105 protein-coding genes, 1 pseudogene, 1 CRISPR repeat array and 1 riboswitch (2 of these 108 cut by a window edge) are annotated in these 114207 nt (G+C 64.3%); of the genes and pseudogenes, 17 read left to right on the top strand and 89 right to left on the bottom strand.

Annotated features, from left to right (window positions below; genetic code table 11):
• From K0P03_RS28265 to phnG, 13 genes are all read right to left on the bottom strand, one after another.
• On the bottom strand, positions 1-664 hold the 5' portion of the coding sequence (locus tag K0P03_RS28265) for an alpha-D-ribose 1-methylphosphonate 5-triphosphate diphosphatase (protein WP_272791322.1). 476 nt of this gene lie to the left of the window's left edge; the window shows 664 of its 1140 coding nt (coding positions 1-664); it begins with the start codon at positions 662-664; its stop codon lies off the left edge, out of view.
• A 1-nt stretch (position 665) separates the two neighbouring features.
• Positions 666-1373 (bottom strand): DUF1045 domain-containing protein, encoded by a 708-nt coding sequence (locus K0P03_RS28260; RefSeq protein WP_272791321.1) that lies wholly within the window; start codon positions 1371-1373, stop codon positions 666-668.
• Between the two features lie 104 nt (positions 1374-1477).
• Positions 1478-2980 carry a phosphonate ABC transporter, permease protein PhnE gene (gene phnE / locus K0P03_RS28255; protein ID WP_272791320.1) on the bottom strand — a complete coding sequence of 501 codons (1503 nt, stop codon included), beginning with the start codon at positions 2978-2980 and terminating at the stop codon, positions 1478-1480.
• A gap of 9 nt (positions 2981-2989) precedes the next feature.
• A complete protein-coding gene (gene phnE / locus K0P03_RS28250) occupies positions 2990-3952 on the bottom strand; it encodes a phosphonate ABC transporter, permease protein PhnE (protein WP_443020614.1) in 963 nt (320 codons plus the stop codon).
• 219 nt (positions 3953-4171) lie between these two features.
• Complete coding sequence (gene phnD / locus K0P03_RS28245; RefSeq protein ID WP_023514462.1) at positions 4172-5077, bottom strand: phosphonate ABC transporter substrate-binding protein; 906 nt, start codon at positions 5075-5077, stop codon at positions 4172-4174.
• Between the two features lie 82 nt (positions 5078-5159).
• Positions 5160-6008, bottom strand: a complete 849-nt coding sequence (gene phnC / locus K0P03_RS28240; protein WP_023514463.1) for a phosphonate ABC transporter ATP-binding protein — start codon at positions 6006-6008, stop codon at positions 5160-5162.
• 164 nt (positions 6009-6172) lie between these two features.
• Positions 6173-6787 (bottom strand): DapH/DapD/GlmU-related protein, encoded by a 615-nt coding sequence (locus K0P03_RS28235; protein WP_272791319.1) that lies wholly within the window; start codon positions 6785-6787, stop codon positions 6173-6175.
• A complete protein-coding gene (phnL, locus tag K0P03_RS28230) occupies positions 6784-7491 on the bottom strand; it encodes a phosphonate C-P lyase system protein PhnL (protein ID WP_023514465.1) in 708 nt (235 codons plus the stop codon). Before phnL ends, K0P03_RS28235 begins: the two co-directional genes overlap by 4 nt.
• A gap of 2 nt (positions 7492-7493) precedes the next feature.
• Positions 7494-8270, bottom strand: coding sequence for a phosphonate C-P lyase system protein PhnK (phnK, locus tag K0P03_RS28225; RefSeq protein WP_023514466.1), 777 nt, complete (start codon positions 8268-8270; stop codon positions 7494-7496).
• Positions 8267-9151: an alpha-D-ribose 1-methylphosphonate 5-phosphate C-P-lyase PhnJ gene (locus tag K0P03_RS28220; protein ID WP_272791318.1), complete on the bottom strand. Its 885-nt coding sequence runs from the start codon at positions 9149-9151 to the stop codon at positions 8267-8269. The genes phnK and K0P03_RS28220 overlap by 4 nt, the downstream gene beginning before the upstream one ends.
• On the bottom strand, positions 9148-10248 hold the full coding sequence (locus K0P03_RS28215; protein WP_023514468.1) for a carbon-phosphorus lyase complex subunit PhnI: 1101 nt from the start codon (positions 10246-10248) through the stop codon (positions 9148-9150). The genes K0P03_RS28220 and K0P03_RS28215 overlap by 4 nt, the downstream gene beginning before the upstream one ends.
• Before the next feature lie 3 nt (positions 10249-10251).
• The gene (gene phnH, locus K0P03_RS28210; RefSeq protein ID WP_272791317.1) at positions 10252-10860 is read right to left on the bottom strand and encodes a phosphonate C-P lyase system protein PhnH; all 609 of its coding nucleotides are present in this window, start codon (positions 10858-10860) and stop codon (positions 10252-10254) included.
• On the bottom strand, positions 10860-11327 hold the full coding sequence (gene phnG / locus K0P03_RS28205) for a phosphonate C-P lyase system protein PhnG (RefSeq protein ID WP_130514530.1): 468 nt from the start codon (positions 11325-11327) through the stop codon (positions 10860-10862). Before phnG ends, phnH begins: the two co-directional genes overlap by 1 nt.
• Before the next feature lie 105 nt (positions 11328-11432).
• Here phnG and phnF point away from each other — a divergent pair, with 105 nt between their 5' ends.
• A complete protein-coding gene (gene phnF / locus K0P03_RS28200) occupies positions 11433-12188 on the top strand; it encodes a phosphonate metabolism transcriptional regulator PhnF (protein ID WP_130514529.1) in 756 nt (251 codons plus the stop codon).
• On the opposite strand, the gene K0P03_RS28195 is transcribed toward phnF, so the two are convergent.
• The 7 genes from K0P03_RS28195 to K0P03_RS28165 form a co-directional block, all read right to left on the bottom strand.
• Positions 12166-12942, bottom strand: a complete 777-nt coding sequence (locus tag K0P03_RS28195; RefSeq protein ID WP_130514528.1) for a class I SAM-dependent methyltransferase — start codon at positions 12940-12942, stop codon at positions 12166-12168. The genes phnF and K0P03_RS28195 overlap by 23 nt on opposite strands.
• The gene (locus K0P03_RS28190) at positions 12942-13391 is read right to left on the bottom strand and encodes a pseudoazurin (protein ID WP_272791316.1); all 450 of its coding nucleotides are present in this window, start codon (positions 13389-13391) and stop codon (positions 12942-12944) included. The genes K0P03_RS28195 and K0P03_RS28190 overlap by 1 nt, the downstream gene beginning before the upstream one ends.
• Positions 13388-14191: an ABC transporter ATP-binding protein gene (locus tag K0P03_RS28185; RefSeq protein ID WP_272791315.1), complete on the bottom strand. Its 804-nt coding sequence runs from the start codon at positions 14189-14191 to the stop codon at positions 13388-13390. Before K0P03_RS28185 ends, K0P03_RS28190 begins: the two co-directional genes overlap by 4 nt.
• Entirely contained in the window at positions 14188-15216 is a 1029-nt protein-coding gene (locus K0P03_RS28180; protein WP_023516425.1) for a FecCD family ABC transporter permease, read from the bottom strand. The genes K0P03_RS28185 and K0P03_RS28180 overlap by 4 nt, the downstream gene beginning before the upstream one ends.
• On the bottom strand, positions 15213-16256 hold the full coding sequence (locus K0P03_RS28175; protein WP_023516424.1) for an ABC transporter substrate-binding protein: 1044 nt from the start codon (positions 16254-16256) through the stop codon (positions 15213-15215). The genes K0P03_RS28180 and K0P03_RS28175 overlap by 4 nt, the downstream gene beginning before the upstream one ends.
• A 156-nt stretch (positions 16257-16412) precedes the next feature.
• Positions 16413-16644, bottom strand: a riboswitch (cobalamin riboswitch).
• A gap of 26 nt (positions 16645-16670) precedes the next feature.
• Complete coding sequence (locus K0P03_RS28170) at positions 16671-17525, bottom strand: MurR/RpiR family transcriptional regulator (RefSeq protein ID WP_272791314.1); 855 nt, start codon at positions 17523-17525, stop codon at positions 16671-16673.
• A 56-nt stretch (positions 17526-17581) separates the two neighbouring features.
• The gene (locus K0P03_RS28165) at positions 17582-18652 is read right to left on the bottom strand and encodes a polyamine ABC transporter substrate-binding protein (RefSeq protein ID WP_443020613.1); all 1071 of its coding nucleotides are present in this window, start codon (positions 18650-18652) and stop codon (positions 17582-17584) included.
• A 164-nt stretch (positions 18653-18816) separates the two neighbouring features.
• On the opposite strand from K0P03_RS28165, the gene K0P03_RS28160 reads away from it, so the two are divergent.
• Genes K0P03_RS28160 through K0P03_RS28145 form a run of 4 tightly spaced genes read left to right on the top strand, consistent with a single transcriptional unit; the run spans position 18817 to position 22783 of the window.
• Positions 18817-19899, top strand: coding sequence for an ABC transporter ATP-binding protein (locus K0P03_RS28160; protein ID WP_272791313.1), 1083 nt, complete (start codon positions 18817-18819; stop codon positions 19897-19899).
• A gap of 1 nt (position 19900) precedes the next feature.
• Complete coding sequence (locus K0P03_RS28155) at positions 19901-20803, top strand: ABC transporter permease (protein ID WP_272791312.1); 903 nt, start codon at positions 19901-19903, stop codon at positions 20801-20803.
• 11 nt (positions 20804-20814) lie between these two features.
• Positions 20815-21645, top strand: a complete 831-nt coding sequence (locus tag K0P03_RS28150) for an ABC transporter permease (protein ID WP_023517316.1) — start codon at positions 20815-20817, stop codon at positions 21643-21645.
• Position 21646: 1 nt separating this feature from the next.
• Positions 21647-22783, top strand: coding sequence for a DmpA family aminopeptidase (locus K0P03_RS28145; protein ID WP_272791311.1), 1137 nt, complete (start codon positions 21647-21649; stop codon positions 22781-22783).
• Positions 22784-22833: 50 nt separating this feature from the next.
• Here K0P03_RS28145 and K0P03_RS28140 read toward each other — a convergent pair.
• Positions 22834-24249 (bottom strand): annotated as a pseudogene (locus K0P03_RS28140) (NAD(P)-dependent oxidoreductase); the annotation flags it as partial.
• A gap of 249 nt (positions 24250-24498) precedes the next feature.
• Positions 24499-25338, bottom strand: a complete 840-nt coding sequence (locus tag K0P03_RS28135; RefSeq protein WP_272791310.1) for a 3-keto-5-aminohexanoate cleavage protein — start codon at positions 25336-25338, stop codon at positions 24499-24501.
• A gap of 91 nt (positions 25339-25429) precedes the next feature.
• Between K0P03_RS28135 and K0P03_RS28130 the strand changes: the two genes are divergently transcribed.
• From K0P03_RS28130 to K0P03_RS28105, 6 genes are all read left to right on the top strand, one after another.
• A complete protein-coding gene (locus K0P03_RS28130; RefSeq protein ID WP_272791309.1) occupies positions 25430-26314 on the top strand; it encodes a MurR/RpiR family transcriptional regulator in 885 nt (294 codons plus the stop codon).
• Positions 26311-27648, top strand: a complete 1338-nt coding sequence (locus tag K0P03_RS28125) for an aspartate aminotransferase family protein (RefSeq protein WP_272791308.1) — start codon at positions 26311-26313, stop codon at positions 27646-27648. Before K0P03_RS28130 ends, K0P03_RS28125 begins: the two co-directional genes overlap by 4 nt.
• 21 nt (positions 27649-27669) lie before the next feature.
• Positions 27670-28410 (top strand): glutamine ABC transporter substrate-binding protein GlnH, encoded by a 741-nt coding sequence (gene glnH / locus K0P03_RS28120; RefSeq protein ID WP_272791307.1) that lies wholly within the window; start codon positions 27670-27672, stop codon positions 28408-28410.
• 114 nt (positions 28411-28524) lie between these two features.
• A complete protein-coding gene (gene glnP / locus K0P03_RS28115) occupies positions 28525-29181 on the top strand; it encodes a glutamine ABC transporter permease GlnP (RefSeq protein ID WP_023515215.1) in 657 nt (218 codons plus the stop codon).
• Positions 29178-29906 carry a glutamine ABC transporter ATP-binding protein GlnQ gene (gene glnQ, locus K0P03_RS28110; RefSeq protein WP_130514515.1) on the top strand — a complete coding sequence of 243 codons (729 nt, stop codon included), beginning with the start codon at positions 29178-29180 and terminating at the stop codon, positions 29904-29906. Before glnP ends, glnQ begins: the two co-directional genes overlap by 4 nt.
• Positions 29896-30939, top strand: a complete 1044-nt coding sequence (locus K0P03_RS28105) for a C45 family autoproteolytic acyltransferase/hydolase (RefSeq protein WP_272791306.1) — start codon at positions 29896-29898, stop codon at positions 30937-30939. The genes glnQ and K0P03_RS28105 overlap by 11 nt, the downstream gene beginning before the upstream one ends.
• A 44-nt stretch (positions 30940-30983) precedes the next feature.
• Here the strand turns inward: K0P03_RS28105 and K0P03_RS28100 are convergent, their stop codons facing one another.
• The 19 genes from K0P03_RS28100 to K0P03_RS28010 form a co-directional block, all read right to left on the bottom strand.
• Complete coding sequence (locus K0P03_RS28100; RefSeq protein WP_023515212.1) at positions 30984-32258, bottom strand: L-fuconate dehydratase; 1275 nt, start codon at positions 32256-32258, stop codon at positions 30984-30986.
• 46 nt (positions 32259-32304) lie between these two features.
• Positions 32305-33039: an SDR family oxidoreductase gene (locus K0P03_RS28095; protein WP_272791305.1), complete on the bottom strand. Its 735-nt coding sequence runs from the start codon at positions 33037-33039 to the stop codon at positions 32305-32307.
• Between the two features lie 19 nt (positions 33040-33058).
• Positions 33059-33508 carry a MaoC/PaaZ C-terminal domain-containing protein gene (locus tag K0P03_RS28090; protein WP_272791304.1) on the bottom strand — a complete coding sequence of 150 codons (450 nt, stop codon included), beginning with the start codon at positions 33506-33508 and terminating at the stop codon, positions 33059-33061.
• Positions 33509-33521: 13 nt separating this feature from the next.
• A complete protein-coding gene (locus K0P03_RS28085; RefSeq protein WP_272791303.1) occupies positions 33522-34589 on the bottom strand; it encodes a Gfo/Idh/MocA family protein in 1068 nt (355 codons plus the stop codon).
• A 225-nt stretch (positions 34590-34814) separates the two neighbouring features.
• On the bottom strand, positions 34815-35795 hold the full coding sequence (locus K0P03_RS28080; protein WP_003501092.1) for an ExeA family protein: 981 nt from the start codon (positions 35793-35795) through the stop codon (positions 34815-34817).
• Positions 35792-37444 carry an IS481 family transposase gene (locus tag K0P03_RS28075; RefSeq protein WP_003501095.1) on the bottom strand — a complete coding sequence of 551 codons (1653 nt, stop codon included), beginning with the start codon at positions 37442-37444 and terminating at the stop codon, positions 35792-35794. Before K0P03_RS28075 ends, K0P03_RS28080 begins: the two co-directional genes overlap by 4 nt.
• A complete protein-coding gene (locus K0P03_RS28070) occupies positions 37437-38039 on the bottom strand; it encodes a recombinase family protein (RefSeq protein WP_003501098.1) in 603 nt (200 codons plus the stop codon). Before K0P03_RS28070 ends, K0P03_RS28075 begins: the two co-directional genes overlap by 8 nt.
• A 340-nt stretch (positions 38040-38379) precedes the next feature.
• Positions 38380-39300: a LysR family transcriptional regulator gene (locus K0P03_RS28065; RefSeq protein ID WP_003501100.1), complete on the bottom strand. Its 921-nt coding sequence runs from the start codon at positions 39298-39300 to the stop codon at positions 38380-38382.
• A gap of 12 nt (positions 39301-39312) precedes the next feature.
• Positions 39313-40311, bottom strand: a complete 999-nt coding sequence (locus K0P03_RS28060) for a phosphonate dehydrogenase (protein WP_003501101.1) — start codon at positions 40309-40311, stop codon at positions 39313-39315.
• 13 nt (positions 40312-40324) lie between these two features.
• Positions 40325-41131, bottom strand: a complete 807-nt coding sequence (gene phnE / locus K0P03_RS28055; RefSeq protein ID WP_006473411.1) for a phosphonate ABC transporter, permease protein PhnE — start codon at positions 41129-41131, stop codon at positions 40325-40327.
• Between the two features lie 70 nt (positions 41132-41201).
• Entirely contained in the window at positions 41202-42050 is an 849-nt protein-coding gene (phnD, locus tag K0P03_RS28050) for a phosphate/phosphite/phosphonate ABC transporter substrate-binding protein (protein ID WP_046802286.1), read from the bottom strand.
• Positions 42047-42856, bottom strand: a complete 810-nt coding sequence (gene phnC, locus K0P03_RS28045) for a phosphonate ABC transporter ATP-binding protein (RefSeq protein ID WP_006473175.1) — start codon at positions 42854-42856, stop codon at positions 42047-42049. Before phnC (K0P03_RS28045) ends, phnD (K0P03_RS28050) begins: the two co-directional genes overlap by 4 nt.
• A 208-nt stretch (positions 42857-43064) precedes the next feature.
• Positions 43065-43259 carry an IS66 family insertion sequence element accessory protein TnpB gene (gene tnpB, locus K0P03_RS28040; protein ID WP_006473174.1) on the bottom strand — a complete coding sequence of 65 codons (195 nt, stop codon included), beginning with the start codon at positions 43257-43259 and terminating at the stop codon, positions 43065-43067.
• 401 nt (positions 43260-43660) lie between these two features.
• Positions 43661-43990 (bottom strand): L-rhamnose mutarotase, encoded by a 330-nt coding sequence (locus K0P03_RS28035; protein WP_272791302.1) that lies wholly within the window; start codon positions 43988-43990, stop codon positions 43661-43663.
• 3 nt (positions 43991-43993) lie between these two features.
• Positions 43994-45112: a mandelate racemase/muconate lactonizing enzyme family protein gene (locus K0P03_RS28030; RefSeq protein ID WP_272791301.1), complete on the bottom strand. Its 1119-nt coding sequence runs from the start codon at positions 45110-45112 to the stop codon at positions 43994-43996.
• 1 nt (position 45113) lies between these two features.
• A complete protein-coding gene (locus K0P03_RS28025) occupies positions 45114-46211 on the bottom strand; it encodes an ABC transporter ATP-binding protein (protein ID WP_272791300.1) in 1098 nt (365 codons plus the stop codon).
• 3 nt (positions 46212-46214) lie between these two features.
• On the bottom strand, positions 46215-47081 hold the full coding sequence (locus tag K0P03_RS28020; RefSeq protein WP_050744905.1) for a carbohydrate ABC transporter permease: 867 nt from the start codon (positions 47079-47081) through the stop codon (positions 46215-46217).
• A gap of 5 nt (positions 47082-47086) precedes the next feature.
• Positions 47087-47983, bottom strand: a complete 897-nt coding sequence (locus K0P03_RS28015; protein ID WP_050744904.1) for a carbohydrate ABC transporter permease — start codon at positions 47981-47983, stop codon at positions 47087-47089.
• A 293-nt stretch (positions 47984-48276) separates the two neighbouring features.
• Entirely contained in the window at positions 48277-49593 is a 1317-nt protein-coding gene (locus K0P03_RS28010; RefSeq protein ID WP_050744903.1) for a sugar ABC transporter substrate-binding protein, read from the bottom strand.
• Between the two features lie 158 nt (positions 49594-49751).
• Here K0P03_RS28010 and K0P03_RS28005 point away from each other — a divergent pair, with 158 nt between their 5' ends.
• Positions 49752-50543, top strand: a complete 792-nt coding sequence (locus K0P03_RS28005; protein WP_023514812.1) for an IclR family transcriptional regulator — start codon at positions 49752-49754, stop codon at positions 50541-50543.
• Positions 50544-50588: 45 nt separating this feature from the next.
• Here K0P03_RS28005 and K0P03_RS28000 read toward each other — a convergent pair whose 3' ends face one another.
• The 19 genes from K0P03_RS28000 to K0P03_RS27910 all read right to left on the bottom strand — a co-directional run bounded on the left by K0P03_RS28000 (position 50589) and on the right by K0P03_RS27910 (position 72258).
• Positions 50589-51734, bottom strand: a complete 1146-nt coding sequence (locus K0P03_RS28000; RefSeq protein ID WP_050744902.1) for an extracellular solute-binding protein — start codon at positions 51732-51734, stop codon at positions 50589-50591.
• Positions 51734-52888, bottom strand: a complete 1155-nt coding sequence (locus tag K0P03_RS27995; RefSeq protein WP_050744991.1) for a CaiB/BaiF CoA transferase family protein — start codon at positions 52886-52888, stop codon at positions 51734-51736. The genes K0P03_RS28000 and K0P03_RS27995 overlap by 1 nt, the downstream gene beginning before the upstream one ends.
• 196 nt (positions 52889-53084) lie before the next feature.
• Positions 53085-53978 carry an aldose 1-epimerase gene (locus tag K0P03_RS27990; RefSeq protein ID WP_272791299.1) on the bottom strand — a complete coding sequence of 298 codons (894 nt, stop codon included), beginning with the start codon at positions 53976-53978 and terminating at the stop codon, positions 53085-53087.
• Entirely contained in the window at positions 53978-54733 is a 756-nt protein-coding gene (locus K0P03_RS27985) for an SDR family oxidoreductase (protein WP_272791298.1), read from the bottom strand. Before K0P03_RS27985 ends, K0P03_RS27990 begins: the two co-directional genes overlap by 1 nt.
• A 7-nt stretch (positions 54734-54740) precedes the next feature.
• A complete protein-coding gene (locus K0P03_RS27980; protein ID WP_023513672.1) occupies positions 54741-55472 on the bottom strand; it encodes an ATP-binding cassette domain-containing protein in 732 nt (243 codons plus the stop codon).
• Positions 55469-56452 (bottom strand): ABC transporter permease, encoded by a 984-nt coding sequence (locus tag K0P03_RS27975; protein WP_272791297.1) that lies wholly within the window; start codon positions 56450-56452, stop codon positions 55469-55471. The genes K0P03_RS27980 and K0P03_RS27975 overlap by 4 nt, the downstream gene beginning before the upstream one ends.
• A gap of 68 nt (positions 56453-56520) precedes the next feature.
• Positions 56521-57495: a sugar ABC transporter substrate-binding protein gene (locus K0P03_RS27970; protein WP_037409257.1), complete on the bottom strand. Its 975-nt coding sequence runs from the start codon at positions 57493-57495 to the stop codon at positions 56521-56523.
• A 46-nt stretch (positions 57496-57541) separates the two neighbouring features.
• Entirely contained in the window at positions 57542-58234 is a 693-nt protein-coding gene (locus tag K0P03_RS27965; RefSeq protein WP_272791296.1) for a GntR family transcriptional regulator, read from the bottom strand.
• A gap of 72 nt (positions 58235-58306) precedes the next feature.
• Complete coding sequence (locus tag K0P03_RS27960) at positions 58307-59506, bottom strand: mandelate racemase/muconate lactonizing enzyme family protein (RefSeq protein WP_272791295.1); 1200 nt, start codon at positions 59504-59506, stop codon at positions 58307-58309.
• Positions 59507-59508: 2 nt separating this feature from the next.
• Positions 59509-60240 carry a FadR/GntR family transcriptional regulator gene (locus tag K0P03_RS27955; RefSeq protein WP_050744897.1) on the bottom strand — a complete coding sequence of 244 codons (732 nt, stop codon included), beginning with the start codon at positions 60238-60240 and terminating at the stop codon, positions 59509-59511.
• Positions 60241-60634: 394 nt separating this feature from the next.
• Positions 60635-61780 (bottom strand): N-acetylglucosamine-6-phosphate deacetylase, encoded by a 1146-nt coding sequence (gene nagA, locus K0P03_RS27950; protein WP_272791294.1) that lies wholly within the window; start codon positions 61778-61780, stop codon positions 60635-60637.
• Positions 61777-63069 carry a class II D-tagatose-bisphosphate aldolase non-catalytic subunit gene (locus K0P03_RS27945; protein ID WP_272791293.1) on the bottom strand — a complete coding sequence of 431 codons (1293 nt, stop codon included), beginning with the start codon at positions 63067-63069 and terminating at the stop codon, positions 61777-61779. Before K0P03_RS27945 ends, nagA begins: the two co-directional genes overlap by 4 nt.
• A complete protein-coding gene (locus tag K0P03_RS27940; protein WP_272791292.1) occupies positions 63066-65129 on the bottom strand; it encodes an ROK family protein in 2064 nt (687 codons plus the stop codon). The genes K0P03_RS27945 and K0P03_RS27940 overlap by 4 nt, the downstream gene beginning before the upstream one ends.
• A complete protein-coding gene (locus tag K0P03_RS27935; protein WP_050744894.1) occupies positions 65126-66001 on the bottom strand; it encodes a DeoR/GlpR family DNA-binding transcription regulator in 876 nt (291 codons plus the stop codon). Before K0P03_RS27935 ends, K0P03_RS27940 begins: the two co-directional genes overlap by 4 nt.
• Positions 65998-67134 (bottom strand): ABC transporter ATP-binding protein, encoded by a 1137-nt coding sequence (locus K0P03_RS27930; protein WP_272791291.1) that lies wholly within the window; start codon positions 67132-67134, stop codon positions 65998-66000. The genes K0P03_RS27935 and K0P03_RS27930 overlap by 4 nt, the downstream gene beginning before the upstream one ends.
• Positions 67134-69170 (bottom strand): DUF5107 domain-containing protein, encoded by a 2037-nt coding sequence (locus K0P03_RS27925; RefSeq protein WP_272791290.1) that lies wholly within the window; start codon positions 69168-69170, stop codon positions 67134-67136. Before K0P03_RS27925 ends, K0P03_RS27930 begins: the two co-directional genes overlap by 1 nt.
• The gene (locus K0P03_RS27920) at positions 69167-70012 is read right to left on the bottom strand and encodes a carbohydrate ABC transporter permease (protein WP_023513660.1); all 846 of its coding nucleotides are present in this window, start codon (positions 70010-70012) and stop codon (positions 69167-69169) included. Before K0P03_RS27920 ends, K0P03_RS27925 begins: the two co-directional genes overlap by 4 nt.
• A 1-nt stretch (position 70013) precedes the next feature.
• Positions 70014-70898, bottom strand: a complete 885-nt coding sequence (locus K0P03_RS27915; protein ID WP_081870758.1) for a carbohydrate ABC transporter permease — start codon at positions 70896-70898, stop codon at positions 70014-70016.
• 88 nt (positions 70899-70986) lie between these two features.
• Positions 70987-72258 carry an ABC transporter substrate-binding protein gene (locus K0P03_RS27910; protein WP_272791289.1) on the bottom strand — a complete coding sequence of 424 codons (1272 nt, stop codon included), beginning with the start codon at positions 72256-72258 and terminating at the stop codon, positions 70987-70989.
• Positions 72259-72499: 241 nt separating this feature from the next.
• Between K0P03_RS27910 and K0P03_RS27905 the strand changes: the two genes are divergently transcribed.
• Positions 72500-74500 (top strand): CocE/NonD family hydrolase, encoded by a 2001-nt coding sequence (locus tag K0P03_RS27905; protein WP_272791288.1) that lies wholly within the window; start codon positions 72500-72502, stop codon positions 74498-74500.
• Between the two features lie 55 nt (positions 74501-74555).
• Here K0P03_RS27905 and K0P03_RS27900 read toward each other — a convergent pair whose 3' ends face one another.
• The 3 genes from K0P03_RS27900 to K0P03_RS27890 are packed head-to-tail and all read right to left on the bottom strand — an operon-like array spanning position 74556 to position 79943.
• Positions 74556-77750, bottom strand: a complete 3195-nt coding sequence (locus K0P03_RS27900) for an error-prone DNA polymerase (RefSeq protein WP_272791287.1) — start codon at positions 77748-77750, stop codon at positions 74556-74558.
• Positions 77747-79270 carry a DUF6504 family protein gene (locus K0P03_RS27895; protein WP_272791286.1) on the bottom strand — a complete coding sequence of 508 codons (1524 nt, stop codon included), beginning with the start codon at positions 79268-79270 and terminating at the stop codon, positions 77747-77749. Before K0P03_RS27895 ends, K0P03_RS27900 begins: the two co-directional genes overlap by 4 nt.
• On the bottom strand, positions 79182-79943 hold the full coding sequence (locus K0P03_RS27890) for an ImuA family protein (RefSeq protein WP_050744887.1): 762 nt from the start codon (positions 79941-79943) through the stop codon (positions 79182-79184). The genes K0P03_RS27895 and K0P03_RS27890 overlap by 89 nt, the downstream gene beginning before the upstream one ends.
• A 174-nt stretch (positions 79944-80117) precedes the next feature.
• On the opposite strand from K0P03_RS27890, the gene K0P03_RS27885 reads away from it, so the two are divergent.
• Positions 80118-80423 carry a hypothetical protein gene (locus K0P03_RS27885; protein ID WP_023514350.1) on the top strand — a complete coding sequence of 102 codons (306 nt, stop codon included), beginning with the start codon at positions 80118-80120 and terminating at the stop codon, positions 80421-80423.
• A 99-nt stretch (positions 80424-80522) separates the two neighbouring features.
• Here the strand turns inward: K0P03_RS27885 and K0P03_RS27880 are convergent, their stop codons facing one another.
• The 3 genes from K0P03_RS27880 to K0P03_RS27870 form a co-directional block, all read right to left on the bottom strand.
• Complete coding sequence (locus K0P03_RS27880; protein WP_050744886.1) at positions 80523-80849, bottom strand: hypothetical protein; 327 nt, start codon at positions 80847-80849, stop codon at positions 80523-80525.
• Positions 80850-80937: 88 nt separating this feature from the next.
• On the bottom strand, positions 80938-81957 hold the full coding sequence (locus tag K0P03_RS27875; protein WP_023514352.1) for a GlxA family transcriptional regulator: 1020 nt from the start codon (positions 81955-81957) through the stop codon (positions 80938-80940).
• A gap of 130 nt (positions 81958-82087) precedes the next feature.
• Positions 82088-82951: a DMT family transporter gene (locus K0P03_RS27870; RefSeq protein WP_272791285.1), complete on the bottom strand. Its 864-nt coding sequence runs from the start codon at positions 82949-82951 to the stop codon at positions 82088-82090.
• A 196-nt stretch (positions 82952-83147) separates the two neighbouring features.
• Between K0P03_RS27870 and K0P03_RS27865 the strand changes: the two genes are divergently transcribed.
• A complete protein-coding gene (locus K0P03_RS27865) occupies positions 83148-84548 on the top strand; it encodes an aminotransferase-like domain-containing protein (protein WP_272791284.1) in 1401 nt (466 codons plus the stop codon).
• On the opposite strand, the gene K0P03_RS27860 is transcribed toward K0P03_RS27865, so the two are convergent.
• From K0P03_RS27860 to K0P03_RS27835, 6 genes are all read right to left on the bottom strand, one after another.
• Positions 84545-85327 carry an ABC transporter permease gene (locus tag K0P03_RS27860; protein WP_023514355.1) on the bottom strand — a complete coding sequence of 261 codons (783 nt, stop codon included), beginning with the start codon at positions 85325-85327 and terminating at the stop codon, positions 84545-84547. The two genes, K0P03_RS27865 and K0P03_RS27860, sit on opposite strands and share 4 nt — an antisense overlap.
• 3 nt (positions 85328-85330) lie before the next feature.
• Entirely contained in the window at positions 85331-86509 is a 1179-nt protein-coding gene (locus K0P03_RS27855; RefSeq protein WP_050744884.1) for an ABC transporter permease, read from the bottom strand.
• A complete protein-coding gene (locus tag K0P03_RS27850; RefSeq protein WP_050744883.1) occupies positions 86506-87579 on the bottom strand; it encodes an ABC transporter ATP-binding protein in 1074 nt (357 codons plus the stop codon). Before K0P03_RS27850 ends, K0P03_RS27855 begins: the two co-directional genes overlap by 4 nt.
• A gap of 215 nt (positions 87580-87794) precedes the next feature.
• The gene (locus K0P03_RS27845) at positions 87795-88823 is read right to left on the bottom strand and encodes an ABC transporter substrate-binding protein (protein ID WP_272791400.1); all 1029 of its coding nucleotides are present in this window, start codon (positions 88821-88823) and stop codon (positions 87795-87797) included.
• A gap of 231 nt (positions 88824-89054) precedes the next feature.
• Positions 89055-89795, bottom strand: a complete 741-nt coding sequence (locus K0P03_RS27840) for an SDR family NAD(P)-dependent oxidoreductase (protein ID WP_023514359.1) — start codon at positions 89793-89795, stop codon at positions 89055-89057.
• A 72-nt stretch (positions 89796-89867) separates the two neighbouring features.
• Positions 89868-90548 carry a GntR family transcriptional regulator gene (locus K0P03_RS27835; RefSeq protein WP_272791283.1) on the bottom strand — a complete coding sequence of 227 codons (681 nt, stop codon included), beginning with the start codon at positions 90546-90548 and terminating at the stop codon, positions 89868-89870.
• 186 nt (positions 90549-90734) lie between these two features.
• On the opposite strand from K0P03_RS27835, the gene K0P03_RS27830 reads away from it, so the two are divergent.
• Together K0P03_RS27830 and K0P03_RS27825 are read left to right on the top strand one after the other, a co-directional pair.
• Positions 90735-91784 (top strand): phosphotransferase, encoded by a 1050-nt coding sequence (locus K0P03_RS27830; RefSeq protein ID WP_272791282.1) that lies wholly within the window; start codon positions 90735-90737, stop codon positions 91782-91784.
• Between the two features lie 2 nt (positions 91785-91786).
• Positions 91787-93103 carry an aspartate aminotransferase family protein gene (locus tag K0P03_RS27825; protein WP_272791281.1) on the top strand — a complete coding sequence of 439 codons (1317 nt, stop codon included), beginning with the start codon at positions 91787-91789 and terminating at the stop codon, positions 93101-93103.
• Between the two features lie 93 nt (positions 93104-93196).
• Positions 93197-94414: a CRISPR direct-repeat array (repeat unit 31 nt; unit sequence GTTTCAATCCACGCCTCCGCAAAGAGGCGAC).
• A gap of 207 nt (positions 94415-94621) precedes the next feature.
• On the opposite strand, the gene cas2 is transcribed toward K0P03_RS27825, so the two are convergent.
• The 17 genes from cas2 to K0P03_RS27740 all read right to left on the bottom strand — a co-directional run.
• Entirely contained in the window at positions 94622-94912 is a 291-nt protein-coding gene (gene cas2, locus K0P03_RS27820) for a CRISPR-associated endonuclease Cas2 (protein WP_272791280.1), read from the bottom strand.
• A gap of 7 nt (positions 94913-94919) precedes the next feature.
• The gene (gene cas1c / locus K0P03_RS27815) at positions 94920-95954 is read right to left on the bottom strand and encodes a type I-C CRISPR-associated endonuclease Cas1c (protein WP_272791279.1); all 1035 of its coding nucleotides are present in this window, start codon (positions 95952-95954) and stop codon (positions 94920-94922) included.
• Positions 95951-96616 carry a CRISPR-associated protein Cas4 gene (gene cas4, locus K0P03_RS27810; RefSeq protein ID WP_272791278.1) on the bottom strand — a complete coding sequence of 222 codons (666 nt, stop codon included), beginning with the start codon at positions 96614-96616 and terminating at the stop codon, positions 95951-95953. The genes cas1c and cas4 overlap by 4 nt, the downstream gene beginning before the upstream one ends.
• Before the next feature lie 3 nt (positions 96617-96619).
• Positions 96620-97570 (bottom strand): type I-C CRISPR-associated protein Cas7/Csd2, encoded by a 951-nt coding sequence (gene cas7c / locus K0P03_RS27805; protein ID WP_272791277.1) that lies wholly within the window; start codon positions 97568-97570, stop codon positions 96620-96622.
• Positions 97567-99339 carry a type I-C CRISPR-associated protein Cas8c/Csd1 gene (gene cas8c, locus K0P03_RS27800; protein ID WP_272791276.1) on the bottom strand — a complete coding sequence of 591 codons (1773 nt, stop codon included), beginning with the start codon at positions 99337-99339 and terminating at the stop codon, positions 97567-97569. The genes cas7c and cas8c overlap by 4 nt, the downstream gene beginning before the upstream one ends.
• Complete coding sequence (gene cas5c, locus K0P03_RS27795) at positions 99336-100004, bottom strand: type I-C CRISPR-associated protein Cas5c (RefSeq protein ID WP_272791275.1); 669 nt, start codon at positions 100002-100004, stop codon at positions 99336-99338. Before cas5c ends, cas8c begins: the two co-directional genes overlap by 4 nt.
• 28 nt (positions 100005-100032) lie before the next feature.
• Positions 100033-102285 carry a CRISPR-associated helicase Cas3' gene (cas3, locus tag K0P03_RS27790; RefSeq protein ID WP_272791274.1) on the bottom strand — a complete coding sequence of 751 codons (2253 nt, stop codon included), beginning with the start codon at positions 102283-102285 and terminating at the stop codon, positions 100033-100035.
• Positions 102286-102465: 180 nt separating this feature from the next.
• Positions 102466-102804 carry a RidA family protein gene (locus K0P03_RS27785; RefSeq protein ID WP_023514072.1) on the bottom strand — a complete coding sequence of 113 codons (339 nt, stop codon included), beginning with the start codon at positions 102802-102804 and terminating at the stop codon, positions 102466-102468.
• Between the two features lie 22 nt (positions 102805-102826).
• Positions 102827-104620: an alanine racemase gene (locus tag K0P03_RS27780; protein ID WP_272791273.1), complete on the bottom strand. Its 1794-nt coding sequence runs from the start codon at positions 104618-104620 to the stop codon at positions 102827-102829.
• A 57-nt stretch (positions 104621-104677) separates the two neighbouring features.
• Positions 104678-105925, bottom strand: coding sequence for a D-amino acid dehydrogenase (locus tag K0P03_RS27775; RefSeq protein WP_272791272.1), 1248 nt, complete (start codon positions 105923-105925; stop codon positions 104678-104680).
• A gap of 78 nt (positions 105926-106003) precedes the next feature.
• Positions 106004-107020, bottom strand: a complete 1017-nt coding sequence (locus K0P03_RS27770; RefSeq protein WP_272791271.1) for a C45 family autoproteolytic acyltransferase/hydolase — start codon at positions 107018-107020, stop codon at positions 106004-106006.
• A gap of 6 nt (positions 107021-107026) precedes the next feature.
• Positions 107027-108481: a biotin carboxylase gene (locus K0P03_RS27765; protein WP_037409276.1), complete on the bottom strand. Its 1455-nt coding sequence runs from the start codon at positions 108479-108481 to the stop codon at positions 107027-107029.
• A 118-nt stretch (positions 108482-108599) separates the two neighbouring features.
• Positions 108600-110045: an aldehyde dehydrogenase family protein gene (locus tag K0P03_RS27760; protein WP_272791270.1), complete on the bottom strand. Its 1446-nt coding sequence runs from the start codon at positions 110043-110045 to the stop codon at positions 108600-108602.
• A 10-nt stretch (positions 110046-110055) separates the two neighbouring features.
• Positions 110056-111678 carry a 5-guanidino-2-oxopentanoate decarboxylase gene (locus K0P03_RS27755; RefSeq protein ID WP_272791269.1) on the bottom strand — a complete coding sequence of 541 codons (1623 nt, stop codon included), beginning with the start codon at positions 111676-111678 and terminating at the stop codon, positions 110056-110058.
• A 2-nt stretch (positions 111679-111680) separates the two neighbouring features.
• Positions 111681-112634, bottom strand: a complete 954-nt coding sequence (gene speB / locus K0P03_RS27750; protein ID WP_272791268.1) for an agmatinase — start codon at positions 112632-112634, stop codon at positions 111681-111683.
• A gap of 97 nt (positions 112635-112731) precedes the next feature.
• Positions 112732-113604 (bottom strand): universal stress protein, encoded by an 873-nt coding sequence (locus K0P03_RS27745; RefSeq protein ID WP_272791267.1) that lies wholly within the window; start codon positions 113602-113604, stop codon positions 112732-112734.
• Positions 113601-114207, bottom strand: the end of a protein-coding gene (locus tag K0P03_RS27740) for an APC family permease (RefSeq protein WP_272791266.1). The gene runs 887 nt beyond the window's last position; only the last 607 of its 1494 coding nucleotides appear in the window; the start codon falls outside the window, past its right edge — the gene reads right to left on this strand; it ends in the stop codon at positions 113601-113603. Before K0P03_RS27740 ends, K0P03_RS27745 begins: the two co-directional genes overlap by 4 nt.

The following is a 114207-nucleotide window of genomic DNA, read 5'->3' as shown; positions in this document are numbered from 1 at the left end:
CGCAGGACGCGGCGATGGCGTCGCGGTGCGGTTTGGCATAGCGGGCGGACAGGTCCTGCTGGCGCTTGCAGAATGCGTCGAACTCGGCGTCCGTCAGGCCGCGCTTCTTCTTGTAGTAGAGGATGTACTGTTCCATCGTCTGGAACTGGCGCTGGCCGGGCGCGTGGTCCATCAGCGAGACAAGGCGGACGAGCGGATCGTCCTCGAACTCCTCATAGTGGTCGAGCACGTTGTCGGTCGAGACTTCGCAGCGCAGGTGGATGAGGTGCTGGGCGCGCAGGCGATCCTCGTCCTGCGCCTTGGCGATGGCATTCGCCATGGAACGCATCTCGCCCTTTTCGAAGCCGCCGTCCTCGTCCGAACCCATGCGCAGGCAGTCGAAGACGGTGGTGATGCCCGAGGTGACGACCTGGGCGTCATGCGCCTGGATCGCCGCCGTCAGGCCCCAGCGCACGCCGGGGCGCGGCGAATAATGAGCTTCGAGATGGTCGGTGTGCAGCTCGACGAGACCGGGCAGCAGGAAGTCGCCTTCCATGTCCTCCCCGACGGTGGAGGCACCTTCGGAAAGGTCCGCGATCAGGCCATCGCGGAGCACCAGCGTGCCATCGAGGATCCGGTCCTCAAGCACGATACGGGCATTGGAAAGAACGGTTTCGCGGGTCATGTCAGGCAGTCTTTCTGTTGGCTCCCGCGGCAAGCGGGAAGAGCGAATGAACGGTGAAATCGGCGCCGCGCGAAGGCTCCCTGAAGAGCGCAAGGCCCTCGATCGCCAGCGGGCGTTCATGGAAATCGGAGAAATGCGTCAGCAGCGCAGCCTCGACGGCAGCGCGGCGCTCCACGGGAACACGCCCCGTCAGCGTCATGTGAAAGCGGAACGTTTCGAAGACATAGGGATAGCCCCATTGTACGAGATTCTGGCGCTCTTCGGCGGTAAGTTCGTCCGGCTTTCGGCGGGCGATATCGGCGGAGGTGAGCGGCGCACGAAACCGTTCGAAGCGGCGCACCACCTCGCCGGCAAAGGCCTGAAGCGGTTCGCAATGATCGCCAGGCACCAGCGCGAAGAAGGAACCGAGACGCCCCACGACGGCCTGCGGAATCTCGAAAGGCTCCACCTCCGCAGCAAAACGGCCGATTTCAGCCAGAAGCTCCGCCTCGCTGCGACCTTCGGCAAGCGCGAACGGTGCCTTCAAGGTGGCATGGAAACCATAACGGCGCGGATCGGCGGTCAGGCCGGCCTGCGCAGCCGCGTCGAGGCCGTTCACGACCGGCTGCTCCAGCGCGGTACCCGTAAACGCATTGCGCCCCAGCCAGCGCTGGGCGGCGAGGGTCAGCGGGTCGCTTGCGGACGGGGTGAAATAGAGGGCGTAACGCAATGGCTCATTCCTGTTTCAGTCATTCAACGCCGCCGGTCCGGCGGCGTCGGAACTTGAAGGGATTCGTGTGGCAGCATCATGCCGCCACACCGGCTCTTTCACGCTCAATGCGCCGGCTTGCCCATCAGGCGCGACCGCAGTGCATTCGAAATGCCGTCAAAGACGAAAACGACGATCAGGATCAGCAGCACCATATAGGCGACGTTCTCCCAATCGGAATTCGTGCGCATCGCTTCCCAGAGCTTGAGGCCGATACCGCCAGCGCCGACGGCGCCGATGATCGTGGCAGAACGGGTGTTGGATTCCCAGAAGTAAAGCGCCTGTGACGCAAAGAGCGGCATGACCTGCGGCAGCACGCCATAGCGTTGCACGGCGACCGGCGCCGCGCCGACGGATTTGACGCCCTCGCGCTGCTTGTCGTCGATATTCTCCAGCGCCTCGGAGTAGAGTTTGCCCAGCGTGCCCGTATCCGTGAAGAAGATCGCCGACATGCCGGCAAGCGGTCCCGGACCGAAGGCGCGGGTGAAGAACAGCGCCCAGATAAGCATGTCGACCGAACGCAGGAAGTCGAAGAGGCGTTTCGTCACCTGGTTGGAAATCCAGCTGCGCGTAATGTTGCGTGCGGCAAGGAAAGCGAGCGGAAAGGCGAGCAGCATGGCGAAGAGCGTGCCGACAAAGGCCATGACGATGGTCTGGAGCAGCTTCGTCCAGACATCGAGGTGCTGCCATTCCGCATTGTAGAGAATGTTGTTCCAGGCGAGCGAGAGGTTCGACTGCTTCGGGTCGACGCGATCGCCTGACGTCATCAGCGAGAAAACCTCGGAGGTCGACCTGCCGTGGAACGGCGAGTTGGTGTCGAACAGGAAATTGGCCCAGCCGAAGAAGCGCTTGCGGATCGAGATATCATCAGCCTCGATCTCGCCCCAGCCGGCAACACCGAAGGCGAGCGTGATCTTTTCGCCCGGCGCCTTCTGGGTCGCCCAGGCCGGCAGCCCACCTTCGACCTTGGCCCCCTCGCCCGAGAGATCGACGACCATCGTCTCGCCGGAATGCTGTACGGTCACGCGATCAGGAACAACTTCGACGCTCGTCGAGGAATTCAGCATGATTTTCGCGCGCTTGACGACCTCCTCTTCGCGGGTCGTCGCGCTCGCCAGAGCTTCCGCGGCCGCAGCAGAACCACCGACAGCGCCGCCGCTTCCCATGAAGCCCATCGAGGCGGGTTTCTTTTCCGTCGTCGTCGCGCTGCCTGCGGCGGGCGTGGTGCGGATCATCGTGCCGCGTTCGATCTCGACCCAGTCGGGCTCGGCATTCGGGCCGAGCGGCGAGAAACGTGGATAGGTGAGCTTCATCGCACCATCGGCGTCGATGGTCACTTCAGGGCGCACCTCGTAGGAGACCCAGTCTGCGAGATAAGTGCCGGCGATGTTCCAGTTGGCGGTGCCGAGCACATGGCCGATGGCAAAGAACCACCAGCAATACAGCGCATAGAGCACGAAGCCGCCGGCGATGATGGCAACGCGAAAGCGCTGCCAGAACGAGCGGTGGAAGACGGCGGGATGACGTGCCGCGATCTCATCCATCTGTGCGGGATTGAGGGTCGTCATGGCACTCTCCTATTGAGCCAGCCGGAAGGCCTGGTCGCCGACGAGCTTGCGGCGCAGCCAGGCGGAGAACTGATCGACGGCAATGATTGTGATGAGCAGCAGCAGCACGATGGCAAGTGTCTTGGCCTGATGTCCCTGACCGATGGACAGGCGCAGCAATTCGCCGATGCCGCCGCCGCCGACGGCACCGATGATGGTGGAGGCGCGCACATTGATCTCCAAACGCAGCAGGAAATAGCTCATGAAATTCGGAAGCACCTGCGGCACGATGCCGAACCAGACGCGCTCCACCCAGCTTGCGCCGACCGCGCGAAGCCCCTCCTCCGCCTTCATGTCCGCATTCTCGACCACTTCAAAGAAGAGTTTTCCAAGCGCCCCGACCGTGTGGATCGACACGGCAATGACGGCAGGCAGCGGGCCGAGCGAGAGGATGGCGAGGAAGAAGCCGGCGAGAACGACCTCCGGAAAGGCGCGCAGGATTTCCATGAAGCGGCGCACGAAGCCGCGCAGCAGGCGGTTGGCGACAAGGTTCTTTGCCGCCAGAAAGCAGAGCAGGAAGCCGAAGGTCATGCCGATCACGGTGGAGAAGATCGCGATGTTCAGCGTCTCCAGCATCTTGTGGAAATATTCCGGCACATAGAGGCTCTCGGTGATGTAGAGCCGCCCTTCGGGATAGTTGTACTTGAAACTGCCGTCATCGTAGGGCGACGGCAGGTCGAACAGCGCGCGAAAGACCTCGAGGCCATCGCGCGGCACCATATCGCCGACGAAGTCAAAGAAATGCGGCAGCCTATCGAAGAATTTTCCGGCATTCGTCTCGTTGGCGAACCAGAGCGAGCCGGTGAGCGCCATGACGAGGATGGCAAGGCCGAGCCAGGTATAGAGCCGGCGGCGGGCGTTCAGCTCCTGCCAGTGCCGCTCGATGAGCGCACCCTTTTCGCTGAAGCCGTCGTGAAGCGTGTTCATGGCCATGGTCAGTCCGCCTTGCGGTTCCCTGTGCACAATTCCGGCTGCTGATGACGTGCCGCAAACCTCCCCTCCGTCATGCTCGGGCTTGACCCGAGCATCCACGGCCGCAGGTGCCGCATGGATCCTCGGGTCAAGCCCGAGGATGGCGTCGAGAGTGGGGTAATGGCATCAGCAAAAAAGCGCCGGCCGGTTGTCCAGCCGGCGCCGGAAACATCGAGGCTATCAACCGCCGATCGTCGCCTTGCGGGCGTCGATGATCGGCTTGTAGAAGTCGACATTGACTTCCGTGAAGGAGGTGAAGTCACCGCCCATGACGGCGGCGAAGCAAGCCGCGTCCTTCTTCGGCAGGTCGAGCATGAACTGCTTGAACTTCGCCTTCATGTCGCCGTCCATGGAAGAGCGAACGACGATCGGGCCGTTCGGGATCAGCGGCGATTTCCAGAGTTCGACGAGGTCGTTCATGTCGAGAATGCCCTTCTCGACCATCTTGTGCAGGTTGCCGGACGTGTAGCCGTCCTTCCACTCGCCAACGCCCGAACCGAAGGTCGTGCCGGCATCGAAGGTGCCCTTCACGACTTCGAGGACGAGGTTTTCGTGACCACCGCCGAAGCCGGTCTCACCAAAAAACTCCTTGACCGGGCCGCCGATAGCTTCCGGCAGCGTGACGAGCGGCACGAGGTAGCCGGAGGTCGAGTCCGGATCGGCGAAACCGAGCTTCTTGCCCTTCAGGTCTTCGAGCTTGGTGATGCCGCTGTCCTTACGGGCAACCATGATCGAGTGGTAGCCGGTCGAGCCGTCGGTCTGGACGGTCGTCAGGATCGGCTCGACGGCGTCGGCCTTGGCAAGGTAGATCTTGGCAAAGCCGGAAGCGCCGAGTTCGGCATAGTCGAGCGTGCCACCGAGCAGGCCCTGGATGACACCGTCATAGTCGGCAGCCGGGAAGAACGAGACCTTCTCGAAGCCGAGTTCGGCCTTCAGCTGGTCGCCGAGGCACTGGTAGTTGCGCAGGCGGTCGGCTTCGTTCTCGCCGCCGATGATGCCGACGCGGAATTCCTTGAGGTCTTCAGCCTGTACGTGGCCGGCGAGCGCGATGAGCGCGACGGCGCCGAGAAGAGCTTTCTTCAGCATGGTCTTTCTCCTGTTTGACCGGCTTCGCCGGGGCTCTTTAAAAATGATGGCCCTTCACGCGGGCCCTTCGATCCCAGCCGGCTTAAAGGCCGGCCAGTGCCAGCGGTGTCGGGCTGGCGGATTCCTTTGCATTATCCTGGCGGGCCGGATTGCGGATCGCCGTCGAGGTCATGCTTTCGTCGATTTCCGCGCCGTCGGCGCCGGTGCCGTAGATCGTGCGCACCGCATCGGCATCAAGCTCGCGTGCCGGGCCATCGAAGACGACGCGGCCGCCGGACATGCCGATAATGCGTTCGCAATAGGCGCGCGCCGTATCCAGCGTGTGCAGGTTGGTGATGACGGTAATGCCTTCGCGCTCGTTGATGTCGCGCAGTGCATCCATGACGATTTTTGCGTTCAGCGGATCGAGCGAGGCGATCGGTTCGTCCGCAAGCAGCATCTTGGGGTTCTGCATCAGCGCCCTTGCGATCGCCACACGCTGCTGCTGGCCGCCCGAGAGCGTGCCGGCCGGCTGAAGCGCCGTCTGTTCGATGCCGAGGCGCTCGAGCGCTGCGATCGCCATGATGCGCTCCTCACGGGTGAAGAGATTGAGGACGCTCATGACCGTCGGGCGGTGGTTGAGGCGACCGAGCAGCACGTTGGTGAGCACGTCGAGACGCGGCACGAGATTGAACTGCTGAAAAATCATCGCGCAGTCGCGTTGCCAGTTGCGCAAGCTCGCGCCGCGCAGCGCGGAGACTTCCACATCGTTGAAATGGATCGTGCCCTCGCTCGGATCGGCAAGGCGGTTGATCATGCGCAGCATGGTCGACTTGCCGGCGCCGGAGCGGCCGATGACGCCGACCATCTGGCCCTGCGGAATATCGAAGGTCACATCGTCGACCGCTACGCGCACGCCAAAGCGGCGGGTGACATTCTTCAGTCGAAACATGGTGGATCCCTTTTTGTCCTGTGTCGGATCAAGGCTGGGCCAAAGGCCGGGCCTGTCGCTTTCGGGACTGGCTCTAAACGCTGTTGATGAAGGGGCAATGTCAGTTTCATGTCGGAAAAATAACAGTCCACAGGCCTGAATTTCCGGCATCGGCAAGCGCTTTCTCACCCGTCGTGACGGGCAAGAAAGGCTTCTGCGTCAAGTTTACGAAAGTCATCGAGAGCGGTGCGCAGCCGGGTATGATCCCAGTCCCACCAGGCGAGTTTTTCCATGCGTTCGGCAATGCTTCGGGGGAAACGTTCGCGGATGACTTTCGCCGCGACGCCGCCGACGACCGTATAGGGTTCGACGTCTTTTGTGACGACCGCGCCGGAGCCTATGACAGCACCGTTGCCGACTGTGACACCCGGCAGGATGGTCGATCCATGACCGATCCAGACGTCGTGGCCGATGACGACGCGGTGCCCGCGCCGCCATTCGAAGAAGTCGGCTTCGTGGTCGGCATCCGGCCAGTAATCGTTGGCGCGGTAGGTGAAATGATGCAGCGTCGCCCGCCACATCGGGTGGTTCGTCGCGTTGATGCGCACCGCGGCGGCGATGTTGGCGAACTTGCCGATCGTCGCACACCAGACGGAGCCGCCGTTCATGATGTAGGAATAATCGCCGATCTCGACTTCGCTGACGCGGCAGTTCTCGTCGATCTCCGTGTAGCGGCCGAGCACCGTGTCGGACACGACCGCAGTCGGATGGATCAGCGGCGTTTCGGACAGGCGGGTCATGCGGCGGCCTTTCGTGGCGAGAAGGCGGAGACGTCGACGATGCGGTCGGCGACCTTTTCGCGCACGTCTTCGTCGTGGAAGATACCGAGGAGCGCGACACCGGCCGCCTTCTTCTCAGCGATCATCTCGACGACCACGGCGCGGTTCTTCGCATCGAGCGATGCGGTCGGCTCGTCGAGCAGCAGGATGCGGTGATCGGTAATGAAGCCGCGCGCGATGTTGACGCGCTGCTGTTCGCCACCGGAAAAGGTGGCGGGCGGCAGTTGCCAGAGTTCGCGCGGCAGGTTGAGCCGCGCCAGCATGGCTTCGGCCGTCGCCTTCGCCTCGGCGGCATTGACGCCGCGAGCGGTGAGCGGCTCGGCGACGACATCGACGGCCGCAACGCGCGGCACGGTGCGCAGAAACTGGCTGACATAGCCGAGCGTGGCCCGGCGCACCGAAAGAATGGTGCGCGGATCGGCGATCGCCAGGTCGAGCAGGCGGCCGCCGTGCTCGATCAGGATCTGGCCGCTGTCGACGGCATAGTTGCCGTAGACCATCTTCAGGAGCGAACTCTTGCCGATGCCGGACGGGCCGCCCAATACGACGCATTCGCCCGCCTTCACCGAGAAGGCGACGTTTGACATCACGGGCAGACGAATGCCGTCGCGAAGATGCATGGTAAAGCTCTTCGCGACTTCGGAAACAACGAGGGGTGTGGCCATGGTTACACCTGGAGGATCGAGGAGACGAGGAGCTGCGTATAGGCTTCGCGCGGATCGTCGAGCACGCGGTCGGTCAGCCCCTGTTCGATGACGACGCCATCCTTCATCACCATCATGCGGTGCGAGAGGAGGCGCGCGACGGCGAGGTCGTGCGTGACGATAATCGCCGAGAGGCCGAGGTCCTGCACGAGGCCGCGCAGGAGATCGAGCAGGCGCGCCTGCACCGAGACGTCGAGACCGCCGGTCGGTTCGTCCATGAAGATGAGGCGCGGCGAGGTGACGAGGTTGCGGGCGATCTGCAGGCGCTGGCGCATGCCGCCGGAGAAGGCGCGCGGCTGGTCGTCGATACGGTCGACGCTGATCTCGACGCGGCCGAGCCAGGTGCCCGCCGTCTCGCGGATATTGCCGTAGTGGCGTTCGCCGACGGCCATCAGCCGCTCGCCGACATTGGCGCCGGCCGACACAGCCATGCGCAGGCCATCGGCCGGGTTCTGGTGCACGAAACCCCAGTCCGTGCGCATCAGGAAGCGGCGTTCCGCCTCGCTCATGCGGGAGAGGTCGCGCATCTGGCCGTCACGCATGCGGTATTCGACGGCGCCCGATGTCGGCATCAGGCGGGTGGCGAGGCAGTTGAGCAACGTCGTCTTGCCGGAGCCGGATTCGCCGACGATCGCCAGGACTTCGCCCGGCCAGAGATCGAAGGAGACATTCTGGCAGCCGATACGCGCGCCGTAGAATTTCGAGATGTCGCGGACTTTGAGAAGCGGCGTGTCGGTCATTCGGCAGCCTCCTTGTTGTAAGCCAGATGGCCGCGATGGCCGCCTGCGCAGCGTTCTTCGCAATGGTCGGTGTCCGAGCAGACGAACATCCGCCCGCCCCTGTCGTCGAGCACCACCTCGTCGAGATAGACATTTTCCGCGCCGCACAGCGCGCAGGGCTTGTCGAAGGTCTGGATCTCGAAGGGATGGTCCTCGAAATCGAGGCTGACGACCTCGGTATAGGGTGGCACGGCGTAGATGCGCTTTTCGCGGCCCGCGCCAAAAAGCTGGAGCGCCTCCGACATGTGCATCTTCGGATTGTCGAATTTCGGGGTCGGCGACGGATCCATCACGTAGCGGCCCTCGACCTTGACCGGATAGGCATAGGTCGTGGCGATATGGTCGTTGCGGGCGATGTCCTCGTAGAGTTTTACGTGCATGAGGCCGTATTCTTCCAGCGCATGCATCTTGCGCGTCTCGGTCTCGCGCGGTTCGAGGAAGCGCAGGGGTTCCGGGATCGGCACCTGGTAGACCAGCGTCTGGCCGGCCGTCAGCTTCTCCTCGGGAATGCGGTGGCGCGTCTGGATGATCGTCGCTTCGCGCGTCTTGGTCGTGACCGCCACATTGGCGACCTTCTGGAAGAAGGCACGGATGGAGACGGCGTTGGTGGTATCGTCCGCCCCCTGGTCGATGACCTTCAGCACGTCCTTCGGCCCGAGGATCGCCGCCGTCACCTGCACGCCGCCGGTGCCCCAGCCGTAGGGCATCGGCATTTCGCGCGAGGCGAAGGGCACCTGGTAGCCGGGAATGGCGATCGCCTTCAGGATCGCGCGGCGGATCATGCGTTTGGTCTGTTCGTCGAGATAGGCGAAATTGTAGGTTGCGAGGTCTGCCGTGCTCATTCTGCGGCCTCCGGAAGATCGATGTTTTGCGCGGCCTCGTATTCGCGCCGCATGCGGCGAACGAGATCGAGTTCGGCCTGGAAATCCACGTAATGCGGGAGTTTCAGGTGCTCGACGAAGCCGGTCGCCTGCACGTTGTCGGAATGGGAGATGACGAATTCCTCGTCCTGCGCCGGCGCGACGATGTCCTCGCCGAATTCCTCCGCGCGCAGCGCCCGGTCGACCAGCGACATCGCCATGGCCTTGCGCTCGCTCTGGCCGAAGACGAGGCCATAGCCGCGGGTGAACTGCGGCGGGTTCTTCGCCGATCCCTTGAACTGGGCGATCATCTGGCACTCCGTCACCTGGATGCGGCCGAGCGAGACGGCAAAGCCGAGTTCCGGCATGTCCAGCTCCACCTCGACCTCGCCGATGCGCACCTCGCCGACAAAGGGATGGGTGCGGGCATAGCCGCGCTGCGTGGAATAGCCGAGCGCCAGCAAAAAGCCCTCGTCGCCGCGGGCGAGCGCCTGCAATCGCAGGTCCCGCGCCATCGGGAATTCCAGCGGCTCGCGCGTCAGGTCGCCAGCGACATGACCGTCCGGCAGGCTGCCGTCATCCTCGACAAGGCCCTCGCCGGCGAGAATGTCGGAAACGCGCATGACCGGCTCGCCGGCCTCCTCGCGCTCCAGCGGCACATCCACCGCTTCGTCGTTCAGCAGCGACGGGTCGAGCAAGCGGTGCGTATAGTCGAAGGTCGGCCCGAGAAGCTGGCCGCCCGGCAGGTCCTTGTAGGTCGCCGAGACGCGGCGCTCGACGCACATGTCGCCCGTCTCGACAGGCTTCGAATAGCCGAAGCGCGGCAAAGTCGTGCGGTAGGCGCGCAGGATAAAAATCGCCTCGATCATGTCGCCGCGGGCCTGCCGGACGGCAAGCGCGGCAAGCGCGCGGTCGTAGAGCGAGGCTTCCGCCATCACGCGGTCGACGGCAAGGCCAAGCTGGGCGACGATCTGCTCGATACCGATGGCCGGCAGCGAACGGTCGCCGCGGCGGCGATCGGCGAGAAGGCGGTGGGCGTTGGAGATGGCGGCTTCGCCACCCTTGACGGCAACATACATGGTCTATGCCTCCTTCACGCTGACGACGGTGGTGCGCGGCAGGCAGAGGATGCTTGAGCCAGCAACGAGGATCAGATCGACGCCGCGCGGAAATTTTTGGCGGTTTTCCGACCAGAAATGCGGGAACATGTCCGGCAGTCCGACGGGGGCGATCTCTTCTTCCATGCGGATGCCCGGTCCCTTCAGCGTCAACGGCCGGCCGCCCTCGAAGGCGTCGATCTCGACGACGAGTGTCGTCGAACGATCGGGGTATTCCTGCGTGCCCTGCGCGAAGAGGCAGAGGTTCGGCAGCATCGCGCCCTTCTCGATGAAGGCGAAGCGGGCGTCCTGGCGCTCCTCGGTGACGGTCGCGCCGGCATTGAAGGCGAGCCAGCCGGGCAGCGCGGAATTGGCGAGCGCCGGGGTCAGCCAGACAGCGGTGTCATGGTCGCACAGCGTCAGCGCGACCGCGCCGGCCGTCGCATTCAGCGGCGCGGGCGGCAGGACCGAGGCCGCGACATCGCCGATCGTGCCCGGGCGAGCCATGCAGTCCATCAGCGTGCGGAAAACGGCCTGGGCCTCGAACACCGGCTCCTCAAAACCGCCGGCAAAAGCGAGCGTATCCAATGTCATCAGTCCTCTCCGCGAACCATGGTGAAGAAATCGACGCGCGTGGCGGCCGTCTGGCGGGCCTTTTCGGCGTCCTCGCCGGCAATGCGCGCGGCGATGGTTTCGAGCAGCGCCGCCACCTCAGCCTGGTGGGCCGGCTGCTGGAAGAGCGCATCGAAGATCGCCGCAAGCCGCGCCTTGGCGCCGTCCGTGCCGAGCGCCTGGCCGTGGCCGACCGTGCCGTCCTGAAGGCGGATGCTGGCGCGGCTCACCGTCGCCTCGCCGAGATTGAACGGCGCACCGCCGCCGCCGATGCGGCCGCGGATCATGACGAGGCCCGTTTCCGGCCCGCGCACCGGCTGTACGGCGGGCTGTTCCGCCAGCGCGTCAAAAGCCGCCTGCAACTCGGCCCGGCTCGCCTTCGCCAAGAGACCCATGGCCCTCTGCCGGCCGTCCCCCGCGCTTGCGGCAGATTTCTGAACTGATGTCATTGCCTTCTCTCCAAATGTCTATTAATCTAGACAACCGAACATCTAAGTCTCGTCTTAAAGGGCCGGGATGACAAGGGTGTGACAGAGGGTTTCGCGGGGGCGAAAATGGTGGAACGACAATCGGGCGTGGCGCTCTGGCGGCAAATCGCCGACCGCATGCGCCTTGCGATCAACAATGGCGATTTCGACGAAACCGGCATGATGCCGCCGGAAATCACGCTCGCCGCCCGCTTCGGCGTGAACCGCCACACGGTGCGCAGCGCCATGGCGGCACTGGCAGAGGAAGGCATCGTGCGCCCCATCCAGGGCATCGGCACGCGCATCGAGCGGCGCGACCGGCTGCGCTTCCCGATCTCCCGCCGTACCCGATTTTCGCAGGGTCTCGGAAATCAGACGCGCAATCTGGAAGGCCAGTTACTGGCGGCGGCGACGGAGCCAGCGACCGCCGCCGTTGCCGTGGCGCTCGGCCTTGCAGCCGGCGCGCCCTGCGTGCGGCTCGAAACCGTGAACAGCGCCGACAGGCGGCCCATCTCCTGCGGCACGCATTATTTCCCCGCGGACCGTTTCAGCGGGATCGACACCGTCTACGAAAGGACACGCTCCATCACCGCTGCGTTCCAGGAGCTAGGTGTGTCCGACTATGTGCGCCGCTCGACCGAAATATCCGCCATCCATGCCGAAGGCGACGACATCCGCCACCTGAAGCTCTCACCGGGGGCGATCATTCTTGTGGCGACGGCCGTCAACACCGATCTTGACGGCGTTCCGGTCCAGTTCTCCCGCACGCGTTTTGCCGCCGACCGCGTCAAGCTGACCGTGGAGCCGGAAACCGACGGAGTTACTTCCGGCAGCAGAGAATGAAACGGCGGTAAAGCAGTGTGCGCAGCCTGTTGCGCAGATCCGCCGTGCGCCGCTGCGCCCTCGCGATCGGGCCATGTGAGCCGATCTTGATATCGCGGAACCCCACCGCCGCCAGAAGCGGCTGGACGCGTTCAACGGTAAGCCCGTCGCCAAAGGGCAGCCGGCCCATGATATCGACATGGCGCGCGCTCATCGCGCCGTCATAGTGCGGATCGGCGCCGATGACCTTGTCGAGCAGGGCGATGGCCCGGCCCGCCAGCCTGCCGAGCCGGGTCGGTGCTGCCCAGTCGCCGTCGAAGAACAGAAGGATGCCGCCCGGCCTCAACATGCGGTGCCATTCGGAAAAAGCCTCGACCGGCGTCGTCAGCGTCCAGACCAGATGGCGGCAGACGATCGCGTCATAGCTCTCGTCCGACTCCATCGGGTTTTCCGCATCCGCGAGCAGGAAACGCACGCCCTTGGCACCGGCATGTTTCTTCCGTGCGACCTTCAGCATCGCCTCGGAAAAGTCGAGCGCCGTCACCTCATGGCCGAGGGAAAGCAGCAGACGTGTCACCTCACCTGTACCGCAAGCAAGCTCCAATACGCGGCGTGGCTCCGGACCGAGATTTTCGCGGATCGCCGCCGCCCAGGCCTCGAACTCCGGTCCTTCGGGAATGCGGTGGCCGAAGGCGAGATCGAAGGTCTCGGAGCGGCGCGACCAGTAGTCGCGAATGTCTTCCTTGAGATGACTGTTGCCGCGTGTGCCGTGCATCACTGCCCCTCGCCCGCATCGATACGGGCAAAGATGTCGTCGAAGCGCGGCCGGGCGCGGGCCGGCACCTCGACCGTGCGGATCGCCTCCGTCAGTTCCGCCTCGCCAACCTTCACCAGCATGACCATGCCCATGCCGAAATGCGGCGAGCATTTGATGCCGTAGAAACCGGGGGCATCAAAGGTGACCTCGATCTCCTCGTTGATCTTGCCCTTGAAGCCGGCATATCCCTGCGGAACCATGCCGTCGATGCTGGCGGCGTTGTGGCTCTTGTGGGTGGCGATGAACTTGACGCTGTCCCCCGGCTTGATCGCCAGGAAATCCGGTTCGAAAACCATGGAGCCCTTTTCGCCGCGATTGCGCATCTCGACCCGGAAGGTTTCAGCGGCGACGGGGGCGGCTTGGAGAAGTACGGCGATGGCCGCAGCCAGGAGGAAACGGGTTTTCATCTTGCCTCTGCAACGAGCTTGAGTTTGGCAGGCCGGGGCTCTGGCCGGCGATAGCGAATGAAGCAGCCGCCGGCGCTGTCGCGCTCGACATCCACGGTGACGCCGAAGACATCGTGCAGGCGCTGCGGCTCCAGCACCTTTGCAGGTGTACCGAGCGCGACGATGCGGCCGCCCTGCATGACGGCGATGCGGTCGCAGAACATGGCCGCGTGATTGAGGTCGTGCAATGCGGCAACGACGGTCAGATCCTGTTCGCGCACCAGCTGGAGCAGGCCGATCTGGTGGCCGATGTCGAGATGGTTGGTCGGCTCGTCGAGCAGGAGGATCGGCGCCTGCTGGGCGAGCGCGCGGGCGATGTGCAGCCGCTGTCGCTCGCCGCCGGAAAGCGTGTGCCACAGCCGGCCGGCAAAGTGCGCCATGTCGACCTCCTCCAGCGCCCTGTCGACGATGGCATCATCCGCCCGCGACCAGGGCGTCAGCGCGCCGAGATGCGGCGTGCGGCCGAGTTCGACCGCCTGGCGCGCAGTGATACGCTCGGTCGTCTCCGCCTGCTGCTCGACGAAGGCGATGCGGCGGGCTATGGCTTGCCGGCCGTGGGCCGAAAGCGGCGAGCCCTCAAGCGTTACCAGACCCGCCTGCGGCTTGCGGATGCCCGCCATCAACGCCATCAGGCTGGTCTTGCCCGAACCATTGGGTCCGATGATGCCGAGAAATTCGCCGGGACGCACGTCGAGCGAGACGTCGGTGAGGATGGTCGTGCCGCCGGCCGACCAGCAAAGACCTTTTGCCGAAAGGGTCACAGGGCCGATCTCCTTTGGCTGAGGATGAGCGCGAAGGCCGGCGCGCCGAACAGCGCGGTGATGACGCCGATGGGCAGCACCTGGCCGGGAATGATGACCCGCGACAGCACGTCCGCGGCAATCATGAAGATCGCGCCGATCAGCGCCGATGCCGGCAGCAGCAACCCGTGGCGGACACCGACGACCATGCGCGCGGCATGGGGAATGACGAGGCCGACGAAACCGATCGACCCGACGATGGAGACCATGACGGCGGTCATCAGTGCCGAGACGGCAATCAGCACGACATAGACCCGGCGCACCGGAATGCCGAGCGAGGCCGCAGATTCCGTGCCGAAGGTGAAGGCATCGAGCGCGCGCGCATGCCAGAGGCACACGACAAGCCCGAGAAGCGCAACCGGCAGCGCCAGCCAGACATCCGGCCAGCGCACGCCCGAGAGATTGCCGAGCAGCCAGAACATGATGCCGCGTGCCTGTTCCGCATTGGCCGCCTTGGTGACGATGAAGGAGGTCAGCGCATTGAAGAGCTGCGAACCGGCGACCCCTGCAAGGATGATCGCCCCCGTACCGCGGCCTGCGCGAACCGCCAGCGCGCTGACGAGACCGAAGGCGACGAGCGCCCCGATAAAGGCACCGATCGGCAGTGTCAGGATACCGGCGCCGATGCCGAGGATCGCCACCGCGACAGCGCCCGTGGAGGCACCGGCGGAAATGCCGAGAATGTAGGGATCGGCCAGCGCGTTGCGCAGCAGCGACTGCAGGATCACGCCGCAGATCGCGAGCGCCGACCCGCAGCAGGCCGCAACCACGGCGCGGCTCAGCCGGTAGTTCCAGACGATGCCCTCGTCTATCGGCTCGATGGCGTGCCCCGCCTGCCAGAGGCGGTTCGCCACGGTCTTTGCCACGACGTCGAGCGGAATGGCAGTCTCGCCCACCGCCGCGCCCACCCCGAGCGCGGCGACAAGCAGCACGAGCGCCGCAAGAGCGACACCCGTGCGCAGCAGGATGGGGCGATCAGCCGTCACTTCGCGAGGCCAGCCTTCTCGATGGCGTCGGCAAGCACCTCGATGCCCTCGATCGTGCGGATCGTCGGGTTCATCGCCTGGGCGTCCATATCGACGACATGGCCGTTCTTCACGGCCGGCATCAGGCTGGCGACGGGATCTTCCTTGAGAAACGTGTGCTTGACCGCGACGTCATCGGCAGGGAAGCGGCGGCGCTCCATCTTGCCGGCAACGATGATGCTCGGATCGGCCTTGGCGACGGTTTCCCAGCCGACCGTCGGCCATTCCTCGTCGCTCTCGATGACATTGCGGATGCCGAGCGCCGACATAATGTAGCCCGGCGCGCCGTTGCGCCCGGCGACATAGGGGTCGATGTCGAGTTCGGCGCTGGAGAACCAGAAGACGGCGGAAAGCTTGCCATCCGCCGAAGCGATCTTCTTGCGCGCCGCGTCTTCGCGCGCCTTGAGGTCGGCGATGACTTTCTCGCCCTGATCCTGCACATCAAAGATCTGCGCCAGTTCGCTGATTTCCTTGTAAATCAGCTCCATCGTGAAGACCGTCTTGCGCACCCCGTCGCCACCACCGGAATTGTCCTTGCCGATGCAATCGGCCGGCGAGGTGTAGACCGGGATCTTCAGTTCATCGAACTGCTCTGGCGTCGCGACGATGCCCTCCGGACCGACATGCCACTGGAACTGCGCCGTCACGAGGTCAGGCTTCTTGGCGACGACGCTCTCGAAGCTCGGATCGTTGTCGGCAAGGCGCTCAACCTTGGCGTTGGCATCCTCGTAACCCGACAGCACCGGGCCGATCCAGACCGCCGTGCCGACCATGCGCTCGCCAACGCCGAGGAGATACAGGATTTCGGTCGAGCTCTGGCCGAGCGAGACAGCCCGTTCCGGCGCCTTCTCGAAGGTGACCTTGCGGCCGCAATTTTCCAGCGTCAGCGGATACTGCGTCGCGGCCGCCTGAGCGGCGCCCGCTGACAGGGCAAACACGGCGGCACCGGCCAGCGCGGAAACGAGGGATGCGGCGCGCACGGCCGCAGGCAGAATGGTCATGGGTTTCTCCCGAATGAAGGAAAGCGTGCGGGCTCAGCCGAGGCGCCGATGGCGGCGAATCGAGTGCGGTCGGGAGAAAACGAATGAAATTCTGCCGTTGCCGGCAGCCAGGGTCGTCATGGCGTCTCCTGTTCCGGGCATCCCCGCCCGTGACTTGGATTTTTTACGACGACGGCAGGTCTCCTGGCTCACGGATATCTGCTGCCTGTCTGCCTTCCCGCGGAAAACCGCAGTGGCATGACGCGAAAACGCGTCCGAGGACAGGCGGCAATCCGCCTACAGTTGCGGGGGCAGCCACGGAATGGGTCCCTGTTGGGTCGTCCGCACCGTGTTCCCTATTAATCCCCTCGGAGTCATCCTTCGGGGAACCGTCGATCCATCCTTAGTCCGCCGCGCTCGGCAGCGTCAAGGCGCTCAGCTCTCGAAATCCCCGAAGACATCCTGCAGGCGGGTGAGCGTATCGACGCGCTCGCTCACCTCGTCGCCCTTGAGCACGATGATGTTGCTGAGCATGAGGTCCATGACCGCCGTCATGGTGGCCGCGCCATCCCAGAGCGGCCCGTGCGAGCCTGGCACGACGAGGCAGACGTCGGAAACCTCGGGCCCCCAGGGGCAGAATTCATCGGTCAGCAGCACCACCTTGACGCCGGCCCGCCGGGCCTCCAGCGCCAGCGGCCGGGCTTTTGCCGCAAAGCGGCGCACGTCATGCAGGAAGAGCAACCGGCCCTCGACGGAGCCGTCGAGCAGTTCCGCATAGGTGCCGTTGAGGCCGTCGACGAATTGCACGCGCGGGCGCGTATAGGAAAGCTGGCTGGCGAAATATTGCGCGATGCCGCGTACGTTCTGATAGGCGGCAACGTAGACCTCGCTCGCGCCGATCAGCGCGTCGATCGTCTGCTGCCATTCCGGCGCGCTGGTGATGGCATAGATCTGGCCGAGATTGTCGATCTGCTGCTGGATGAGGCCGGCGAGGAGCTTTCCCTCCTTGCGGTCCTGTTCCAGCGAAGCGACTTGGGCCTTGACTTCCCAGGCCGGATTGGAGCCGCCGCGGCGCAGCTCGCTCTTCAACTCGTCGAGGCCGTCAAAGCCCATGCGGCGCAGATAGCGGCCAATGGTCATCGGCGAGACCTGAAGGCGCTGGGCGATCGAGCGCGCGGTCTCGAAGGGGAGTTCGGCGATGTTGCGCTCGATATAGTGGGCGATCAGCTTGTCGGATTTGGACCGCCTGAGATCGTCGGACTGAACGAGCTTCAGAATGCGTTTCGACACGTCGCCCTCTCCCAAAAATCCCGCCCGCCGAAAAGACGGGCGGGGATCGCGCATGGTCACTGCGCCGTCTTCACCCGCGTCCAGACACGGTCGAGCTGGCGGAGCGCCGGGCCCAGATCCTCAAAGATCTGGAGACGCGCCATGGTCTCGGCGGGCGGATTGATCTCCTTGCTATTCTTGATCTTTTCCGGGGTCAATTCCCGCGCCGGCACGTTGGCCGTGCCGTTGGTCTGCTGCGAGACGTTGAGCGCGGCGATTTCCGGGCGGGTGTAGAATTGCAGGAATTTGATCGCGTTTTCCTTGTTCGGCGCGCTCTTCAGCACGCAGACGTCCTCCTGATACATCGTCGCCCCCTCCTCGGGGATGACATAGCCAAGGTCCTTCTCGTCGCCGAAGACATCGACCATCGCGCCGACGAAGAAGTGGCCGGCGGCGACGTCGCCGGATTGCACCATCGGCCGCGTGTCATAGGTGAAGGCCGCGACATAGGGCTTCATGGCGATGATCGTTTCCGCCGCCTGCTGCAGTTCCGCCGGATCGGTGGAGTTGATCTTGTGGCCATTCAGCATCAGGCCAACCGCCAGAACCTCGCGCATGTCGTCGAGCAGCGTGAATTTCAGCCCCTTGGCCTTCACCGTCTCGATCAGGTCCTTCCAGCCGGTGACGTCCTTGCCGAGGATCGTGCGGTTGTAAAAGATGCCAACCGAGCCCCAGGCATAGGGCAGGCAATATTCGCCCTTCGGGTCGCTTTTGGCGCGCAGGAACGCGGGATCGATGTTCTTGAACCCCTCGAACGTATTGATGTCGGTCTTTTCCAGAAGCTCCAGCTTGGCCATGATGTCGTGCATGTGCACGGAGGGGAAGACGATGTCGTAGCCCGTCGCGCCGCCCTGGATTTTCGCCAGCATCTCCTCGTTGGAAGAATAGGTCGAGAGGTTGACCTTGATCTGGGTCTCCTCCTCGAACTTCTTCAAAACCTCCGGATTGATGTATTCGCCCCAGTTGTAGATGTTGAGTTCGGCGGCGCTCGCCATGCCGGCCGTCGCCGCGAGGGCGGCGAGCGAAAAGGCGGTGCGGCGCGTCCATTTGCCAAGGCCGAATGGGCCGCCGCGGTAAAATTTCGTCATCGAATGATCTCCTCTGATGGTTTGGCCCGTCACGGCCCCGGCGTTTTCCTTTGCGCCGGACGTTCCTGTCCCGGCTTCTTTCGGCCGTTGACTTGAATGGATAAATGGTATCCAACTATCGAAATCGCACAAGCGTTATTTTAATAACATTTTGGGGAACGACGATGCGAGATTCGATAGTCCGCCTGGAGAAGGCGGCGAAGGCCTTCGGCACGCCCGAGGGTCAGACAGTGACGGCGCTCGACGCAATCGACCTTGACGTGCGCCGCAACGAATTCCTGACGCTGCTCGGCCCGTCCGGCTGCGGCAAGACCACCCTGCTCCAGGCAATCAGCGGCTTCGTGGAGCTCGATTCCGGCCGCATCCTGATCGACGGCGAGGACATGACGGACCGCCCGCCCTATCGCCGGCCGGTCAACACGGTGTTCCAGAACTACGCGCTCTTTCCGCATATGACTGTCGGCGAGAACACCGGCTATGCGCTGGAAGTGGCCGGCGTCGCGCGGACGGAGCGGGCAAAGCGCGTTGCCGAGGCGCTCCGCATGGTCGGCCTTGAGGGCATGGAGGGCCGCAAGCCGCGCCAGCTCTCCGGCGGCCAGCAGCAGCGCGTGGCGCTCGCCCGCGCCATCATCGCGCGTCCGAAACTGCTGCTGCTCGACGAGCCGCTCTCCGCCCTCGACAAGAACCTTCGGCAGGCCATGCAGATCGAGCTGAAGACGCTGCAGCACGAGCTTGGCATCTCCTTCATCTTCGTCACGCACGACCAGCAGGAGGCGCTGACCATGTCGGACCGGGTCGCTGTCCTCTCCGGCGGCCGCATCCAGCAGCTCGACACGCCGCGCGCCATCTACGACCAGCCGAAGAACAGCTTTGTCGCCACCTTCGTCGGCGCCAGCAACCTTTTCGAAGGCGAGGCGATCGGCGGACAATTGCTGACGACGGACGGCCTCTCCATCACGCACGCCACGGCACAAACCACGGGCACGGCAACCGCCCTCATCCGCCCCGAACAGTTTTTCCTCGCACAGCAAGGGGACGCCGCCCCCGCCCTCGACGTCGACCTCGAACAGATCGTCTTCGTCGGCTCCACCTTCGAGCTGTTCGGCCGCACGGCGACCGGCCGGCGCGTCATCGCGGAAATCCCGGCGGCGCGCCGCAGCCTCGTCGGCGAGATCGAGCAATCGCGCCGCGCGCGCCTTGCCTACGATCCCGCGGCCGTCCATCTCATCCCGGCGGAGGCCGCCTGATATGTCGTCGATCGCCTTCCGCCGTCGCGCCCAGCTCGGCCTGTTGCTCGGGCCGGTCTCGTTGTTCCTCGCCGTCTTCTTCCTCGGCCCGCTCGCCATCATGATCGTGACGAGTTTTCTCGCGCCAGGCCTCTACGGCGGGGTGGAATGGACCTGGTATCCGCACAGTTACGGCCGCATCCTAGGCTTTGCCGATCCGATGTTCGAGGATTTCGATCCGGTCTATATCGCCATCTTCCTGCGCTCGCTGAAGATCGCGGCGCTGACGGTGGTCGCCACGCTCCTCGTCTGCTACCCGGCTGCTTTCTGCATCAGCCGACTTTCCGAGCGCTGGAAGAACTTTTGCCTCTTCCTCATCACCCTGCCCTTCTTCACCAGCCTGATCGTGCGGCTGTTCATCTGGGTGCTGATTCTCCGCCAGACCGGCCTCGTCAATTCCGTACTGCTGAGCACCGGCGTCGTCGCCCGCCCGCTGGAGCTGATCTATACGGACGGGGCGATCGTGCTCGGCATGGTCTATGTCTTCATCCCCTTCATGTTCATGCCCGTCTATGCCAGCGTCGAAAAGCTCGACTGGACGCTGGTGCGCGCCTCGCTCGATCTCGGCGCCGGGCCGATCCGCACCTTCCTGCGCATCATCCTGCCGCTGACGGCGCCCGGCATCGCCGGCGGAGCGGTCATCGTCTTCATTCCGGCGCTCGGCAACTTTGTCGTACCGGCCATTCTGGGCGGGGCGAAGGTGATGATGCTCGGCAACCTCATCGAGCAGCAGTTCCTTGCCGCGCGCAACTGGCCCTTCGGCTCGGCGCTCGCCATGATGGTGATGTGCGTCATGCTCGTGCTGCTCTTCGCCTATGTCATCGTGTCCGGCCGCCGCGGCCTCGACACTGCTACCGGCCGCTGAGGAGGTTTTCGATGAAGATTTTCGCCTCCCTCGCCCGCGGCAGCCTGATCGCCTACACCGCTCTGTTCTTCGCCTTCATCTATATCCCGCTGGTGCTGATCGCCGTCTATTCGTTCAACGCCAACCCGATCAACATGATGACCTGGACCGGCTTCACCACCGAATGGTACGCCCAGGTCCTCGGCTTCAAGACGACGATCTCCGAAGATGCGCTCTACATCGAATCGACTGACCAACTGGTGCAGGCCGTCTGGAACAGCCTGCTGATCGCCGCTTCGACGACGACCATCGCCACCGTGCTCGGCACGGCGATCGCCATCGCCCTCTACCGCTTCGACTTTTTCGGCAGGCGTTTCTACCGCACCGTCATGTTCATGCCGATGCTGATGCCGGATATCGTGCTCGGCATCGCGCTCCTGATCTTCTTCGTCAATGCCGGCGTCAATCTCGGCATGAAGACGATCATCATCGGCCAGTGCACCTTCCTGATCTCCTATGTCTTCATCGTCGTCTCCGCCCGGCTCGCCGGCATGGATCGCACGCTGGAAAACGCCTCGGCCGATCTCGGCGCCAACGAATGGACGACCTTCCGCAAGGTGGTGTTCCCGCAGCTCCTGCCCGGCATCGTCGGCGGCGCGCTGCTTGCCTTCATCATCTCGATGGATGACCTCGTCATCACCTATTTCATCGCTGGCGTCGATGTGACGACCCTGCCGATGTTCATCTTCGCCATGCTCCGGCGCGGCATCAAGCCGGAGATCAACGCCATCGCCGTGATGATGCTGACCTTCTCCTTCGTCGTCGCCTCACTCGGCCTCTACCTTCGTTCCAGGCAGAAATGACATGACCCAGACCGTAAAACCCCGCGCCCGCGCCCTCGGCCTGCCTTTCACCGGCCGCACCGGGCCCTTCAACGCCATCACCGACGTCGAAGGCATCGCCGTCGGCTTCCAGACCATTGTCGAAGAGACCCCGCGACCCGGCCGCAAACTGCCGGTACGCACCGGCGTTACCGCCATCCTGCCGCATGCCGAGAGCGAAACGCCCGTCCCGGTCTATGCCGGCATTCACCGCTTCAACGGCAATGGCGAGATGACCGGCACCCATTGGATCGAGGACGGCGGCACGTTTCTGGGTCCGGTGATGATCACCAACACCCACGCCGTCGGCATCACCCATCATGCGACAATCCGCTGGATGCTGGAGCGCTACGCCTCGACCTACGAGATCGGCGATTTCCTCTGGCTGATGCCCGTCGTCGCCGAGACCTATGACGGCGTGCTGAGCGACATCAATGCCATGCCGGTGGCGGAAGCCGATGCCCGCGCGGCGCTGGACAATCTCTCCTTCGGCCCCGTCGCGGAAGGAAATTGCGGCGGCGGCACGGGCATGATCGCCTACGGTTTCAAGGGCGGCACCGGCACGGCGTCGCGTATCGTCTCCTTCGGCGACAGGGATTACACCATCGGCACGCTGGTGCAGGCCAACCACGGCCAACGCGACTGGCTGACGGTCTGCGGCGTGCCGGTCGGAAAACATATCAAGGACAACACGCCGCAAAGCCAGCTCCAGGAGCGCGGCTCGATCATCGTCGTCATCGCCACCGACCTGCCGCTGGCCCCGCACCAGCTCAAACGCCTTGCCCGCCGCGCCGCCATCGGCATCGGCCGCAACGGCACGCCCGGCGGCAACAATTCCGGCGATATCTTCCTCGCCTTCTCCACCGCCAATCCGCAGCCGATGGCGCATCGCGCGCCGCTCATGCTCGGCCTCGGCATGGTCAACGACGAATATCTCGATCCGATCTACCAGGCGGCAGTGGAAAGCGTGGAGGAGGCCGTGGTCAACGCCATGCTGGCGGCCGAGGACAGCGGCGGCACGCCACATGACCGGTTTCGCATCGATGCCATCAGGCACGACGAGCTGGTGGCCGTCATGCAGCGCTATGGCCGGCTCGAAGAAACGCGGACCAGCGCCTGATTGTCGACAGCATCGGGCGCCCGCAGCAGGAGGCAGATCAAAGTACGGCTTCAGGCTTCTGCCGGGCCGTCCAGCCCGAGGGCTTCGAGAAGCCGCCGCTGGCGCAAAAGCAGATGGGTGAGCGCAACGACGTCGCCGGCCGCCGGCTGGTGGGTCATGCCCTCATCCACCGCCTCGACGATCGCCTCCAGCGTATCGAAGATTTCACGCGAGACACCGTGAAGTTCGGAGAACCGCCGATCGGCGACGGCGGCAGCAAGCGTCGCGGTCGACACGCGGCCGATGCCGTGCGGCACCTTCGCCCCCGCGTCGACATAGCCTTCCGGCAGGTCGCCCTTGAGGTTGCGGATGCGGCGATAGCGGATGACGTCGATGATCTGGTCAACCGCCTGGCAGGCCCCGGCAACACGCGAGGGATGGTCCGTGTCGGCTGCCGCATGGGGCAGAAGCTCGAGCTTGCCGGGATGGCGGGCAGCGAGCGTCAGATAGGGCAGCATCGGCCCGCTGAGTGCGCTGCTTGCCGCATCCTTGAAGAGATCGGCGTCGATGGCGGCGTGGCGCACCTGGCCGGAGGCGAGCGCCCGGTCGAGCGCCCCGGCATCCACCACCTCGCCGCGGTCGTAATTGACGACCACGGCGCCGCGGTTCATCGCCGAGAGCACGGCGTCGTTGACGATGCCGGCATTGGCATAGGCGCGCGTCACCGGATCGAGCCGCCCGAGGCCGACATGGACACTGAGTGCATCAGCCCCCACCGCCGCATCCGTCGGAGAGGATGCATACTCGAACCCCTCCGCCTCGATCCACTGGCGATGTTTTGCGCGCGCATGAACGGCCACCTCCATGCCGAAGGCACGGGCGAGTTTGGCGACTTCGCGGCCGATGTTGCCATAACCGATGACCGCCATGCGGCACCCCTCCAGCTTGGCGGTCGGATAGGATTTGAGGTCGCGGCCGGTGTCGAAATCGCCGTTCGCAACACGTTCGTGCATGAGGCCGACCGGCAGATCCGGCGTCACCTTCAACAACGCCTTCATCACCATCTGCGCCGTCGCCCGGCTGTTGATGCCCGGCGTGTTCATCAGCGGCGCGATGCCACCCTCGCCGTTGCCGCCGCCCCAGGAGAGCGAGCCCATATTGCCGGTCCCCGCGCCAATGCGCACCCCGCCGAGGGGAAAGACCGCCAGCCGCGGAATGAAGGTCGCCGCGGCGATGAGCGCATCGTACTGCCCGCGTGAGGTCTGCGCCAGGATCTCTGCCTCGGTGCTGATATCCGGCTGGTAGAAGAAGTGGATGCCGGGCGGTAGGGCCTCGCCGGCGAAGGCCGCGTCATGGAACGTGCCGCCTCTTTCCTCGATATAGGCTGCGACCTCGCTGAAATCGGGGCGCCCTTCGGCATCGAAGCGCAGGCCGACCAAATCGGCAATCAGGACACGGTAAGCACGTTCGGGATCGTCGAGCCGCACACTCTCCTGCAAAGCCGTGTTTCGATCCTGCATGATACCCCTCCTACGTGTCCCCTTCCTTCCGTATGCGAGTTTCCCGACCCTCGCAAGCTGCCCGGCATACCGGGACAAGCGCCACAAAGAGCGCAAGGGCGAAGAGGATACCGCCGAGTTCAACTGCCCGGCAAAGATATCGCGGCCTCTACAATTTTTATGAAGACATTTTTGACGATATCGCAAAGGCTTGAGCATCAATGCTGACAAAATACATCAGGTTGGAGTGCCGAGACCGTTGCGCACTTCGTCAGCAGTGCACGGTGTGCAACCGAGATGGCCGAGGGCCAGCGTGACCGCGCCGACAAGATCGGCATTGGACATCGCGCGGCTGCCGTCGGGCCTGAAGAGATTGTTCTCGAAGCCGACGCGGGCATGGCCGCCGAGCAAGGCGGCGGCGGTGACGCAGGCCGTTTCATGGCGACCGAAGGCGCAGACGCTCCAGTTGGAAAAACGCGGCGTCTCCGGTGCCAGGAAAGGCAGCAGGTCCGCAGGCTGCGAGGTTTGGGAGACGGTGTAGCGCCCGAGCACGTAGAGCACGGGAATATCCGGCCAGGGCACGAGGCCGCGCCGGATCATTTCGGCGAGGCGCACCGCCTCCGTCGGCTCGTAGAGGATGATCTGCGGCAGGACGTTTTCCCGTTTCATCCAGAGGAGCACGTCGGCGAAGGCGGGTTCGGCAGCCGCGTCCGGCACGAGTTCCCGCAACGCCAGCGAGGCCGCTTCCGGCTTCACCGCCTTCAGAACGGCGATCTGCTCCGCTGGCGTATAGAGATCGAGCGCTTCCGTGGTGATCTGGATGACCAGGCGATCGCCCACCGCCGCGCGGACGGCCGCAATCGCCGCCCCGTAGGCATCGGCGTCAAGGAGATGGCGGCCATCTGGCCGGCGCACATGGGCGTGGATCATCGCGGCACCCGCCTCCAGGCAGCGTGCGGCGGTATCCGCCAGTTCGGCAGGCGTCAGCGGAATAGCAGGATGGTCCACTCTGGTGCGGCGGCCGCCGTTCGGGGCCACGGCGATGGCCACGCGGCGCAGTACGGAAGAATCTGTCATCGTGCATCCATGCCATGATTCATATGGATCATATTTATACATCAATGAAACATATGTTGCAAAGAAATTTGGAAAGGTGTATTCGATCGCCATGCAAACCAGCCCTCTCGCAGATCAGATCGTCCAGGCCTTCGACACGATGTCGGAGCAGCTTCAGGCCGCCGCGCAATATGTGCTGAACCAGCCGCACGAAGTTGCGCTGCTCTCCATGCGCGAACAGGCAAGGCAGGCGGGCGTGCAACCCGCCACCATGACGCGGCTTGCCAAACATCTCGGCCTCGCCGGCTATGAGGATATCCGCCAGCGCCATGCGGATGCCATGCGCGGCGACGTCACGGGCTTTGCCGGCCGCGTCGGCGCACAGGCGAAAAGCCAGAAGCTCAAGGGTGACCAGGTATTGGCGGCCGACATGCTGGGCGGCATCGCCGCGCAAGTCAGCCAGCTCTCGCAGCCGCAATCGCTGGAAATGCTGGTGGAGGCCGCCCGCCTGCTCGGCACAGCGCGACGCATCTACTGCCTTGGCCTGCGCTCCAGTCATTCGCCGGCCTGGCATCTGCACTACATCCTGTCGCTCGCGGGAAAACATTCGATCATGCTGGATGCCGTCGGCGGCATCGGCGCCGATGCGCTCGGCAGCGCGAGCGCCGAGGACGTGATGGTCGCCGTCAGCGTTCTGCCCTATACGCGCCAGACGATCGAAATCGCCGACTACGCCGGCGAGGCGAGCGTGCCGCTGATCGCCATCACCGACAGCCTCGTCGCCCCTCTCGCCCAGCTAGCCGCCTGCACGCTGGTGGTGCCGACAGAAAGCCCCTCGTTCCTGCACACGATGTCGCCTGCCTTCGTCGTCGCCGAAGTGCTCGGCGCGTTGGTCGCCGGCCAGGCCGGGGATGCGGCAGGATCCGCGCTTGCTGCCGTCGACCGGCAGTCGGCGGCCCTCAACATCCATCTCAAGACAAGGGTGAAGCGTCCGTGACCCGCCTCCTGCATCGCACCATCCATTCCCGCATGCCGGTCGCCGTGGGCGGCAGGGGCATCGAACTGTTCGACGCCGAGGGCAAGGCCTATATCGACGCCTCGGGCGGCGCCGCCGTCTCCTGCCTCGGCCACGCCCATCCCGCTGTCCTTTCCGCGCTGCACGAACAGCTTGACCGGCTCGCCTATGCCCATACGGGCTTCTTCACCTCCGAGGCCGCCGAGGCGCTGGCGGAGTTGCTGATCGCTGATGCGCCGGGAGGCTTGAGCCACGCCTATCTCGTCAGCGGTGGCTCGGAAGCGGTCGAGGCGGCACTGAAGATGGCGCGGCAGTACTTCGTTGAGAAGGGCGAACCGCAGCGCCGTCACATCATTGCACGCCGGCAGAGCTATCACGGCAACACGCTCGGGGCGCTCGCGGCGGGCGGCAACGAGTGGCGGCGGGCGCAGTTCAAGCCGCTGCTCGTCGAAACCCACCATATCGACCCGTGTTACGCCTACCGCCTGCAGGAAACGGGCGAGAGCGACGAGGCCTATGCGGCCCGCGCCGCCCGGCAGCTTGAGGACAAGATCCTGGAACTGGGCGCAGACGAAGTCATCGCCTTCGTCGCCGAAACGGTCGTCGGCGCCACGGCCGGCGCGGTCCCGCCCGTCGCCGACTATCTGAAGCGCATCCGCACCATCTGCGACCGTTACGGCGTGCTGCTGATCCTCGACGAGGTGATGTGCGGCATGGGGCGCACCGGCACGTTGCACGCCTGCGAGCAGGATGGTGTCGCGCCCGACCTGATGACCATCGCCAAGGGGCTTGGCGGCGGCTACCAGCCGGTCGGCGCCGTCCTGCTTTCGGAAAAGATCTTCGAGGCCTTCGCCAGCGGCTCTGGCTTCTTCCAGCACGGCCATACCTATATGGGCCATCCGATGGCCGCTGCCGCCGGGCTTGCCGTCCAGCAGGTCATCCGGCGTGAAAATCTCCTTGCCAATGTCGTCGCGATGGGCGCCGAACTGGAAAGCCAGCTCGTCGAGCGCCTCGGCAATCACCACCATGTCGGCGACATCCGCGGGCGCGGTCTTTTCCGCGGGGTGGAACTGGTGGCGGATCGCGTCAGCAAGCGACCCTTCGACCCGAAATTGAAGCTCAACGGCCTGATCAAGAAGGAAGCCATGGCGCGCGGCCTGATGGTCTACCCGATGGGCGGCACGATCGACGGCCGGCAGGGCGACCATGTCCTGATCGCCCCGCCCTTCATCGTCGAGCGCGCGGACATCGCGCGCATCGTCGAAAGGCTGGGCGACGCAATCGACGCCGCTATCGGCACACTTCCAAACGCATAACCAAGCAAAAGGGGAACAACCATGAAACTGCGTACCATTCTCTTTGCCGCCTTCGCATCGGCCCTTACCTTTGGCCAGGGCGTGCATGCCGAAGACCTGGTGGTCGCCACCGACACGGCCTTCGTGCCCTTCGAGTTCAAGGAAGGCGACAAATATGTCGGCTTCGACATCGACATGTGGGATGCCATCGCCAAGGAGATCGGCGTTACCTACACGCTGCAGCCGATGGACTTCAACGGCATCATTCCCGCTCTCCAGACCAAGCAGGTGGACGTGGCGCTTGCCGGCATCACCATCAAGGACGAGCGCAAGAAGGCGATCGATTTTTCCGACGGCTACTACGACAGCGGCTTCCTGTTGATGGTGCCGGCGGACAGCACGGTCCAGAGCGCCGAGGACCTGAAGGGCAAGATCCTTGCCACCAAGACCGGCACGTCGGCGACGGACTATGCCAAGGAGCACTTCAAGGAAACGGAGCTGCGCCAGTTCCCGAACATCGACAACGCCTATCTGGAACTCCAGACCGGCCGCGTCGATGCCGCCATGCACGACACGCCGAACGTGCTCTACTACGTCAAGACCGCCGGCGGCGGCAAGGTGAAGGCCGTCGGCGAGCAGATGATGGCCCACCAATACGGCATCGGCTTTCCGAAGGGCAGTGAGCTCGTCGTCAAGGTGAACGCCGCGCTCGCCAACATGAAGAAGGACGGACGCTACACCGAGATCTACAAGAAGTGGTTCGGCACCGAACCGAAACTCTGATGTCTCGGCGTTCGGCAAGTTTCGGCGGGCAAACCGCCCCGCCCACTTGCTGAACCTGCTCTCGCCGGGCGCGTCGGCATGCCGGCGCACCCTCCTCACGCTGGGGAGCCCTTCATGGAATTCGACTGGTCCGTCATCGGCGAGGCCATGCCCGCCCTGTTGAGCGGCGCACGCCTCACCATCCTGATCACCCTCGCCGGCCTTGTGGGCGGCCTTGTCGTCGGCTTCGTCGCAGGTCTGATGCGCGCCTATGGCAACGCATTGCTGAACGCCATCGCCTTTACTTATATCGAGCTCATCCGCGGCACGCCGATCGTCGTGCAGGTGATGTTCATCTATTTCGCGCTGCCGGTTCTCGCCGATATCCGCGTCAACCCGATGACTGCCGCCGTCACGGCGATCGTCGTCAATGCGGGCGCCTATATCGCGGAGATCGTGCGCGGCTCCTTCCTGTCCGTGCACAGGGGCCTGAAGGAGGCCGGTCTGGCGCTCGGCCTGCCGTTGTGGAAGGTGCTGGTCTACATCATCGGCCCCGTCGCCTTCCGGCGCATGATCCCGCCGCTCGGTAACCAGTTCATCGTCAGCCTCAAGGACACCTCGCTGTTCATCGTCATCGGTGTCGGCGAACTCACCCGCCAGGGCCAGGAGATCATGGCTGCCAATTTTCGCGCGGTCGAAATCTGGAGCGCGGTGGCGATCCTCTACCTGCTGATGACCGGAACCCTGACGCTGATCCTGCGCGTCACCGAAAAGAGGATGCGGATCCTGTGAGCATCGTGGAATTTCGAAACGTCACGAAGACCTTCGGCCCCGTCGTGGTGCTGCGCGAGGTCGACCTCAACATCGACAAGGGCGAGGTGGTCGTACTGATCGGCCCGTCCGGCTCGGGAAAATCGACGCTGCTGCGCTGCATCAACGCGCTCGAGGAAATCAATGGCGGCGATCTCGTCGTCGACAACATCAGCGTCAAGGCCGGCCGCTCGCAGGTGCGCCTCATTCGCCAGGAGGCCGGCATGGTCTTCCAGCAGTTCAACCTCTTCCCGCAGATGACGGCGCTGGAGAACGTCGCCTTCGGCCCCCGCCGCGTGCGCGGCGCCAGCCGCGCCGAGGCCGAGGAACAGGCGCGGGCGCTGCTCGCCAAAGTCGGTCTCGCCGAGCGCGGCCACCACTACCCGGCCGAGCTTTCGGGCGGACAGCAGCAGCGCGTGGCGATTGCCCGGGCGCTGGCCGTCAAGCCGAAGCTGATGCTGTTCGACGAACCGACCTCCGCCCTCGACCCGGAACTGCGCCACGAGGTGCTGCGCGTCATGCAAGCGCTGGCCGAGGAGGGCATGACGATGATCGTCGTCACGCACGAAATGGCCTTCGCCCGGCAGGTCGGCACGCGGCTGATCTTCATGGAGGACGGCAAGATTTCCGTCGACGGCAAGCCGGCCGACCTGCTCGCCAATCCTGAAAATCCACGCCTGCGGGAGTTTTTGCAGCATGTCCACTGACACCAGGCTGGGTTTCATCGAGATTGCCGGCAGGCCGCGGGAGATCGGCCTCCAGCTCGGTCGTTTCGGTCGAGACATCGTCCATCGGCATCTGGTGCACGGCCATGCCTGGGCTTCGGTCCTCGCCTTTCGCGCGGATCCGCGCGTTGCCGCGATGCGCCGGATGGTGGAGGCCCGCTTCCCGACCTGTTGGGCGGAACTCCAGGGCCTCGCCCTCGGCCTCGATCTTCCCTTCAACGACGTCTTCCTGTGGAATTGCCGCGGCGACCTCTGGGCCTTCGCGCCGGATGGCTGCACGACCGTGCAGATACCCGGCGCCGAACCGCTGCTCGCCCATAACGAGGACGGCGATCCCGGCTTTCGCGGGTATTGCGCGCTCGCCCATATCCGCCCCGAGGGCGGCACGGCCTTCACCAGTTTCGTCTATCCGGCCTCGATCCCCGGCCACACCTTTGCGGTGACGGCGGCGGGCCTCGTTCAGACCGTCAACAACATCCGCTCGCGCGGTGTCGGCACGGGCCTCCCGCGCATGGTGCTCGGGCGCGCCCTGCTGGACTGCCCGTCGATAGATGCGGCCATCCATCTGCTGGAGACCTCGGAACGGGCCGGTGCCTTTCACATGACGCTCGGGCAAAGGGGCGATCCGCGGCTCGTCAGCGTGGAATTCACCCATGGGCAATGCTCCGCCATCACGCTTGACCGCCCGCAATGCCATTCCAATCATCTGGTTCATGCCCGTATGGCTGGCGAGCGGCAGATGATCACCGGCTCGTCCGGGGCGCGGCAGCAGCGCGGAGACCGTCTTGTCGCCGAAGGTGGCGAAACCCTGCGGGATCCGCGTACCATCCTGTGGGACAAGGCCGTATCGCCGCTGCCCATCTATCGCGCACAGCCGGACGACCCGGACCACGAGAACACGCTGGCAACCGCAGTGTTCCACGTCGGCACGAACAGCATCCGCTGGCAGGTCTATGATCGCCCGGAAGAAACGCCGCGTTTTGTGATGGACGGAGACCTGACGCCGGTTTCCTGATCTCCATCTGGAACGGGGCGGCGGAGACGGCCGCCCCGGCCGCGTCAGCCGAACGTGTAAGCGGCAATCGATTCCGGCTTCATCTCGATCGAAAAGCCCGGCAGCGTTGGCGGCATGTAGGCAGCATTCTCGATACGGCAGGGATCGATGAAATGCTCGTGCAGATGGTCGACATATTCGATCACGCGACCATCCTTGGTGCCTGAAACGGCGATATAGTCGATCATCGAGAGATGCTGGACATATTCGCAGAGGCCGACGCCACCGGCATGCGGCCAGACCGGCAGACCATATTTTGCCGCCATCAGCAGAACCGCGAGCACCTCATTAAGCCCGCCCATGCGGCAGCTGTCGATCTGCACGATGTCGATCGCGCCGCCGGCGATCATCTGTTTGAAGATGATGCGGTTCTGGCACATTTCGCCCGTCGCCACCTTGACCGGATGAACGGCCTCACGGATCGCCTTGTGGCCGGCAACATCGTCCGGGCTCGTCGGCTCCTCGATGAAGAAGGGTTTGTACGGCTTCAGCTCCGACACCCAGTCGATCGCCTGCCCCACCTCCCAGATCTGGTTGGCGTCGATCATCATGGTGCGCTCGTCGCCGATCACCTCACGGGCGATACGCAGGCGCCGCTTGTCGTCCTCCAGATCGCGGCCGACCTTCATCTTGATATGGGTGAACCCCTGATCGACGGCCTCCTGGCAGAGGCGGCGCAGCTTCTCGTCGTCATAGCCGAGCCAGCCGGCCGAGGTGGTGTAGCAGGGGTACCCCTCGCTCTCCAGCGTCGCGATGCGGTCGGCCTTGCCCGCTTCTGCCCTCTTCAGGATGGCAAGCGCCTCCTCCGGCGTCAGCGCATCCGTCAGATAGCGGAAGTCGACGATGGAGAGGATCTCCTCCGGGCTCATCTCGGCGACAAGCCGCCAGACGGGCTTGCCCGCCTGTTTGGCCAGGAGGTCCCACACGGCGTTCACCACAGCGCCGGTTGCCAGATGCATCGCGCCCTTGTCCGGGCCGATCCAGCGGAGCTGGCTGTCGCTCGTCACATGGCGCCAGAAACGGCCGGGATTTTCGCGCACCCAGGCGAGATCGAGACCGATCACCAGATGTTTCATCGCCTCGATCGCCATGCAGCAGATGTCGTTGCCGCGGCCGATGGTGAAGGTCAGGCCGTGGCCTTCGAGGCCGGGCGCATCCGTGCCGAGCACCACATAGGCGGCCGAATAGTCCGGGTCCGGATTCATCGCATCCGAGCCGTCCAGGCTCTGCGAGGTGGGAAAGCGCAGGTCGATCGAGCGAAGGCTGGTGATCTTGGTCATGGTGCGGCCCTTGCAATGGCCGGCGCTTTGCCGGCGAAAAAATGTCTCAGATGGTCCAGCCGCCGTCGATGGCGTAGGCCTGCCCGGTCGTGTAGGTGGCGCCGGCAAGATAGACGGCGAGATCGGCGATCTCCTCAGGCGTGCCGATACGACCGATCGGCTGGCGGGCTATGAAGGCCGCGCGTGCCGCCTCGTAGTCGCCCTGCGCGCGCAAACGATCCTGCAGCGACGGGCTTTCGACCGTGCCGGGGCAGATGCAATTGCAACGGATGCCTTGCGCGACATAGTCGGCCGCTACCGACTTGGTGAGCCCGACGACCGCCGCCTTGGTGATGGTATAGGCGGCGCGGTTCGGCACGCCCTTCACGCTGGAGGCGACCGACGCCATGTTGATGATCGCGCCGTCCTTCCTCTCCAGCATCGCCGGCAACACGGCGCGGATAGTGCGCACCATGGCGCGCACGTTGAGATCGAAGGCGAAGTCGAGGTCCTTGTCCGGCATGTCGAGGATCGAGCCGGCATGCACGAAGCCGGCGCAGTTGAAGAGCACGTCGAACGGGCCGGTCACGGACACCACCCGGTTCACCGCCTCCTCACTCAGCACATCGAGCACCTGGGTCTCGATACCGGCTTCACCGGCAAGGCTTTTCAACGCTTCGGCATTGATATCGGTCGCGACGACCTTTGCACCTGCACGGGCGAAGGCGATGGCGCTCGCCTGGCCGATACCCTGGCCGGCTGCGGTGATGAGGACACGTTTGTCTTTGATGGAAAGGCTCATGATGGCTCCTTTTGGTGTGTCAGGCGCTCGGCCGGCGCTCGACGACATAGATATGGTCTGCGGCGAGAACGACCTCACCCTTCTGGTTGACGACCTCCGTGCGCTCGATCACACGGCCGAAACCCGCACGCTTCGGATCATCCTCCTTGCCCGAGATCGTCACGCGGGTGTGGATCGTATCCCCGATGAAGACAGGCTTGATAAAGCGCATGCGATCATAACCGTAGGAAAATGCAACGGGATTGATGATGCTCGCCGTCAGCCCGACGCCGATCGAGAAGACCATCGTGCCATGGGCGATGCGCTGGCCGAAGGGCTGCGTCTTCATGAATTCGGCATCCATGTGATGCGGGAAGAAATCGCCGGTATGCCCGGCATGCACGACGAAATCGGTCTCGGTGATGGTGCGCCCGCTCGTCTTGCGCCCCTCGCCGATCTCGTAGTCCTCGAAATATTTCACCTGTTCCATGGGCTGTTCCTGTCTAGGGCCGTGCGGCGAGCGGCGTTGCCGGTGCGGCGCTGGAGGCATAGGCCGCCTCGACGAGCGCCATGGTCATCCACGCATCCTCGACCGGGGAGACGAGTTCGGCGTCCTCGCCGGAAACGAAACGCTGGAGGTTCGCCATGCGGCCGACGAAGGCGTCGGGGAACCACGTCCCCTCCAGCGGCACCGGCACCCAGCCGTCGCCGCCCTTTGGATGGATTTCCAGGATATCCGGCTCGCCGCGCGGATAGTCGAGATTGACGCCAAGCTGGAGATAGGCCGCGCCGTCCGCACCGGAGATGCGGAACTCGCAAGCCTGATGCCGGCGGCCGAACCTGTGGTCGTGGTTGATCGACAGGGCGCAACGGACCCAGTCACCATAGTCGAGGATCGCCGTTGTGCGGGTCTGCGCCATCCGGTGGCTCGGATGGCCGATCGACTTGGCGTGCACACCCTGCGGATCGCCCAGCACCTGGCGGATGACGTCGAGATAGTGGATCGAGTGCATGGCGATCTCGATGCGCGGCAGGCCTTCGAGAAAGGACCAGAGCTGCCAGGGTGTATCGAGCGCCAGATAGACGTCGAAGTCCACGACCTCGCCGAGCAGACCCTTGGCGATGGCATCCTTCAGCGCCAGTATCATAGGCGCGAAGCGAAGCTGGAAATTGACGGCAGCCTTGAGCTGCTTATCGCGGCAGATTTTCAGGATTTCCGTCGCCGCCGCAAGATCGGCGCCCATCGGCTTCTGAATCAACGCCGCCGCGCCGTCCGGGAGGGCCGCCAGCACCTTCGCATGCGCGGCCGGCGGAGTGGCGAGGTCGAAGACCACGTTCTCGACAGAGGCTGCTTCCTCAACGGTGCGATAGGCCGTGACACTCCATTTCTCCGCCAGCGCCTTCGCCTTGTCGTGATCGGGGTCGTAGAGGCCGGCAATCGGGAAACCACCCTTGCGATAGGCTGGATAATGCGCGTCGTCGACGATCGAGCCGGCGCCAAATGTGATGATCGGGCGTGGCTTTGATGGAAGCGGCCAGCATTGGGAGAGCGACTTGGGGTCAAAGGTCACGATTCATCCCCCGTCGCGCATGTCCGCCCCTCATCCGGCTACCGCTACCTGTAGCGGCTTGCCAACATAAGCGCCTCTGCTCGCAAACATCGGCATTTTCTGCTCGAATTATCTGACAATGGAGCGGGCGTCGTGCTCACGCTCCCTGCCAATGTGCTCGCAAACATCCGGGTCTGCTTGCAAACATCCCCCACGTGCTCAGATTAATTGCCAGCGACGGCATGGTCAAACCGGGACGCCTGCCTGTCGTAGTTGCTCGGTCAGCTGACGGGAATATTCGGGATCAAGGGTGCCCGCCAGGAAGGCGCGGATATCCGACGGCCGAGCATTGAGGTGCGTGACCAGAGCCGTCGCATCGTAACCATTTCGGGTCAACGTCGGTTCGAGATCGTCGATGGCGCGGGACAGGACCTGCTCGACGATTTCGGCGGTAACCGGCTTGGCGCCGAGGCGAAAGCCCTGCTCGAATGCGAGGGTGAGATGCATCTCGATCTGAAGCGGCGTGCGCAAACGTTCGGCGATGAGGTCGATGGCTTCTTCCTCGAGGAGTTCGCCAACCTTTACGCCTTCGGCCGCACAGGCGCCAAGCAGCCAGGCAACATAGTCGCGGCGCGCGGAGCCGATCCCCTCGTAGTCAAAAATGGTCGTGCGGTAGCCAATCTCCTCCATTTGCGGCCGGCGCAGATCATTGCGCAACCGGGGATGCCCGACAAGAAGTACGGAAAGGAGCACGCCGGCGTCGGCGACCACCTCCATCAGTCGCTTCAGGCCGGTTAAGGTCTTGTGGTGCAGGTCATGGGCCTCGTCGACCACGAGGACGATCGGCCGTTTGCCTTTTTTCATGATGTCGCGCAGGTCGCGCTCCCGGCGCTCGGCCTGCTTGGGGATCTTGACCTGCGCACGATCGCCGGGAGACAAGTCGTAGAACAGGGCTTCAATGAGCGATGGCAGCGAAGTGCGCCGCTTGTCGACCGCCAGCGATTTGGCGAGTGCGACCTTGCCGGCTTTGGTGAGTTCGGCCTCGATGCGGCGCAAAAGGTGGGTTTTCCCCGAACCGACCAGGCCGGAGACCACGACAAGCCGACCGGTCTGGACGGCCGCACACACCTCGCGGATGATCGTGCGCTGATGCTCGGTCTCAAAGTTGCCGGCCCCTTGGAAAGGCCGGTCGAGGCCGTAACTGGATTGAACGTCAGCGAGCATCATTCTTCCTTTCTTCGCGCCTGGAAGCGTTCGCGGATACGGGCCGCGATCATCTTTTTGTCGAGTGTTTCTCCAAGCAGTTCATTGATGAAGGCGCGGTCACCGGCATTCATCGCGCCGATCGGCCGGCCGAGCTGGTCGGCGATGGCCCCACGGGCTGCGAGGCCATTTGGATAAGCGGTCTCTATTGCGGGTTCCGGAAACGGTGTCCGCCGTACACTCAGCCCAGCCGTGGTCGGGGGCAGCGAAGGCAATGGACGATCCCCGCCGGTGACCGCGGCGCGGGGGAGCCCAAGTTGGTCTGCCAGGCGCACCACCTTGTCGAGCCGCTCTTCGAGCTTGCTCTTCTGGTATTTGCGATAGCGAAAGAGGGGAACCGCCCCGCGCGAAGGTTGGAATGGACCGAAGCGCTTGCCCTCATGCTCGACGAACAGTTCCTGATCGAACAGGCCCCAGAGCAAGGTCACCGTTTCGCCGGCAAGTTCGGGCTCGACCTCATAGGATGCGCCTTCGACCGATACGGTCGCGTCTCCAGCAACCGTCCGTCGTTCCGGTTCGCGCGCAAAGGCGCAGAACCGCTCCCAGGAGCACATCGCCCGCACCCCGTCAGGAGGAAGATGCCGCAGCCAATCCTCGATGCGTGCATGAGACTCTGTGCGATGGTCGCCGTTATTGTAGGTGACCAAGGCGCGCCTGAGCCAAAGGTTGGCTTCCTCTTCGTCCTTCGGCTTGTGGAAATGATAGAGGGTCTCGTGCACTTCCTTGATCGTGCGAAACGGCCGCTCGACCTTGCCTTTCGCTCGCGCCGGCGTGCGCCGCTCGCTGTCCGACGGGGGCATATGCGTGAGAACCCGGACACCAAGGCTACCCATGACGGACTGGAAAACGCGCGAGCGGCTCACCGGCCCGTTATCCATATGGATGGTCGTTGGAATCCCCTGAAGCGGCAGTTCCGGTTCAGGCTTGGCGGCGAAGGCATTGTAGAGAAAGCGCAAGGCGGACTCCGCGTCCTCGCCGTAGACGGAGCGGTATTCCTGATAGCTCGCGCCGGAGCGATCATCGACCACGGAGAACAGCATCAGCGTCGGCCGGCCGCGCCCTTCCTCGACCCAAAGCGGCGCTTCCACCTGCTTCAGGTCGGACGGGCTCATGTCGAAGTGCCAGAGTTCGTTGGAACGCCGCGCCTGGAATCGGACGGCAGCCACCGGGCGGGTGACGCGCGCATAATCCAGGCCGGAAACACGCAGCAGCCGATCGACCGTTGCGCGTTTCAAGATGCCGGGCGGTGCACGGACCAGGCCATCGGGCGTCACCACGCCGTCTTCCTCAAGCAGCTTGATGGCGCGCGCCGTGGAGATATGCCGCCCCTTCCGGTTCGCCGTTCTGATCTTCAGGGCCGCGATGATTTCGGCATAGGTTTCCATCTCCGGCTGCGGGGCGATCCGGGAGGTTCCGTGATCGGCGCGCCGTACGGATTTCGGGCGGTTCAACTCCCGCAGCGCCCGATACAGGGTCCAGATCGAGATGCCGTAGGCATCGGCGGCACGAGCAACAATCTCGGTACGGCCTGGATCACGGGGAGAAAGCAGCGACAATCGGCGTCGAAGATCGACAAGAGCCTCTCCGGGCGGCCGCTTTCTCCGCTCAGCCATGGACGTCCTCGGATTCCACTGTTTTGGGAGAGCCACCCTTCTTGCCGATATGACGATAGAGGGTTGCAACAGAAACCCCCATGCGCTGCGCAATATTGCGTACCGGTATGCTGCCTTCCTTCATCAGGGCGCGCGCCGCGGCAATATCGCCCGGGCGCATCGCGGGCGGGCGGCCACCCTTGCGGCCACGTTGCCGCGCCTCGACCAGTCCAGCCGTCGTGCGTTCGCGGATCAGAGCACGTTCGAACTGGGCGATCGCACCGAAGACATGGAAGGTCAGCATGCCGCCCGGCGTCGTCGTATCAATGCTCTCGGTCAAGGACACGAGCCCGATCTTCGCGCGCTCCAACTCTTCCGCCGTCGCGATGAGCTTCTTTAGCGATCGCGCCAACCGATCGAGTTTCCAGACAACGAGCGTGTCACCAGTGCGAAGCACGTCGGAGAGAATTCGGCCCAATTCCGGGCGGTCATCGCGAGCGCCTGACCCGCGCTCGGTAAACACCTTCTCGCAACCGGCGCGTCTCAGCGCCTCAAGCTGAAGCTCCGGATTTTGATCGATCGTGCTGACCCTGGCGTACCCGACCCGCATAGCCATCCAAATGTTCTTGAAAGTCGTTGGACACATAGCATTTTGCGACAACCGTTTCTATAACAGTTTTGAGAAGATTCCATCGCGCCATTCAAGGGGCGTGACGGCATGCGCTATGGCATGCTCAAAAACCCTCGTTTATGACAAACGATCCATGGAAACCAACTATGTGTCTGACGGCCGAATATTCGCGACATGGAGCAGGGAACCTTACGCATCGAAAATCGGGCGGTCCCCGATCTTGTCCCCCTTGTATGGGATACTCCGGGAATTGAGGCGGCGATACCAAAGGATGCGGTCGGCCAGGCCGTTACCATGTTCGAGCCGCAGGAATGCGCCAACTACTTCAAATCTTGCGGATATGACCCCGAGTAATGTGGACGTGCTCTAGGTCACCCAGAGGGGCGCTCGCATCGAGTATAACCTTAAGCGCGATTGCTTCCGGTGAACCATCCTCCATATGTACGGGATGTACAGCCCACACAGACTTTTCGAGAACCACATTCTCAACAGAAACCTCATAAAGCCTACCCGACGCGAGCTCATCGAGGACAGTGCTCCTCATCACGATCGAAATGCCGAGACCAGCTCGAACTGCATGCTTCACAGCCTCAGTGCTCCCGACATTGAATGAGATTGGGAATTGCTCTGCCGCTTGGCCGAAGGCCTCGCGGAGCACGGATCCGGTACCGGTTCCACGTTCTCCGCCAATGAGGGACTCTTGAAATAACTCTGCCGCTTCAATTGTTTTTCGCGTCCTCCAATTATGCTGTGGGGATACGATTATTACCAGCTTTTCCTTCCGCCAAAGGCGGGCTTGATATCCTTTTCGATCGTCCCACCATTCGGTAAAGGCTAGATCAATCTCCTTCCTCAAGAGCTTTTCGATGATTTCAGGATTTGAGGCAACGGCCACCTCAGGTGGCCGGCCTTGAGCATCCTGTAAACGCTTCAAGTGGACTGGCAAAATATAGGTACCGATGTTAGTACTGGCACCCAACGTAATCCGGCCGCTGTGCAGGCGGTCCAGAGATCTCTTCGTGACGGTCAAAAGGCTGCGTGCGAATGGCAAGAATACGAGCCCTTGCCGAGTCGGCACACACTTGTCCTTCCTCCTCTCGACCAGCCGCACCCCTAGTATATCCTCCAATCGTTTCACATTATGTGAGACAGTCGGTTGGGATATCTGAAGCCGTCGCGACGCCTCGTGAAAGCTGCCAGTTTCGATTACCTCTATGAATGCTGCGACATGCGAAAGGCTAAACATTACTTTCTCTAATCAAGGAATTAGTTGAACCTCGTTAATTGCCGCACGAGGTCTTCGGCCTTGGACAAAATCTATAATGTTGTCAGCAGCCTCGTGCTCGATAGCCAAACGCGACTTCGCCACTGCTGAGCCTATGTGGGGTGTCAAGATCGAATCATGTTCGCGATTGAGGAGACCCCCGTGGACCTTGTCAGGCCGGTCGGGTCTGGCCCAGTCCTCCATCTCATAAACATCAGCGGCGTAGCCTCCCAAGCGCCCCGCCTGCAATGCAGCGACAACAGCCTCTTCATCAACCACGCTTCCGCGTGCAGGATTAATAAGAAGTGCTCCTTTGGGCATTTTGGCGAGTTGTTCAGCGCCGAGGAGATGCTTCGTTTCGGCCGAAAGCGGGAGTGCACACACAAGAAAGGTAGACGACGAGATCAACTGGTCAAATTCAAGAGGCTTTACGTTCAGTCTGATCTCATCGGCTTTGTCCAGGGATTGACGATCCCAGTACGACACAATGGCGCCGAAGGTACTTAGGCGCTGTGCTATAGCTTTTCCGATCGCTCCCATCCCTAAAATGCCGATTGCTGTGCCCTGCAGCCCAAGGCCGTAAAACCGAGGGCGCCAACCTTTGTAATCCCTCCTGACGCTCTTGTCGCCTGGCAGAATGTGCCGCCCAAGAGCAATCATCAGACCGATTGTAAGTTCGGCTGTCGGGTCAGTGAGAAGATCGGACACTATCGTGACGTGGACTCCACGCTGCGTGCAGGCTTCGATGTCGAAGTTATCGAAGCCTTTCAGCGCACATGCCACAAGTTGAAGATCGGGAGCGTGCGCGAGTACAGACGCGTCGATCATGTCCGGCATGAACGCCATCATCGCCTTGGCGTCGCTCAATTCTGCGAGCAGTTTCTCGCGGGGCCATGTATCATCAGTATCGTTGCAAACTAAACGAGCGTGGGGAGATAGCTTTGAGATAATCTCCTCGTGGACGCGATGGGTGATTACTACCTTTGGGAGCATTTAATTTATCCTTCTATTGCAGCTGGCGGCGGAGGAGAGCGCCGACCTGGTCAACGATGGTGACCATCAGAAGGACAACGAGCATGATCGCAAGAACCTCCTGATAATTCATGATCCGGAGGGATGTCATCAACTCGAAACCGATACCACCAGCTCCCACAGTGCCCAGGATTGTCGAGGCGCGGAAGTTGTACTCCCACCGATAGATGGTCACATCGGCCAATTGCGGTAGAACTTGTGGCAAGATCGCCCGCGTCACGATCTGGAACGGCGACGCACCAGCTGCGCGTGCGGCTTCTATAGGCGCATTATCGCAATGCTCGATCGCCTCCGCAAAGAACTTGCCCACCATGCCAACCGAGTGAAGACCAAGAGCCAGCACGCCTGGGAGCGCTCCAAATCCCACTGCCGCCACGAAGACGATGCCCATAATCAGCTCCGGGATCGACCGTAGACCATTCAACAATCCACGCGAGATCATATAGATGACAGCGTTGGGTGCTGTTTTCCCTGAGGCGAAAAAGCCAACTGGAAGTGATATCAGTACCGCGATCGCAGTCCCAGCTATACTCATCGCCAGAGTGTCGATGAGAGGGCTGATCCACTCCAAGCCTCGGTTGAAATCCGGGGGAAACATTTCCGTACCGAGCTGCCAGAGCGCAGGAAACCCAGATCCCAGACGCTCCAGATCAAGAAGACCGGAGTGATAACTGCTAACAATGATCACACACGCAATTGCCAACGCGATCACGCCAGCTCTGGTCCAAGCTTTGTTTTGATGTTGAAGGATAGAGTCGTAGTCGGCCGACGGCTGTGTCATCACATATCCTGGAAGAAAGGACGCAGGCCAGCGCCTGCGTCGAAAGGTGAGAAACTGTCTCGAACGCGCCTTACTGACTCAGGTCCAAGTTCAGCACTTTACCGAGCTCACGGACGACGTCGTAGGCTTTGTCATCGATCGGAGCGAACCCATCGGCTTTGAAGGATGCCAATACCTTTTCGTCTTTAAGGTCGATGAAGGCTTTGGTGATCGCCTCTTTCAACGAAGTGTCAAGATCCGACCGCATGGTCCAGGGGTACTGCGGGAACGGATCGGACTCGGCGAGGGCGATAACTTTCTTAGGATCAATGGTGCCACGAGCGACCATTGAATTGTAGATGGGCAACGAAAGTCCGCCAATCTGAGCATTGCCATTCTGCACTGCAATAGCCACGGCATCATGCGACCCTACGAAGTTCTCGCTATAGTCTTTTCCAGCCTCAACTCCGGCCTTAAGCAGCATAGATTTCGGGATAAGGTGGCTTGAGGTGGAAGCCACGTCCCCAAACGCGACCTTTTTCCCTTTTGCATCTTCAAGGCTTTCGATGCCAGCCTCTGCATTGGCGACAACTACAGCGCGATAGGTAGTTTCGCCATCCTTCATAACTGCTGCGAAAGGCTCGATATCAGCCTTGGTTTTCGCGAGCGTGTAAGAGAGCGGCCCGAAATAAGCCAACTCAAGCCGGCCGAAACGCATCGCTTCGATCATTGACGAGTAGTCGGTCGTTACGATCAGTTCAATCTCCCGACCGAGTGTCTTCTCAAGATACTCCTCGAGAGGACGATTGTTTTTGATGACAGTGGCGGCGTTCTCGTCCGGTAGCAACGCGACGCGCAATGTCTCTGGATTTGAGCCAGCATGCGCCAACGAACTCCAGCCAAGAACGGCGAGGAATGCGAGGGACAGAAGCTTCTTCATAATGCGGCCTCCATGGCAGCTAAAGGTTGATCATACTCGTAGTTGGACAAATCTTGTGTTGTGGTCGGATTTCTTGGGGCGCTGCGGTAGATCGACGCACACATTTGATCGGTCAGTTCGTCGACAGCGGCGTCCGCAACCACTTCCCCGTCGCGCATAGCAATGACCCGGTCGCCGAACCGGCGAGCTAGATCGATCTGATGAAGGCTGATCACAGCAGTGATGCCGTCGGCTGTGCATATTTCGCGAAGCTGCGACAGGACCTCGACAGCCGTTTCAGGGTCCAGACTTGCAACGGGCTCATCTGCAAGGACCAGTTGGGGCTTCTGGACCAGCGCGCGCGCAATGCCCACCCGTTGCTGCTGACCGCCGGATAGTTGATCCGCCCTGACGAGAGCCTTATCAAGAAGGCCTACGCGTTCAAGGCATTCCAACCCCAGCCTTCGATCCGAACGCGGCATAGGGAACAACGTACGCCAGCCAGAGTGGTAGCCCAGGCGGCCCGTCATGACGTTGTCGAGCGCGCTCAAGCGCCCTATGAGTTGGTGCTGCTGGAATATCATCCCAGTTCGCCTTCGGTGAATGCGAAGCTTAGTTTCCGCATCCAGAGCACCAATATCGTTAGAAGTGATCGAACCAGACGTCGGCGCAACCAAGCCGTTGAGTGTCCGGATGAGGGTAGATTTGCCTGCGCCGGATCTACCGAGGAGCACGACGAACTGACCCTGGTTGAACGTCAATGTCGTTGTCTTCAAAGCTTGGGTGCCGTTGGCATAGGTCACGGCAACTCCGTTCAGAGCCAGCATCACAATAATCCTGATCGTTAGTGGTGCATCGATTGAATATTTGCATCACTATGGGCGACATATGACGTCCGTTTATCAGGCTCGTGAAACTTCAATGACAGCACTTAAACTCAGCTCTACCTCCTCGCGTAGCTGCGATGGAGAAATTTCACCCAGAGCCGCCTGATCATGACGGCCCGGTCCCAATTCTACACCACCTTGACGGATGCTATCCCATATTCGGCCAGATAAACCGGCCCTTCTCCAGCCGCCGGGTAAAAAGGCAGGCGCCCAGACCATCATGCCAGATGATCTTCAAAATATCCGATCTGCGGCCCCTGAAGACGAAGAGATGCCCTGACAACGGATCATGCTGCAGAACCTCCTGCACCCGAAGCGCCAAGGAGGGAAAGCCACAGCGCATGTCCGTATATCCGCGCCTTCCTGGCGGGCACCCTTGATCCCGAATATTCCCGTCAGCTGACCGAGCAACTACGACAGGCAGGCGTCCCGGTTTGACCATGCCGTCGCTGGCAATTAATCTGAGCACGTGGCGGATGTTTGCAAGCAGACCCGGATGTTTGCGAGCACATTGGCAAAGAGCGTGAGCACGACGCCCGCTCCATTGTCAGATAATTCGAGCAGAAAATGCCGATGTTTGCGAGCAGAGGCGCTTATGTTGGCAAGCCGCTACAGCTACCTTCTCCACGCAAGCGGGGAGAAGGATATGCCGCACCGTTTTCCGCATACGTTTCCGTCATGCGAGGCACGTCCCCTCTGCCCGCTTGCGGGGAGAGGGTTAGTGTGAGGGGTAGGTCCTTGCGCTCAAGCATGAAAGAACACCTCCTCCATGCCAGCCCACCACTCCCCTTCTTTCCGCGTCTCAAGCGGCGCCTGGCAGGGCATGCAGACGGCCCACCATTCCTGCGTCTTCGGGTCCGCCGCCATCTTTGCCATGTCGGCAGAAAAATCCGTGCCGTGATATTCGAAGAAGGAGAAGAGAAGATTCTCGGGCTCATTCAGGAAGATCGAATAGTTTTGGATGTTGCAGGCGGAAATCATCGCCAGCACCTCCGGCCAGACGGCCGCGTGCAGGCGTTTGTATTCTTCGACCGTCTCCGGCTTCACGCCGATCACCATGCCGATGCGCTGCATGTCTCAGGCTCCCTTGCGGATCTCTTGCTGGAATTCAGCAATCGACCGGCTGCGGATCGCATCCCAGTCCCAGTCGATGCCAAGACCCGGCGTCATGGGCGCAAGCGCCATGCCGTTCTCGATCCGCAATCGCGAGGTGGTGATGTCGTCGAGCTGCGGGATGTATTCGACATATTTGCCGTTCTGCACCGCGCAGGTGAGGCTGACATGCAACTCCATCAGGAAGTGCGGGCAGACCGGCATGTCGAAGGCTTCCGCCGCATGCGCCACCTTCAGCCAGGGCGTGATGCCGCCGATGCGGCCGGCATCGACCTGCACGATCGAGCAGGCGCCCTTCTGCATGTATTCGCGGAAATGGCGGATGGAATAGAGAGATTCGCCGATGGCGATCGGCGTCGCCGTCGCGCGGTTGAGGCGGACATGGCCGTCGATGTCGTCGGCCGGCAGCGGCTCCTCGATCCAGCCGAGATCGAGGTCGCGCAGGCGCTCGGCACGGCGGATCGCCTCGTCGACGGTAAAACCCTGGTTGGCGTCGGTCATGATCTCGTACCCGTCGCCGACCGCTTTCCTCACCGCCGCAAGACGCGCAAAATCCTCGGAACCGTGCGGCTTGCCGATCTTTACCTTCGAGCCGGTAAAACCCTTCGCCTTGGCGTCCAGCGCATCCTCGGCCAGCGCCTCCACCGGGATATGCAGCCAGCCGCCCTCGGTCGTGTAAAGCGGGCAGCGGTCCTTGGCCCCGCCGGCGAGCTTCCAGAGCGGCAGGTTCTGTTTTCGTGCGCGAAGATCCCACAGCGCGGTGTCGACGGCAGCGAGCGCGATCGAGGTGATGGCGCCGATGGTCGTCGCGTGGGTGGCGAATTCCAGTTCGTGCCAGATCGCCTCGATCCGATCGGCATCGCGGCCGAGGATGCGCGGCGCGAGATGATCGGCAAGAAGCCGCATGACGGAGGAGCCGCCGGTGCCGATCGTGTAGCTGTAACCGGTGCCGACCGCACCGTCGGCATCGGTGATGGTGACGAGCGGCGTTTCCTGGCTCACAAAGCTCTGAATGGCGTCGGTGCGCTCGACCTTCGGGCGGAGGTCTACCATTTTCAGCTCGATGCGTTCGATCCTTGCCATGTCAGCCCCTGAGCGTGCGGCCGCTGTCGCGGTCGAAGAGATGGGCCTGCGAAAGGTCGAAGCAGAACGGCAGCATCTCGCCAGGCGCAAGCCGCCGCGGGTTCAGCATGCGGCCGACCCATTCGGCGCCGCCGAACGCGGAAAACACCAGCGTCTCGTTGCCGAGCGGTTCGGTGAGGATGACGCGAAGCTCGTGCCGGTGCACGTCGGCATCCTCGCCGGAATGGATGCCGTGGCCGGCGGGATAGAGATCGTCCGGGCGCAAGCCGAAGGTGACCTTCTGGCCGGCCGTCACGCGCTCCTTAAAGCGGGCGGGCAGCGGCAGACGATCGCCGTTTTCGAAGACGAGCTGGCCGTCCACCACCTCGGCATCCTTGAGGTTCATCGGCGGCGAGCCGATGAAACCCGCGACGAATTTCGATTGCGGGCGCTGGAAGACATCCTCGGGGGTGCCGACCTGCTCGATATGGCCATCGCGCATGATGACGATGCGGTCGGCGAGCGTCATCGCCTCGACCTGGTCGTGGGTGACGTAGATCACCGTCGATTGCACCTTGGCGTGCAGCTTCTTGATCTCCACGCGCATCTGCGTGCGCAGCTTCGCATCGAGGTTGGAGAGCGGCTCGTCGAAGAGAAAGACTTCCGGCTGGCGCACGATGGCGCGGCCCATCGCGACGCGCTGGCGCTGGCCGCCCGAAAGCTGCGAGGGGCGGCGGTCGAGCAGGTGCGTCAGGTCGAGCGTCCTGGCCGCCTCTTCCACCTGCGGGGCGATGGCCTCCGGCTTCTGGCCAGCGATTTTCAGCGAAAAACCCATGTTTTCGCGCACGGTCATGTGCGGATAGAGCGCATAGGACTGGAAGACCATGGCGAGGTTGCGCGCGCGCGGCGGCAGGTCGTTGACGATCTTGCCGCCGATCTTGAGGTTGCCGCCGGAGATCGGCTCCAGGCCGGCGATCATGCGCAGCGTCGTCGACTTGCCGCAGCCGGAGGGGCCGACGAGGGCGATGAATTCGCGGTCGGCGACGTCGAGGTCGATGCCGTGCACCACTTCAACCGCACCGTAGCGTTTGACCAGCTTTTCGAGGGAGACGGTTGCCATGGACTATCCTTTGACTGCGCCGGAGGTGAGGCCGGACACGAGATGCTTCTGCACGATGAAGGTCAGCACGAGGGCGGGGATGATCATGATCACCGCCAACGCACACATGCCGCGCCAGTCGATGGTGAACTCCGCCGTGTAATCGAGCAGACCGACGGGCAGTGTCTTGGAATTGACGGAACGGGTGAGCTGCGAGGCGAGTGCGAACTCGTTCCAGGAGGTGAGGAAGGCAAAAATGCCGGCCGATGCGATGCCGGGGCCGGCGAGCGGGAACTCCACCTGCCAAAAAGCCTGCCAGCGCGTGCAGCCGTCGATCTGCGCGGCCTCGGCCAGATCTTTCGGCACCTGGCGGAAGAAGCCGTCGATCAACCAGATCGTGAAGGGCACGTTGAGCGCCACATAGGCCATGATCAGCCCGAAATGCGTGTCGATGATGCCGAGCTTCGAATAGACGAAGAACAGCGGCAGCGAGAGCGCGATACCCGGCACGGTGCGCGTCAGCATCAGGCCGAGGAAGATCGAGGATTTCGCCTTGAAGCGGAAGCGCGCGAAGGCGTAGCCGCCGGCCATGCCGATGGCGAGCGCGATCGCCGTCGAGGTAACGGAGATGATCAGCGAATTGCGGAAATAGTCGATGACCGGAATGCCGCCCTGCCCGACGCCGGAAAACATCGCGACATAGGCGTCGAAAGAGAGGTCCTGCGGGATCCAGACAGGCGGCTTCGCCATGATCTCGACCGTCGGGCGGAAGGAGGCGAGCACGATCCAGAGGCCCGGCAGGCAGATGACCGTCATGGCCAGGAACAGGCCGATCTTGTGTGCGGCGGACAGGAGAAGGCCGTTGAGGCGGGCTTTTGCGTTCTCGTTCATCTTGCTTACCACTCCGCCGCAATCTGGGTCCGCGCCGCGGCGAGCTTGCGGAAGAAATAGACGGTGAAGAGGATGGAGAGCAGGATCGCGACATAAGCCATGGCGTTGGCAAGGCCCATGCGGGCATCGGCATAGGCGGTGCGCGAGACCAGCGTCCACAGCAGTTCCGTGCGCTTGGCCGGGCCGCCGTCCGTCATGATCTTCACGATGTCATAGGCGCGCGCGACGTCGAGCGAACGGATGGTCATGGCGATATAGGCGAAGGGCATGATGAAGGGCCAGGTGACGTAGCGAAACGTCTGCCAGGGCGTGCAGCCGTCGACGCGCGCCGCCTCGATCGGCTCCTTCGGCATGGCGAGCAGGCCGGCGAGAATGAGGATGGCGAAGACCGAGGTGGACGACCAGATTTCGGCAATCAGGATCGCGGTGAAGGCGAGCGAACCGTCGATCAGCCACGGGATCGCCTGGTCCGTCAGGCCGAGCGATTGCAGGGCATTGTTCACGAGGCCGATATTGTCGTTGAACATGAACTTGAACTGGAAGCCGACGAGGATCGGCGAGAACATCATGGGGAACATCATGATGGTGCGGAGCAGCCGCTGGCCACTCGTCGCCTTCTCCACCAGCATGGCAAGGCCGAGGCCGAGCAGCATTTCCACGTTGAGCGCGACGGTGAGCAGGAGCACGGTGCGGCCGAACGCCGTCCAGAATTCGAGGTCCGTCAGAATGCGCGCATAGTTGCGCAAGCCGACAAACGTATAGAGCGAGGCGGGCTGCGTCAGCCGGAAGGGCGTGAAGCTCGAATAGAGCGACAGGATGAGCGGGACGATGACGACGGCTGCGAGCACCACGACGGCGGGCAGCAGAAGCAGAAACGGCGCCGGTGGCCTCCAGCCTTTCATATGTGCCTCTTGGATATGCGCTGACCGGCCGTCTTTTCCGGGACGCGGCCGCGTTTCAAGAAGCGGCCGCGCAAGGCGGCCGCCAGTTTGTTTGTTTGCCCCACCCAAAGGCGTAAAGAGCGGATGGTCTAGGGTGCGGATAGGCGTCGCCCCTCATCCGGCTGCCGCCACCTTCTCCCCGCAAGCGGGGAGAAGGGATATGCTGCGCCGGTTTCCCCAACCAGGAACCGTTCGTGGGGCACGTCCCCTCTCCCCGCTTGCGGGGAGAGGGTTAGGGTGAGGGGCAACCACCCTCAGAGCGCGCCGGCATCCTCAAGGATCTGCGTCGCCTTCTCGGCTGCCGCGTCCAGCGCTTCCTTGGAGGTCTTGTCGCCGAGGATGGCGGCTTGCAGCTCCGGATAGACGGCGTTGGAGATCTCGATCCAGGACGGCGTCTGCGGCACGGCGAAGGCGTGTTTGGCCGCTTCCTGGAAGGCGGTCAGGACTTCCTTGCGATACGCGTCGCTTTCTGCCTGCTTGATGTTGTAATCCCAGACGGCCGTGCGCGTCGGCAGCGGGCCGGCCGAGGATTCCAGCTTCTGGCTGTCCTCGTTGGTGAGGAACCAGACGAGCGAGGCGGCGGCGTCCTTGTTGGCGCAGCTTTCCGTGACCGAGAAACCGTGGTGGCCGGACCAGCCGGTGCGCTTGCCGGAGGAACCCGCCGGCTGCACCTTCACGCCGACATTGCCGGCGACTTTCGAGGATTTCGGGTCGTTGAAGAAGCTCGCCCAGCCAGGCCAGTCGAGATTGACGGCGATGGTGCCCGACGCAAAGCCCTGGCCGAGGTCATCCCACAGATAGTTGGTGGTGCCGACCGGCACGGCCTTCGCCTTGTAGAGATTGACGAACCAGTCGAGCGCGCGAACGCCAGCGTCCGAATTGAAGGCCGGCTTGCCGTCCGCGGCAAGATATTCGCCGCCCTCGGCCACCAGCATCTCATAAAAGCGGCCGTTGATCGCCTCTTCCTTGCCGGCATATTGCGTGCCGTAAAAATCCGGCGGATTGGAGAAGAACGTCGCCTGGTCGGCGACCTGCTGCCAGGTGTCCGGCGGGGCGAGATCGTAGCCGTATTTCTCCTTGAACGCCGCCTTCTTCGCGTCGTCCTGATAGAGGCTCTTCTGATAGTAGAGCGCGGAAACGTCGAATTGCGCGCGCGGCAGCATCACCAGCTTACCATCGAGCGTCGAGGACGAAATGTTGGCCGGCACGAAGGCGTCGATCTCCTCCTTCGGCAAAAGCGCCGAAAGATCGGTGTAGATATCAGGATACTGCGGAGCGAAGGACGAGTGGTTCGAGCCGACGCACCAGGTGATGTTGCCGGTCGCGATGTCGGACTTGATCTCCTTGTCCAGCTCGAAATGGTTCTTCTTCGAAAGAACGTTCACCTTCGCGCCGGTCGCCTTCTCCCATTCGGCGATGCGCGCATAGAGCGCTTCATACTGCTGGCCGCCGATGAGCTTCGCATCGACGGTCACGCCTTCGAATTTTCCCGGCAGATCGGCGGCAAGCACAGAGCCAGCCCACGCGCAGATCACGGCACCGGCAGCAACGCCGGTTAGAAATCTTGTCATCTTCTCCTCCCAGTGGCTTTTCGCCAGCCCTTACCGATAAGAGCTTCATTCATATACAAACCAATTATTCACATATCGTCAAGCGGAAATCAGCATCCCGGGATTGTCACGCCTTGTTTCTGCGTATATGAATTTGCTCATTCACTAGAGGATTTCAGGTGACGGACGAGGAAAACGATCGCTACAGGGCGCCAGCGCTCGACAAGGGCCTCGACATCCTGGAACTTCTCGCCGCCGTCGACGGCGGCCTCACCCAGGCGGAAATCGCCAAGCGGCTCGATCGCAGCCCCAACGAATTCTACCGCATGCTCGACCGACTGGTGAAACGCGGTTACGTCACCCGCATCGACGGCGACCGTTTCTCCCTCACCCTGAAACTCTTCGGCCTCGCGCAGTTGCACGCGCCGGTGCGCCGACTCGTCTCCTTCGCCGTACCGCTGATGCGCGAACTGGCCGAAACCTCGCGCCAGGCCAACCAGCTTGTCGTCTTCGACCGCGGCAATCCCGTCGTCATCGCCCAGCAGGAAGCGCCAGGCTACTGGGGCATCTCGATCCGCGTCGGTTCGCGCATCGGCCTGTTCGACACGGGCTCCGGCCACGCGCTGCTCGCCTTCCGCTCGCCGGAAGAGCGCCTGCGCATGATCGCCGAGCATGTCGGCGACGGCGGCACGGATGTGCGCGTCACGCCGGAATTCCTCGCACGGCTCGACCTCATCCGCTCCCGCGGCTACGAAATGATGCCAAGCGCCCAGACGGCGGGCGTCATTAACCTCTCGGCCCCCGTGCTCGGTGCGGACGGCAGGGCGATCGCCGCCCTGACGATCCCCTACATCACCCTGATCAATGCGCCGGTCGCGCCTGACATCTCGACGACCATCCAACTGCTCGGCGAGACGACGCGCAGGCTGTCAGAAATGGCGGGCGCCGGCTTCAATGCCGAGGAACAATAGGCCTCGTATCTGAACGCGTGATTCGCCAGCACCCCAAGCATTGGCTCATCCGTTCCTCGCAAAGCTCTTCAGGAAGAGCGCGTTGAGATCCGCTATGGCTTTTCCCGCCGGTTCACGGCCCGTCACGGCCTGATTGATGCGCTCAGACGCGGCCTCCTGGAAGGGCATGTAGCCATCGTGGCGGGGACGCAGCCAGGCACCCTCCAGCGTTCGGCGCGTGTTGCGGTAGAAGCCGAGCGTTGCGGCATTGGCTGCCTCGTCCTCCCATCCCGCCGCATGACCGGGCTGGCCACCGGTCTGCCAGTAGCGACCCGCCTGTTGCGGCCCTGCCGCAATCCAGTAGGCGAAGTCCACGGCCACCTTACGATGCGCCGAGAAGGCGGAAACGGCGATGCCCGTGCCGCCCAGCGCGGAGCCGACCGGTCCCGCACCGCCGGCAACCGGCATATCGGCAAAGGCGATGCGATTGGCCCGGAAGCCTGCAAGGGCGTAGCTGACATAGCCGTAAATCAGTGGCGAGACGCTGTAGTGCGACCCCGCCTCGCCCATCCGGTCCAGCACGGCGATAGGGTCCATTTCGGTGCAGGCGGCATCGGTGAGCGCGGCCAGTTCCCGGATCATCTCGATTGCCTGCACGCCGATTTCGACATCGACGAAAGGCACGTCCCTTTCCACCGAGCAGGGTCGGCCGAGATTGCCGCAAAGCGTGAAAAAGCACATCAGGGAATGCGGCGGGCGCAGCGGCAGCAGCATCTCCCCGGCTTTTGCAAGGTCAACAACCTCTGCCCACGAGCCCGGTGCCGCCGCCAACCGGTCTGGCCGGAAGGCCAGCACCTGCGTGGCGGCATCGACCGGGAAGGCCCATTGGCGGCCCCGCCAGTTGTAACTCGGGAACGAGAGGCCGACGGAGCCGCCCGCAAGCGCCGCGAAGGCCGCCTCGCGGCCGGGCAGGTCAAGTGGCGCGAGGCAGCTCTCCGCCGTGATCTGGCCGACATGGGGATGATCGATGACAATGAGATCGTAGCGGCGGGCGAGATCCTCGACCGGAAAACTCTCGAAATCCTGCAGCGAGCGCTTGTCCCATTCGATGGTGACGCCGGTTCTGGCAAACCAGTCCTGCGCACAGGCAACCATCGGATCATAGCCGCGCGGATGGCTCCAGGTCATGCCCCTGAGCGTGATCGCGCTCATCACGCAAACTCCGCGCGGATCGTCGCCGAATGTTCGCCGATGCGCGGCGCGGCGCGATGGCCGGCCGGGCGCTGACCGTTCACCCGCACAGGGCAGCGGGTCGTGCCGATCGAAACCGCATCTTCACGCGTCACCGTCTGCAGCATGTCGAGGATGCGGAAACCGTCACTGGCCAGAAGCTCTGGCCATTCCAGCACCTTTGAGCACCAGATGTCGGCGGGCTCCAGGATGGAGAGCCAATGGTCGACGGTTTCGCTCGCAATGCGCTCGGCGATGGTTCTCTTGATCGTATCGCGCGCGGTGAACCAGGCCCTGCTGTCGTCGCGATAGGGTGCCAGCGCCTCGATCTGCAGCAGATCCTGCAGGCGGCCGAGTGGCGTCATGGCGATCGCAAGATAGCCGTCCTTCGCCGGATAGACGCCGTAGGGTGCCGAAAGATAGGCATGCGCGCTGCGGAAATCCGAGCGCTGCGGCTTGCGGCCGCCGTCGTTGAGATGGGTGGTCAGCACCTCGAACTGGAAATCGATGAGGCTTTCGAGCAGGCTCGTCTGGATATGGGCGCCCTTGCCGGAAATACCGCGACGCACGAGGGCGGCGAGAATGCCCTGGCAGGCATTGGCGCCGGCGAGCATGTCGGCGACCGCCAGGCCGAAGGGCACCGGTCCTTGCGCCGCGTCGCCGTTCAGCCACATCAGGCCGGAGCGTGCCTGCGCCAGGAGATCCTGCCCTGGCCGCATGACCCAGGGGCCATCCTCGCCATAGCCGCTGATCGAGGCATAGACGATTGTCGGGTTGATCGCCTTGACGGCCGCATAGTCGAGCCCGAGGCGTTCGATGACGCCCGGACGGAAATTCTGGATGAGCACGTCGGCCTTGCCGAGAAGCCGGCGCAGGAAGGCAAGGTCGTCGGCGTTCTTCAGGTCTATGCCGAGGCTTTCCTTGCCGCGGTTGATGGCGTGGAAGAGCGTCGAATCCCCCCCGACCTCGGTGTCGCTGAGATAGAGCCGGCGGGAGAGATCACCGCCGTCCGGCCGCTCGATCTTGATCACGCGGGCGCCGAGATCGGCCAGCCGCAACGAGCAATAGGGGCCGGAGAGGAACTGGCTCATATCGACCACCGTCAGGCCGGCCAGAAGTCCTGTCTCATCCTGCATGCGCATGTCCTCCTGCGCTCCCCGAGGTCGCGCCGTGCAATTCTTATTTAAATTATTCTTTCATATATGGATTGTCGTTTCAAGCCTCGCAAGCCTGTCAACGGCTCACGTATGGATATGCCCCCGCCGCGGCCACGCGATCGGCCCCGGCAACGCCACGATTGCCAGGGTGGAAAGATCGAATGTCTTGCGCGGATCAGGCCAGTTTGCGCGGCGAAACGGCGATGCGGGTCCAGATGTCCAGCGTCTCGCCGGGAGAAAGCACTTTCAGGCCGTAGGCGTCGGCCCGGTCCGGCAGGTTGAAGGCATCGACGGGATGGCTGACCGGTTCGAAACAGAAGAAATCGGCATCGGCGGCAGGCGAGAAGACCACATACTGGTCCAGCACCTCGCTTGCCTCGATATCGGCCTGCAGAGCACGCGCCGGCCAGTCGATCCGCGCCTTGCCGTCCCAGCCGTCGAACCAGTTGTTGATCCACCGCGGCGGCAGGGGCCTTGGCGCGTTGAAGTCCATATCCGGATGCTTCGCGATGGGCTCATGAGCCTTCGGAAGATGATCGGACTGCTCCAGCCAGACGCCCTTCGACGGCGCAGTGAGCGTCGTATCCGCATCCCGCACGAACCAGGGATGGAAGCCGGCACCATATGGCAGGCGTGTTTCGGCGCGGTTGACGAGGCCCAGTTCCATCACGAGGCCAGCGCCTTCCAGACGATAGGACAGCATCGCATCGTAGCGGAACGGCCCCGGCCGGTCCGACGACAGGGTCAGGGTAATGGAATCGCCGCTCCGGGAGGCCTCCGTCCATGTGGCGGAGAAGCCGTTGCCGTGGATCGGATAGGGCTCCGTCTCCACATTGCGCGGCAGGGCGTGAAAGGCCCCGTCGAAGGAAAACCCGCCGCCGGAGACCCGCCCGGAGAACGGCACGAGGAGGATGTTGGCGAGCGCAAAGGGATGGTCCGTTGCAGGATCAACGGTGCGAAAGACCGGCTGCCAGACGCCATCCTGCCTGACATCGAAACAGGTCAGGCCGGCGCCAAGATCGGGACGAACGCAGATGCGCGCTGCTCCATTGTCGAGTTCGATCCCCATTACCAGCCGCCGTCGATCGCGATGTTCTGGCCGGAAATCATGTCTGAGGCCGGCGAGACGAGGAAATGCACGAGATCGGCGACATCCGCCGGCTGGATACGCGCCTTCAGCGACTGGTTCTCGAGGATCCAGTCATTGTACTGTTGCAGGCGATCGGCGAAGACGCGCGCCTCCGCCTCGGACACCACCGCGCCCGGTGACACCGCATTGACACGCACGCCATGCGGACCCAGTTCGCGCGCCAGCGATTTCGTAAGGCCCAGCATCGCGCCCTTCGAGGCGACATAGGGCACATAGCCGTCCCAGCGCCCATTCAGGGTGACCGAGCAGAAATTGACGATCTTGCCGTAACGCTTTTCCTTCATCGCCGGGGCGACAGCCCGGACAAGCGCGAAGGCGGCGGAGGAATTGACCCGGACCTGATCCTCGTATTCCTCCAGCGAAAAATCCTCGAACGGCTTGTTGATGATCAGCGCCGCATTGTTGATGAGGATGTCGATGCCGCCATGCGCGCGCGAAAGCGATTCCGCCCGCCGCTCCGCCGCAGCAAGGTCGTTGAGGTCCTCACCGACATAGGTAGCCGTAACGCCATGGGTTACGGCAACATCCGCCGCGAAGGCCGCGCCGCCCTCGGCGCCCGGCCGGTCGAGCAGCAGCAGGCTGGCGCCGGCACGGGCGAGCCGCGCGGCCTGGGCGCGGCCGAGCGTGCCGAGCGCACCGGTGATGAGGACGGTCTTTCCTGAAAGCTCTGTCATGGTCTCCTCACAGAAGGGCATGGACCTCGTCGATCGAGGTTGCAGCGGTCGGCTTGTCGAAGACGATCTCGCCACGCGCCATGGCGACGATGCGGTCGCAGGACTGGAAGACGTGCTGCATGTTGTGCGAGATGAAGATGCCGGTGAGGCCCTGCGCCTTCAGGCCGCGCACAAAGCCGATCACCTTGTCCGTCTCCTTGACGGAAAGATGGTTGGTCGGCTCGTCGAGGATCAGCACCTTGGACTTGAAATGCATGGCGCGGGCGATCGCCACGCCCTGCCGCTGGCCGCCGGACAGTTCGCCGACCAGCGCATCCGGCGAGCGCAGGTGCAGGTCGACATCGGCGATGGCCTGCATGCTTTCGGCGCGCATACGCTTCTGGTCCATGAGGCCGACACCGAAGACCGACCATTTCAACGGCTCGCGGCCGATGAAGAGATTGCGGGCGATCGACATGGTCGGCACCATGGAATTGTACTGATAGATCGTCTCCAATCCGTGACGCATCGCGTCCTTCGGGCTGCGCAGATCGACGGTCTTGCCCTCGATAAGCACCTCGCCGGAATCCTGGTGGTGCGCGCCGGAAAGGATCTTGATCAGCGTCGACTTGCCCGCGCCGTTGTCGCCGACGAGGCCGACGGTCTCGCCGGGATGGATGGTAAGGTTGACATTCTTCAGCGCGTGCACGCCGCTGTACCATTTCTGCAGGTTGCGGCATTCGATGACCGGTGTCGTCACTTGTGCGCCTCCACCTTGATCTTGCGGGAGATCTTGCCCATCCAGGCATTGGCGATGACCGCAAACATGGTGAGCACGCCGATGGCGAACTTGAACCAGTTGGCATCGACGCGCGACAGCACCAGGCCGTTGTCGATGGTGCGGATGAGCAGAGTGCCGATGATGGCGCCGAAAACCGTGCCGATGCCGCCGGCAAGCGCCGTGCCGCCGATGACGGCCGCCGCGACCGCCTGCAGCTCCAGCCCCTCGCCGATCGAGGGCAGCGGCGAGCCGAGGCGCAGCACCTGGAGCAGGCCGGCGAAACCCGCCAGCACCGAGCAAAGCATGAAGCAGGCGATCTTCACACGCTTGACGGGAATGCCCATCGAGGCCGCCGCCTCGTTGAAGCCGCCGGTGGCGCGGATCCAGTTGCCGAAATTGGTGAGCGACAGCAGCGCCGCGGCAAGAACGGCAATGCCGACGAACCAGACGAAGGACATGCGGAAGAGCGCGCCCTGCCAGATGTAATCCGTAAAGAGCCAGGTCGGCAGATCGGACGGCAGAAGCGGCGGAAAGCCCCCGGATATGACGATGGTGAGCGAGCGGGCGATGAACAGCATGCCGAGCGTGGTGATGAAGCTCGGGATTGAGAATTGCAGCGTCACATAGCCGTTGATGAAGCCGATCGCCGCGCAGATGGCAAGGCCGAGCAGCACGGCGGCGGCGAAGGGCACGCCGGAATTGAGGATCACCGCCATCGACATCGGCATCAGCGCGAAGACGGAGCCGACCGACAGGTCGAACTCGCCGCAGATCATCAGGATCGTCACGCCGATGGCGACGAGCGCCATTTCCGGCAGAAGCCCCATGACGCCGCGTACGTTCTCGAAGGAGAGAAGCACGCCGTTCGACTTCACCTGGAAGACGGCAAGAAGGATGATCAGGAGGGCGAGGCCGGCAAGCTCCGGCTTGTCGAGATAGATTTTCAGAAACCGCTTCATGGGCTCCACTCGTGCTTCGGTGCCCCGCCGCATAGGCAAGGCACCGGTTTTCCCATAGGAGCGCCGGATCAGCGCAGGCCCTGCTTTGCCATTTCGAGAATGGTCGGCACGTCCTTGGGCGTGACGATGCCCTGCCCCGTGTCGATGTCCGACGGCGTCAGGCCGGCCGTCTTCCACAGATAGGCCTGCATGACCGGCATGAAGCCCTGCATGTAGGGCTGCTGGTCGACCTGCACCTGCACGTAGCCGGCTTCCATCTGCTGCAGAACCTCCGGCACGAGGTCGAAGCCGCCGAGCAGCACCTTGCCGGGCTCGATGCCCCGGTCCTTCAGCACTTTGGCGACGCCGGCATGCCAGTAGCCAGTGTCGAAATAGGCCGTGGTGTTCGGGTTGGCATTGAGATAGGCGCCGATGCGGTCGGCGGTCAGCGCAAGGTCGGTGGCCGAATCGATGCGCGTGATGGTGATCTCGCGATCGGCATGGGCGGCCTTGTATTCTTCCAGGAACTTCATCACGCCGCCGGCGCGCTGTTCGGACCAGGTCTGGCCCGGCGCGTTGACGCCGACCAGCAGGCTGAGCGGGCCTTCCTTGGGGAAATTCTCCGACTGCGCCTTGGCGAGCGAATAGCCGGCCGCCGTAAAGCCCTGGCCGATGAAAGCCTTGCGTGCATTGCCTTTGGCGCCTTCGCTGTCGTCGACATTGACGGCAAGCACGAGGATGCCGGCATCGACGGCTTCCTTGATCACATTGTCATAGGCCTTGTTGTCGACGATCGCGACGAAGATCGCATCTGGCTTCGTGGCGATCGCCGCCTGCAGGTTGGCGACGGCCTGCTCGACCGCGCCTTCGGTCTGCGTCAGAATCAACTGGCATGAGGCCCCGACCTTCTCGCAGGCGTCGTCGTAGCCCTTCTTGACCGATTGCCAGAAGGTGTTCGAGGCGGACGAGTGGCTGATGAAGGCAATGTTGAGGCCTTCCGCGCTGGCGCCCGAGACCATCACCCCCAGGCCGAGGGCCGTTCCTGCAAGAAATTTCCGGATCATCATGATGCGTACCTCCCGTTGAACATCAATCGTGGTTGTTCCGGCGTCACTCCACGCCGTCGAAGAATTCCGTCCGCGCCCGGGCAATCTCGGGCAGCGATTTGAGGATCTCGCGCAGATGCGTGCGCAGCGCCGCTTCGGCCTTGCCGACATCGCCCGCAGCGATCGCATCGACAATGCGCTCGTGCTGCCCGATCAGCCGGCCGATCTGGATATCGTCGACGCTGAGGAAGCGCACGCGGTCCATCTGCGCCTTGACGCTTTCGATGACGCTCCAGGCATAGGCGCTGCCGGCCGCCGCTGCGAGCGTGTGGTGGAAGAGTTCGTCAAGCCGCAGGAAGGTGGCGCGGTCGTCCTGCGGCACCTGCTTCTGCCTTGCGATCTGATCGCGCAGTTCCCGCACGGTCTCGGCCGTATGCTCTGCGGTGACCTGACGCACGATATCGGCCTCGATCGCCTCGCGCACGAAGCGCACGTCCATTACGGAAGCGGTGGAAATCCGCGTCACATAGGTGCCGCGCTGCGGCAGGACCTGCACCAGCCCCTCCTCCGACAGCTTGATGAAGGCCTCGCGCACCGGCTGGCGGCTGACCGACAGGCTTTTGGCGATCTCCGCCTCCGAGATGCGCTCGCCCGGCATCAGCTCGGCCTGGATGATCTGCTCGCGCAAGATGCGATAGACCTGCGGCCCGACGGCCTCGGCGACCGAGAGAACGCGCTGCGGTTTGATGTTCTGCATTCCAGCCTCCCTCACTCCGTCAAAGGCTACTAGCCTACTACCATACGAGTCAAGCGATCAGCGCCGTGCCGGTCACTCCAGCGCCGAAGTCCGGCGCGAGACGTCAAATTTGCGGTCGAGATCCGGCGCAAGATCAATGCCATGGCCCGGTCCGGGCGGCACGGTGATCACGCCGTTCGTCACGGTTGGCAGTTGCGTCGTCAGGTCGGCGTACCAGGTCTTGTAGTAGGCGCGCACGCTTTCCTGCACGAGCGCGTTCGGCGCGTTCAGCGACAGGTGCGTCGAGGCGGCGAGTACCACGGGGCCGGTGCAATCATGCGGGGCCACCGGCAGGTGCCATGCTTCCGCCATGGTGGCGATCTTCTTGGCCTCGGAAAGGCCTCCGCACCAGGAAAGATCGAGCATGACGACGCCGGCAGCATCGGTCTCCATCAGATCACGAAAGGCCCAGCGGGTGGCAAGCGTCTCCGAGGCGCAGAGCGGCGCGCGGCTTGCCGCCGCATAACGCTTGAGGCTGGAGAGCGAATCCATCTTGATCGGATCTTCGTGCCAGAAGGTGGCATAGGGCTCCAGCGCCCGGGCGATCTGGATGGCCGGGGTGAGTTGCCACATGGAATGGAACTCGACCATGATGTCCATGCGGTCGCCGACGCGCTTACGAATCTTCTCGAAGGGTTCGAGCGCCTTGCGCAGATCCGGCCCGGAAATGTACTGGCCGCCGCTCTTTTCCGCCGCGATGTCGAACGGCCAGATCTTCATGGCCGTGATGCCCTCCGACAGGAGGTCTTCGGCAAGCTCGTCCGCCCGCTCCAGAAAGCCGTTAAGGTCGTCATAGTCGCGCCGCGGGCCACCGATGCCGTAATTGCCGGTCTGCTGGCCCTTGGCCTCGCGCATGTAGGTGTTACCGGCGCAGGTGTTGTAGGTGCGGATCTCGCGCCGCGAGAAGCCGCCGAGCAACTGGGCGACCGGCAGGTTCGTCGCCTTGCCGAAGAGGTCCCAGAGACCGATATCCACCGCCGAATTGCCGCGCATTTCCGCCCCCGTCGAACGGAAGCCGAGATAACCCGTCAGATCCTTGGAAATACGGTCGATCTCAAGGGGATCGCGGCCGAGCAGTTTCGGCGCCACGACCTCGTGGATATAGGCCTCCACGGTCGCAGCCATGAAGAAGGTCTCGCCAAGCCCAACAAGGCCTTCGTCGGTGTGGATGCGCACCCAGAGGATGTTGGCAAAGTCGCGGGCGCGGACGGTTTCAAACGCGGTGATCTTCATGCTCAGTACACTCCCGCTGCCAGCAGCGCCTTCACCGTCAGGTCGAAATGCTCGACCATCGCCTGCTCGCCCGTCGTCGGGTCGCCATTGGCGATGGCCTGGGCGATGGTCATGTGACCGTCGATGCTTTCCTGCCGCGTCTCGTTGCTGGCGCGGCTTGCCCAGCCGATCGGCCAGGTCTGGCGCGTCACCACATGGAACGAGCCGACGATCAGCGAGAACATCGGATTGCGCGACGCTGCGCCGATCGCCTCGTGAAAGGCGATGTCGTGCTCCATGACCTTTTGCGGCTCTTCGAAATCCCGCTGCATCGCTTCGGCCAGCGCGACGATTGCAGCCGCCTCGCGGTCGGTGCGGCGCATGGCAGCAAGCACGACTGTCCGGCGCTCGACCGTGCGGCGGACATCGAAAATCTGCTGGATCGTCACCTGGTCGGTGTGCACGGCATGATCGGTGACCAGCGCCAGCACGTCTGCCCTGGGCGCCGCCACCCGAGGGCGCCGGCCGTTGCCGATATCGATCAGCGTCAGCGCGGACAACGACCGATAGGCCTCGCGCACGATGCCACGGGAAACACCAAGTTTTTCCGCGAAGGCCCCCTCGCTCGGCAGCCAATCGCCGACCTGCAGGCCATTTTCGCGAATATGGATCCGGACGGCATCCATGACGCCGCCGAGCAGCCCCTCGCCGCCCTTCTGACCACTGACCGCATCCGGTTCCGACTTCGATTCCATCGCGCCGCCCCTACCTATCATATAGGTTACTATGTACCTCGAAATAGATTTACCGCCAGCTATTGTCAACGTAAATTTCATGGATAGGGAGAGCGGCGCGTGGAGACGGGAATCCGATGCACTACGGCCAGCATCGCCGCCAACGACGTCATCTGGTCCGGCGGGAAACAGGCACTCTGCTGGGCGCACATCGGCGGCTAATACGCCCACCGTCACAGGCCGCGCAGCGCGGACATACAGACCCGGCCGACAACCGGGCTATCGAGTGATGAAGCGGCCAGACCCAAGCCTGATGTTTTTACGATCCACAGCGCAGCGTCCTTTCGGTGCGCGAGCACCGGAAGCGCGGAAATTCGCCATTTGCAGACCGGCATCGGCTGAGTATCAATTGGTCTTACAGGCCGCCGAGCAGGACGATATCGGCGGGCATGCCCGGCCTGAGGAAGCCGACGTTTGCCTCCAGCCCCATGAGGCGGCTCGGATTTGCCGTTGCCATCTTCAACGCGTCCTCGAGAGGAACACCCACGACATCGACCAGCCGCCGCAGCGAGGTCGCCATGTCGGTATGCACGCCGGCCAGCGAGCCGATACTGTTCACCAGCTTGCCGCCTTCAAGGCGGATGGTCTCGCCGTAGAGGGTGAAATGATCCGGCCCGTTCCACGTCGACATGGCATCCGAGACGAGCACCATGCGCCCGGCCATCGGACGGGAACGGATTGCCAGGCGCAGCACCGCATCGTCTACATGGTGCCCGTCGGCAATGAAGCCACAATAAAGATCGCTGTCGAGCGCGGCGCCCACGACACCCGGCTCGCGCGAGGTGATGGGCGTCATCGCATTGTAGAGATGGGTCACCGCTCGCGCGCCCTCCGCAATCGCGGCCCGCGTCGTCGCGGCATCGGCCGCGGTATGGCCGAGCGAGACGACGACGCCCATCGCGCGCAGCGACGCGATCGTTCCCGGCGGCACGCATTCCGGCGCGAGCGTCAGGAGGACCGGCACATTGGCGGCGCGCAGGCGCCGGACACAGGAAAGCGTGTCGTCGTCAATCGGGCGGATGAAGCGTGGATTGTGCGCCCCCTTGCGTGCCACGCTGATATGCGGGCCTTCGAGATGAACGCCGGCGATGCCATCCCGCCCGACCGCGGCGATCACGGCTGAGACGGCCTTTTCCATCACCTCGGGCGCATCCGTGATCAGCGTCGGCAGGATGGCCATCGTGCCGCCCGGCCGATGCGCAGCGGCGATGGCGCGGAGACCATCGGCCGTCGGCGTGCCGTTGACCATGACACCGCCGCCGCCATTGACCTGCACGTCGAAGAATCCAGGCGATGCGAGGCCGTTCGTCCGCCAGACGGGCAGGCCGTCCCGCCCCGCCTCCGCAGCCGGGTGCAGGTCGTCGATGCGTCCCGCCACGATGCGCACGGCGCGGCCCGTATCGAGCGTCTCGCCGTCGAAAAGCCTCTCCGGCACGAGCCACCACGCCTCGGTCGCGTCGATATCGAAGGGAGCCACGTCCTGTCCGGCGATGACCGTCATCCCGCGGACCTCGCAGACGCCGCATAGTAGGGCGCAAGCGCCGCCTGGATCTGCGCATAGACGAGAGCCAACCGCCAGTCGCGCACGCGCGATGCCAGGCGATCGGCACGCGCAAGAACGCCAGGCGCGAAATATTGCTCCAGCACCATGCGCGGCGGCCGGGTCTCGCCGAGGAGGGACATCAGGCGCTCCACCGCCTGCCGCGCCGCCGGCTGGGTCCAGTAGTAGCGGATGCGGTCGGCATAACTGAAGTGCCGCAGCAGGCGAAGCTGTGCCTCGCCACCGCTGTAATGTTTGCGCCAGTTCGCGGGATCGGCCAGCATCAGGTCCTCCATGACGGCAGGAACACGCGGACGATCCGGCTCCGCACCGATCCAGTCCGACACACCTTCCAGCGCATAGACCGCCTGGCGATAGGCATGGGTCAGCGCCGGACCGACCTTCAGCACCGCGAAATGACGCCGCCCGAGCTCGGGATAGACGTCCGGCGCCTGGTAATCTGTGGAATGAGCCTCGAAACTCAGGCCGGGACGATCGCGCAGCACCGGCGACAGGCGATCGGGCGTTGCCGAATCGAAGGCATGGATGTGGTCCGGCGCAAACTCCAGGCCCGGCTGGACCACGAGGCCCACTGCCCGTTGCCAGGCACCATGAAGCCCCAGGGCCTCGAAATGATCGCGATGCGCCGCGGTGGTGGCCTCTGCGCTTTCCGGCGTCGTCGGGGCGATGCCCTGCCCGCCCTCCTCCGCCCGGGCACCGCCGGGCGGCGGCACTTCCGTGCCATACATGTAGCTCAGCGACGACGGGTCGTCAGTGGCGGCCTCGCAGACGCCCGCAAGTTCGGCCGCCCGCGCGGCGCTGACCGCATCGGCCACCTGGGCAGGCTCACCCGCGCAGCCTTCCGAGCAGTCGAGATGGATCTTGGTAAAACCGGCACGCACATAGGCCGCCGCGAGGTCCCGCGCATGCGCCATCGCCACATCGGCCGGCTGGCTGCGCCACACCTGCGGCCCGAGATGGTCGCCGCCGAAGAGCAGCGGCTGGCCCGATGCGCCGACGCGATCGCGAATCTCGTGCACGAAGCGGATGAAATCGGCCGGTTGCATGCCGGTGTAGCCACCGAACTGGTTGACCTGATTGCTCGTCGCCTCGACGAGCAACGGAACCCCATGCTCTTCGGCGAGAAGAAGTGCGGCGGCGATGACATCCGGATGCGCCGAACACACTGAGGGCATGGTCTCGCCCGAACCCGCGCGGTTGCGGGCGATCAGAGCACGCAGCTCCTTCATGGCCGGCCCTCCCGCAGCGATTGGCGGGCAAGGATGGCCGCGCCCCGGGTGCCGCTGGCATCACCATGCAGCGCAATCCGGAAGACAGGGCTGCGCACGCCCGGCAGCTTGTGCGCCTCGAAGGCCGCGGCAAGGTCGTCGGCAAGGCCAGCCATGCGCGACAGGCCGCCGCCGAGCACGACGCAGTCCGCGTCGATCGTCAGCTGGATCGTGTGAACGAGTTCGCAGAGCAGGTCGAGCCAGATGTCCAGCACTGACCGCATCGCCGCGTCGCCTCCGGCCGCAGCCACGACGATCTCCTCCGCCCGCAGCGGCCGGCCGGCGACGTGCTGCGCGATGCGCGTCAGGCCGGGGCCGGACACGTAGGTCTCGTAGCATCCGGTGCGTCCGCAACCGCAGGCGACGAGCGGCAGGCCGTACGTCGCCACACGCTCGGCCGGCAGGCCGAAATGGCCGACCTCGCCGGGAAGCCCGTTGAGGCCCTTCGCCAGCCGGCCATCGACGCAAACACCACCACCGACGCCCGTGCCGAGAATGAGACCGAAGACGGTGCGATGGCCCGCGCCCGCTCCGCCATTGGCTTCCGACAGGGCAAAACACTTGCAGTCGTTCTCCACCGGCACGCGGCGGCCGAGGTGCGCCGAAACGTCGGCGCCGAGGCTGCGCCCGGTAGCCGGCAGATTGGAGGTCACCGAAAGCCCGGTCGCTGCATCGATCAGTCCCGGCAGGCCGATGCCGATGGCGGCAAGGTTGCCGGCTTTTGCCTCGAGCCAGCCGGCCTGCTCGGCAATCGCCGCCACGAGGTCGTCGTAGCTGTCCTTGCGGGTATCGATCCTGCGCTTTTCGATCGGCTGCAAGTCGTCCCCGAACAACGCCGCCTCGATCTTCGAACCACCGACATCGATGGCGCCATAGGCGGCCGAGGCGGGCTTCGGCAGGTCGTAGAGCGTCACGCCGGCAACGACACGGGTAAGGTTCCGGCCGGCAAAGGGGTCATCGACCGCAAAACCGAGCCGGTCCGACCAGATCACGGCCAACATCTGCGCAACGATGACATGCAGCACGGAACCCCAGGCATCGTTGCCGATGGCGGGCACATCGATATCAGCGCCGCCCGTCGCCGCGCCGAGCCGCACGATGGCCTGGGGACCGAACTGCACGGCGATCTCCCGGGCAAGGTCGATGTCATAGGCCTGCGTGAACGCATCGGCCGATTGCAGGACGAAGACCAGCGTATTCTTGTTCACCACCGCCTTCGGGCCGTGGCGAAAGCCGAGCGTCGAATCCCAGGACGTGGCGATGCTGCCGGCCGTCAGCTCCAGCACTTTTAGTGCACATTCCCGCGCCGAGCCAATCAGCGGACCGGAACCGAGGAAGACGACGCGCTCGGGCGTGGCGAGCCTAGCAAGATCGGCAAAACCGCGGCGGATCAGTCCCTCCGCCGCATCGGCAAGGCGCGCCAGCAGCGCGGTCGGCTCGTCCGGCGGGGCGGGATCGAAGCAGGCGAGCGCCGAAAGCAACATCGTCGTGTAGCTGGAGGTCATGGCGAAGCCGCGGTCGTTCGTTTCCGGCGGGAGCAGGATCGTCCGTTGCTCGCCCGGCCCCGGCCCCATCGGCCGCGCCAAAGCGCTCTCGGCGTTGCAGGTGATGTGCAGGCGGTCGGCCTCGGGCGCATGCGCATCCAGCAGCCGGAGGGTGCCGAGGGTTTCCGAACTGTTGCCGCTGCGGCCGAAGGAAACGACCAGCCTGCGTGCGCCGGGCCTCAGGAAGCTCAACGGGCTCGACACGAGGTCCGTCGTCGGCACGGCGCGGAAGCGCGCAGGGCCGGCGGCGCGGTTGAGATAGGATGCCAGCGTCTCGCCGATGAAGGCGGAGGTGCCGGCACCGCAGAACCACACCTCATCATGCGCGCGGCTTGCCAGCCATGGGCGGATTTCGGCGGCAATGCCGGCAAGTTCGAGGGCGAAAGCCCGCCAGACCGCGGGCTGCTGGCGGATTTCCCGTGTGGTGTCCCAGCGGTCGAGGCCGGGGATGGCGGTGGAAGCGCTTTGCGACGTCATTTTGCAGTCTCTTCGATTGGTTCCACGCGGTGAACGGCAACGCCCCGCGCCTCGATCGCGGCGACCACGTCGTCGCCAAGACCGGTATCGGTGATGATCGTGTGGATGCGCTCGATCTCGCAGAAGCGGTGCAGGCCGGGCGCACGGAACTTCGTCGAATCCGCCAGCACGACGACACGCCGCGAAACCTGGATCATCGCCGTGTTCTGGTGCGCTTCGTCCTCATTGAAGGTGCTGAGACCGGAGGCGGGATCGATGGCGTCGGCACCGAGATAGACGGCGTCGAAATGCATATTGGCAAGCGTGTTCTCCACCATGCGGCCGGAGAGCGAACGCGATTCATGGCGCAGCACGCCGCCCGGCAGCATGATGGAATGCTGCGTCGCCCCGCGCAGCGCATCGACGATGTTGAGGCCGGTGGTCATCACCGCCAGCGGGTCGGCATCGCGAAGCGTTTCAGCGAAGAGCTGGGCGGTCGAACCGGAATCGATGATGATCGAGCGGTCCGTGCCGATCAGCGTGCGCGCGTGGCGCGCAATGGCACGCTTCAGTGCGAGGTTGACCACGGCCTTGTCGGTGATCTGCGGCTCGAGGAACGAGCTGCGCTCGGCTGCCGGCCCGTTCGCCAGCGCCATGGCAAGCGCGATGCGGAAATCCGGAATGCCCTTGTAACCGTAGCGACGGCAGAAGCGGATGACGGAGGGCTCGCTCACCTCCGCGGCGGCGGCAATCTCCTGCACCGGCTTGTGCATGAAGCCCTCCGGCGCGGCGAGCATGTACTGCGCCACCCGCCGGAAGGTCTTGTTGAGTTCCGGCAAATCGGCGGAAACGGTCTCGATCAGGGTCTGGCCGGGTGGGGGAACAGAGGTCAAGGCACACTCCTTTCGACCGGACTGCCGGGCTGCGCACCGGCCTCTCGCATCCGGTAACGCAAGTTGCGGCCCATCGCATCAAAGAGTTGCAGGCGCTCCTGCGCCAGCGTGAAGGAGAGCCGATCGCCGGCCCTGACACCCGCCTGGCCGGCAAGCTTTGCCGTCAGGGCCTGGCCGTCCGCCAGCCGGCCGTAGACGATGGTCTCGCCGCCGAGCTGTTCCACCACCTCCACCGTCGCGCTCAGTTCGCCGCCGTCGGACACGGTCATATCCTCCGGGCGGACGCCGAGCTCCAGCCCCTCCAACGGTGAAGGTACGGCCGAGGGCGGCAGGTCGAGGGCAACACGCCCGGCGCCGGGAAGCGTACCCGTCACCCTCCGCCCCTCATTGGCAGCCGAAGCGAAGCGGATGAAGTTCATCGGCGGCTGCCCAAGGAAGCCGGCGACGAAACGGTTGATCGGGTTGTTGAAGAGTTCGAGCGGCGCGCCGACCTGCTCGATAATCCCCTGCCGCATCACCACCATGCGGTCGGCAAGCGTCATGGCCTCCACCTGGTCATGCGTCACGTAGATCATGGTGTTGCCGAGCTTGGCGTGGAGCTTGGCCAGCTCGACGCGCATCTCGCCCCTGAGCGAGGCATCGAGATTGGACAGCGGCTCGTCGAACAGGAAGATGCGCGGATTGCGTGCCAGCGCCCGGCCGATCGCCACGCGCTGGCGCTGGCCGCCGGAAAGCGCCTTCGGCTTGCGGTCGAGCAGCGCCTCCAGCTTGAGGAGTTTTGCCACCTCGATCACGCGCGCCCGGATGTCCGGTTTCGGCGTGCCCGCGATCTTCAGGCCGAAGCCGATGTTCTCGGCGACCGTCATGTGCGGATAGAGCGCGTAGGACTGGAAGACCATGGCGACGCCCCGTTTCACCGGATCGGCCGTGGTCATGTCCTCACCGTCGATGGCGAGGATGCCGCCGCTGATCGGCTCCAGTCCGGCAATGCAGCGCAGCAGCGTGGACTTGCCGCAGCCCGACGGCCCGACCAGCACGACGAACTCGCCGCTCGAAATGGCAAGGTCGGCGCTGCGGATGATCTCCAGGCTGCCATAGGATTTGCGAAGCTCGCGGATCTCGACCGTCGTCATCAGTTCGTCCCGTCTTCGAGCACGACCCGCATGCGGAAATCGAGATGTTCCGGCAAAGGGTTGGCCCTGTTGTGCGTTTCCAGTTCGGCGGCAGTGGGCGCGCGGCCCAGCCGCTGTTCCAGTCGACCCGTCTGCAGGGCGTGCCAGAGGTCGGCCGAAAGATCCTCGCCTTCGCGGATGGTCGCGAACTCGACCGCCAGCAGCGCTTCCAGCGTATCGAGATCACCCCGCGCCGCCGCCACCGAGGCGCGGGCGAGCACGATGCGCTCCTGCGCTGCGACGGCCTCCGGAAGGTCGGTCAGGAAGGTTTCAAGCGCGGCGGACCGGTCGGCACGCAGCAGGAACTGCACGATCTCGACAGCCAGCTCGGCCGGGGCATCCTCGGCCTTCCAGGCGGCAAGATAGAGCCGCTCGGCCTCCGCGCCGTTCTCCGTGATCAGAGCCTGCTGGCGCAGCCCCAGCCAGCTTGGGTGCGCCGCCGTCGAGCGCGCGAACAGGTCGCGCGCCGTTGCCACGTTCTCGCGGTCGAGCGCGGCGATGCCGAGCAACAGCTCATGCAGCCATGTCTTCCCCTGTGCTTCGGCGCTGCGCTCCAGCGCCGCGACCCAGGCGTCCGAAACCGCAAGGTCGGCGGGAACACGGGTCAGGTTGGCTGCAGAGATCTTGCCGCTTTCTGCAAGGTCGTCCCAGAGGTCGGCGGTCCGGTCGACGGAGAAATCGAGGCCTGCGGCAAGCGGCTTGCCGGTGAGTTTTTCCTGCCGGCCGCCCCAGGGCGAGCCCGCGGTAAGGCGACGATCGACCGGCATCTGCGACAGGCGCGTCAGGAACCCGTCGACTTCCGTGAGGTCGGCCTGCGGGAAACGCCGATCCACCGCCTCCGCCGTCGCGCGTTCAGCGATCGCATAGCTCTCGCAATGGGCTGCGGCCGGATCGACCGACAGGCCGCCATAGACCTCGGTCCAGCGCGTTTCGCTTTCCGCAGCCAACACGAAGCGCTGGTTCTGCGTCGGCGTGATGCCGGCCTGGATCTCGATGTAGTCGCCCTCGTCCTTGCGCGCGAGATAGTCCATCCAGTGCTGCCCGCCGGCCGCCGTGCCGAAATAGAAGAACTTCCGGCCCTTCAGGCCCGATGTCGCCGTCTGCGCAAGGCCGGTGCCCGTCTTGTCGAGGGCGGCAATGAACAGGCGCTTTGCATCAGGCTTGCGGAAGAAGACCGATGTCGCCCCCTTCCAGAGGCCCGGATAGGAGCCATCGAAGCGCGCCGGATCGGGAAAGGCGAAGCGCGCAAGCTCGTTGCCCGGCAGGACATGTTCGATCGCATAATCCGCAGGGCTGATGACGCGCATGCCCGCACTCGCCGGCACGGCGACATTGGTCCACCAATAGGCGTGTTTTTCCACCGGCGCGGCATTGACGATGCGCCCGTGCACATAGAGCCGGTCCTCGCCCGCCGGCAGGAAGAGATCGATCTGCCAGGTGGCCTCGACGATACGGTCGAACTCGTAGATGCGCAGCACCGGGCCGCGCTCCGTCTCGACGACGCCGGCAAAGACCGGAGCCGCGGTGAAGGGCGTATGGCCGGGGATAAGCCCGTTCCACTCGATACCGCCGGAAAACCAGGCGTTCAGCGCAGCCAGATTGGCCGGCTGGAAGACGGGATTGCGGAAGACGAGATCGCGGCCGAGCGCGTAGTCGTAGAGCTGCATGATGCGCCCGCCATATTGCGGGGCGACAGCGATGCGCAGCCGGCCGTTGTCGAGCACGATCAGCGGCATGTCTGCGGGCTGCTGTGCGCGGTCGTAGTCGTCATAGACGCGGTAGGGCAGGATGGAATCCTTGCCCCAGTCGAAGGCGTTGGCGCTTTCTTCCGCGGTAAGGCCGCGCGACGGTGGTGTCGCCTTGTCCGGGATCGGCTGCTGCCAGCGCAGGCGCGGCAGTCGGCTCGGGTCGCCAAGATGGGACATCGGCAGGGTCACGACCGTTTGCTCGATTGTCGTGACGCCCTCGGCGCGGGGTTTCTGCAGGGTCCGGTTCACTTGACGCCTCCCATGGTGATACCGCTGATCATCCGCTCGGAGAGGATGATGAAGAGAATGATCGTCGGCACCATCACGATGGTGACGCCGGCGAAGAGGCCGGCCCAGTCGCCGCCCGAATATTGCATGGACGTGATCAGCGAATAGATGCCGAGCGAGAGCGTCCGGTTCTCCGGGCTGTTGAGGAGCACGAGCGAGAGCTGGTACTCGTTCCACAGGCCGACGAAGTTGAGGATCGCGACCGTAGCGATGCCGGGGCCGGCGAGCGGCAGCATGACGTGCCGGAACACCTGGAAATCCGAGCAGCCGTCGATGATCGCCGCTGATTCCAGTTCGGACGGCAGCGAGGCGAAGAAGCCTTCCAGCACATAGATGCTGAACGGAATGGAAAGCGCCACATAGACGAGGGAGAGCCCCGTCAGGCTGTCCCCGAGCCTCAGCGTCGTCATGATGACGAAGAGCGGCACGAAGAGCAGCGGGATCGGCACCCCCATGCCGAAGGCAAAGAAGTTCGACAGCGCCGCCCGCCCGGCAAAGCGCCCGCGGCTCAGCACATAGGCGGCCGGTACCGAGACGAGGAGCAGGGCGATGACCGAGACGGAGGTGACGATCAGGCTGTTGAGAAAATAGTCGCCGAAGCGGCTGTTCACCCAGGTCTTGACATAGTTGCCCCAGGCGGGATCAAGCGGGATCGACCAGGGTTTTCCGAAAAGATCACGGTTGCGCTTCAGTGAGGCGAGAATGATCCAGAGCACGAAAAAGACAGAAAGGGCCGACCAGCCACCGATCACGAGATAGGAAAACCCGCGTTTTGCGCCGCGCAGCGTCAGAAGCTTGCTCATCTCAATACTCCACGCGTTCGCGCTTGAAGACGACGCGCAGCAGCACGATCGTGACGAGGGTCAGGAAGAAGAGCGCGACGCCGATGGCGGTCGAATAGCCGAGCGCATAGACCGGTTCACGCTGGCCGAAACCCATGATGTAGAGGTAGATCGCGGGCGTATAGAGGTTCTGGTCGATGTTCGGGCCACCGAAGGCGTAGGGGAACTCGACGATCTTGATGGCATGGATCGACCACAGCACCAGCGTGATCAGGATGACGTCCCAGATCATCGGCAGGGTGATGAGGCGGAAGATCTGGAAGGTGCTCGCACCCTCGAGCCGTGCGGCCTCATACATGTCGATCGGCACCTTGTCCGCACCGGCGAGGATGAGGATCGTGTAGAAGCCCGCCGAGATCCAAACGAGACCGACCATCATGGCGAAGAAGACGTTCTCCGGCGCCGTCCAGGAGATGGAGGCAAGTCCCGTGAGGCCGAGCGCCTTCAGGAGGCTGGTCAACAGGCCGTAGCGCGGCATGAAGACGAAGGACCAGAAGGTCGTGATCGCGACGACCGCGATGATGTTCGGCAGGAAGATCAGCGCGCGAAACAGTTTCTTGCCCCACAGCCCCGAATTCAGGAGCATGGTGAAGACAAAGGCGAGCCCGAAGGTGGCAATGCCGCCCACGACCATGATCAGCGACATGTTGCGCAGCGCCTGCCAGAAGATCGGATCGGCGAGAAGACGCGTATAATTGCCGAGCCCGACCCAGACCGGCGTGTCGCCGAAGCCTGATGTCTTGAACAGGCTGAGATAGAAGGCCTGCAGCGCCGGAAAGATCAGCAGGCCGAGATAGAGGATGAGGGCGGGCGCCAAAAACGCCACCACCATGCGTCGCCTCATCATCGCGTCGTCTCCATTGGGCAAGATGTTTGATCGTCACAAGGCCGGCCGGGGCGGCGCAGGCGCATCGCCCCGGCTTGCTGAAAGGGCCTTATTGCTGGCTTGCCCAATGAGCCTTGGTCCGCTCGACGAGGATCTTGACGAAATCCTCCGGCGTGGACTGGGCAAGGAACATCTTGCTGAATTCGGGCGTCAGCACCGTCGCGTTGAATTCCGGATAGGAGACGCCGAGACCGCCGCCAAAGCCGGAAAGTGCCGTCGCGTTCTTCGCCGAGGCATAGGCATCCGCCAGCACCGGCGGCCATTCGACGCCATCACGCACCACGCCAACGCCGCCATCGGCAACGAGGATCGCCTGCGCCTCCTCACTGAGGAGATAATTGACGAAACCGGCAGCCTCCTTGGCGTTCGGCGAATTCTTTAGAACCATCACAGACACGAGGCCGACCTCGATATCCGTCACCTTGCCGGCACCGCCCGCAACGGCCGGGAAATTGAAGGCGCCCCAGGGGAAATCGGCACCGGCCGTCTCCGTCAGCTCCGTCGGAAGCCAGGAGCCGACGAGTTCGCCCATCGTGTCACCGAGTGCGATCGTCTGCTGGCCGGCCGGATACTGGAAACCGCGCGCATCTTCCGCGATGCAGCCGGCATCCCAGAACTTGCGGGCCGTCTTTGCAGCCTCGAGCACGGCCGGATCGGACCAGCCCGAGCCGTCCTTGACCTCGAAGGCCTTGATCATGGCATCCGAGCCCTTGGCGCGCGACAGGAGATGCGAGAAGTACAGCACCTGGTAGAAGCCGACATTGCCCTCGGTCACCAGCGCATGCTTGCCGCTTTCCTTCAGCTTGCCGCACAGGGTGAAGAGCTCGTCGAGGGTCTGCGGAACGCTACCGCCGGCCTCGGTCATCATCTCCTTGTTGTACCAGATGTTGACGGTGTTGTAGATGTAGGGAACCTGAACGATCTTGCCGCCGGTAGCGTAGAGATCGAGCACGCCGGGCAGGAGGGCTGCTCTCGTATCGCCAAGGTCCGCCGCGATCTCGTAGCCAAGCCCTTCCTTCTGCAAGCCGCCAGCCAGCTGGTCGCCATCCTGGTCGGCAAAGTCGACCTGCGTGCCAGCCTGAAGTGCCGCGCGCAGCTTGGTCTGGTTCTGGCGACCGTTCCAGACAACCTTGAAGGTCGTGTCCGGGTTCGCCTTGGTATAGTTGTCCATGACCTTGCGCAGAGCGGCGGCCTGCGGCTCGGGCTCGTTCCACATCGACCAGAAGACCAGTTCGGCTGCATTGGCGGCGCCGATGCCCGCCATCATGCCGAGCGACAGCGCGGCAGCGGCGGCAGAGCGCCATAAGATCGTGTTCACCATTCACTCCTCCCAAATCGAAAGCGCGCCGGTTTGTCCTGCTATGCGCGGCTTCGTGGGGGCAGTTAGAGGGAGAATCTGAAATTTTGCAACATAAAAATCTCGCAAACTTTCAGTTTTGTAGTTTTATTACATTTGACGATTTGGCGGGGGCAAAGGTCGCATCCGGCTCGACGCCCCGCGTGAAAATCGGGCATGCTCGAGGCAATGCTTCTTGCCGCGCCCTCCTCAGAACGGACCGTCCATGACCGATCGCCCCTTCACCGTCATCGAAAACCAGTGGATCCCGCTTGCCGACGGCACCCGGCTGGCTGCACGCATCTGGATGCCGGACGGCGCGGAGGCGGATCCCGTACCCGCCGTCTTCGAATTCCTGCCCTACCGCAAGCGCGACGGCACGAGCCCGCGCGATGAATCGACCTATCCCGTCTTCGCCGCCGCCGGCATTGCCGGCGTGCGAGTCGATATCCGCGGCTCCGGCGAATCCGACGGCGTCATCGACGGCGAATATACCCCGCTGGAGCTCGCCAATGCCTGCGAACTGATCGCGTGGATTGCGGCGCAGCCCTGGTCGAACGGATCGGTCGGCATGATGGGCATCTCCTGGGGCGGCTTCAACTGCCTTCAGGTCGCCGCCCTGAAGCCGCCGGCGCTGAAGGCCGTCATCTCCATCGCCTCCACCGTGGATCGCTACAACGACGACATCCACTACAAGAACGGCACGCATCTTTCGGCCCAGCTTTCCTGGGCCGCCACCATGCTCGCCTATCAGTCCCGCTCGCCCGACCCTGCCATCGTCGGCGAACGCTGGAAGGCGATGTGGCTGGAGCGGCTGGAGAACGAACCCTTCTTCCTGGAGGAATGGCTGCAGCACCAGCGCCGCGACGCCTTCTGGAAGCACGGCTCCATTTGCGAGGATTTCGCCGGCTTCCCGGTGCCAGCCCTCGTCATCGCCGGCTGGGCGGACGGCTATCGCAGCACGCCGCTGAAGGCCGTCGAGGGTCTCGGCGACAAGGCCAAGGCGCTGATCGGCCCTTGGGTGCATAAATATCCGCACTTCGCCTGGCCGAAGCCGCGCATGGATTTCCATGCGGAAGCCATCGCCTGGTGGAACCGCTGGCTGCGCGGCGAAGAGAACGGGGCGGAGGAAACACCGCAGGTGCGCGCCTATATCCAGGACGCCCCCCGCCCGGCGCTCCGCCGCGAGGCCGACCCCGGCTTCTGGATCGCCAAGGATCGCTGGGAGGCGCCAGACATGGCGACCTTCTACGTCGAGCAATACGGCACCCTCACCCCCGGCATGCCGATCGCCGGCGCCAGCGGCCACGACCGCGCGCTGAAATCCCCGCTCGACACCGGCATCATGGCCGGCGAATGGTTTACGCTGAAGCCGGATGCGGAGATGGCGCTCGACCAGCGCCTCGATGACGCCGGCTCGCTGGTGATCGAAACCGCGCCGCTCACGGAAGCCGAAGACTTCCTCGGCCAGCCCGTGCTGGAACTCGACATCGCAACGGACGCCGATATCGCCAATCTCTGCGCCCGCCTCGTCGATCTGCATCCGGACGGAACGGCGACGCGCGTCACCTTCGGCGTGCTCAACCTCGCCCACCGCGACGGCAACGCCGAACCGAAGGCGATGCCGAGGGGCAAAAAAGTCCATGTCCGTCTCATGCTCGACGCCATGGGCTACCGTTTCCGCGCCGGGCATCGCATCCGCCTGTCGCTCTCGACCTCCTACTGGCCGATGGTGCTGCCGCCGCCGACGAATGCCGGCGTGACGATCGATCTTGCCTCGCTCGGCCTCGCCCTGCCGAAGCTCGGCGCCCACCGGCTCATCGCACTCCCCGAACCGGCCAATTCCGACCCGCTGCCGAAATATACCGAACTCGCCCCCGCCGAGACCGCCCGCAGCGTCGAACGCGATCTTACCAACGGTCTCACAGAATATACGATCTACGAGGACACCGGCCTCTACGAGCACCCCGGCACGGGCCTTGCCACCCGCCAGCTGCGCGACGAACTCTGGTCGATCGCCGAAAACGATCCGCTCTCGATGACCGGCACCGCGGTCTGGACCTGCGACATGCAACGCCCCGGCTGGTTCGTGCGCACCCTCTCGACCGCGACCATCGCCTGCACGGCGACGGACTGGCTGATCTCGGCCAGCGTGCGCGCCTATGAGGGGGAGGTGCAGATCTTCGAGAAGACGTTCGAACGGGCGGTCCCGCGCGACTTCATGTAGAGGAGCGACCATTTCCACCAAAAAGCCCCGTTTATCAGCGGTTTGTGCGAGTTTCCTAATGAAAGTCGCGGGATTTGACGCGGATGGTCTGCACTGCCTCGCGGGTTTCCGGCTGGGCCGCATCGCCACGCCGGCCGATGGTGGCGAAGTCGGCCGAAAGATCGGTGAGGTGCTGCGCGACGATGTGCACCACCTCCCCCTCCCGCTGGATATACCCTTTGACGGCGATCATCGGCGCGCCCATCACGATGGGACGATAGGCGAGGAAAACCTTGCGCCAGACGACCAGATTGGCAATGCCCGTCTCGTCCTCCATCGTCACGAAGATGACGCCCTTGGCCGAGCCCGGCTGCTGGCGGACGAGCACGATACCGGCCGCCTCGACTTTCTGGCGGTTGCGAAGCCGCGTCGCATCGGCGCAGGAAAGCAGGCGGCGGCGCGCAAGGCTCTCCCGCAGGAAGCTGACCGGATGGGCCCGGAGCGTCAGGCCGACGCGGCCGTAGTCCTCCACCACCTCGCCGCCCGCCACCATGGGCCGCAGCGTCACCACCGGCTCCGTCAATTCCGGCACGACCGCGGCCTCCCGCTCGGCCGCCGCGGAAAACAGCGGCAGCGGCTCGTCCCGCAAACCACGAAGAGCCCAGAGCGCCTCGCGGCGGGAGAGCGCGAGCGACGGCCGGAATGCATCCGCCTCGGCGAGCCGCACCAGCGTGTCGGATGCCAGCTTGGTGCGGCGCCACAGATCATCGACAGAGGCAAACGGCTCCTCACCTCTTTCCGCAACAAATCTGGCCATCTCCTTGTTATCAAGGCCCTTCACAAGCCGAAGTCCGAGCCGCACAGCAAGGCGCCCTGCCTCTGCCGGCTCCAGCGTGCAATCCCAGCGGCTGGCGTTGACACAGACCGGCCGCACCTCCACGCCGTGCTCGCGCGCATCACGTACGATCTGCGCCGGGGCGTAAAATCCCATCGGCTGGGAATTGAGCAGGGCCGCGCAGAAGATCTCCGGGTGATGGCACTTCATCCAGGCAGAGGCATAGGCGATGATCGCGAAACTGTAGGCATGGCTCTCCGGGAAACCATAGGAGCCGAACCCTTCGAGCTGGCGGCACATTCGTTCGGCAAAGTCGCGGGTGTATCCTTTGCCAACCATGCCATTGGTCAATTCGTCCCGGAACTTGTCCACGCCACCCGTTTGCTTGAAGGTCGCCATAGCGCGGCGGAGTTGATCGGCCCGGCCTGGCTCGAAGCCGGCGCATTCGATCGCCACCTGCATCGCCTGCTCCTGAAACAGCGGCACGCCGAGGGTTCTTTTGAGGACCTTCTCGAAAGCAGCCTTGGGATATTCCACCTTCTCCAAACCCTGCCGCCGCCGCAGATAGGGATGCACCATGTCCCCCTGGATCGGCCCCGGCCGCACGATCGCCACCTGGATGACGATGTCATAAAATTCCTTCGGCTTGAGGCGCGGCAGCATGGACATCTGCGCCCGGCTCTCGATCTGAAAAGTGCCGATCGTGTCGGCCTTTGAAATCATCTCGTAGGTCGCGGCATCACCCGCGGGGATGGTGGCCAGCGTATAGTTCTCGCCCTTGTGCTCTTGCAGGAAGTCGAAGGCGCGGCGCATGCAGGTGAGCATGCCGAGCGCCAGCACGTCCACCTTCATGAAGTTGAGATACTCGATGTCGTCCTTGTCCCACTCGATCACCTGGCGCGCATCCATCGCCGCCGGCTCGATCGGCACGAGATCATCCAGCCGGTCGCGGGTCAGCACGAAACCGCCGGGGTGCTGCGAGAGGTGGCGCGGCGCGTTGAGCAACTGGCGGGCGAGCTCGAACAGCAGCCGGATACGGCGGTCGTCCACATTGAGCCCGACCGCATTGGCATGGCCTTGCGGCAAGTCGTGCGACCAGCCCCAGACTTGCGAAGAGAGTGCCTTCAACACGTCCTCCGGCATGCCGAGCGCGCGTCCGACATCCCGCATGGCCGCGCGCGAGCGATAACGGATGACGGTGGCGCAGAGTGCCGAGCGGTCCGTACCGTAGGTATCGTAGATCCACTGGATCACTTCCTCCCGGCGCTCGTGCTCGAAATCCACGTCGATATCGGGCGGCTCGCCGCGCTGTTCCGAGACGAAGCGCTCGAAGAGAAGGCTGCCATTCTCCATCGGGTCGATCGCCGTGATCCCAAGGACGAAACAGACGGCGCTGTTTGCAGCCGATCCCCGACCCTGGCAGAGGATCGGGACCGGCAGGTTGCGGGCATGGTGGACGATGGAATTCACGGTGAGGAAATAGGGCGCGTATTTCATTTTCTCGATGAGCCGCAATTCGTAGAGAAGCTTGTCGCGCACCGTCTCCGGCACACCGCCGGGATAGCGTCTGGCCGCCCCCTCCCAGGTATATTTCTCAAGCGCCTCCTGCGGCGTCAGATGCGAATATTCCTTCTCGTCCGGATACTGGTACTTCAGCTCGTCCAGCGAGAACCGGCAGCGCTCGACGATCTCCAGCGTCCGCCGCAGCGCCTCCGGATAGCGCTTGAAAAGCCGGTGCATCTCCTCCGGCGGCTTCAGGTAGCGATCGGCATGACGTTCACGCAGGAAGCCGGCATTGTCGATAGCGACGTTGTGGCGGATGCAGGTGACGATGTCCTGCAGCATGCGCCGGGCGGGTTCGTGATAGAGCACGTCATTGGTGACGACGGTGGGAACGCCATGGCGGGCGGCGAGGTTGGAGAGGTCGAACAATCGCAGTTGGTCGTTCGGCCGGCGGCGGAGCGTGAGGGCGAGGTAGCAGCGGTCCCTGAAATGCTCGCGCAGGCGGCGCAGATGAAAGGCGGCGGTCTCGCCCGCCTCGTCGGGCACCAGCACGGCAAGAAGGCCCTCGTTCCAGTCGACGACGTCGGACCAGTCGAGATGGCACTTGCCCTTGCCGGCCTTCTTCTTGCCGATGGTGAGCAGGCGGCAGAGACGGCCATAGGCGGTGCGGTCGGTCGGGTAGACGAGCAGCGACATGCCATCGACAAGGTCGAGCCGGCAGCCGACCACCAGCCGCACCTTCGAGGCATTCGCCGGGAGTTCGCGCGACGCCTTGAAGGCCTGAACGACGCCGGCAAGGCTGTTGCGGTCGACGACGGCCAGTGCCTCGATGCCAAGGGCGCTTGCCTGCGCGAACAGGTCAGCGCAGCTGCTCGCCCCGCGCAGGAACGAGAAATGGGATGTGACCTGAAGCTCGGAATAACGCGGTTTCATGCGAAAATCCCGTGCAGGAACCAGCGACCGGCCCCGCTTGCCGCCTGCTCTTCATTGCCGGAGCGGAAGAGCCAGAAGCGCGCTCCCTCGGCGTCTTCCACCTGGAAATAATCCCGCACGGCCGCCAGTTCCGCATCGCGCTTCCACCATTCGCCGAAGATGCGCTCCGGCCCATCGGCCCGCTTGACCAGCCGCCGCACGCCCCGCCAGGTGAAGGAGGCGGGCGGATGGTCGGGCAGGAGCGCCATGACCTCGACCGGCTCCGGCCGGGCCAGAAGGCGCGCAGGACGCGGCCAGCGGCTTGGCCAGGTCACCCCGGTTTCGGGCGAAAGCGGCGGAATGCGGCGGAAGGAACGTTCCGGCACGTCGCTTTCGACCGGGGCGATGCGGTAGAGGCGCGCGGCACCGATGCGGTTGACGATCACGTCGACAAGGCCGGCAAGGTCCGCTTCCTCCGCCTCAATCAGGGAGGAGACGGCCTGCTGCAGGACGAGCGGTTCGGCCAGCGTCGCGGTCAGGTCCATGATCTCGATGCCGAAGCCGGGATCGATCGTCTCGAGACGGTCCGTCAGGAGACGGATGAGTTGTCTTTCGTCGCGCACGGCCCGTGCCGTGCCGATACGGATCGCCTGGAGAGAATTGTCGACACGATGGAAGAGGAGATCGAGCCGGCGGGCACCGAGACCGCGTTTTTCCAGCGCCGCACAGAGATCGTGCACGAGGCTGGCCGTGTAGCGCGCGATGGTTTCGGGTGCGCCGATCGGCTCGCCGAAAATCTTCCGGACGGTGACGAGCTCCGGGTCGCGCAGCGGATCGACGGGTTCCGAAATCCGGCCCTGGAGCTGGTCGAGCCGGCGGCCGAGAAGCGGGCCGAAGCGCAGGACGAGCGGCGCGCGCGGCACGGCCAGCACCTCACCGATCGTAGAGAAGCCGAGCACGTGGAGACCAGCCACCGTTTCCGGCGCTATCCGCAATCCCGTGACCGGCAAGGGCGACACGGCCTCACCTGCCCTGCCCGGCGGAATGATACAGACAGGATCGGCGAGGAAGCGGGCGGCGGCATGGGCCGCGCCCCAGCTGTCGGCGATGGCGGCGCGGGCAAAGATGCCGGAGGCGGCAAGACGATTGACGAGGCCGGTCAGCATGTGCGCTTCGCCGCCATGCAGGTGATCGGCACCGGTCGTATCGATAACGAGACCGTCGGGCGCGTCCGGGGCGACGATGGGTGCATAGTGCTGCAGCGCCCAGAGCGCGAGGCGGCCCAAGGCGGCGGCATCGGCCACGGGGTCGGCCGGCATGGTGAGGACCCCGGGCAGCAGCGCATGGGCCTTGGTGAGCGGCATGCCGACGCGCAGGCCCGCCTGCTCGGCCGGCCGGCTCACCGCCGTCAGGATGCGGCGCGCGCCGTCACGGCCGACAAGCACGAGCCTGCTATCCGGCGGCGGCGCCGAAGTGCCGAGCGCCCGCCGCAGGCGATCGATCGGCCAGCCGGGAAGAAAAAGCGATACGACCCTCGGCATCGGTGGCCTCCACATCAAAGTCCGCCGCCTCGCCGGCCCGGCAACGGGCCAGTTTCAACAGCCATTGCGCCCGGCCGATGCCGGGCACGGGAAGGGAAACGGAGGGCCGCATATAGACCCGCCAGCGCGTCACCGCGGCGGAGGGCTGCGCAAGGGCCTCCGTCTCCTTGCGGTGGCGGAAGCGGCGCAGGGCAAGACCGAGCGTGCCGCCGGCCTCCGCGGCAAGCTGCAGGCGGCGCGAGGCGGTCATCGACAGGCGCGCCACCTCGGCAACGACGGCCCCGAGCCCGCCATGGCGCAGCCCCTCTTCGAAACAGAGGAGCAGGCTCTTCTCGTCACCCGCCTCCACATAGAGGACACGGCCCGGCGCAAGCCCCGCCTGCGCCAGCGCCGGCGCGAAAAGATCGGGCCGCGTCAGGCACCAGAGCACCTGCCCCTTGGTGCGCGCGGCGATGCCGGCGGCAAAGAGCATGGCGGCGCTGGCCTCGACGGCATCGTCACCGCCACCGCAGATCTCGTGCAGGCTGGCCAGCGCCAGCCCGCCGCCCGGCAGCCGCTCGTCGATTTCGGGCACACCGAAGGGCAGCACCGCCCGGTCGCGCTGGGCGCGGCCGTCGAACTGCCGGATGCGGTCGCGCAGGTCCGCGACAACGGCATGGGCGGAGGCGGACATCGGCTTGGCAGCTCCCGGTTGAAAGGCTATATGTTCTCTTTTTGTTCTCAAATTCCGTAAGAGTCAATCGCCTGATCGCGCCGGAAAGATCACAGTTTGAATCATCGGCGGGAACCAAGTGGCGCGGCAAAAGTTCTCCCTTTCGCCATTCCATCAAATCCAGGAGACATGTCCATGGCTGACGAAAAGAGCACCGGAAAGCGTACGCTCGGCGTCGTTGAGGGGCGCGACAGCATTTCAGAAGACGCCCGCGCGGCAGCGGCGGAAGCGACGGTGAACGAGCAGATCGAGGCCCTGAAGGCGGAAATCAGCCGGCTGAAAGAATCCGCAGGGCTGATCGCCGAAGGAACCGGCCAGCTGGCGGTCGCCAAGGCGGAATCGCTGCGGGACGAGGTGCGCCAGACCATTCAGGCCAACCCGCTCGCCGCGCTGGCCGGCGCCGCCTTCATCGGTTATCTCTTCGGTCTTCGCCACCGGTGACATGCGTGCCCGGGGATACGGGAAAACCAGGGAAACCCGCGTCTTGCCCCCGTTTCCTCACAGCATGAAAAAGCCCGGCCAAGCCGGGCTTTTGTCGGTTCAGAACCAGCGCTGCCGGCGCGGCGGTTCGCTTTCAAGCGAGCCGAGCAGATAGCCGAGGACGACACCGGCAAGGCCTGCGGTCAAGACGACCGTGGAGAGTGCGGCGGGATGCTCGCGCGCCGCCTGCGCGACGGCGGCACCTTCGTTGCGCACATATCTCGTTGCCGAACGAACGGCCGGACGAGCAGCCTCCACGGCATTCCCGGCGCGGTCGCGGATGGTCTCATAGGCTTCGCTGCCGCGCTCGCCAAGGTCCTTCTGGAGCTGGGCGATCTCTGCGCGCAGGGCAGAAATCTGGGATTGGACGTCGTTGGTGCTTGCCATTGCGGTCTCCCGTTACAGTCTCTTGTCAGCAATAGAGACCGAACGGTTTTCGCGCGGCTTGGTTCCCGGCGGCCGGGCGTTTTGCCCCTCAGCCCGCCTGGCGGCGGCCGTCGCGGCGGATCTGCGAGGGCGTATCGCCGAAGGCGGCACGGAAGCGGCGGGTGAAGTGCGACAGGCTTTCGAAACCGGTCTCGAGCGCGATCTCGATCAACGGTTTGTTGGTGCGCATCACCATGGTGAGCGCGGCGGCCATGCGGATCTTCATGTAGATCGCGCTCGGCGAAGCCCCCATATCGCCCTCGAACAGCCGCTCGAGCTGGCGGCGGGAGACGCCCGTCATGGTGGCGATGCTGTCGATCGACAGGAGGTCCTCGGTGTGCTGTTCCATCATCATGATGGCGAGGTGCACGCGGCGATCGCGGGCTTCAAGGCCGAGCGGGTTGCGCGGCTGTACGTCGGTCGCATCGCGCCGGTGGCGGATCTGCAGGATTTCCAGCGCATTGCGCTCGGCCGCCTCACCGACGTGGTGGCGCACGAGCGTTGCGGCAAGATCGGCAACGCTGCTGCCGCCGGCACAGGTGGCAACCTTGCCGTCAAAACGGAAGATCTGCTCCGACGTCGCCTCGATATCGGGAAAACGGCCGCGGAAATCACGGTGGTGCAGCCAGCTGACGCAGGCCGTATGCCCCTTGAGGAGGCCCGCCTCGGCCAGGATGAAGCTGCCCGTACAGAGGCCGATCAGCCCGACGCCGGCCTGGGCCGCCTTGCGCAGATAGGCCTGGGCATAGCTGTCTATGGGCTCTTCCACCGACAGGAGACCGCCGACGACGGCAATGTAGTCGAAACAGGAGGGATCGGCGAAGGGCGCGGTCGGGGCGACCTGGATGCCGCTCGACGAGGTGATGAAGTTGCGTGTGCTGCTCAAAACGTCCCAGTCACAATGGACGCGGCGCGAGCGATCCTCGCTGTCGCTGGCCAGCCGCAGCGTATCGACGAACAGCGCGAAGGCGGACAGGGTGAAACTTTTCGACAGGATGAAGCCGACGCGCAGCGCCTTCGGCGCCAGGGCACCGTTCATCTCCTTCGACGTCCGAACATCTGCCGCCATCCAGCTCTCCCAGGCCGTTCCGCCCGACACTATCGCCGAAGGCACGAGCCGCTGGCAAGAGCCATAGCAGATTTCGCCCGCCACCTCCATTCCCCGAACGCCGCGGGCTGCCGGTCCCGGGCAGCTTTCGCTACCGCGCGAATTTGCGCGCGCCGGCAACGCACAGCACGATGGCGAGCGTCGTGACCAGCATCAACGGGCTCACACGCTCATGCAGCAGGCCGGCGGCAAGCAGGAGACCGAAGAAGGGCTGGAGCAGCTGTAGCTGCCCCACGGCCGCGATGCCGCCAAGCGCAAGGCCCCGATACCAGAAGACGAAACCGATCAGCATGCTGAAGACCGAGACATAGGCAAGCCCCGCCCAGGCGGCGCCGTCAATGCCGGAGAATGTCGCGGGCAGCGAGAAGAGGGCGATCACCGCCATCAACGGCAGAGAGAGGATCAGCGCCCAGGAGATGACCTGCCAGCCGCCGAGCGTGCGCGAAAGTTTCGCCCCTTCCGCATAGCCCAGACCACAGGCGATGATGGCGGCGACCATCAGCAGGTCGCCGACGAGCGAGACGTCCCCGCCCGAACTCAGCGCGAAGCCCACCACCGTGGCGCTGCCGATGCCGGAAAACAGCCAGAACAGCGGCTTCGGCCGCTCTCCGCCGCGCAGGACACCGAAAAAGGCAGTCGCCAACGGCAGCAGCCCGACGAAGACGATGGAATGGGCGGAGGTGACATATTGCAGCGCCAGCGCCGTCAGTAGCGGAAAACCGACGACGACGCCGAGCGCGACGATCGCCAGCGAAAAAAGCGTGTCGCGCGACGGCTTCTGCTGGCGCAGGGCAAGGAGCAGCGCCGCACCAAGAAGAGCCGCGATGACCGCACGCGCCGACGTCAGGAACAGCGGCGAGAAATCCGCCACCGCCACGCGGGTCGCCGGCAGCGAACCGCTGAAAATGATGACGCCGGTCAGCCCGCTGCCCCAGCCTTCCATGGATGTTCTCATCGATCTCATGCCTTTCCTGTGCAGAGCTGTTGCCATGGAGCGTCAAACCTCTTCCTGACTGACATTGCGGAAGCGGCTTTATTCCAGAGGAACAGTCCTGCCTTCCTAGGCTTGCAAGGCTGGAAAAGACAGAAACAGTGCAGTACAATTTCTCCAAACTGTACCCACATGCGAACCAGTACAAAAATGAGAAATCATGACTGACACAACACCGCACACGCGCATTTCGGAGGTCATGGCGACCATCGGCCACCGCATCGCCAGCCGTGCGCTCACGCCGGGTGATCGGTTGCCGTCCATCCGCCGGTTCGCCGCGAGCATGGGTGTCTCGCCCTCCACCGTCGTGGAGGCCTATGACCGATTGGCGGCGGAAGGGCTGATCCGGGCGCAGCGCGGTTCCGGCTTCTACGTCTCGCAGAGCGCTCTGCCCCCACTGAAGCTGGCGGAAGCGGCGACACCGAAGGCGCGTGCGGTCGATCCGTTCTGGGTGTCGCGGCAATCGCTCGATGCCGACACAGTGGTGCTCAAGCCCGGCTGCGGCTGGCTGCCGGCGGACTGGATGCCAGACGAGGCGCTGCGCCGCGCGATCCGCAGCCTTGCGCGCGGCGACAGCGATCTCATCGCCTACTACGGCAGCACGCGCGGCTCTTCGTTTCTGCGCCGGCTGCTGCTCGGCCGGCTGACGGAGGAAGGCATTGCCGCAGGGCCGGATCAGCTGATGCTGACGAGCACGGGCACGCAGGCGCTCGACCTGATCGGCCGTTTCCTGCTGCGCCCGGGCGACACGGTGCTGGTGGACGACCCCTGCTATTTCAATTTCCAGGCACTGCTGAAGGCCCATCAGGTGACGGTCATCGGCGTGCCCTATACGCCGTCAGGCCCCGACATCGCCGCCTTCGAGGCCGTGCTCGCGGCAGAGCGGCCGCGCCTCTATGTGACCAATTCGGCGATCCACAATCCAACGGGCGCTACGCTGTCGCCACAGGTGGCGCACCGGCTGCTAAACGCTGCTGCCGGCAGCGAGACGATCATCGTCGAGGACGACATCTTTGCCGATTTCGAGCCGGAGCCCTCCACCCGGCTTGCCGCGCTCGATGGGCTCGACCGCGTCATCCGCATCGGCAGTTTCTCCAAGACACTCTCCGCCTCGGCGCGTTGCGGTTACATCGCCGCACGGCCGGACTGGATCGAGGGGCTGGTCGATCTGCAGATCGCCACCAACTTCGGCGGGCCGAGCCCGATGTCCAGCGAGATCATCGCCCATATGCTTGCCGGCGGTGGTTACCGCAAGCACATGGAGGAGCTGCGCCGCAAGCTGGTGCGCGCCCGGCGCGAGGTGGCGGAACGGCTTTCGCGGCTCGGCATCACGCCCTGGCTCCAGCCGCGCGGCGGCTTCAACCTCTGGTGCCGGCTGCCGGAGGGGCTGGATTCCAGCGAGATCGCACAGGCAGCCGTTGCCGAGGGTGTCGTGCTGGCCCCCGGCAACGTCTTCAGCGTGTCGCAGAGCGCCGCCGGCTTCATGCGCTTCAATGTGGCGCACATGCTGGAACCACGCATCTACCAGGTTCTGGCCAATACACTGAAACGCACAGCCTAACGCCGTTTCGCCAGCATGGAGCGCGACAGCACCACGATGAGGCCGATCGCGACCGTCGCGGCGATGAAGAGGAAGGCCGCGGCGGCAATGGCCGGGCTGATATTCTCGCGGATGCTGGAGAACATCTGCCGGGCCAGCGTGCGCTGGTTGGGGCCGGCGACGAAGAGCGTCAGCACGACCTCGTCGAGCGAGGTCGCGAAGGCGAGCACCGCGCCGGAGAGCACGCCGGGCATGGCAAGTGGCAGCGTCACGCGCCGGAAGACGGTGGCGGGCGATGCGCCGAGGCTTTGCGCCGCCAGCTCCACCCGCTCGTCGATACCGGCGAGCGCGCCGGTGACGCTGACCACCACGAAGGGCACGGCGACGACCGTATGGGCGATGATGACGCCGGCATAGCTGTTCGTCAGGCCGAAGCCCGCGAGCAGCACCTGCATGCCGACGCCGAGCACGACCGCCGGCACCACCATCGGCAGCAGGAACAACGTGCGCATCGAGCCGCGGAAGAAGAGCAGACGGTTGCGCAGCCCGAGCGAGGCGGCCGTGCCGAGCACCGTGGCAAGCAGCGTCGTGCCCGTACCGATGATCAGGCTGTTGATGATCGCCCGCCGCCAGGCATCGGCGGTGAACAGTTCCTCGAACCAGCGCAGCGACCAGGACGGGATCGGATAGGTGAGGATGACGCTCGAGGTGAAGGCGAGCGGCAGGATGGCGATGAGCGGCGCGACGAGGAAGAGGATCGCCAGCGTGGCGAAGGTGATCTTGGCGAATTTCATCGACATGGCCTAGCGCCTCCCCGGTTCATCGGAGGAGAGCCGCGCATAGACGCTGTAGAGCAGCAGCGTTGCGACGAGCAGAACGACGCCAAGGGCGCCGGCCATGCCCCAGTTCGCCGAGCCCGTGGCGTAGAAGGCGATGATGGACGAGATCATCTGGTCGCCCGGCCCGCCGATCAGCGCCGGGGTGATGTAGTAGCCGATCGCCGAGATGAAGACGAGCAGGCTGCCGGAGGCGACACCACGCAGGCTCAGCGGCAGAAGCACGCGCAGGAACGCCCGCAAGGGCGGCGCGCCGAGCGAGGCGGCGGCCGGCATCAGGTTCTTCGGAATGGTGATCAGCACGGAATAGATCGGCAGCACCATGAAGGGCAGCAGCACATGGGTCATGGCGATGATGACACCGGTGCGGTTGAAGATCAGCGGCAGCGGCGCGTCGATGATGTGCAGCCAGCGCAGGAGATCGTTGATCAGCCCCTGCTCCTGCAGCAGGATGAACCAGGCCGCGGTGCGCACGAGGAGCGAGGTCCAGAGCGGCAGCAGTACGGCGCCGAGCATCAGGTCACGCTTCCAGCCCGTCAGCGAGGCGGCGATGATCGCATAGGGAAAACCGATGCAGGCGCAGGCGAAGGTGACGAGCGCGGCGATCCAGAAGGTGCGCACGAGGATCACCCGGTTGACGGACTGGTCGGCCGGCAGGTGTTCTATGCTGCCTGCGGCATTGCGGCCGAGATCGACGGCGGCGAGCAGGTTTCGGTCGGTGTAGGGCGAGAGCGCATCGGCGATCGCCAGCCAGAATTCCGGTTTTTCCCAGCGTTTATCGATGGAGACGAGGTCGCCGGGCGGGTTGGCCGTGTCACCGAGTGCGCTCGTCGTCTTCGCCATCAGCGTGCGGAAGCCGGAGCGGGCGCTGTTGAGGCGACGCACCATGTCGCCGAGTGCCTGGTCGTCGTCGACGGCCTTCAGGTCCTCCATCAGCGCCGCCTGCATGGGCATGGTCGGCGGCGAGGCGCGGTCCCAGTCGGCCAGCACTTCGGCACTGCGCGGCAGGAGGCGCAGCACGGCCGGATCCGACACGGCCTGCGACATCATGCTGATCAGCGGCCAGACGAAGAAGCCGACGAGGAAGAGAAGCAGCGGCGCCAGCAGAAGGAGCGACCGCCCGGTCCGGGAGGAGCCTGCACTCATGGCGCGATGACCCGGCAATCGCCGGCTGAAAAGCCCGCATAGACCCGCGTGCCCGGCGGGAATTCGCGGGACCGGCGGCCAAGCTTGGCGATCAGCGGGTGGGCGGCGTTCTGCAATTGCACGCGCAGGTGATCGCCCTGATAGACGCTGTCGGTGACCTCGGTCTCCAGACAGTTGCGCGCATCGCCCCGGGTCTCGCTGAGATCGACCCGTTCCGGCCGGATGGAGAGGAAGACCGGCTGGCCGGAGGCGACGCGGCCAGAGACCGCCGAAACGATCTGCGCGCCAGATGGCAGCCGCACGGTCGCCTCCGCCCCCTCGACCGCCTCGACGACGCCCTCGACCAGATTGGTCTCGCCGATGAATTCGGCGACGAAACGCGTCGCCGGCTCGTCATAGACCTGCCGCGGCGTGCCGATCTGCTCGATCTTGCCCTTGTTGAACACGGCGACGCGATCCGACATGGTCAGCGCCTCCGACTGGTCGTGCGTGACGAAGACGATCGTCAGGCCGAGCCGGCGGTGCAGGTCGCGGATGTCGAGCTGCATCTGCTCACGCAACTGCTTGTCGAGCGCACCGAGCGGCTCGTCCATCAGCACGACGCGCGGCTCGAAGACCAGCGCACGCGACAGCGCCACGCGCTGTTGCTGGCCGCCGGAAAGCTGCGAGGGACGACGGTCGGCAAAGGCCGACAGCTGCACCATGTCCAGCGCCCGCTTGACGCGCCCCTCGATCTCCGCCTTGCCCATGCCGCGCATCTGCAACGGAAAGGCGACGTTCTCGCCGACCGACATATGCGGGAAAAGCGCGTAGCTCTGGAAGACGACGCCCATGTCGCGCCTGTGGGTCGGCACGTCGTTGATCGCCGTGCCGTCGAGCAGGATGTTGCCCGATGTCGGCTGTTCGAAACCGGCGAGCATCATCAGCAGCGTCGTCTTGCCGGAGCCGGACGGGCCGAGCAGGCTGACGAACTCGCCTTTGTCGATGCCGAGATCGAGATTTTCGACCACGCAGAGCGGGCCGTAGAATTTGGTGATGCGGTCGAAACGGATGAATTCGGCCAAGATCATGACTCCATCACAACGGTCGCTGGCGGGCAAGCGCCCCTCATCCGCCTGCCGGCACCTTCTCCCTGCAAGCAGGGAGAAGGTGTACTGCACCGTTTTCCTCAACACATGTCTGCGGGGCTGTTTGTGCCCGGGCTTGCGGCGACCTTCTCCCCGCTTGCAGGGAGAAGGTCGCCGCAAGCGGGATGAGGGGCCGTTCCGCCCCGCAAACGGCAGCCTTACTGCGCCAGCCAGGCGTTGAAGCGCTGTGTCAGCGTTTCCGCATTGTCGATCCAGAAGTCGACATTGAGGGCGATCGAGTCCGTCATGTTGGCTGGGTCGGTCGGCAGGTCCTTGGCGAACTCGGCCGGAACCTTGGCCGCGGCCTCCTTGACCGGCAGGCCGTAAGCCACGAACTCCGGCAGCTTCGCCTGGTTGTCGGGCTCGCTGGCAAAGGCGATGAAGTCCTGCGCGGCGTCCTTGTTCTCCGCGTCCTTCAACACGACCCAGCTGTCGACCGCGTAGATGCTGCCGGGGAAGACGACCTTGAAGTTCTTGCCTTCCGTGCGGTTGATGCCGGTGATGCGGCCATTATAGGCCGAGGTCATCGCCACTTCGCCCGAAGCGAGGAACTGCAGCGGCTGGGCACCCGATTCCCACCAGACGATGTTCGCCTTCAATTCGTCGAGCTTCTTGAAGGCCCGCGTGACGCCCTCTTCCGTGCCGAGCACGTCATAGAGCTCGTCCTTGGAGACGCCATCGGCGAGCAGCGCGAATTCCAGCGTGTATTTCGGCCCCTTGCGCAGCGAGCGCTTGCCCGGGAACTTTTCGACGTTCCAGAAATCCGCCCAGTTGGCCGGGCCTTCCTTCAGCTTGTCGCCGTCATAGGCGATCGCCGTGGACCAGACGATCGCGCCGACGCCACAGTCGTTGACGGCGCTGTCGAGGAACTTGTCCGTGCCGCCCATCTTGTCCCAGTCGATCTTCTCGTAGAGGCCATCCGCACAGCCGAGCGCCAGCTCCTCCGCCTCCACCTGCACGGCATCCCAGTTCGGCGCGCCGGCCTTGACCTTCGACTGGATGACGCCGATGCCGCCATCCCAAGCCTCGTCGAGCACCGGCTTGCCGGACTTTTCGGCGAACGGCTTGAAGTAGATGTTGCGCTGCGCGTCCTGATAGTTGCCACCCCAGGAGACAACGGTGAGGTCGCGTGCGAGGGACGGCGCGGCAAGGCCAGCCGACAGCACGATGGCGGCAGCCGTGAGCATTCCGGATTTAAAGACAGTCTTCATTGCACTCCCCTTTTCTTCATTTGTGAAGGAACCGGATGGCCCGGCCCCGATGACGATCTCCTGTCGGACTGCTGATCCGCCGCGGCCTTTGGCCTGTCGGCGCTTGCAGCCTCTCCGGTCGTCGCACCCTTTCCCCTGGGCGTTACGGCCGATTGATGCATTCCGGGTCTCGCCGGTCAACGGGATATTTTCCCCGCTTGACGGTCGTCAGACGTGCTGCCCTCCGTTGATGTGGATTTCCGCACCGTTGATGTAGGACGATTGCTCGGTGCACAGGAAATGAATGGTCTCCGCGACTTCGCGCGGCTCACCCAGCCGCCCCATCGGCACCTCCGCCGCAACCAGTGCATCGGTGCCCGGCGAAAGGATCGAGGTCTCGATCTCGCCCGGCGCGATCGCATTGGCCCTTACGCCGCGGCGGCCGAACTCATGCGCCATCTCGCGCGTCAGCGCCGCTAGCGCCGCCTTTGAGGCCGCATAGGCAACGCCCGCGAAGGGATGCACGCGCGAACCCGCGATCGAGGTGACGTTGACGATCGAGCCCTTCGCCGCTTCGAGCTCGGGCATCAGTGCGCGGGCGATTAGCGCCGTCGAGACGATATTGACGTTGAGCACCTGCGTCCAGACGTCGGCATCCGTATCGAGCACGCCGAGACGGCTGCGACCCGGCCCCTTCGGCGATATGCCGGCATTGTTGACGAGCGCATGCAGCCGGCCGTTCGGCAGCCGCTCGCGCACCGTCGCGGCCAGCCGGTCGATCTGCGTCAGGTCGGCAAGGTCCGCCTGGATATGGCTTTCACGCGCGGACGGCCAGGCGCACTCCTCGGAAAAGGGCTGACGGGAGACAGTCAGGATGCGCCAGCCCTTCGCCTGGAAGAGCTTGACCGTCGCATGGCCGATGCCGCGGCTCGCCCCCGTCAGCAACATGTAGCGGCGTTCTTCGGTCATGCGCACTCTCCTTTGATGCTTGATACATCGTAATCGGCCATTTCCGAATTGCAAGCCCCTCCGCGTGAAAGGCTATGCCCGGCGCACTTCCCTCTCTCCGCTCCCCTCGATGCGCTCCAGGATCGGCTTGCCGCCGAGCAGGATATCGTCGACGATCGCCATCGAGGCGGATGCCGGATCGTGGCGTTTCAGCGCCTCCACGACCGGATAGTGATAATCGATCATCGCCCGGCCACCGGCGATATAGGCATCGGAAATATGTGGGCCCATCTGCAGCCAAAGTCGTCTGAGGATGGTTGTCAGCACCGGAAGCCCGGCAATCTGCGGCAGCAGGAAGTGGAAGGCCTGGTTGAGCTGCGTGCCCTTCAGCCGGTCCCCGGCCGCGATTGCCTGCTCGTTTTCCCGCAAAATCTGCTCCAGCGCCTGGATATCCGCGCTCGTCGCCACTTGCGCGGCGGTTTCCGCCGCCAGCCCTTCCAGCCGGACGCGGATCGCCCGGATCTCCCGGTAGCGGCTCTCGCTGAGGCCGGCGATGCGGATGTCGCGCGGCGAGCGGAAGGTGATCGCCTCGTCATTGGCCAGGCGCAGGATGGCGTCGCGGATCGGCGTGACGCTGGTGCCGAACTGCTCGGCAAGGTCACGGATCTTCAGCCGGTCGCCCGGCTGAAACCGCCCCTGCGTCAGCGCGTCGCACAGCGCGCCATAAACGACGCTGTTGAGGTTCTCATGTTCCAGTGTCGTGAATTCGGCCATGGCACTGATCCGCAAAATCGAGTAATAAGATACTTGATGCATCTTTTTTGATATGTTTCAAGTAGAACCCGTCACGGAGCATCCTCTGCCAAATGCCGGGCGACGGCAATCGCACCGGCACCGTCGTTGGCAGACGGCGCGCAAGGATCGAAAAAACCCGCGGGAAACCGCGCCTACGGAGCAAGCATGACGCAGCCAGCGCCGGCAAACAAGAAGACGGATTCGATGTCGGCAACCTGGAGCGCGACCGCGCTTCCCGACGCCGAGGCCGCCGTTGCGGCGATCTATGGCCTTGCTGGAACCGTGAAGCGGCTTTCCAGCGAGCGGGACGAGACTTTCCTCTTCACGCGAAACGACGGCACGGACTTCGTCCTGAAGATCGCCAACCCCGCCGAAGACCCTGCAGCTCTGGAATTCCAGGACGGCGCCCTGCTGCACCTTGCCGCCGCCGCCCCCGCCGTGCCGGTGCCGCGCCTCGTCCTGACGACGGAGGGCGGGCCGAGCCACACGCTTTCCACCGGCGACGGCCCGCGCATCATGCGCCTCCTCACCTTCCTTGACGGTGAGCTGCAATATCGCACGCCGGCATCGGAAGCACAGAGCAGCAATGTCGGCCGCGCACTCGCGGAACTCGGCCTTGGCCTCGAAAACTACAATGGCCGCCCGCCGGCCGGAAAATTGATGTGGGACATTTCCCACACGCTGGACCTTTGCGCGGTCGTCGATCATGTCGCGCCCGAGCGCCGGGCGCAGGTGGAAACCATTCTCGCCGAATTCGAGCGTGCGCTGCCCGCCATGAGCAGCCTCGCGCGGCGGCAGATCATCCACAACGACTTCAATCCGCACAATATCCTGCTCGATCCGGCGGAACCGACACGGGTGGTCGGCATCATCGATTTCGGCGACATGGTGCATGCGCCGCTGGTCAACGATCTCGCCGTCGCCCTCTCCTATCATCTGGCGACGGACAATTGGGCGGCGCGCACCGGCGCCTTCCTTGCCGGCTTCCTGTCAGCGCGCGCGCTGGAACCCGGCGAGATCGAGCTGCTGCCACTCCTGACGCGCTGCCGCCTCGCCATGTCGATCATCATCGCCGAATGGCGTTCCGCCCGCTTTCCGGAAAACCGGGATTATATCATGCGCAACCACGCCACCGCCTGGCGCGGCCTGCAGAACGTAGGCGACCTTACCCCGGCCGGGCTGAAGAGGCTCGTGCCCAACCTTTCCGAGGCCTGACCATGTCGATGGTGAATGCTTTTTCGCGCGAGGATTTCGAGCGGCTCGACGAGAGCGAACGGGTGCTGGTCGCCCGCCGGGAGAAGGTGCTTGGCCCCGCCTACCGCCTGTTCTACGAAAAGCCGCTGCATCTCGTGCGCGGCGAAGGCGTCTTCCTCTATGACGCGGCCGGCGAAAGATATCTCGACGCCTACAACAACGTCGCTTCGGTCGGCCATTGCCACCCGCGCGTCGTCGAGGCGATCACCCGCCAGACCGCCGTGCTCAACACCCATACGCGCTATCTGCACGAAGGCATCATCGACTATGCCGAAGCGCTGACCGCCACCTTCCCGGACGATCTCAGCCAGGTGATGTTCACCTGTACCGGCAGCGAGGCGAACGACCTTGCCGTGCGCATCGCCCGTTTCGTCACCGGCGGGACCGGTATCATCGCGACGGAACTCGCCTATCACGGCCTGACAAGCGCGGTCGCCGAATTCTCGCCCTCGCTTGGAGAATCCGTGACGCTCGGCCCGCATGTGCGCACCGTACCGGCACCGGACAGCTACCGCCACACACCAGAAGAAATGATGGAAAAGTTCGGCCGCGACGTCAAAGCCGCCATCGCCGACCTGCAGCGTCACGGCATCAAGCCGGCCATGCTGATCACCGACACGATCTTTTCCAGCGACGGCATCTTCGCCGGCCCGAAAGGGTTTCTGCGACCGGCCGTGGACGCGATCCACGCAGCCGGCGGCCTCTTCGTCGCCGACGAGGTGCAACCCGGCTTCGGCCGCACCGGCGAAACCATGTGGGGCTTCGAGCGCCACGGCGTATCCCCCGACATGGTGACGATCGGCAAGCCGATGGGCAACGGCTACCCGATGGCCGGCATCGTGCTGCGCCCCGAAGTCGTCGCCGACTTCGGCCCCCGTGCCCGCTACTTCAACACCTTCGGCGGCAACCCCATTGCCGCCGCCGCCGGCAAGGCCGTGCTGGAAACCATCCGGACGGAGGGCCTGCAGCAGAATGCCCTCGATGTCGGCCAATACCTGATGGACGGCCTCAAGGCGCTCTCCCGCCTCCACCCGGCCCTCGGCGACATCCGCGGCTCGGGCCTCTTCATCGGCGTCGAGATCGTCGCGGACCCCACGACGAAACAGCCCGACGCCACCCTGACGGCGCGCATCGTCAACGGCCTGCGCGCCCGCCGCATCCTGATCAGCGCCTCCGGCCCCAACGCCAACATCCTGAAAATCCGCCCCCCTCTCGTCTTCTCCCGCAAAAACGCCGACATGCTGGTGAACACCCTTGCCGACGTACTGAAGGCCGGCTGACGGAAGGCACGCCGGAGCGGGCACTCCCCACTCCCCACTCCGGCGCTGGGGCGCCCCCCAGACGGCGACCATCCAGCCCATGCCGGTGGCGTCGTCTCAATCCACGCCTCCGCAAGGAGGCGACCCGGTCTCGGCAGTGTCTCTTGCATCCACGATGTAGTTTCAATCCACGCCTCCGCAAGGAGGCGACTCTGCTTCGCGCTTAGTTTTGCAGCCAGTATTTCCTGTTTCAATCCACGCCTCCGCAAGGAGGCGACTCGAGGCCGCGGCGCCAGTCGTCGACCAGGAAGTTGTTTCAATCCACGCCTCCGCAAGGAGGCGACGCTCGCATTGCCCGCCCGCGAGATCGGACGCCCAGAGTTTCAATCCACGCCTCCGCAAGGAGGCGACCTTGAGGGGTCGTTTGCGCGGCGCAGTCTCGCTTGCGTTTCAATCCACGCCTCCGCAAGGAGGCGACAGGTCCGGAATCGACGGGCCCGGTATCAGTTCGGCGTTTCAATCCACGCCTCCGCAAAGAGGCGACGCGGACATCATCAGGTCACCGACGGTTGCCTCACGGTTTCAATCCACGCCTCCGCAAAGAGGCGACCCATCAGCGCGGCACGCGCCATGACATCGTCGATGTTTCAATCCACGCCTCCGCAAAGAGGCGACGAGATCGACCGCCTCGATTGTCTTGCTCTGCTGGCGGTTTCAATCCACGCCTCCGCAAAGAGGCGACTAGCCGCCTCAAAAGCTTCATCAGCAGCATCGAGGTTTCAATCCACGCCTCCGCAAAGAGGCGACGGTCCCGGAAACGGTCAGAGGGAAGGCGTTCACCGTTTCAATCCACGCCTCCGCAAAGAGGCGACTACAGCGTACGGCGGGACATCCTGTCCTTCGCGATGTTTCAATCCACGCCTCCGCAAAGAGGCGACCGTCGATGCCGCGCTCTGCTCAGTCGCCGCAACCCGTTTCAATCCACGCCTCCGCAAAGAGGCGACAGGGCGCGCAGCTCGGCGCGCTTCGCCTCGGTCAGGTTTCAATCCACGCCTCCGCAAAGAGGCGACGGGTTTCGAATGCGAATTTCCCCGCGATTTTCAGGTTTCAATCCACGCCTCCGCAAAGAGGCGACACGTCCTGATCCTCGACGACCTGATCAAGGACGCGTTTCAATCCACGCCTCCGCAAAGAGGCGACCGGCCGCCAACAAGGTCCCGTATGCGACCGGGCCAGTTTCAATCCACGCCTCCGCAAAGAGGCGACACGCCGCCCGCGCTCGACGGCTCCGCCACTGCATCGTTTCAATCCACGCCTCCGCAAAGAGGCGACTGGCTGGTTGTAGACCATGGATTTTGCTCGGCGGGAAGGGCTGGATGTGCGGAACGAGGGGAACCGGGGCGAGTTCCTCCGGGTCTCCCCAAGAGCTGGAGAGGAAGAGCGTGGAATTTCAACGTCTGGGAGGCGGTGCGAACGTCGCGGGATTTCGCGGCACGCTTGGGGTTCGCACGGGCAGGTCGGGTGAGATCGCCAGGGCCGTCAGATGATCAGCGGGCCGTTGAGATCCGTGGCGGGCTTGGCGCCAACATGCTCTACCCGGCGCTGCCAGTTGGCGCCGAGATGATAGTAGCGCAGGCTGTCCACCGCCGGATCGATGATACCCTCCAGCCGCGCCTTCAGACGGGCCCATTGGGCGGGGTCGACCTCGATCTCGAAGACGGAATACTGCACGCGCTGGCCGAAATCCCGGCAGGCTTTTGCCACAGCCCGCAGCCGGGCTGCGCCCTTTCCCTCGCTCACACGCACATCATAGGTCACCAGAACCAGCATAGGACACCTACTTCCAGAACCACGGAGGATAGGCATCGAGATCGCCCCGCAAATGACGGGCGAGCATCTGGGCCTGCACGTGAGGGACGAGGCCGAATGGCACTTTTTCCTCCAGGAACGGGTGCAGGCGCTCCTCCCGCTTGCGCTCCTGCCAGGCGGTCAGCACAGTCCTGCGCGCCTCCTCGCCCATCATCACCGCCCCGCCATCGCGGGTTTCGAAATCACGGGCCCGCAGCTGACGGCGGTTGATCAGCGATAGCGCCAGCCGGTCGGCCAGCACCGGCCGCAGCTCCTCCATCAGATCCAGGGCAAGGCTCGGGCGACCGGGCCGGTCGCGGTGCAGGAAACCGGCGGCGGGATCAAGCCCGACACCCTCCAGCGCCGACCGGCAATCGTGGGCAAGCAGCGTGTAGAGAAAAGACAGGAGCGCATTGACCGGATCGAGCGGCGGCCGGCGGGATCGGCCGGTCCAGCGCATCGCCTCGTCCGGCGCGCGGATCAGCTGGCCGAAGACGGAGAAATAGAGCTGCGCCGCCTCCCCTTCCGACCCGCGCAGCTGGTCCAGCGTCTCGTCCGCCCGCTCCACCCGGCGCAGGATATGGGCGAGGCGGTCCGTAACCCTGTCGAGAGCGCCCCGGTCCTCCGGCGCCTGCTCCGCACCATAGTCGCGCAGCGAACGCATCAGCACCGCGCGCTGGTTGGCGACCTTGCCGATGACGATCGAGCGCACGATCTCCTCAGGCCGGTCGCAGGCACGGTACTGCGCGCGCCGCAGCAGGATGTTCCCGGCCACCGGCCCCTCCAGCCGGGCCTGGAAGCGGCCGTTGCGATCGAGGAAGGTCAGCGTGATGCCCGCCCCGGCCAACGCTGCCATCAGCGGCGGCGAAACATGGATCGCGCCGAAGACGACGACCGCCGACAGCATGTGCAGCGGCACGCGGCTGCGTTCCGCACCCTCCACCTCCGCAACGAGGTTTTCGCCATCCTTGCGCAGCGCTGCCCCTTCGCTCGTCACATAGATCGTGTTGAGCAGCTTCTTCATGGCGTCTCTCCGAGACAGCGCTCCACCATGCGGCTGCGCCACGCCTTGACGGGGCGGGCGACCGTATCAGGGCGACAGAGGTCGAGCAGCGAACAGGCGCGGCAGCGCTCACGCCGTGGCGTGGGCGGCGGCGTCCTGCCGGACGCCAGCACCGCGGCAAGCGCCGCCAGCGTCTCCTCGGCAAGGTTCCGAAGCTCCACATCGAAGGGTACGACCACGCGCCGCTTCGTCTCGGCATAGAACAGCGCGCCTTCGGGCACGGGCCGGCCGGTCATCTCCTCCAGGCACAGCGCCTGGGCGCAGAGCTGCACCTCGTCCGCCCGATGCAGCTTCGGTTTTCCGCGCTTGTATTCGATCGGAAAGGCTGTCTCACCATCCGTTCCGGGAAGAAACTCCACGACGTCGGCAACCCCCGTCACGTTCAGGCGGCGCGAGGCGAGCGGAAGCGCCATGACGCGCCGCAGCCCCCGCGCCTTCCGGCTGCCGACCTTGTCCGCCACGGCATGCAGCACATGCCCCTCCGCCGTGAAACGGTTGTCAGCCCAGACCCGCTCGACATGGATCAAGGCCGCCTGCCGCAGGCAGTAGACGGCGTGTTGCAGGGCCGAGAGGGGAATGGGGTCGTCACTCGGCTCACTTGGAAAAGTGTCGATGCCGCCCATCGCTCAGAGCAACTCCATCACCTCCACTCCCGCCGGCAGACCATCGCGATCGATCGTGACGACGTAGTCGGAAAAGGCACGGGCGGGGGGCAGATTGTCGAGCCGGCTGTCGATCACGCGGAATTCACCGTCGACATTGCGGCCGATGCGCACGCGGTCGAACAAGGTGTGGGCGGGGGCGTTGCCAAGCGCATTCTCGTGTTTGAAGACGATCAGCTTGCGGGTTGCCATTTCACCGCGGGCAGCCGACCGGTCATGCTCGAACATGGTCGTAAGCGCCTGAAAGAGAAGGGCCAGGTCTTCTTCGGAAAAGCCGGTGCGCTCGGCGAACTTCGCCGAGATGAAGCCGTGCGCGACATAAAGGCCGTAGGGCACGATGTGCTTGCGGCCCATGGTGCGGTTGTCTGTGCGCTCGTTCGTATCGTCGCCTTCGGCCTTCTGCTTCTTTTCCGCCTCGTTGGTGGCGGCCATGCGGGTGATGGAGATTTCGAGCGGCAGGATGGGCTCCACCGAGCGGGCGAAGCTCATCTGCACCGGTCCCTTCACCTGGCCGCAATTGACCCCCGTGGACATGACCGCGCCGAAGGTGCGCACGTCGAAGAAGTTGCGGCACATGAAGGCAGTGAGCGCCTTTGCCTCCGCATCGTCCTTCGGGTTCAGCTTGGCGTCCTTGGCGGCCTTGGCGTCATCCGGCCGCAGGGCCTTGTAGGCCTGGCGGTGCTTGTCGTTGAGGATCGCGCCCTCCTCTACATAGATGTGGAACCCATCCTCGCCATGGCGGGTGAGATCGACATAGTTGCGGATCTTGCGCTTGAGGCTGACATCCGTCACCAGGCCGCGATTGGTTTCCGGATCCAGCCGCGGCATGTTGCCGGCATCGGGATCGCCGTTCGGATTGCCGTTGACGACCTCGAAGATCAGGGCGAAATCATAGCGGTTGGCAAGAATGGTCATGCTTCGGTCTCCCCGGCGGATGCGGTTTCGGATGCTTTCTTGAAGAAATCGCTGCGTTGATGGTGGTAGCCGAGGCCGAAATAGGCCTGCTCCTGCGCCGTCAGCGAGACAGGAAAGGGGTCGAGCGCCGGATCATCGGACGGCGACATGAGGTCCATCAGCGCCTGCAACTGCCTTTGCAGGTTCACCTCGCGCCCGATGTTCAGCTTGCGGATTTTTGCCAGGTGATTGGCCGAGCCACCATCCAGCACGGCAAAAACCTTGCGCGGCGTGGCCGAGGCGGAACCGTAGAACTTGTCCTTGATCGTCGCATTCACCCGCCCGCCCAAAGCCGCGCGCTGAATTTCCTCATAGAGCGCAAACAGTCTCCCTAGCACATAGCCCCTGTTGGTGTTTGCCGGATCGAGTGCCACGGGTGTTGCCTCCTTCTTGAAATTGCGAATGAGCAGGGCCTTGAGAATGCCGACGCGCAAGGCGTTGACCTCACCGTCCGCGCGGATGCGCGTCAGCACGGAAGCCATCAGCGACAGGGGATACGGGGTTCCGGAGAGAATGGCACGCATCCAGTCGCCGGCAAGATTGGGGGAGACGTTCTCGCGCTTGCCGAGCACCGCCGTTTCGAGCAGGTAGCGCCAGAGCGGCGGATATCCGTCGCGCGGGGGCGGCTCGATCCGCATGTCCGACACGAATTTCTGGTAGTTGCGGGTGATATCGCCGAAGCTGCCGGCATAGAAGAAACGAACGGACAACCGGGCGGCATTCGGCGCAAGGCCGAGCACGTAGAAATCGACGCCGTCAGCGAGATCCGGCTCGATGTCTTCAAGATGGTCCCCAGCACGGATGCGGGCCAATTGCCCTCGAATGTGCTCGGCGGAGATCTTCTCCTCGGCCCGCGCGTCGCCCACGTCGTCGAGATAGGCGGCAAAGAGCGCTTCCGCCTCCTCCGCCCCCCTGCCCGAGGCATCCGCCCAGAATACCGTGGAGGCGTCGCCGATCTGGAGGCGATGGCCGCTGTCGCGCTCCAGGAAACGATTGAGCATGGTGGTATAGGCGAAAGCGGCGGCCTCGGAGACGGGGGCATTGGCGCCCTGCTCGCGGCCATAGGAGGTGAAGGCGTCGAGATTGAAGGAGACGAGCGCGGCACCAGAGGACTGCGCGCCCCAGACGCCCTTGATCGAGGGATGCAGGCGCGCGACGGGGCCAGGCTCACCGGTCACCAGGCAGATTTCGGCCGCATCACCTGCCGCGCCGGCAGCGCGGTTCCATAGGGCTTTCGCGGCCGGCCGATCGTGCAGGTTCGTGCCGCTCCGCCGCTCGCTTTCAAGAGCGAAGACAACGTTCTGGTCCTTCAGTTCGTCCGTCCAGAATGGCTCGGCGAACTGGTCCGGCGTCCACGCCTCCAGGAAGCGTTTCAAGGCGCGAAGGCCAACATCTTCGTTGTCGCCGATGTCGGCAAGATGGCGTTCCACGAAGGCGCGATGCTCCTCCGCCGTGCGCTTGCCCTCGCCCGCCGTCACGCCGAGCACATAGGCCGTCTTGTCCCACAGAAAATTCGGCGCGATGCCCGCCGTACGCTTCACCGCCTGCGGCACCAGCATGGGACGTGGCTTGCGCTTGCGGCCCTCGCCCTCCAGCCACGGCGTCACGGTGGCAACGGTGCCGTCCTCGTTCAGTCCGACCACGACGCCGACCTTTTCCGTCGAGTAACCGAAAGGCGGAGCATCCGGCAGGCGTTCGTAGGCCGCCATCAGGGAGGACAGGATGTTCATCGCCGCACCTCCGGGGAGGCCGGGTGTGGCACCTTGATGACACCCTCCTGCATGACCGCGCGATAGAACATCGCCGGGCGGCCCGGCGCCTGATGATCGATGTCGAACAGCATGAAACCGAGGTCGCGGCTTTCGGGAATGGCGGCCGGCGTCGGGGCGGCCGGATCGAGCAGCTCGAAACGCGCGGAAAACTCACGCGTGCCGAGGCAGGGTTGGTGAAAACACTGTCCCCGCGCCGCACGGCGGTTGAACGTATCGAGATGCTTGCCCTCGTTGTCGTCGGGGCCGGCCTTCGCCGTCATTTCGAAATGCGCCTCGATGACATAGGCAGGCGCGACAAGCACGATCGAGGCGCGCTGCTGGCGATCCTCGTCGACGAGCAGGTTCAGGTCTTCCAGGTCACCGCGCTTCATGGCCGACTTGATCTTGCCGGCCGGCGCCTTGTGCCCCACCTCGTTGCGCCGGATGGTCTGGAAGCGGATGGGGGAAAGCACATGGATCGCATCGACCACCCAGCGGATCGCCGGCTTCCAGTGGATCGCTTCGAGAATACCCCGCGCTGCCGACGGCGTCAGCACGTCATAGGAGACGCGCTCGACCTTCATTTCCGGGCGCGTGAAACAGCCATAGTCACCCGAGACCTTGAGACGAATTCCGTACCCCACAACTCCCCCTTGCCGCCCTTCATTTTCCTCAGATCAGCATGTCTTCCGCCGCCAGATAGTCGGCATTCTCCCAGATCAAACCGACATCGGGCCGATAAAACTCCATCTTGTGGAGAACCACGAACTGATCGCCGCGCAAAGCCGGCGCAGCAAACGCCGCATGCCCGTTTCGAATGAGCACATCGCGTGCTTTCGGCGGCACCTGCACCACGAAGGGTTGCAGGTTCCGTGCAAGCTTTCTAGAGGGGATCCCCTCAATCGAAAGTTGATCCACCGCTTTCTGCGCCTCCGCTTCGCTGGCTATGATCACTGGAGCCATGCCGCTTTCGATCATGCGAAACGTATCGCCCACCGTGCGGAAGGCAAAATTGCTGCCCTGTCGGCTGAGGGTGAAGCGGTCAAGGATGCCTTTGGCATCGAGCCCCTTCGCCCCGAAACGCCAATAGACCTCGCCAAAATAATCCTCGATCGCGGCGGTCGAGGTGAGGTCGTCATGCCTGTCGATGATCCGCTTCATATCGCCGACGAGCCCGCGGATTTCGGCCGGCGGTGGATAGTCGGGCGCCTTGAAGACGGTCACGATGCTCTCGCCCCGGCGGCGGCGCCCCTCGCGGTTCACGCGGCCGGCCGCCTGGATGATCTGGTCCAGTCCTGCCTCCGCGCGAAGGGCGACGGGGAAATCCACATCCACCCCCGCCTCGATCAGGCTGGTGGCGATCAGCCGGCAGGGCGCATGTGCCTTCAACCGGGCGCGGATATCCTCCAGGATACGGCGGCGATCAGCCGCATGATGCCGCGTGGTGAGGTGAACGAGACCGCCAAGCCCCTCCCTCTGCGCCTGCTGGAAAAGCTCCAGCGCATGGCGCCTGCTGTTGACGATGACGAGCACTTGCTCGCGGTCCCGCAGGGCAGCGATCAACGCATCATTGTCCATGTCCCCGCCATGCCGGATGCGCACGCGGGCGAATTTTTGCGCAAGCCCCGGTGGATCGGGCGCCAGCTCCCGACCGGCTAGTGGAAGGCCTTTTGGAAAAGCCTCGCGCCGCTCCAGGGCAGGCTGGGTCGCCGTGCAGAGAACCACGGTGCAGCCGTAGTGCGTGGCCAACTCCTCCAGGGCGCGCAGGATCGGCAGGAGCAGCCCGCGCGGCAGGGTCTGCGCCTCATCGAGGATGATGACGGCGTTGGCAATGTTGTGCAGTTTGCGCGCCTTGGAAGGGCGGGCGGAAAACAGGCTTTCGAACAGTTGCACCGTGGTGGTCACCACCACCGGCGCCGCCCAGTCTTCCATGGCAAGGCGCAACTTTTCCTTAGCCTCCTTTTCTTTGCGCTCCTTCGAGTCAAGGCGTTCCTCGTCGATGGCGGCGTGGTGCTCAAGAATGTTCTCCTCGCCCAGGACATCGCGAAAGATCGCCGCCGTCTGGTCGATGATGGATGTGAAAGGGATCGCGTAGATGATGCGGGTATGTCCATGCCGCCGCGCGTGGTCCAGCGCGAAGGCAAGTGAGGCCAGGGTCTTGCCACCACCGGTCGGCACGGTCAGCGTGAACAGCCCCGGCTGCCGTTCCGCTCCCGCGCGAACATGGGCGAGGATTGCAGCACGCAGATCGTTGAGTTCACTGCCGCCAGCATTCAACTTCGCCATATGCACCTCGAAACGCGAGAGGAAATCGTCGAGACGATCCTGTAAGGCGGGCCAATCGCGGTCCGGGACGACATCACCGCGTGCGCTGTAATACCTTTCCGTATCCTTGAAATCCGCGTCCACCAGACACGAGAAAATCATCCGCGTCATGAAGGCGAAGGCGAAAGCCTGCTCCGGCGGGGTTTTCGCGAGCTGCGCCACCATGTCCGGCAACAGGTCGGAGACTTCCGGCCTCAACTCATCCTGCCACGCGGGATCAAGCGCAAGCGGCCGCTTCAGGCGCATGTTGCAGCAGGCATCCGTCTCGTTCAGCCAGTCCGGCAGGCCGGCATGGTGGCCGAGAATGGCATAGGCAAGGAGATGCGCCACCAGCTTGTCCGAACCCTGCGCAAGGCCGGACAGCACCTGGGCGCCTGCGGTCGAGTGATCGACCGGCACATCCCTGCCTTCGAGGCGCAGCTGGAAATCAATGCAGTATTTGCCGAGGTCGTGGAACAGACCGGCGAAGAAGGCCGCGCGTTCGAGGCACAGCGGTTTGGCCATTTCGGCGGCAAGGACGGCGACGCCGAAGCAATGCTCCGAGAGCAACTGCCAGTCCACCTTGCTCTGGTCTGCCGTGCTATGCGCGTACCAGGACACGATCACCCCCACAACCAGTGAGAGAATACCGCTTCAAGAAAATGGGGAAAGTGCCGTGCGGGCCGATCCGGATGTTTTCCACAGGGCCAAACCGGGGCCGACCTGATAGATATCAAGGGTTGCAAGGGCCGCATGCACGCGGCCCCGCTTCGTCACCCGGCAAGCGGGTCGTCAAAGGGCTCAGACGAGCGCGGTGACCTGGATTTCGACCAGCAGTTCCGGTGCGGCAAGGCGCGCCTCGACCGTGGCACGGACCGGCAGGTTGTTCGGGTCGACCCACTGGTCCCAGACTTCGTTCATCTGGGCGAAATGGGCAATGTCGCGCAGCCAGATGTTGGCGCTGATCAGCTTGGCCTTGGAGGTGCCGGCTTCGGCCAGCAGGCCGTCGATGGTCGCGAGGATGTCGCGGGTCTGGGCGACGGCGTCGTCACCATCGCCGGTGACGCCGGCCGTGGTGACGACGCCGTTGACGACGACGGCTTCGCAGAACCGCTTGCCGGGCTTGATACGCTTGATCATCGGAAATCTCCCATGTTGTTGATCAAAGAATGGTTTTGCCGAAAGCCGACAGGATGAAATTGGCGCATTCCGCGCCGATCGGCGATGGCAGCGCGGCATCAATGCCGGAAATGCTGAGCGAGCGCAACTTGCCGCTGAGCGCCGCTATTTCCATTGCCGAATGGGTCTCGCGCACCGTGATGCCGCCGATGCCGCCGCTCCAGCCGGACATGTCGGTGGCGGTCGGCGCATAACACAGGTGAAAGCCGCGCGTGCCGGCCGAGGCGAGCGTGATCGCGTCGCGCATCGCCTGGCGCAGGCCTACCGCATCGATTTCCGCCATGGTGAAGACACGCAGGCGCGAGGCCTTCAGCACCGCCGCCTCCTCCGGCGCCGCATTGCGCAGGCCGATCAGGACGATGTTTTCCGGCGCGATATGGGGCGGCAGGCGGGTGAGCATACGGCTGAGCACGGCGTTTTCCGGCGGCGGCTGGCCGGCCTCGCCATCCGGCATCATCGCTGCATCGGAATCGATCCAGATGAGGCCGAGCGCATCATGCCTGCGGCCAGCCTCCTCCACGAACGGCAGCACATCCCGCTTGCGTGCGCGGATGGAGAGCGTGAGCGTCTTGTCCGCATCCTCCGCCCCCCGCTCGAAGCCGAGATGCTCGATACGCTGGGCAACATCCTGCACCACCACGAGCGCACCGCCGATCGCGTCCGTCTCGATCGCATAGGTCTTCGCCTCGCCCGTCTCGCGCACATCCCGCATCGGAACCTTCTCCACATATTCTGACGTCATGACCGTGAGCAGCGCACCGTAGTTCATGCGGAAGCTGACATTTTCGCCGACGGCAAGGGGTGGGTCGGCCTCGGTGAGATCGAGCACCAGATGGTCACTGGAAGCACCGAGCACCCGCACGCCCGGCCGCGTCGGGATCAGCCCCTCGGCGATGACGTCCTCACGGCCGATATTGGCGATGCCGCGCAGCCGGTCGCCCTCGTCGACAAAGACGGGAACGTTGCCGAAGGCGTCGATGCCGGACTGGCCGATCGGCAGGGAGGGCTTCGTCTTCACCTCCAGAAGCTCGCCGGTGAGTTCGAAGGCATCGCGGTCGAGCGCCTGCCAGGGTTCGGTGAGGAACGTGTCGCGGCCGCCCTGGAGGATCGCCTCGCCGACACGCAGGTTGTTGATGCCGGACGGCATGCCGCCGGCCAGCAGCAGCGGCAGCGAGGAAGAGTTGCCGCCGGAAACCCAATCGAGCGGCCGGCCGGTCATGGTCTCCACCGTCTGCGCATGGGCGACGAGCTGGGTCAGGTTCTCCCGGGTCGGAATGATGGCGCCGAAGCAGGTGAGGTTCGTGCCGACGCCGGCAATGCGCACGCCCGGCAGCTCCAGTATGGCCTCCACGGTGGGCACCAGATCGTTCGGCCAGATGCCCTCACGCAGATCCCCGAGGTCGATCATCAGGATGATGTCGTGCACCCGGCCCAGCCGCTCGGCGACACGCGAAATCTCGCGCATCAATTGAAGCTCCGACTGCAGACTGATGTCGACGGTGCGCACCAGCTCTTCCACGCGCGTCAGCGGGGGGCTGCGCAACAGCATGATCGGGCAGTCGATGCCCGCATCGCGCAGGCGGCGGATGTTCTCGAAGCGGGATTCGGCAATGCCCCTGACGCCGCCGCGCAGCATGGCACGCGCCACCTGCGGCATGCCGCAGGTGCCTTTGGTGACGCCGAAGGGCGTGATGCCGGAGGCGCGGCAGAGGTCAACGACGGTGCGGGCATTGTGCTCGATGCGGGCGAGATCGATGGAGATTTGCGGATCGGACATGGCAATCCCTTGTTGTCGCATTTCCGGACCAAACCGGGTCCACTTTCCGGTAAAGGCTCAATTCCGATAGAGCAGCCCCGCCGTGTCGATGTCGGGCCTGCGGCCGGAGACGAGGTCGGAGACAAGCTTTCCCGAGCCGCAGGCCATGGTCCAGCCGACATGGCCGTGGCCGGTATTCAGGAAGAGGTTTTCGTAGCGTGCCTGACCATGCACCGGCACGGAGCCGGGCATCATGGGCCTGAGACCCGACCAGAGCACGGCCTTCGTCTCGTCGATGGCGCCGGGGAAGAGGTCGTGCGCCGTCCGGAACATGGCTTTGAAGTCGGCGGGCTTGAACGAGCGGTCGTAGCCGGCGAATTCGGCGGTGGAAGCAAGACGCAGACGGTTGCCGAGGCGCGAATAGGCGATCAGCCGGTCCTCGTCGACGCCGCCCATGGTCGGGCCCTTGTCCGCATCGATCGGAAGCGTCGCGGTATACCCTTTGACGGGATAGACGGGCACGTCGATGCCGATCTTGCGGGCGAGCAGTGAACTCTCGGGGCCAAGCGACAACACGACCGCGTCGCAGGCGACCGGCCCCTTGTCGGTCAGCACGGCCCCGACCCTGTTGCCCTGCACATCCAGTCCGGTGACAACCGTGTTGAAACGAAAGTCGACGCCATGGCGCACCCGCGCCTGCTCGGCAAGGCTGCAGGTGAAGAGCGAGGAGTCGCCCGTCTGGTCCATCGACGAATAGACGCCGCCGACAAGCTGGTGTTTGACGGCGGCAAGGCCGGGCTCCAGCGCCACCAGCCGCTCGCGGTCGACCACCTCGATCGCAAGGCCGCGGTCGGCGATGTACTGCATATGCTTGGCGCCGGCATCCATGCTCTGCTGCGAGCGGTAGAAATAGAGGATGCCCTTGCGCCGGTCGTCGTAGGAGATGCCGGTTTCCTGCTGCAGCGCGTTGATGCACTCGCGGGCATAGAAGGCCAGCCGCAGCTTGACTTCGGTATTGGCATGGGCGCGCGATTGCGTGCACTGCATGAGGAAGCGCAGGCACCAGGATATGAACTGCGGATCGAGGCTGAAGCGCACCTTGATGCCGAGATCGGAGCGGAACAGCGATTTGATGAAGGTGGTGAGCGCGGCGGGCGAGGCCCAGGCGGTGGAATCGCCCGGCGAGACAAGGCCTGCATTGCTCTGGCTGGTGCCGCGCGCCACGTCCTCGTGGCGCTCCAGCACGGTCACGTCATGGCCGTCCTTCGACAGATACCACGCCGCCGCCGTGCCGACGACGCCGGCGCCCAGAACGACTACTTTCATGATGCTCCCCTCACCCCGGAAACGCTCCGCTTTTCCTCGTGTTGCGAAACGGTTCCGGCCTTTTGTTCTTACACTGCTTTAACTGCTGACCGCGCCCTGCTTGAAGGTCGGCGCAAAACCACCGGAATCCCCGTCGTTGAAACGGATGATGCGCACCTCGTCGTGGAATTCGGCGCAGGATTGCCGCCAGACCGCGCCGGGCCAGACCAGTTCCACCGAAGCATCGAGCGGCCGGTAGACGGCCGTATAGAGCGTGCCGTAGCCGCGCCCGTAGGATGTCTGGTAGACCGGCGGGCGCAGGAAACCGGACAGCACCTTTTCGACATCCGCCGATCCCGCCAGCGATTTCTCCAGCGCCGCCTCGCGCTCCACCGATTTGGTGGTCTCGGCATGGCGGGCCCATTCGACGCCGTGCTGGTGGTTGGTGCTGACGCGCCGCTCCACCACCTCGGCCGGCCGGTCCGGATTGACATAGACGGTTGCATGGTTGCCGGCTCGATCGATGACGGCGATCGAATAGGACATGTGCACCGGAATGCGCTGGAGCATCGCCACAGCCTCCGCCGTGGTGCTGGCGAATTCCAGCACGTAGCGCAGCACGACCGGGATGCCGAACCCCTGCCCCGCGGCGGTGCGCCCGCCGAAGGAGAGCGAGACCGCCAGCCCGTCCTCATTGATGCCGTCGAGCACGCCCCACAGGCAATCGATGACCGCCACCACCCGCTTGTTGTAGCGCGAGGCGAGCCAGGTGCCTTCGAGCAGGCGCGGGCTGTAATCGTAGTTGCGGATCAGAGCCGGCTCGGTGCCGGAAGTGATCGCCTGCGAACAGCCGCCGACATAGAAGGGCGGGCACCACATGGAGAGGAACCGCGCTTCGAGGTCGCCGCCGCCGGCCGCCTCGACGATCGCCTCGTAGGTCGGCAGCAGCTCCGGCATGTGGCTGCGCAGCGCCTTGAGGCTCATGAAGTAGGTCGGGCGCGAACGAACCCCGTCGCGCACGAACCAGCGGCTGTAGGCGTGCCAGTGACGATCGAACACCCGGCGCCATTTCGGGCCGGGTCTGTCTTCGTCGATGGCTTCGAACTGGAGGTCCATGGCACCCTACAGGATCTTGAACGAGCCGGCTTCCGGCGCTTCGTCCCGCTGGATCTCGGTGAGCGGCTTGCTGGCATAGAGGCGCTTGATGCCCTTGATCCAGTTGCTGGCGCGTTCGTTCAGCTCGAACTCGTCGTTCATCACCCGCCCGCGCGTGATGAGGATGCCGAGATCGGCGCCTTCGTAGCGGTAGTCGCCGGGACCGGTGATGCGCAGGAAGAACGCCTCCTCGTCGCTCTCGATCGCCTGGCGGTGATAGTCGAAGCGATCATAGGACACGCTGCCGTCCGGCGCCATGCGGTAGATGCCCGACGACGGCGCATGGGTGACGATGTCGACAAGGTCTTCGGTGGATTTGATCACCACCTGCGCCCAGGAATCGATGAACTCTTTCCGCGCCCACCGGTCGTTCAGCTCCTCGACGTCGATCTTGTAGTCGATGCCCGAAAACTCCATCAGGTGGAACAGGAAGAGCGGCGCATCGGCATAGGCGAAGGCGGCGTGGTTGGTCATGGAGCTGGCGCCGCAGATGCGCGGGTTGAGTTCGCCGAGATAGACCTCGTTGTCCTCGACGTCGATGAGGAAGTCGAGGTCGAAATAGCCGCGATAGCCTTCCTCGCGAAGCTGGTTGCCGAAGCGGTAGGCCATGTCGCGTGCCTTGGCTCGGATTTTTTCCGAAAACGCGCCCGGAAAGATCTCGTTGCCGCACCAGCCGCCCTTGTAGGGCGTCAGCGCCGGCTGGCCGACGACTTCCGTCAGGAGCGGGCCGACGAGCGTGCCGGATGCCGTCGTGCAGGCCTCCATGGTCGCGCCGCGGCACTTGATGCGCTTCATGATCTTGACTTCGTCCTCCGCCGAGATCTCCGCAGCGTGACGGTTGTAGTCCTCCTCGCTCGCGATGAAGAAGGTGGTGTGGCCGCTGTCGCCGAAAGCGGTCTGCACGACGAGGTCTTTACCGATGCCGGCTTTCTTCGCTGACTCCAGCAGCTCCTCATAGGTGCGCGCGGGGGCGAGCGTGTTCGGCACGGAGGGCACGTCGGCCTTGTTGCCGATGCGCACGGTCTCCATCTTGTTGTCGCAGCGCTGGCGCAGTTTTGCCTTGGGGAACCAGATCTCGATGCCGAGTTCCTTGCAGATTTCTTCCGTCGTCTCGTCGAACATCAGGAAGGTGGCGACGGCACGGCCACCGCGTTTCGTGATGTAGTCGATGACTTCCTTGTGCTGCAGCAGGTAGTTGTTGATGTCCTCGATGCTCTCGAATTCGGCATGAGGGATTTCGGAGGGGACGAAGACGTTCGGATGGCGGCCGTCGAAGCAGTCGATATAGCTGACGAACTTGAAGTTCCGCACCCATTCGTCGATGCCGATCAGGTTGAAGTTCGTCGCCGAGATGAAATAGATCGGACGTTCATTGCGATGCATGACGACGCGCAGGTCGGCAACGTTGCGAATGGTTTCCATGATGTACCCCTCATGTTTCCTGGAACGTTTTTGGCGCTTGTCGCGCTTCTTTTGTTTCTTCTCGTCTTTCTTCCGATCTTTCTTCTTTTTCGACATGCCCCCCGGTCCGTCGTTGCGGTTAACGTTTCAAGCGTGACGTGACGTGTTTGACTTCAAGGTAGGACGACATGCCCCAGGGCCCGAGCTCGCGGCCGATGCCGCTCGCCTTGAAGCCGCCCCAGGACGTTTGCACGAAAATCGCCTGCGGGCTGTTGATCCAGACGTGACCGGCCTCGATGGCGTTTGCCACGCGGTTCGCCTGCACGTCGTCGCCGCTGACAACGGTGGCGACGAGGCCGAAGTCGCAGTCGTTGGCGAGTGCGATCGCCTCCTCTTCGCTCTCGAAAGTGCGGATGCAGAGCACCGGCCCGAATATCTCCTCGCGCCAGAGCGCGCTGGTCGTCGGCACGTCGCCGAAAATCGTCGGCTCGACGAACCAGCCGTCACCGGCCGCGGCCGGCTTTCCGCCGCCCGCAAGCAATGTCAGGCCCTCGGCCTTGCCGCGTTCGATGTAGGAAAGCACCTTGTCGTGCTGCGCCTTCATGGTGATCGGACCGATCGTCGTCCCCTCGTCCAGCGGGTCTCCGGGGTTCAGCGCCCGGCTTCCGGCGATTATGGCGTCTATTAGCTTCGGCGCAATCGATCTTTCCACCAGAAGGCGCGATGTCGCCGAGCACATCTGCCCGGCATTGAAAAAGATGCCGCCGAGCACGCAGTCCACCGCCTCGTCGAAATCCGCATTGGCGAAGACCACGATGGGCGATTTGCCGCCGAGCTCCAGGCTGACCGATTTGACGCCCGGCGCGCAGGCCGCCATGACGCGGGCGCCGACGGCGTTCGAACCGGTGAAGGATATTTTGGCGACATCCGGATGCGTCGTCATCGGCGCGCCGACGCGCTCGCCGGTGCCGGTGATGATGTTGAGCACGCCGGGCGGCAGGCCCACGTCCTCGGCAATCGCGCCGAGTTCCAGCTCCACGACAGGTGTGATCTCCGAGGGTTTCAGCACCACCGTGCAGCCTGCGGCAAGCGCCGGCGCGACCTTCCAGGAGGTCGTCACGAGGGGAAAGTTCCACGGCACGATGAGGCTTGCCACACCCGCCGGCTCCTGCCGCAGCCGGGCGTGAAAACCGTCGTCGGGCAGCGCGACATCCGCGTCCTGCCTCTCCTGCAAGGCGATGGCCTGCTCGGCATAGTAGGCGAAGGAGGCGGCCGCATCGGCCATGTCGATGCGCGCCTCGCCAAGCGGCTTGCCGTTGTTGCGGGAGGAAAGGCGCGCCAGCTCTTCGGCGCGCTCGGTCAACCGTGCGGCGATGGCCGCGAGATAACGGGCGCGTCCCCGCCCGCCGGCATCGCGCCAGGCGGGGAACGCGGCCTTCGCGGCGGCAACAGCCTTGTCCACATCCGCCGGACCACCGGCGGAGACCTCATGATAGACGGTGCCGCGGTAGGGATCGAAGACGGGAATGCGGCCCGGCTCGACGGGATCCTGCCAGCGACCGTCGATGAAGAGCTGGTGCCGCATCGTCGTCACCTCACGCCGTCAGGGCTGCGGCCAGCGGGGAGCCCGCCTGGATTTCGATCACGGTCGGCACCTTGCGCTTTGCCGAGGCGGCAAGCTCCCTTTCCAGCTCCGCGAGCGAGGCCGGGCGCAAGGCTTCGCAGCCGAGCGCCCTGGCGAGGCCGACGAAATCGGGCGTGAAAATGTCGACGCCGATCTGCGGGATGTCGCGTTCGGCCATGAAGGCCTTGATCTCGCCGTAGCTGGTGTTGTTCCAGATGACGACCGCGGTCGCGATGCCCGCCTCCACGGCGCTCGCCAGCTCCTGCACGGAGAATTGCAGGCCGCCATCGCCGATCAGGCAGACGGAGGGCCGGTTCGGCGCGCCGAGTTTTGCGCCGAAGGCGGCCGGCAGGCCGTAGCCGAGCGTGCCGTAGCCGGTGGAGGAATTGAAGAACGAGCGCGGCTGCGGCGCCTGGTAGAACTGGTTGACGGCATAGACCGGCTCGGTCTGGTCGCCCGCAACGGTGGCGTCGGGCAGCGCCCGGGTGATCACCTCCATCAGCCTGCCATGGGTGCGGCAGGCGGGCCACAGGAAGGCCGCGACCTTCTCGCGCACGGCCTTGGCGCGTGCCGCGCCTTCGCCGGCCGGCCGCGCGTCGCCGAGGGCGGCGTTGAGGCTGGCGGCGGCGAGTTTCGCATCGGCGGCAATCGGCACGTCCGCGCGCAGGCCGGTGACGATCTGCGCGGGGTCGATGTCGATGCGGATCAGCGGGCCGCCGAAGGTCAGCGCCTTCGGCTCGGGATACATTTCCGTCTCGCCGAATTCCGTGCCGATGGCGAGGACCGCGTCGCTGGCGGCCAGCTCTTCCAGCAGCGGCGGCATGCTGAGATTGCCGGTCATGGTGCGCGGGTCACCCGGCTTCAGGATGCCGCGGCCGTTGATGGTCATGAAGACCGGCGCATCGAGCTTTTCGGCAATAGCGGCAATCTCGGCCGCCGCATCGGCAGCCCCGCCGCCGGCAACGATCATCGGGCGCTTTGCGGCCTTGAGGATCGCGGCGGCCTTTTCAATGGCCGCGGGATCAGCGGCGGCGCGGCCGGGCAGCGGCCATGCGTCTGCCGAAAGGTGCTGCGCCTCCGCGACGATGACGTCGAGCGGGATTTCGATATGGACCGGGCGCGGGCGCGCGGAGTTGAAGACGGTGAAAGCACGCGCCATCACCTCGGGAAGCTGCGCAGGGTCGAGCAGCGTGTGGCTGAAGGCGGCAACGCCGGACACGAGGTTGCGCTGCGAGGGCAACTCGTGCAGGCGGCCCTGGCCCATGGCGAGTTCGCCACGGGAATTGACCGCCGAGATGACCAGCATCGGCACGGAGTCGGCGTAAGCCTGGCCCATGGCGGTGGCGATGTTCGTCATGCCGGGGCCGGTGACGATGAAGCAGACACCCGGCTTGCCGGTCACGCGGGCATAGCCGTCGGCCATGAAGCCTGCGCCCTGCTCGTGGCGGGGCGTGATATGGCGGATGTTGGTCGCGGGCAGGCCGCGATAGAGTTCGACCGTGTGAACCCCCGGAATGCCGAAGATCAATTCGACGCCGTAGGATTCCAGGAGACGGACGAGGTATTCGCCAGTGGTCAATCGGGTGTCTGCCATTTTTATCGCCTCTGCACGCCCGGAAGGACGCAAAGCATTTCGAAGAGAAGGTTCGCCGCCGTGATCGCCGTATTGCCGGAGGGGTCATAGGGCGGAGAGACCTCGACAAGGTCGCAGCCGACAAGGTTGAGCCCCCAGCAGCCGCGGATGATTTCGAGCGCCTGGATGGTGTTGAGGCCGGCGATTTCAGGCGTGCCGGTGCCGGGCGCGATCGACGGGTCGAGGCTGTCGATGTCGAAGGAGAGATAGACCGGCCGGTCGCCCATCTGTGCGCGGACTTCCTCCATCAGCGGCGTCAGCGACTTGTGCCAGCACTCCTCCACCTGCACCACGCGGAAACCCTGTTCGCGGGACCAGTCGAAGTCGTCGGCCGCATAGCCGGTGCCACGCACGCCGATCTGGATGCAGCGCTTGGTGTCGAGCACGCCGGCTTCGACGGCGCGACGGAACGGGGTGCCATGGGCGATAGGTTCGCCGAACATGTGCTCGTTGATATCCGAATGGGCATCGACATGGATGAGGCCGACGGGGCCGTATTTTTCCGCCATCGCCCGCAGGATCGGATAGGAAAGCGTGTGATCGCCGCCGAGCGTCAGCGGGATGCAGCCGTCCTTGATGATGCCGCGATAGGCATCGGTGATGATGTCGACGCATTTCGGCAGGTTGAAGGTGTCGATGGCCACGTCGCCGATGTCGGCCACCTGCAGGCTTTCGAAGGGGGCGGCACGCGAGGCCATGTTGTAGGGGCGGATCATGCAGCTCTCGGTGCGAATCTGCCGCGGCCCGAAGCGCGTGCCCGGACGGTTGGACGTGCCGATATCCATGGGGATGCCGACGAAGCAGGCGTCGAGCCCTTCCGTGGTCGGCTGCGTCGGCAGGCGCATCATGGTGGCGGGCCCGCCGAAGCGCGGCATTTCGTTGCCGCCGAGCGGCTGGTTGAAGGTTCTTGTCGTCATTCTGTCTTCCTCCGGCGGGGCGTGTGTCTGTGCCTTTTGCCCCACCCTGCATGGCATTCTACGAAACTTGCCCGAGCGGCTAAAATACCCTTTTCGATTATTCTTCGCCGCGCGGCAGGATAAGGCAGGGCACCGGTGCGTTGTGCACGATCTTGCGGGCGTTCGAGCCGAGGAAGACACGCAGGATCGGGCCGAGCTTGCTGGAGCCGAGCACGAGAACCTCGCCATCCTGCCAGTCGAGCGACTCGAACGCGGCCTTCCAGCTCGCCCCATCCGCGATCTCCGCGGAAAGCCCAACCTGCCCCGCAAGCAGGGCCGTCTGCGCATCGCGCGCCTGCTCACGCAGCACATTGGAGACGAACTGTTCTGCATCGTAGCCGGCGCCCGTCGGATACATCTGCTTATCGCGCACCACGAAGGTGACGAGGCGCAGCGGCACCGAATAGTCATGGGCGAGCGCCGCACTGCGGGCGACGATGTCGGGCGCGGAGGACGAACCCGAATAGGCGGCGCTGAGGCGGCGGACGCGGGTCTCGGGCCCGGCCGAATAGCCGTGCGGCGCCACCATGATCGGCAGATGCGCCGAACGCAGCAGTTCCGTCGTAACGCCCCCTTCGCCGAAACGGCCCAGCGGAGCCTCGCGCGCCGAGCCGAGCACGAGGCAGTCCGCACCGGTTTCCGAAGCGGCTCGGATCAGGCCCTCGCGGGCCGAGGAGGCGGAAACGGCAAGGAACTCCGCCGTGACATCGGCAGGAAGCGATGCCTTCGCCTCGGCTTGCAGCGTGGCGGTGTGCCGGGCAAGGAAGCTGCCATATTCACCGTCGACGCGCGCCGGCGAGGGATGCCCCCAGGTATCGGGCGTCACCGTGCAGGCGACGAGCGAGGCGTTGCAGGAGCGGGCCAGCACCGCGCCGAGCGCGAGCGCCTCCTGCCCGCCCTGGTCGGCGGAAAGTCCGACGAGGATCTTCATTCCGCCGCCTCGCCGAGACCTTCAGGCTTTTCGAGCCGCGAATTGCGGGCGGAGTAGCCGAAATAGACAAGGGCGGCGATCCCCACCCAGACGCCGGTGATGGCATAGACCATCCAGCTCAGCTTGAAGATGAGATAGAGGCAGGCGGCGATGGACAGAACCGGCAGGACCGGCCCGAAGGGGACACGGTAGCCGCGCGGCATGTCCGGCTGGGTGTAGCGCAGGATCAGCACGCCGGCCGACACCACCGTGAAGGCGGTGAGCGTGCCCATGCTCGTCAGGTCCCAGAGCAGGCCAGACGGCACGAAGGCGGCGATCAGCGAGACGAAGACGGCAACGATGATCGTGCAGGCGACCGGTGTCATGCTGCGCGGATCGACCCGGTGGAAGATCGAGGGCAGAAGGCCGTCGCGCGAGACCGCGAAGAGAATGCGCGACTGGCCGTAGAGCACGATCAGCGTCACCGAGAAGATCGAGATGACGGCGCCGGCGGCCAGAAGATTCGCCGGCCAGGTGGAGCCGGTGATGTTCTGCAGGATCGTGGCAAGGCCCGCTTCCTGACCTTCGAAGGCGCTGGCCGGCTGCACGCCGAGCGCAGCGAAG

The sequence above is a fragment of the Shinella sp. HY16 genome (assembly GCF_028534175.1).
Taxonomy (GTDB): Bacteria; Pseudomonadota; Alphaproteobacteria; order Rhizobiales; family Rhizobiaceae; genus Shinella.
Note: the sequence above shows the minus strand (reverse complement) of the source record. Positions and strands in the feature narration are given on the sequence as shown.

Bases quoted from the DNA above. Each gene is read 5' to 3' on its own strand.
- phnE (WP_272791320.1), bottom strand. From the start codon at position 2,980: ATGACGACCCTCAATCCCGCACAGATGGATGAGATCGCGGCACGTCAT.
- phnE (WP_443020614.1), bottom strand. From the start codon at position 3,952: ATGGCCATGAACACGCTTCACGACGGCTTCAGCGAAAAGGGTGCGCTC.
- phnD (WP_023514462.1), bottom strand. From the start codon at position 5,077: ATGCTGAAGAAAGCTCTTCTCGGCGCCGTCGCGCTCATCGCGCTCGCC.
- phnC (WP_023514463.1), bottom strand. From the start codon at position 6,008: ATGTTTCGACTGAAGAATGTCACCCGCCGCTTTGGCGTGCGCGTAGCG.
- K0P03_RS28235 (WP_272791319.1), bottom strand. From the start codon at position 6,787: ATGACCCGCCTGTCCGAAACGCCGCTGATCCATCCGACTGCGGTCGTG.
- phnL (WP_023514465.1), bottom strand. From the start codon at position 7,491: ATGGCCACACCCCTCGTTGTTTCCGAAGTCGCGAAGAGCTTTACCATG.
- phnK (WP_023514466.1), bottom strand. From the start codon at position 8,270: ATGACCGACACGCCGCTTCTCAAAGTCCGCGACATCTCGAAATTCTAC.
- K0P03_RS28220 (WP_272791318.1), bottom strand. From the start codon at position 9,151: ATGAGCACGGCAGACCTCGCAACCTACAATTTCGCCTATCTCGACGAA.
- K0P03_RS28215 (WP_023514468.1), bottom strand. From the start codon at position 10,248: ATGTATGTTGCCGTCAAGGGTGGCGAAGCCGCCATCTCCAACGCCCAC.
- phnH (WP_272791317.1), bottom strand. From the start codon at position 10,860: ATGACATTGGATACGCTCGCTTTTGCCGGCGGTTTTGAGGAGCCGGTG.
- phnG (WP_130514530.1), bottom strand. From the start codon at position 11,327: ATGACATCAGTTCAGAAATCTGCCGCAAGCGCGGGGGACGGCCGGCAG.
- phnF (WP_130514529.1), top strand. From the start codon at position 11,433: ATGGTGGAACGACAATCGGGCGTGGCGCTCTGGCGGCAAATCGCCGAC.
- K0P03_RS28195 (WP_130514528.1), bottom strand. From the start codon at position 12,942: ATGCACGGCACACGCGGCAACAGTCATCTCAAGGAAGACATTCGCGAC.
- K0P03_RS28190 (WP_272791316.1), bottom strand. From the start codon at position 13,391: ATGAAAACCCGTTTCCTCCTGGCTGCGGCCATCGCCGTACTTCTCCAA.
- K0P03_RS28175 (WP_023516424.1), bottom strand. From the start codon at position 16,256: ATGACCATTCTGCCTGCGGCCGTGCGCGCCGCATCCCTCGTTTCCGCG.
- K0P03_RS28165 (WP_443020613.1), bottom strand. From the start codon at position 18,652: ATGACGAAATTTTACCGCGGCGGCCCATTCGGCCTTGGCAAATGGACG.
- K0P03_RS28160 (WP_272791313.1), top strand. From the start codon at position 18,817: ATGCGAGATTCGATAGTCCGCCTGGAGAAGGCGGCGAAGGCCTTCGGC.
- K0P03_RS28155 (WP_272791312.1), top strand. From the start codon at position 19,901: ATGTCGTCGATCGCCTTCCGCCGTCGCGCCCAGCTCGGCCTGTTGCTC.
- K0P03_RS28150 (WP_023517316.1), top strand. From the start codon at position 20,815: ATGAAGATTTTCGCCTCCCTCGCCCGCGGCAGCCTGATCGCCTACACC.
- K0P03_RS28145 (WP_272791311.1), top strand. From the start codon at position 21,647: ATGACCCAGACCGTAAAACCCCGCGCCCGCGCCCTCGGCCTGCCTTTC.
- K0P03_RS28135 (WP_272791310.1), bottom strand. From the start codon at position 25,338: ATGACAGATTCTTCCGTACTGCGCCGCGTGGCCATCGCCGTGGCCCCG.
- K0P03_RS28130 (WP_272791309.1), top strand. From the start codon at position 25,430: ATGCAAACCAGCCCTCTCGCAGATCAGATCGTCCAGGCCTTCGACACG.
- glnH (WP_272791307.1), top strand. From the start codon at position 27,670: ATGAAACTGCGTACCATTCTCTTTGCCGCCTTCGCATCGGCCCTTACC.
- glnP (WP_023515215.1), top strand. From the start codon at position 28,525: ATGGAATTCGACTGGTCCGTCATCGGCGAGGCCATGCCCGCCCTGTTG.
- K0P03_RS28105 (WP_272791306.1), top strand. From the start codon at position 29,896: ATGTCCACTGACACCAGGCTGGGTTTCATCGAGATTGCCGGCAGGCCG.
- K0P03_RS28100 (WP_023515212.1), bottom strand. From the start codon at position 32,258: ATGACCAAGATCACCAGCCTTCGCTCGATCGACCTGCGCTTTCCCACC.
- K0P03_RS28095 (WP_272791305.1), bottom strand. From the start codon at position 33,039: ATGAGCCTTTCCATCAAAGACAAACGTGTCCTCATCACCGCAGCCGGC.
- K0P03_RS28090 (WP_272791304.1), bottom strand. From the start codon at position 33,508: ATGGAACAGGTGAAATATTTCGAGGACTACGAGATCGGCGAGGGGCGC.
- K0P03_RS28080 (WP_003501092.1), bottom strand. From the start codon at position 35,795: ATGATGCTCGCTGACGTTCAATCCAGTTACGGCCTCGACCGGCCTTTC.
- K0P03_RS28075 (WP_003501095.1), bottom strand. From the start codon at position 37,444: ATGGCTGAGCGGAGAAAGCGGCCGCCCGGAGAGGCTCTTGTCGATCTT.
- K0P03_RS28070 (WP_003501098.1), bottom strand. From the start codon at position 38,039: ATGGCTATGCGGGTCGGGTACGCCAGGGTCAGCACGATCGATCAAAAT.
- K0P03_RS28065 (WP_003501100.1), bottom strand. From the start codon at position 39,300: ATGTTTAGCCTTTCGCATGTCGCAGCATTCATAGAGGTAATCGAAACT.
- K0P03_RS28060 (WP_003501101.1), bottom strand. From the start codon at position 40,311: ATGCTCCCAAAGGTAGTAATCACCCATCGCGTCCACGAGGAGATTATC.
- phnE (WP_006473411.1), bottom strand. From the start codon at position 41,131: ATGACACAGCCGTCGGCCGACTACGACTCTATCCTTCAACATCAAAAC.
- phnD (WP_046802286.1), bottom strand. From the start codon at position 42,050: ATGAAGAAGCTTCTGTCCCTCGCATTCCTCGCCGTTCTTGGCTGGAGT.
- phnC (WP_006473175.1), bottom strand. From the start codon at position 42,856: ATGCTGGCTCTGAACGGAGTTGCCGTGACCTATGCCAACGGCACCCAA.
- tnpB (WP_006473174.1), bottom strand. From the start codon at position 43,259: ATGCGCTGTGGCTTTCCCTCCTTGGCGCTTCGGGTGCAGGAGGTTCTG.
- K0P03_RS28035 (WP_272791302.1), bottom strand. From the start codon at position 43,990: ATGCAGCGCATCGGCATGGTGATCGGCGTGAAGCCGGAGACGGTCGAA.
- K0P03_RS28030 (WP_272791301.1), bottom strand. From the start codon at position 45,112: ATGGCAAGGATCGAACGCATCGAGCTGAAAATGGTAGACCTCCGCCCG.
- K0P03_RS28025 (WP_272791300.1), bottom strand. From the start codon at position 46,211: ATGGCAACCGTCTCCCTCGAAAAGCTGGTCAAACGCTACGGTGCGGTT.
- K0P03_RS28020 (WP_050744905.1), bottom strand. From the start codon at position 47,081: ATGAACGAGAACGCAAAAGCCCGCCTCAACGGCCTTCTCCTGTCCGCC.
- K0P03_RS28015 (WP_050744904.1), bottom strand. From the start codon at position 47,983: ATGAAAGGCTGGAGGCCACCGGCGCCGTTTCTGCTTCTGCTGCCCGCC.
- K0P03_RS28010 (WP_050744903.1), bottom strand. From the start codon at position 49,593: ATGACAAGATTTCTAACCGGCGTTGCTGCCGGTGCCGTGATCTGCGCG.
- K0P03_RS28000 (WP_050744902.1), bottom strand. From the start codon at position 51,734: ATGAGCGCGATCACGCTCAGGGGCATGACCTGGAGCCATCCGCGCGGC.
- K0P03_RS27995 (WP_050744991.1), bottom strand. From the start codon at position 52,888: ATGCAGGATGAGACAGGACTTCTGGCCGGCCTGACGGTGGTCGATATG.
- K0P03_RS27990 (WP_272791299.1), bottom strand. From the start codon at position 53,978: ATGGGGATCGAACTCGACAATGGAGCAGCGCGCATCTGCGTTCGTCCC.
- K0P03_RS27985 (WP_272791298.1), bottom strand. From the start codon at position 54,733: ATGACAGAGCTTTCAGGAAAGACCGTCCTCATCACCGGTGCGCTCGGC.
- K0P03_RS27975 (WP_272791297.1), bottom strand. From the start codon at position 56,452: ATGAAGCGGTTTCTGAAAATCTATCTCGACAAGCCGGAGCTTGCCGGC.
- K0P03_RS27970 (WP_037409257.1), bottom strand. From the start codon at position 57,495: ATGATCCGGAAATTTCTTGCAGGAACGGCCCTCGGCCTGGGGGTGATG.
- K0P03_RS27965 (WP_272791296.1), bottom strand. From the start codon at position 58,234: ATGCAGAACATCAAACCGCAGCGCGTTCTCTCGGTCGCCGAGGCCGTC.
- K0P03_RS27960 (WP_272791295.1), bottom strand. From the start codon at position 59,506: ATGAAGATCACCGCGTTTGAAACCGTCCGCGCCCGCGACTTTGCCAAC.
- K0P03_RS27955 (WP_050744897.1), bottom strand. From the start codon at position 60,240: ATGGAATCGAAGTCGGAACCGGATGCGGTCAGTGGTCAGAAGGGCGGC.
- nagA (WP_272791294.1), bottom strand. From the start codon at position 61,780: ATGACGGTCATCGCCGGACAGGACGTGGCTCCCTTCGATATCGACGCG.
- K0P03_RS27945 (WP_272791293.1), bottom strand. From the start codon at position 63,069: ATGAAGGAGCTGCGTGCTCTGATCGCCCGCAACCGCGCGGGTTCGGGC.
- K0P03_RS27940 (WP_272791292.1), bottom strand. From the start codon at position 65,129: ATGACGTCGCAAAGCGCTTCCACCGCCATCCCCGGCCTCGACCGCTGG.
- K0P03_RS27930 (WP_272791291.1), bottom strand. From the start codon at position 67,134: ATGACGACGGTCGAGATCCGCGAGCTTCGCAAATCCTATGGCAGCCTG.
- K0P03_RS27920 (WP_023513660.1), bottom strand. From the start codon at position 70,012: ATGAGCAAGCTTCTGACGCTGCGCGGCGCAAAACGCGGGTTTTCCTAT.
- K0P03_RS27915 (WP_081870758.1), bottom strand. From the start codon at position 70,898: ATGATGAGGCGACGCATGGTGGTGGCGTTTTTGGCGCCCGCCCTCATC.
- K0P03_RS27910 (WP_272791289.1), bottom strand. From the start codon at position 72,258: ATGGTGAACACGATCTTATGGCGCTCTGCCGCCGCTGCCGCGCTGTCG.
- K0P03_RS27905 (WP_272791288.1), top strand. From the start codon at position 72,500: ATGACCGATCGCCCCTTCACCGTCATCGAAAACCAGTGGATCCCGCTT.
- K0P03_RS27900 (WP_272791287.1), bottom strand. From the start codon at position 77,750: ATGAAACCGCGTTATTCCGAGCTTCAGGTCACATCCCATTTCTCGTTC.
- K0P03_RS27895 (WP_272791286.1), bottom strand. From the start codon at position 79,270: ATGCCGAGGGTCGTATCGCTTTTTCTTCCCGGCTGGCCGATCGATCGC.
- K0P03_RS27890 (WP_050744887.1), bottom strand. From the start codon at position 79,943: ATGTCCGCCTCCGCCCATGCCGTTGTCGCGGACCTGCGCGACCGCATC.
- K0P03_RS27885 (WP_023514350.1), top strand. From the start codon at position 80,118: ATGGCTGACGAAAAGAGCACCGGAAAGCGTACGCTCGGCGTCGTTGAG.
- K0P03_RS27880 (WP_050744886.1), bottom strand. From the start codon at position 80,849: ATGGCAAGCACCAACGACGTCCAATCCCAGATTTCTGCCCTGCGCGCA.
- K0P03_RS27875 (WP_023514352.1), bottom strand. From the start codon at position 81,957: ATGGCGGCAGATGTTCGGACGTCGAAGGAGATGAACGGTGCCCTGGCG.
- K0P03_RS27870 (WP_272791285.1), bottom strand. From the start codon at position 82,951: ATGAGAACATCCATGGAAGGCTGGGGCAGCGGGCTGACCGGCGTCATC.
- K0P03_RS27865 (WP_272791284.1), top strand. From the start codon at position 83,148: ATGACTGACACAACACCGCACACGCGCATTTCGGAGGTCATGGCGACC.
- K0P03_RS27860 (WP_023514355.1), bottom strand. From the start codon at position 85,327: ATGTCGATGAAATTCGCCAAGATCACCTTCGCCACGCTGGCGATCCTC.
- K0P03_RS27855 (WP_050744884.1), bottom strand. From the start codon at position 86,509: ATGAGTGCAGGCTCCTCCCGGACCGGGCGGTCGCTCCTTCTGCTGGCG.
- K0P03_RS27850 (WP_050744883.1), bottom strand. From the start codon at position 87,579: ATGATCTTGGCCGAATTCATCCGTTTCGACCGCATCACCAAATTCTAC.
- K0P03_RS27845 (WP_272791400.1), bottom strand. From the start codon at position 88,823: ATGCTCACGGCTGCCGCCATCGTGCTGTCGGCTGGCCTTGCCGCGCCG.
- K0P03_RS27840 (WP_023514359.1), bottom strand. From the start codon at position 89,795: ATGACCGAAGAACGCCGCTACATGTTGCTGACGGGGGCGAGCCGCGGC.
- K0P03_RS27835 (WP_272791283.1), bottom strand. From the start codon at position 90,548: ATGGCCGAATTCACGACACTGGAACATGAGAACCTCAACAGCGTCGTT.
- K0P03_RS27830 (WP_272791282.1), top strand. From the start codon at position 90,735: ATGACGCAGCCAGCGCCGGCAAACAAGAAGACGGATTCGATGTCGGCA.
- K0P03_RS27825 (WP_272791281.1), top strand. From the start codon at position 91,787: ATGTCGATGGTGAATGCTTTTTCGCGCGAGGATTTCGAGCGGCTCGAC.
- cas2 (WP_272791280.1), bottom strand. From the start codon at position 94,912: ATGCTGGTTCTGGTGACCTATGATGTGCGTGTGAGCGAGGGAAAGGGC.
- cas1c (WP_272791279.1), bottom strand. From the start codon at position 95,954: ATGAAGAAGCTGCTCAACACGATCTATGTGACGAGCGAAGGGGCAGCG.
- cas4 (WP_272791278.1), bottom strand. From the start codon at position 96,616: ATGGGCGGCATCGACACTTTTCCAAGTGAGCCGAGTGACGACCCCATT.
- cas7c (WP_272791277.1), bottom strand. From the start codon at position 97,570: ATGACCATTCTTGCCAACCGCTATGATTTCGCCCTGATCTTCGAGGTC.
- cas8c (WP_272791276.1), bottom strand. From the start codon at position 99,339: ATGAACATCCTGTCCTCCCTGATGGCGGCCTACGAACGCCTGCCGGAT.
- K0P03_RS27785 (WP_023514072.1), bottom strand. From the start codon at position 102,804: ATGATCAAGCGTATCAAGCCCGGCAAGCGGTTCTGCGAAGCCGTCGTC.
- K0P03_RS27780 (WP_272791273.1), bottom strand. From the start codon at position 104,620: ATGTCCGATCCGCAAATCTCCATCGATCTCGCCCGCATCGAGCACAAT.
- K0P03_RS27775 (WP_272791272.1), bottom strand. From the start codon at position 105,925: ATGAAAGTAGTCGTTCTGGGCGCCGGCGTCGTCGGCACGGCGGCGGCG.
- K0P03_RS27770 (WP_272791271.1), bottom strand. From the start codon at position 107,020: ATGGACCTCCAGTTCGAAGCCATCGACGAAGACAGACCCGGCCCGAAA.
- K0P03_RS27765 (WP_037409276.1), bottom strand. From the start codon at position 108,481: ATGGAAACCATTCGCAACGTTGCCGACCTGCGCGTCGTCATGCATCGC.
- K0P03_RS27760 (WP_272791270.1), bottom strand. From the start codon at position 110,045: ATGCGGCACCAGCTCTTCATCGACGGTCGCTGGCAGGATCCCGTCGAG.
- K0P03_RS27755 (WP_272791269.1), bottom strand. From the start codon at position 111,678: ATGGCAGACACCCGATTGACCACTGGCGAATACCTCGTCCGTCTCCTG.
- speB (WP_272791268.1), bottom strand. From the start codon at position 112,634: ATGACGACAAGAACCTTCAACCAGCCGCTCGGCGGCAACGAAATGCCG.
- K0P03_RS27745 (WP_272791267.1), bottom strand. From the start codon at position 113,604: ATGAAGATCCTCGTCGGACTTTCCGCCGACCAGGGCGGGCAGGAGGCG.